The sequence below is a fragment of the Pseudoxanthomonas suwonensis 11-1 genome, from assembly GCF_000185965.1.
Classification (GTDB): Bacteria; Pseudomonadota; Gammaproteobacteria; order Xanthomonadales; family Xanthomonadaceae; genus Pseudoxanthomonas; species Pseudoxanthomonas suwonensis_A.
Map to the genome: position 1 here is coordinate 2,346,373 of NC_014924.1, position 114,964 is coordinate 2,461,336.

Genomic DNA, 114,964 nt, shown 5'->3' on the forward strand with positions numbered 1-114,964 from the left:
TCGGCCTGCGCCTGCTGGAACCGGCCGACCTCACCGAACACGACATCCAGTGGGAGCCGGCCAGCAGCTACCAGGCCGCCGCGCGCATGACCCTCAACGGCCAGGTCGATGCCGGCTTCTTCCTCGCCTCGGCCTACCACGCCCTCGCCCGCATCACCCGCGAGCGGCTGAAGGTGCTGGTGGAGAGCAGGCTGCGCGATATCAGCCACGTGCTGCTGGCGCATCCGCGCGTGGCCGACGCGGACCTCGCGCCGCTGGCGCAGGCCCTGCTCGCGGTCGATCCGGCCGATACCGGCGACGCCCAGGTACTGCAGGCGCTGGGCCTGCCCGCCGGGTTCGAACCGATGGAACGCGAGGACGCGGAATTCATGATCGACCTGATGGACACCCTGCTGGACTGACATGAGCGCCGCCCTGACCGCACGCCGCGAATTCCGCGAACGCACCCGCGCCGTGGCCCGCGCGCCGCAGGACGCGGCCGCGCACCTGGCGCGGCTGCAGGCGGCGCTGCAGCTGGGCGACACCGAGCCGGTGCAGGGCGCGCTGGCCGACCTGTTCGTGGCCCTGCCGCGCACCGACACCGCGCTGCGCCAGGCCGCGCTGCACCTGGCCAGCGGGCGCCTGGCGCCCTACGTGTCCGAAGCCTTCGCCCGCCACGCACACGGCCACGTGCTGCCGCCGACGACCGCCCTGGCCACGCGCTGGAGCGTGTTCGCCCAGCCCTCGGCCGACGTGCCGGCGCGGGTGCGCCGCGCCAGCCCGGACCATTCGCGGCGGCTGGCGACCCGGGTGGTGGAAGCACTGCTGGACGGCGACCCGCTGCAGGCGGCGCGGATCGAGCACGACTTCCTCGACCACTGCCTCTCCTGCCAGGACAAGTACGCCTTCATGCTCGCCAGCCGCGACCTGCGGCGCCACGAGATCGCCGTGGGCGACCGCTGGGAACGGGTCGCCGACTGGCTGGAACAGCACGCGGCCATCGGTGACCGCGCCGAAGTGCCCTCCCCACGCAACGGAAGCCCATGAGCCTGGACCTCGTCGACCCGACCACCACCGACATCCCCGCCGATGCGGCGGCGATGTGGCTGCTGCCGACCCCGCGCGGTGCGCTGCACGGCTTCTCCTCGCCCGAGCCGGGCCCCTCGCAGCGCGCGGTGCAGGCGTTGCTCTGCGGCCAGCAGGCGATGCCGCTGGCGAGCTGGCGCCAGGAACAGGACCGCAGCGGCCGCATGCTGCAGCAGCTGCAGGAAAAGCAGTGGGTGCAGGTGCTGCGCCGCCAGGTGCCGGCACCGGACGTGCGCCTGGGCGACTTCGCCCAGCACGTGATCGCGCCGCTGTCAGGCGAGCGCCGCGCGGTACTGGCTTCGGACAGCGGCTTCTGCCTGGGCCATTCCGGCCTGGACCAGGAACTGGCCGAAACCCTCAGCGCCGCCGCGGCCGACTACTCGGCCTTCGCCGCGCGCCAGGCCAGGCGCGGCTGGGCCGGCGCGCAGCGGGTGGCGTTCCACTCCGACCCGGACATGCTGCTGCCTGAGTGGTCGTTCATCCCCCTGTGGATCGATGGCAGCGGCTACTGGCTGCTGCTGGCCGGCGAGCCGCTGCTCAACAACCTCGCGATGGTCGAGCTGGTGTGGAGCATCCGCCTGGCCGGCGCCCGCTTCGCCGCACCGCTCTGACCCGCCGCTGCCCGCTCAGGGCAGCAGTTCGATCCCGATCGCCGCGGCGGCATCGCGCGCCGTCGCGCGCGCCTGCCCGATGTCCTCGCCGCGGGCGAGGGTGACACCCACCCGGCGCTGGCCTTCCACCTTCGGCTTGCCGAACAGGCGCAGCGCCGTGTCCGGCGCAGCCAGCGCCCCATCGATCCCGGAGAACACCGGCACGCCGTGGCCGCTGGCCAGCAGCGCGCAGGACGCGCTGGGCCCGTGTTGGCGGATCACCGGCACCGGCAGGCCGAGGATGGCGCGCGCGTGCAGCGCGAACTGCGACAGGTCCTGCGAGACCAGGGTGACCAGGCCGGTGTCGTGCGGCCGCGGCGACACTTCCGAGAACCACACCTCGTCGCCCTTCACGAACAGCTCCACGCCGAACACGCCCCAGCCACCGAGGTCGTCGGTGATCGTGCGCGCGATCTCCCGCGCACGCTCCAGCGCGCGCGGCGACATCGGCTGCGGCTGCCAGCTCTCGCGGTAGTCGCCATCACGCTGCAGGTGGCCGACCGGCTCGCAGAAGTCGGTGCCGCCGGCATGGCGCACGGTCAGCAGGGTGATCTCGTAGTCGAAGTCGATGAAGCCCTCGACGATGCAGCGGCCGGCACCGGCGCGGCCGCCGGTCTGCGCGTATTCCCAGGCCGCCTCGACCTGCGACTCCTCGCGCACCGTGCTCTGGCCCTTGCCCGAGGACGACATCACCGGCTTGACCACGCACGGCAGGCCGACCACGGCGATCGCCTCGCGGTACTCCTCCAGCGTGTCGACGAAACGGTAGGGCGAGGTCGGCAGGCCCAGGGTCTCGGCGGCCAGGCGGCGGATGCCCTCGCGGTCCATGGTCAGGCGCGCGGCGCGCGCGGTCGGCACCACCTTCTGGCCATGCTCGGTCTCCAGCTGCACCAGGGTCTCGGTATGGATGGCCTCGATCTCCGGCACCACCAGGTCCGGCTTCTCCTTCGCGATCAGCTCGCGCAGGGCGAAGGTGTCGAGCATGTCCAGCACGTGGCTGCGGTGGGCGACCTGCATGGCCGGGGCATCGGCGTAGCGGTCCGCGGCGATCACCTCCGCGCCCAGGCGCTGCAGCTCGATCGCCACTTCCTTGCCCAGTTCGCCCGAGCCGAGCAGCAGGACGCGGGTGGCGTGGGGGGACAGCGGGGTTCCGATACGGACCATGGGCAGGCTTCGCAGGGCAACGGGGCCTTCATTGTATTCGGCCTCCCTTTCCTGCCGGCGGGGATCCCCTCTTGCACCGGCGTATACGGGTGCAGCGCGGACGAGGTTCGGTGCCACTGCTGGCCACCACCCTCTCCGCCCCTCCCTGCTCTCTCCCACGCAAGACCGGCTGACGAATGCCCTATTGACGATTGATATCGTTTTGATATCAGATAGACCCGTCACCTGGAGAGAGACCATGAAAGAGCGTCCGATCAATTCCCTGCCTGGCATTCCCGTGGTGCTGGCCGGCTTCGTCATCGCCCTGGCCACGTTCTGGCTGTTCATCTCCGGGGTAGGCGGCCACGGCGCGCCGGCCGACCCGGTCCGCCTGGCCGGCTCGGTCATCGGCCTGGCCGCGACCCTTGCGGCGTTCACCGGCCTGTACACGATCCAGCCCAACCAGGCCGCGGTCCTGAGCCTGTTCGGCAAGTACGTGGGCACGGTCAAGGAAGCCGGCCTGCGCTGGAACAACCCCTTCTATTCCAAGCGCAAGGTCAGCCAGCGCGTGCGCAACTTCGAGAGCGGCAAGCTCAAGGTCAACGACCTGGACGGCAGCCCGATCGAGATCGCCGCGGTGATCGTGTGGCAGGTGGTCGATGCTTCCGAGGCGGTGTTCAACGTCGACGACTACGAGAGCTTCGTCCACATCCAGTCCGAGGCGGCGCTGCGAGCGATGGCCTCCAGCTATCCCTACGACCAGCACGACGAGGGCCAGATCGCGCTGCGCAGCCATCCGCAGGAAATCTCCGAGCACCTGCAGGCGCAGATCGCCGAGCGCCTGGGCACGGCCGGCGTCGAGGTGATCGAGGCACGCATCAGCCACCTGGCCTACGCCCCGGAGATCGCCCAGGCGATGCTTCAGCGGCAGCAGGCCAACGCGGTGATCGCCGCCCGCACCCGGATCGTCGCCGGCGCGGTGGGCATGGTCGAGATGGCCCTGGCCGAGCTGCAGAAGAACGACGTCGTCCAGCTGGACGAGGAGCGCAAGGCGCAGATGGTCAGCAACCTGCTGGTCGTGCTGTGCGGCGACCGCGGCACCCAGCCGATCGTCAACGCCGGTTCGCTGTACTGAGGTCGATGCGATGAACGTGGTTGCCGCCCTGGTCGTCGCCATCACCGGACTCCCCGCGCTGTGCGTGGCCGCCTGGTACGCCCGTTACGACGACGCCCACGCGCGGGGCCTGGCCCTGCGCTGGGCGCTGATGGGGCTGGTCATCCTGCTGGGCGCCGTCGGCCTGTACTTCGCCGGCGACAGCAAGGGCGCCGCCACCACGGTGGCGCTGGTGATGGTGCTGGCCGTCAACGTGCTGGTGGTATCGACCGTCCTGTACATGCGCCGGGGGCGCCCGGGACCATGACCGAACGCAAGGCGTTCCAGCTGCGCATCAGTGCCGAGATCCTGGCGGCGACCCAGCGCTGGGCGGACGACGAGCTGCGCAGCCTCAACGCCCAGATCGAGTACGTGCTGCGCGATGCGCTGCGCAAGGCAGGCCGGCTGCAGAAGCCGGACGGACAGAACCCGGAGGATGAGCCATGAGCACCACGCAATGGAGGTACCTGGCGGTCGAACTGAAGACCGGCATGCTGGGCGGCTACAAGGTGGAGCAGCTGCAGGAGGAGATGGACCGCCACGGCCGTCTTGGCTGGGAACTGGTCAACGTGATCCATTCCACGCCCACCGTCGCCTCGCCGGTACTGGTGTTCAAGCGGCCGGCCTGACCGAAGGACAACGCCATGTTGCATGTCGTCCGCCTGATCGAGCGCCGCGCGGGCCGCCCCGCTTCCCGCGTGGCGCCCGTGCTGGCTCTGGCTTCCGCCCTCGCCCTCGCCGCCGGCCTGCTGCTGGCGCGCTGACAAGGATCCGCGCATGACCCGCACCGTCGCGTCCGGAGCCGAGTTCGAGGTCAGCCCGCCCACGGCGCGCACGCTGTGGGTGCTGCCCGCCATCTGGGTCGCACTGGTGGCCGCGGTGTTCGCCCTGCGCGGCGAGGCGCTGCTGCAGCCGGATCCGTCCCGCACGGTGCCGGCGTGGCTGGTGATGATGTTCGCCATCGCCCTGGCGGTCGTCGGCCCGCTGGTCCTGCTGCGCTACCGGCGCATACGCATCCGCGGCCGCCAGCTGTGGGTCCGGGCCGGCGGCCTGTTCACCCAGAAGGTCCCGCTGGAAATGCTGGACCTGGAACACGCGCGCATCGTCGACCTGGACGAGCACACCGACCTGAAGCCGAGCGTGCGCCTCTGGGGCATGGGCCTGCCCGGCTTCCGCGCCGGCCACTACCTGCTGCGCAACCGCGCCCGCGCCTTCTGCCTGCTCACCCGCAACGAACGGGTGGTGGTACTGCCGCGTCGCGACGGCCGCTACGTCCTGCTGAGCCCGGAACGCCCGCAGGACCTGCTGGCGCGACTGCACGAGGCCGCCGGCGCCCAGCGCTGACACGCCAGGCGGGGATCGGGGTGGCGGCGACGCCGGCGCCGGCCTAGGCTTGCAGCCATGCACCTGCCTCCCCAGCCCCTGCGCACCCGCCTGGTCAACACCGGGCATATCGAACTATGGCCTGCCTGCCTGCTGCGCGCACGCGGCAACACCGACGCCCGCGCCATCGCCCAGTCCCACACCGTGCTGCGGCGCAAGCGCGACGGCCGTTACCTGGCCACGGTGCGCGACGAGGGCGTGCTGGCGCTGGTGCCGAGGCTGGCGCGCGAGCCGGGCATCGACGAGGCGCTGGACGCACTGGCCGCGGACGAGGCGCACCCCGGTCGCGGCCCGCTGCCGCCACCGGGCTTCCTGCCGCTTGAACGCCTGCAGCAGCGCCTGGCCGCTCTGGGCATCGACGCCGAAGCCTACGAGTCACGCACCGGCCTGGAGCCGCTGCCCGAACCCGAATGGCTGGCCTTCGCCGGTCGCGACCGCTGGCAGCGACCACTGTGGCTGCTGCCCGGCGCTGCCCGCGCCTGGCTGGCGATGCGCCGCGCCGCCGGGGCCGACGGCGTGGCGCTGGAAGCCATCTCCGGCTACCGCAGCCACGATTACCAGCTGGGCATCTTCGAGCGGAAGCTGGCGCGCGGGCAGACGCTGGACCGGATCCTCACGGTCAACGCGGCTCCCGGCTACAGCGAGCACCACGACGGCAGGGCGCTGGACATCGGCACGCCTGGCGAACCGCCGGCCGAGGAATCGTTCGAGTCCACCGCCGCCTTCGCCTGGCTGCAGGCCCATGCCGCGGCCTTCGGCTTCCGCATGAGCTATCCGCGCGACAACCCGCACGGCATCGTCTACGAACCCTGGCACTGGCGCTTCCACGGCGATGCCGGCGCGGCCGCCTGAGCCAGGACGTCGCCGCTTCATCGGAGCCGCGCTGGCGATGGGCGCCGGCGCTTCCCTGGCCGGCTGCCGGGCACCGGCGCCCCAGGCAGGCATCGATGCCGGCGACATCGCCGCCCTCGACCACACCCGCATAGCCGGCATCGTCCGCCCGCCTGGCACCGCCGGCGTCGCGGCCGCTCTGCAACGCTGGGAGGGAGCGGTGTGCATCGCGGGCGGCCGCTACAGCATGGGCGGGCAGACCCGTGCTCCGCGCGCGCTGCAGCTGGACCTGTCGCGCATGGACCGCCTGCTCTGGCTGGACGCATCCGCGCTGCGTGCCCGGGTGCAGGCGGGCATGCGTTGGCGCCGCCTGCAGGAGCTGCTCGATCCGCACGACCTGTCGGTCAAGGTCATGCAGAGCTACAGCAACTTCAGCATCGGTGGTTCGGTATCGGTCAACTGCCACGGCCGCTACGTGGGCCACGGCGCGATCGCCGGCACGGTGCGTGCGCTACAACTGGTGGATGCTTCGGGCCAGGTTCGCGAGCTGTCACGCGAGAGTGACGGCGAACTGTTCGGCGCGGTGCTTGGCGGTTACGGCGGCCTGGGCGTGGTCACCGAGGTCGAGCTGGACCTGGCGCCCAACACCGCGATCGCCCGCCATGCCCGGCGTGTCTCCCTTGACGAGTACCCGGACTGGTTCGGCAGCGAAGTACTGGCCGATCCCACGGTGGTGCTGCACAACGCCGACCTGGCGCCACCGGCATTCGACGCACCCGTGGCAGTGACCTGGCGCCGCACCGCGGCCCCGCTCACGGACGCACGCCGGCTGCTGCCCACCGGGGCGCGTTACACCCGCGAACAGAACCTGATCTGGGCGGCAACCGAGCTGCCCGCCGGACACCGCGTGCGCGACCGGGTGCTCACCGAAGGCGTGCTCGCCGAGCCCCGGGTGGTCATGCGCAACCTCGAGGCCAGCCTGGATGTGGCCTCGCTGGAGCCCCGCACGCGCCGGGTCTCCACCTACCTGTTGCAGGAGTACTTCGTGCCGGTGGCCGCGTTCGCCCCGTTCGCGCGCAGCATGGCCCGCATCCTGCGCGAGGCCGAAGTCGAGGCGTTGAACATCTCCATCCGCCATGCCCCGGCCGACACCACCTCGCTGCTGCGCTGGGCACCGGAACCGGTGTTCTGCTTCGTGCTGTACCACAAGCAGCGCAGCTGGCAGCGCGCCGAGCAGGCGGCCGCCGCCTGGACCCGCAGGCTGGTCGATGCCGCCCTGGACCATGGCGGCCGGTACTACCTGCCGTACCGGCTGCACGCGAGCCAGGCGCAGTTCCTGCGCGCCTATCCAGGGGCGAGCGATTACGCCGCCCTCAAGCACCGGATCGACCCGGACCAGCGCTTCCGCAACCTGCTGCTGGACCGCTACCTCCCCCGGGCCTGAGCGGCCCGGCAGAAACGCTTGAGCCTGATCAAGATGCCAAGCCTGGTGCCTTCACATACTCGGGATCCCAAGGTCCCGCAGGCATCGCCATGGCCGTCGTCCAGGTCTCCCGCTACCGCCCCCCGCTCATCGCCCTGCACTGGCTGACCCTGCTGTTGCTGGTGGCGGTGTACGCGACCATGGAACTGCGCGGGTTCTTCCCGCGCGGCAGTGCCCCGCGCGAGCTGATGAAGACCTCGCACTACTTCCTCGGGCTGTCGGTGTTCTTCCTGACCTGGGTACGGCTGGCGCTGCGTGCCACCGGCACCGCGCCGCCGATCATGCCGGCGCCACCACGGTGGCAGATGCTGCTGGCCAGGCTGGTCGCGCTGTCGCTGTACGCGCTGATGCTGTCCATGCCGGTGCTTGGCTACCTGGTCCTCAACGCCCACGGCCACGCGCCGGCGATCGGCGGCTGGTCGCTGCCGGTTCTGTTCGACCTGCGGCCAGAGCTGGGCGACCTGCTGGAGCGGTGGCACGAGGCGATCGCCTTCGCCGGCTACTGGCTGGCGGGCCTGCATGCGGCCGCGGCGGTCTACCACCACCACTTCCGCCACGACGACACCTTGTTGCGGATGTCGCTGCGCGGCTGAGGCCTCAGTCCTGCGAGCGGTTGGTGCGCGGCGCGGTGACGTCGCCACCGGCGCCGTCGGCGATCCGCCACAGGTAAAGGCTGGCGTAGGTGCGGTACGGACCCCAGGCATGGCCGCGCGCGGCCAGCACCGTCGGCGTGGGCGGCACCTCCAGCCCATCGACCAGCTGCGCGCCACGGCGCACGCCAAGATCGTCCACCGGCAGCACGTCGGGCCGGCCAAGGCGGAACATCAGCATCATCTCCACCGTCCACCGGCCGATGCCACGGATCGGCACCAGCGCTTCCACGATCTGGTCCGGATCCATGTACGACATGCGCCGCAGGCCGGGGATCTCGCCGCGGGCCTCGCGCGCGGCGAGGTCGCGCAGGGCCAGGGTCTTGTTGCCGGACACGCCGCAGGCACGCAGGGTGGCGTCGTCGACCCGGGACAGGGTGTCGTGGTGCAGGCGCTTGCTGCCGATCGCCGCCTCGACCCGGCCGACGATGGTGGACGCGGCCTTGCCCGAGAGCTGCTGGTAGAGGATCGCCCGCGCCAGTGCATCGACCGGGTCGAAGCTGCTTCGCCAGCCGGCTTCCGGCGGCAACGGGCCGATCCGGCGCATCCACGACCCGAGCCTGCGGTCGCGACGGACCAGGTGGTCCCAGGCCGCCTGCACGTCGAAGCCGCGGGCGTGGCGCGGCATGGCTAGCGCGCCCTCAGCACCGAGACCGCCCAGGCCAGCCAGCCGGCCATCATCAGCATGCCGCCGGCCGGTGCCAGCCGGGTCGGCAGGCCCGCGAGCGCACCACCGGCGAGGCTGCCGGCGAACAGCAAGGTGCCCAGCAGCACGGCCAGCAATGCGACCTTCGCCAGTCGTCCGGCAGCGCGCGGCCACAGTGCCGCCAGGGCCACGCCGTGGCCGAAGGCATAGAGGGCGGCGGTCTGCAGGTTGGAGCGGGCGTGCGGATCCTCGACGCCGTGCGAGGCATAGGCCGACAGGCCGATCGCCAGCGCCGCCAGCACCGCACCGGTCGCGGCCGGCCAGGCAACCGGGTTGGCCGGGACGTGCGTGGTTCCACTCATGCCGCATCCTCCATGGGCCGCAGCCTAAACGAAAAGCGCCGCTTCCGCGGCGCTTTCCGGGTTGCCAGGACCGGCCAGGGGCCGGCCGGCGGTCTTACTTGACCTGCCAGTACACGTCGTACTCGCCCTCGGCGGTAAAGGCCTTGTCGACCCCACCTTCCCAGACTTCGTACGGACGGTCGGTGACCTCGTAGCCGTTGGTGGTCGCCCAGGCACGGACCGAGTTGCGGACCGCGTCCAGCTCGGCCATGAAGCCGGTGAACGAACCGAACGCGGCACGACCGGCCTTGGTGCGGACGTATTCGACCGGGGCGCCGTCCGGGATCTTGACCTGCAGCGGCTCGCCGGAAGCGGCAACCGGGGCGGCGAAGGCGGCAGCCTTGGCCTTGGCGGCTTCGGCGGCGGCGTCCTCGGCATCACCCTCGCCCTCGCCTTCGGCGGCAGCAGCCGCGGCCGGAGCGGCCGAGCCCTTGCGGCGGACCGGCAGGGCGACGTCGAACGCGTACTTCTCGGCGCCGAAGTCGGTGGTGATGATGCGCACCGGGCCGGCGGCTTCCAGGTTGTTGGCATCGAGCGTGCGCTTGATCCACTCCTGGTTGTTCTTGATCGACTGCTTGATCGCCTCGTTGCTGCGATCGACGTTGCCGGCGTTGACCACCAGCAGGTCCTCGGCCGGGACCTCGACGAGCTTCAGGTCACGCAGCGGGATGCCGTCGGCGCGGTAGTCGAAGTTCGGCACCGAAGCCAGCATGTTGGTCATGCGGCCCAGGCCCATCTTCATGTCGTCGCCGACGTGGCGGCTGACGTACAGGCCGGCGTAACGGCCGATCAGGTCCCAGCCGTAGTCGACGTCGTAGGTCTGGGTGATCTTGACGTTGCGGTTGTTCTTGCCGGTCGGCTCGAGCAGGAACTGCACGGTCTTGTCGTTGCCGCGGGCCACGTCGTCGACCTTGATCACGACCTTCTGGTTCGGGACGCTCTCGGTGATCTCCCAGCTGCCGGTGCCGATGCGGTCATCCTCGGAGACATAATCCAGGCGCGCGCCCACGCCGGACTCGGCGCCGGAGGTGCGCAGCTGGATCTTGGGATCGCGCAGAACCAGCGTATTCCAGTCCCTGAAGCGGCGCAGATTGTTCACCGTGTCGTACACGATGGTCATCTTGCGGTTGGTTTCCACGCTCTCGGAGATGTGGCGATGGTCGGGAAGGACGACACCGACCAGCAAGGCCAGGCCGGCCACGATCCCCAAGGCGATCAGGAACTCGATAAGACGGGTCATTCAGGAGTCTCCGGGGCCGATTCCACGGCGTGTTTGCGATGCGAGCCGCGAATCGTAACAGGGTTCTGCGCGTGCGCGCAGCCGGATAAGCAACCGGGATCGTGATTGAACGGAATTCTTACATCGCGCCGGGGCCCCGGCCCTTGCGTGGCAAGGCCTGTGGCCATTCCATGCGTGGGTGCCTGGACGGCAATAAACCCCCGATTATCGGCGCCATACGCCAGCGTGGGGACATATATATGCCTGTGGCCGGGCCACGCATGGACCACCTTGGCACCCCGTTCCCGCTCCCCTGCCCCTCCCCGTCGCGACGCGCACACCCGCGCCGCCGCCGACCTCACACCAGCTGCAGCTCGAAGGCCTTGAGCACTGCCCGGGTGCGGTCGCGCACGCCCAGCTTGCTCAGTATGTTGGACACGTGGTTCTTGATCGTGCCCTCGGCCACGCCCAGCGAGTTGGCGATCTCCTTGTTGGAGAAGCCGGAGGCCATCAGCCGCAGGATCTCGGTCTCGCGGTCGGTCAGCGGGTCCGGGCGGTCCAGGCTGACGAAGTCGTTGCGCATGTGCTCCAGGCCAGATAGCAGGCGCTGGGTGACCGCCGGCTGCACCAGCGAGCCGCCGCTGGCCACGGTCTGGATCGCCCCGACCAGCTGCTCCAGCGAGACGTCCTTGAGCAGGTAACCGCGGGCGCCGGCCTTGAGCCCGGCCAGCACCAGCTGGTCGTCGTCGAAGGTGGTCAGGATGATCGTCGGCGGCAGCTGCCCTGCCTGGGACAGGGTCTGCAGCGCCTCCAGCCCGGACATCACCGGCATGCGCATGTCCATCAGGACCACGTCCGGCGCGACCTGCGGGATCATCTCCACCGCCTGGCGGCCGTCGCCGGCCTCGGCGACCACCTCGATGCTTCCGTCCAGGGCCAGCAGGGACTTGATGCCCTGGCGCACCAGGGTCTGGTCGTCGACCAGGCAGACTCGGATCATGGCAACGCTCCTTCGATAGCCGGCCGCGCCGGGGCTGATGCTGGGATGGACAGGCGCAGGACGAAGCCGGCGCCCTTCCGGGTCTGGATGTCGAGGGTCCCGCCGCACTGCTGGACCCGCTCGTGCATGCCGCGCAGGCCGTTGCCGGGGACGACGCCGTCGGCGCCCTCGCCATTGTCCCGGGCCTCCAGGCGGATCGCCCCGTCCTCGCGCCACACACGTATATGGAGGCGACTGGCGCCGGAGGCATGGCGCACCGCGTTGGTGATGATCTCCTGGGTGCAGCGCAGGACCACGTGCGCCCGCTCCGGGTCGTCGATCGCCAGCGGCGCCTGGATGTCCAGGTCCACGTCCAGCGAGGGCACGTGGTCGGCCAGCGGGCGCAGGGCCGTGGCCAGGTCGATGCCGCCACTGGCGTCGCGCAGCTGGCTGACCGCCTCGCGCACGTCGGTGAGCAGCAGCCGGGCCAGGGTATTGGCCTGGCGCACGTGTTCCTGGGCCCGTCCCTCGGTCATGTGGCTGGCCACTTCCAGGTTCAGGCTCAGCGCGGTCAGGTGGTGGCCCAGCAGGTCGTGCAGCTCGCGCGAGATACGGGTGCGTTCGTTGACCCGGGCGCTCTCGGCCAGCAGGGCGCGGGTGGCGCGCAGCTCGGCATTGAGCCGGCGCTGCTCGTCGCGGGCCTGGGCCTGCTGCCGCGCGACCAGGCTGGTCACGTAGATGAACAGCGAGAAGCCGCCGTACAGCAGCGACTGCATCAGCGCCTCGAACAGCGGCATGCGGAACACGCCGTAATAGATGGGCAGCACCGCCAGCTGGCTGACCAGCAGCAGGAGCACGCCCGAGGTCGCCGGCAGCATCCACGGGATCACCCCCGCCGCCACCATCAGCAGGATGCTGCCCAGGCCCGAGCCGTTGAAGTAGCTCACCGCCAGGCCGAACAGGGTCAGCACCAGCAGCAGGGCGCGGTCGTGCCAGGACGGGCGGGCATTGGCCAGGCCCCGGGTCAGCCACCAGTAGCAGGCGCCGAAGCCGAGGTAGCAGGCGAACAGCATGGCCCCGCCCACCCGGCCCAGCCCGGGCTCCTCTGGGCCGTAGGCGGGCACGTACTGCGAATAGACCAGCGGCACGCCCACCATGCCCCAGGTGAAGAGGCCGGCGTAGCGGAGCAGGCGGGTGTGGCTGATGGGTCCGAACATGACCGCATCTTACGGGGGCCGGGCCCCGCGCCGCTGCGCCGGAAGTCATGGCCTCGCCGGCCCCGGCGACCCCATGCGATAATCCCGCCGCACTGCCGGGATTCCCGGCCCGCCCACTGCAAGGTTCCATTCCTGATGTCCATCGTCATCCGCGACGTGCGCGAACACGAGCTGGACTCGATCCTGGCCCTGAACAACAACGCCGGATCGGCCATCCTGCCGCTGGACGCGGCCCGGGTGCGCAGCTTCTACGACAACGCCGAGTATTTCCGCGTGGCCGAACGTGACGGCAACCTGGCCGGCTTCCTGGTCGGTTTCGGCAGCGACAGCGACCACGACAGCTGCAACTTCGCCTGGTTCAAGGAGCGCTACCCGCACTTCTTCTACATCGACCGCATCGTGGTGGCCTCCCGCCGCCGCGGCGGCGGCGTCGGCCGCGCGTTCTATGCCGACGTGCAGAGCTACGCCGAGCTGCGCTATCCGCTGCTGTGCTGCGAGGTGTTCCTCGACCACGGCGCCGACCCGGCCCTGCTGTTCCATGGCAGCTTCGGCTTCCACGAGGCCGGCCAGAACGTCATGCCGGACGTGGACGTGCGCGCCAGCATGATGACCAAGGAACTGTGCAGCTACGGCTGGGTCCGCGAGACCTACGGCGACGAACTGCCGGACCTGCCCTGGGTCGGCAAGCCGCGGCGCCATGCCGCCGGCGCCAACCAAGCGACGGGGACCTGAGGTGGCGGTGGGTACTACGACCAGTTACGAGCAGGCCGGCGAACTGAAGATCGGCCAGGTCGGCATCGCCAACCTCCGCATCCGCACCCTCGACGTGGACCGCCTGGTCGGCGAGATGCGCGAGCGGGTGGAACGCGCGCCCAAGCTGTTCGGCCGCGCCGCGGTGATCGTGGACTTCGGCGGCCTGGCGCGCACCCCGGACGTGGATACCGCCCGGGCCCTGATCGAGGGCCTGCGCCAGGCCGGCGTGCTGCCGGTCGCCCTGGCCTACGGCACCCGCGACAACGACGCCCTGGCCGAGGCCCTGGGCCTGCCGGTGCTGGCCAAGTTCCGCGCCCAGTACGAGCCTTCGTCCGCCACCGCGGCACCGCCTCCGCCCCCGCCGCCGCGCGAACCGGCACCGGCACCGGCACCGGCAACCCGTGCCGCTGCGCCCGCCGCCCCGGCCAGGCCGCGCGCCCCGGGCCGGATGCAGAAGACCGCCGTGCGCTCGGGCCAGCAGGTCTATGCCGAAGGCTGCGACCTGACCGTCCTGCACACCGTGGGCGCCGGCGCCGAGGTCATCTCCGACGGCTCGATCCACGTCTACGGCAACCTGCGCGGCCGCGCCCTGGCCGGCGCCCAGGGCAATACCGACGCCCGCATCTTCTGCCGCGAATTCAACGCCGAGCTGGTGGCCATTGCCGGCCACTACAAGGTACTGGACGATATCCCCGAAAACCTGCGCGGCAAGGCCGTGCAGGTATGGCTTGAAGACGGACAGCTGAAGCTGGCCGCCCTCGACTGACCCGCGCAGGCCGGCGGCCGCCATGCCGCTGCCAGCGCCTCCCCTGCAAGCATCTCCAAGGAGATCTCCATTGGCTGAAATCATCGTAGTCACTTCCGGCAAGGGCGGCGTCGGCAAGACCACCTCCAGCGCCAGCATCGCCATCGGCCTGGCCCGGCGCGGCCACAAGACCGCCGTGGTCGACTTCGACGTCGGCCTGCGCAACCTCGACCTGATCATGGGCTGCGAGCGGCGGGTGGTTTACGACTTCGTCAACGTCGTCCACGGCGAGGCCACGCTCAAGCAGGCCCTGATCAAGGACAAGCGCTTCGACAACCTCTACGTGCTGGCTGCCTCGCAGACCCGCGACAAGGACGCGCTGACCAAGGAAGGCGTCGAGAAGGTGCTCAAGGACCTGGTCGCCGACGGCTTCGAGTACATCGTGTGCGACTCCCCGGCCGGCATCGAGAAAGGCGCGTTCCTGGCCATGTACTTCGCCGACAAGGCGGTGGTCGTGGTCAACCCGGAAGTGTCCTCGGTGCGTGACTCCGACCGCATCATCGGCCTGCTGGATTCCAAGACCCGCCGCGCCGAGGCCGGCGAGCCGCTGCCCTCGCACCTGCTGCTGACCCGCTACAGCCCGGCCCGCGTGGCCACCGGCGAGATGATCAGCATCGCCGACGTCGAGGAAGTGCTCGGCCTGAAGGCGATCGGCGTGATCCCCGAGTCGACCGACGTGCTCAACGCCTCCAACAAGGGCGAGCCGGTGATCCTGGAAGCCACGTCCGAGGCCGGCCAGGCCTACGAGGACGCCGTCGCCCGCCTGCTTGGGGAGGACCGTCCGCTGCGCTTCACCACCCTGGAGAAGAAGGGCTTCTTCAGCAAGCTGTTCGGAGGCTGACCATGGCGCTCTTCGACTTCCTGCGGGCCAAGAAGAACACTGCGGAAACGGCCAAGAACCGGCTGCAGATCATCATTGCCCAGGAGCGCAACAGCCGTGGCGCCCCGGACTACCTGCCGCTGCTGCGGCGCGAGCTGCTGGACGTCATCAAGAAGTACGTCAACGTCGACGTCGATGCGGTCAAGGTCGACCTGATCAAGGACGGCGACCACGACGTGCTCGACATCTCCGTCGCCCTGCCGGAAGGCCAGCAGGGCTGAAGCAAGCCGCGGCCGCCAAGGCGGCCGCACGCCCGACCCGCGCATGCACACCCCCTCCGACCGCGACGTCCTGTGCCTGCGCGACGTCGCCTTCGCCGATGCCGCCGCCCTGCTCGCCCGCCACGGGCTGGAACTGGTGGCCGTGCCCGACGGCGAACCGATCCCCGGCAGCTACTGGGGCGAACCGGAAGCCGGCATCATCGGCCCGACCGTGTACGTACGCGGCGACACCCCCGTGCACTCGATGCTGCACGAGGCCTGCCACCTGATCGTGCTGCCGCCGGAGCGGCGGGCGCAGGTCCACACCGACGCCACCGACTCGGTCGCCGAGGAAGACGCCACCTGCTACCTGCAGATCGTGCTGGCCGGCCGGCTGCCCGGCGTGGGCAGCGAGCGGTTGATGGCCGACATGGATGCGTGGGGTTATACGTACCGGCTTGGGTCGACGAGGGCGTGGTTCGAGCAAGATGCCGAGGATGCACGCGCCTGGCTGACCGCGCGCGGGCTGTTGCTTTAAGGCCGGGATTCGGGATTCGGGATTCGGGATTGGGGATTTGTAGGAGCGGCGTGAGCCTACGCTCTTGCCAATCCCGAATCCCCAATCACGAATCCCGGCTCTTGGCCAGCGAGCCGCTCATGTCCAGCGTGGCCACGGTGCCCTGCCCGGTCTCCGAGTCCAGTTGCAGCTTCCAGCCCAGGTGCTCGCACAGGCGGCCCAGCAGGTCCAGGCCGATGCCGCTGCCCTGCCGCGGGTCGCCGCGCGCGATCCGGCGGTAGATCGCGGCGATCTCTTCCGGGCTCATGCCGTGCCCGGGATCCTCGATCCGCACCGTCGCCGGCGCCAGCAGGGACACGCGGATCACGCCGCGGTCGCTGTTCTCGATGGCGTTGCGCAGCAGGTTGCCGATCGCGACCTGCATGATCGCCACCGGCGCGAACAGCTCGCAGCGCGCCAGCTCGACCAGTTGCAGGCCGAGGTCCTTGTCCGCGCACAGGTGGCGATGGTCGTCGAGGATGTCCGGCAGCAGCTCGTCCAGGTTCACGTAGTCGCTGCTCTTCTCCAGTCGCCTGGGGTCCTTCGCCAGCACCAGCAGCAGCGTGACCAGCTGCTCGACCGACTCGGCGGTCTGGCGGATGCGCAGCAACTGGTGGCGCACCGCCGGCGGCGTGTCCGGCTGGTCCAGGGCCAGCTCGCTGGCGCCGCGGATCACCGCGATCGGCGTGCGCAGCTCGTGGCTGGTGCTGTCGATGAAGGCGCGCTCGCGCTCGACGAAGGTGTCGTTGCGTTGCAGGTAGTCGTTGAGCGCCTCGGCGATCACCACCTGCTCGTGGCTGGCGCCCTTCACCACGTCGATGTGCTGGCCGGGCCGGTCCGGGCGCAGCGCGCGGATGCGCTTGGCCATGTCGGCCAGGGGCTGCACCACCCGCCCCAGGCCCCAGGCCACGAGGATGCCGAGCAGCACGATCGCGATGATGTTGGAGACCAGCATCCACAACCCCAGGTTGTTCTCGTGCGCCTGCAACTGGGTGATGTCCAGCGCCAGCACCAGCCGCCGGCCGTTGACGTCCTGCACCATCAGCACCTTGTCGCGCCCCTGGTACTCGATGCCGTCGTGGATGCCCGGGCCGAAGCGGGCGAACTCCGGCGGCGCCGGCGAGTCGTCGTCGTCGCCGTACAGCTGCACGGTCTCGGTGTCGGTCCAGTGGTAGTGCGGATCCTCGGCGCTGCGCTGGACGAAGTGGGCCAACTCCGACTTGAGCAGCGAGCGCCAGGTCAGCTGCTCGGCCTGCTCGTTGACGATGAAGCCATGGATGAACACCGCGAGCGAGATCAGCGCGGCGTAGATCACCAGCCACAGCGTGACGCGCGCGCGCAGCCCGCCCAGCCTGGAACGTATCCCGCCCGGCTTCATGGAAGGCGCGCGCCGTCCGGGATGCGGCGCCGCGACGCCAGGCCCCGCGCCGGCGGGGCCCCGCGCTTGCGGTCCAGGGCGCGACGCGGGCTATTCGGCATGCAGGCGTTCCTGGTGCCCGGCGGGGCCGAGCCGGTAGCCGACGCGCGGCAGGGTGTGGATCAGCTTCTCCTCGAACGGGCCATCCACGCTGCGCCGCAGTTCGTAGATGTGGGAGCGCAGCATGTCGCCGTCCGGCGGCTCGTCGCCCCAAAGGGCCTGTTCGAGCTTCTCGCGGGTGACCGCGGCCGGACTGGCCTGCATCAGCACCTGCAGCAGCTTGCGGCAGGCGGGATACAGGTGCAGCGGCTTGCCGGCGCGGCTGGCCTCCAGCGTCGCCAGGTCCAGCTTCAGGTCGCCGACCGTCAGCATCTTGCTGCGGCCACGCCCCTGCGCGCGCACCAGCAGCGCTTCCAGCCGGACTTCCAGCTCGGGCAGCGCGAACGGCTTGGTGAGATAGTCGTCGGCGCCGGCGCGGAAGCCGGCGATCTTGTCGGGCAGCTCGTCGCGCGCGGTCAGCATGATCACCGGCAGTTCGGACAGGTGTTCCTCGCGCAGCCGGCGCAGCACTTCCGGGCCGTCCATGCGCGGCATCATCCAGTCCAGCACGATGGCGTCGTAGGGCTGCGTGGTGGCCAGGTGCAGGCCGGTGATGCCGTCCGGCGCGGCATCCAGGGTATGGCCGCGCGCCTCGAAATAGTCGAACAGGTTGGCCACCAGATTGCGGTTGTCCTCGATGACGAGCAGCCGCATCGTCGGTCTCCGGGAAAGATGTGGTCGTGCATCGTAGCCGGGCGATGTCGGAAGCGCGTCGAAACGGCAGGTTCCGACAAACTTCCCACGCTCGCCGCGGCATAGTCTGCGCCCGTTTTGCCCGCATTCCAACGTGCAGACTTCCATCACACCCCTGGAGCGGCGGCGGCGTTGGGCCTACCGCGCCGCGCTGCTGGCGATCGTGCTCGCCCTGCTGGCCGGGCTGGGGCTGCGCCAGCCTAACCCGCCGGACGAACCCCGCTTCGTGCTCGCCGCGCGCGCGATGGTGCAGAGCGGGCAGTGGCTGTTGCCGCACCGGGGCAGCGAGTTGTACGCGGAAAAGCCGCCGGTGTTCATGTGGATGCAGGCCGGCGCGTTCGAACTGGTGCGCGACTGGCGCGTCGCCTTCCTGCTGCCTTCGCTGCTCGCGGCGCTGGCGACCCTGTGGCTGACCTGGGACCTGGCGCGCCGGCTTTGGAACCGGCGCGTGGCGCACTACGCGGTGCTGGCGCTGTTCGCCACCTTGCAGTTCGGGGTGCTGGCCAAGCGCGCGCAGATCGACATGGTGCTGGTGGCGATGACCACGCTGTCGCTGTGGGGACTGTTGCGGCACCTGCTGCGCGGCCCCGACTGGCCGGCCTGGGCGCTGGGCGCGTTCGCCGCCGGGCTGGGCACGGTGACCAAGGGCGTGGGTTTCCTGCCGCTGCTGGTGCTGCTGCCGTGGGCGGCCTGGCGCCACCGGCATCGCGCGGACGCGGTGCGTGGCGCATGGCCGGCATGGCTGGGCGCGGTCCCGGCCTTCGTCGCCGGCACGGCGGTGTGGCTGCTGCCATTGGCGATCGCCCTATGGCAGGCTCCCGACCCCAGCCTGCGCGCCTATACGCACGAATTGCTGTTCAAGCAGACCGGCACGCGCTACACCGCGGCCTGGCACCACGTGCAGCCGGCCTGGTACTACCTGCAGGTGATCGCCACGTTGTGGCTGCCGGGCTGCCTGCTGCTGCCGCAACTGCTGCCGGCCTGGCGGCGGCGCCTGCGGCGCGGCGATCCGCGCCATTGGCTGCTGCTCGGCTGGAGCGTGCTGGTGCTGGCGTTCTTCAGCGCGAGCCCCGGCAAGCGCGAGGTCTACATCTTCCCGATGCTGCCGGCGCTGGCCGTGGCTGCCGCGCCGCTGCTGCCCGGATTGCTGCGCAGGCGCGCGACCCGCTGGGTCCTGGCCGGTTATGTCTGGCTGCTGGCGCTGGCCGCGCTGGCGGTCGGCGCCGGCCTGTGCATGCAGGCCGGATGGGCGATGCGGGGCGCGCTCAAGCGCGCTATCGACCCGGCGGCGATGCAGGTGTTCGGCGCCTGGCTGCTCGCCTTCGCCATCCCTGTCCTGCTGCTCGCGGCCTGGGCGCGGCTGCGACGCGCCGGCGCGCTGGTGGTCGCCACCACGGCGCTGCTGTGGACGATCCATGGCCTGGGCCTGATGGTGGCGCTCGATCCCTACAGCTCGGCGGCCGGCCTGATGCAGCGCGTGGGCGAGCGCATCGGCCCCGGCGCGGAACTGGGGATGATCGCCTGGCGCGAGCAGAACCTGCTGCAGGCGGACCGGCCGGCGGTGGACTTCGGCTTCAAGCAGCCCTGGGACGTGCAATGGGCACGCGCCGCGGACTGGGTGGCGCAGGCGCCGCAGCGGCGCTGGCTGTTCGTGCTGCGCGACGCGATGAGCCCCTGCGTGGACCGCGCGCAGGCGATCGATATCGGCGAGTCCAACCGCAATGCCTGGCAACTGGTGCCGGGCAGTGCACTGAAGCCGGGCTGCGTGACGCCCGCGAAAGACCAGGCCGGCGCGGGCGACGACAACGGCAACTGAACCGCCGGGGACGTTGTCTGAGGTTAAGCGCTGGGCAACGGTTGTCCGACCGCTTTCCGACAAACCGGCCCGGATCATGCCCGCCATTGCCGGAAACGGCCTTTTGCCCGTTGGCGCCCGATGAACCTGATGCCTGCATCCGCCACGGATGCCGTCCCCGTTCTCCGTCCGTACAGCCGCTTCGTCGCCACCCACCTGTGGATTCCGCTGGCGGCGGTGCTGGCGCTGAGCGCGCTGCTGACGGCCGGCGGCGTCGACCAATGGCTGGCCACGCAGATCTATCACGCCGAAGGCGGGCACTGGCTGCTCAAGGACCATTGGTTCACCGCCAAGCTCGTGCATCGCGGCGGCAAGCAGGCCAGCACCGCCGCGGCGCTGGCGCTGTTGGTCTTCGGCCTGTATGCGCGGCGCTCGCCGCGCTGGAACGCCTGGTCGCGCCCGGCGTTGTACGTGGTGCTGGCGGTGGGGCTTTCGACCGCGGCGGTATCGTTGCTGAAGGGAGCCACGCACATGGACTGCCCGTGGGACCTGGCCAGCTACGGCGGCACCCACGCCTTCTACGGGCTGTTCGAATCGCGCCAGGGCGTTCCGGCGTCGGGCTGCTTCCCGGCCGGGCATGCCAGCGGCGGCTATGCCTGGGTCGCGCTGTACTTCGCCGCGCTGGCGGTCCGCCCGCGCTGGCGCAAGGCCGGGCTGGCGATCGGTCTCGGCGCCGGGTTGCTGTTCGGCGTTTCCCAGCAACTGCGCGGCGCGCACTTCCTCTCCCACGACCTGTGGGCCCTGGCGGTCTGCTGGGGCGTGTCGCTCGGCTTGTACCTGTGGCTGTTGCGCCCGCGGGCGCGCAGCGCCGCGGCCGGCGCGGCGGGAGAAACCGCATGAGCCTCTCGTTGCCCCGCAGCGGCGTGCTCTCGCGCCTGCGCGCGCTCGACTGGACGCACCGACCCGAAGTGTCGGTGGAAACGCTGGTGCTGGGCAGCAGCGTGTTCTTCGCGCTCGCCTGCAACCGCATGTTCTGGCATGCGTCGCTCGCGACGCATCCCGGCGACATCGGCTTCGCCGCGTCGCTGTTCTTCCTGCTGGTCTCCGTGCACGCGCTGCTGTTCGGCCTGCTGGTGTGGCGCTGGAACGCCAAGCCGCTGCTGACGCTGCTGTTCGTCACCACCGCGTTCGCCACGCACTACATGAACAGCTACAGCGTCTACCTGGACGCGGACATGCTGCGCAACGTGCTCAACACCGACCACAAGGAATCGCGCGAGCTGCTCACGCCCGCGCTGCTGTGGCCATTGCTGTTCTACGCGGCGCTCCCGATCGCCGTGCTGTGGCGGGTGCGGCTGCGCCGCCGCAGCTGGAGCCGCGCGCTCGGCGTGCGCCTGCTGTTCCTGGCGGCCATCGCGGCGGTCGGCGCCGCCGGTTCGATGCTGTCGTTCCAGGGCCTGTCGGCGTTGATGCGCAACCATCGCGAGGTGCGCTACCTGGCCACGCCGGTCAACTACCTGGTCGCGCTCATGCAGGTCCTCAAGACCGACTCGCCGATCAAGCACAAGCCGAAGCTGCCGATCGAGCACGATGCGATGGCGACCCCGCGCGCGCCGGGCAGCCGCCCGCGCCTGCTGCTGATCGTGCTGGGCGAGACCATGCGCGCGCAGAACTGGGGCCTCAACGGCTATGCGCGCCAGACCACGCCCAAGTTGGCGCAGACCGGGGTGATCAACTTCCCCGACATGCACTCGTGCGGCACCAGCACGGAGGTCTCGGTGCCGTGCATGTTCTCGCCGTTCGGCCGCCACGATTACGACGAAGCGAAGATCCGCGCCCACCAGTCGCTCCTGCACGTGCTCGAACACGCCGGCATCGCCACGCTGTGGCGCGACAACCAGTCCGGCTGCAAGGGCGTGTGCGAAGGCCTGCAGATCCAGCAGCTCGACGACGCGAAGAAGCCCGGGCTGTGCAAGGACGGGCGCTGCATGGACGAGATCCTGCTCGACGACCTCGCCGCGCAGGTGCGCGCCAGGCCGGGCGACCGCGTGGTGGTGCTGCACCAGCTCGGCAGCCACGGCCCGGCCTACTTCCAGCGCTACCCGGCGCAGTTCCGGCGCTTCGCGCCGACCTGCGACACCGCCGAGCTGGGCAACTGCAGCCGCGAGCAGATCGTCAACACCTACGACAACACGGTCCTGTACACCGACCATTTTCTGGACCGCGCGATCGGCACGCTGCGCGCCCTGCCCGACTACGACACCGCCATGATCTATCTCTCCGACCACGGCGAGTCGCTCGGCGAGAAAGGCCTCTACCTGCATGGCGTGCCCTACGCGATCGCGCCGGCCGAGCAGACCCGCGTGCCCATGGTGATGTGGTTTTCGCCGGAATTCGCGCAGGACCGCGGGCTCGACCTGAAGTGCCTGCGCCAGCGTGCGAACGGGCGCGCCGACCAGGACAACTTGTTCCACTCGGTGCTGGGCCTCATGCAGGTGAGGACCTCCGTCTACGATCGCTCGCGCGACCTGTTCGCCGGCTGCGCGCAGTGAATCTGCGGCGGGCGCGCTCGCCCTCGTAAACCCGATATCCGTAGGAACGGCTTTTTTGTGGTTCTTCGCGGATCAGCGGGGAGCGTCTGACAGGTGTCGCTACGCTTGAGGCCTGCCTTTCAGGACTCAGGTGGGGTCATGCTGGACAGGAAGACGATCGAGAAGCTTGGGGGCTGGGAAGGCTATCGGGTGGAGCGGATCGCATGGCCCGAGGGCGACAGTCGGACCGTTACCGTCTACCTCAAGCCGTCAGCGCGGACGATGTACTGCGCGCATTGCGGCAGCCGATGCCGGCAGGTGCATGACAGCACAACGCGCCGGGTGCGGGATCTGCCGCTGATGGCGTTTCGTGTCGTGCTGGTGGTGCCTCGCCGGCGCGTATGGTGCGCGCGATGCGGTGGTCCGCGGCTGGAGAAGCTCAGCTGGCTGGGACGCTACCAGCGGGTCACCGATCGCCTGGCCGAAGCGGTCAGCCAACTGCTTGAATCCAGCAATATCGTGGCAGTTGCACGCTTTTTCCAGCTGGGCTGGCACACCGTCAAGGCACTGGACAAAGCCCGGTTGCGGCAGGCCGTCCACGTGCCCGACTGGAGCCGGATCCACTATCTGGCGATGGACGAATTCGCCCTGCACAAGGGCCACCGCTACGCCACGATCGTGGTCGATCCGATCAGTCGCCAGGTGCTCTGGGTCGGCAATGGCCGCTCCCGTGAGACGGCACGGGCCTTCTTCGAGCAGCTTCCGGCCGGCGTTGCCGAGCAGATCCGCGCGGTGGCGATCGACATGACGACCGCCTACGAACTGGAGATCAAGGCCCACTGTCCGAACGCCGAGATCGTCTACGACCTGTTTCACGTCGTAGCCAAGTACGGACGCGAAGTGATCGACCGGGTCCGGGTCGACCAGGCCAACCGGCTGCGCCACGACAAGCCCGCTCGCCGGGTCATCAAGTCCAGCCGCTGGCTGCTGCTGCGCAATCGAGAGAATCTGGACCCGCGTCAGTCCGTCAGGCTGGATGAGTTGCTGGACGCCAACCAGCCACTGCTTACCGCCTACCTCATGCGGGACGAGCTCAAGCGGCTGTGGTTCCACCGCCACCCCATCCGGGCCAGGAAGGCCTGGGATCACTGGCTGGAGCAGGCCCAAGGCAGCGGCATCGCGGCGTTGGCCCATTTTGCGAACAAGCTAAGCGCCTACCTGCATGGAATCATTGCCCGCTGCCGACATCGGCTCAACACGAGCATCGTCGAGGGCATCAACAACACCATCAAGGTCATCAAGCGCCGCGCCTACGGCTATCGCGACCAGGAATACTTCTTCCTGAAAATCCGCGCAGCCTTCCCCGGTATTCAGCGATGAACTTTTTTTGTGGGAGCGGCTTCAGCCGCGACGGAGCTTTCTCATTTGAACCTCGGCACATGAATGTGCAGGCTGTTGCAGAAGGATCTGCATGAAAGCCCCATCGCGGCTGAAGCCGCTCCCACAGAAGGCCGCTCCTCGGGCGCCTATCCGCCCTTCGCTTGCGGCCCCTGCCTTGCCAGTGCCATCCCGGGCCTCTAGCCTTCGCCGGTCGCACTCACGCAAAGGGACCCCTCGTGAACCATCGCCCCCTGCTGCTGGCCATCGCCGTGGCCGCCGGCCTGCTGTCGCTGTCGGCCTGCCGCAAGACGCCCAGCCCGGAACAGGAAAAGCCCGCCGCCCGGGCCGAGAACGGCGAGACCGCCGACCAGTTCGTCGCGCGCATCAACGCCGAGTTCAAGGCCGCCTATCCGGAGCTCACTTCCGCGCAGTGGCTGTCCTCGACCTACATCAACGACGACAGCCAGCTGGTGGCGGCCAAGGCCAACGAGCGCGCCCTGGCCCAGCTCAATGCCTGGATCGAGGAAGCGAAGAAGTTCGAGGGCCAGCCGATGTCCGACGACAGCCGGCGCGCCCTCAACCTGCTCAAGCAGGCCACCGCCATGCCCGCCCCGCGCGACCCGGAGAAGCTGGCCGAGCTGACCCGGATCGCGGCGAAGATGGAAGGCGCCTACGGCGCCGGCACCTACTGCAGCGGCGAAGGCGCGGCCAGGAAGTGCCGCCAGCTGGGCGAGCTGGAGGACGTGCTGCGCTCCAGCCGCGACTACGACGCCCAGCTCGACGCCTGGGCCGGCTGGCACTCGATCGCCCAACCGATGCGCGAGGACTACGTCCGCTTCGTCGAGCTGGTCAACGAGGGCGCCCGCGAACTGGGCTACGCCGACACCGGCGCGATGTGGCGCAGCGGCTACGACATGGAGCCGGACGCCTTCTCCGCCGAGACCGACCGCCTGTGGGAGCAGGTGCGCCCGCTGTACGAGCAGCTGCACTGCTACACCCGCGACAAGCTGCAGCAGACCTACGGCGTGGAACGCGGCGTGGTCGGCGAGGGCCTGCTGCCGGCGCACCTGATGGGCAACATGTGGCAGCAGGACTGGGGCAACCTCTGGGACATGCTGCAGCCGTACAAGGGCGTGGGCGACCTGGACATCACCGCCGCCCTGGAGCGCCAGTACCAGCAGTTGCTCAGCGCCGCCCTGCACCGCCGCGACCCCAGCCCCGGCCCGCGCGAGCGCTTCGAGGCCGAGCGCGAGGCACAGCTGGCCATGGCCAAGGCGATGACCGAGCGCGCCCAGGACTTCTACGTCTCCCTGGGCATGCCCCGGCTGCCGGAGAGCTACTGGGAGAAGAGCCAGTTCATCAAGCCGCTGGACCGCGACGTGGTCTGCCACGCCAGCGCCTGGGACATGAACATGGGCGGCGCTGACGGCAAGTCGCCGGACGTGCGCACCAAGATGTGCATCAAGCCCAACGAGGAAGACTTCACCACCATCTACCACGAGCTGGGCCACATCTATTACGACCTGGCCTACAACCCGCAGCCGCCGCTGTTCCAGAACGGCGCCAACGACGGCTTCCACGAGGCCATCGGCGACACCATCGTGCTGGCGATGACGCCGAAGTACCTGGAGTCGATCGGCCTGGTCCAGGGCCAGGCGCAGAGCCACGAGGCGCTGATCAACACCCAGATGCGCATGGCCCTGGCCAAGGTCTCGTTCCTGCCGTTCGGGCTGATGATCGACCGCTGGCGCTGGGGCGTGTTCGACGGCTCGATCACCCCGGACCGCTACAACCAGGCCTGGTGGGAGCTGAAGGCGCGCTACCAGGGCGTGGCCCCGGTGCAGCCGCGCGGCGAGGAGTTCTTCGACCCGGGTGCCAAGTACCACGTGCCGGGCAATACCCCGTACACCCGCTATTTCCTGGCGCACCTGCTGCAGTTCCAGTTCTACAAGTCGCTGTGCGAGGCCGCCGGCCACACCGGCCCGCTGTACGAATGCAGCTTCCACGGCAGCGAGGCCGCCGGCGAGAAGTTCCGCGCCATGCTGGCGCGCGGCGCCAGCCAGCCGTGGCAGGCCACGCTCAAGGAGCTGACCGGCAGCGAGCGGATCGACGGCGGCGCGGTGCTGGAGTACTTCGCCCCGCTGCAGGAATGGCTGCAGCAGCAGAACCAGGGCAAGTCCTGCGGCTGGCAGGGCCAGTCGGCGCAGGCGCCGAAGCCGGAAGCCCCGGCCAAGGCAGGCTGAGCCCGGCTGAGGCCGGGCAACAGACGCTGCAGACAGGAAGGGCCGGCGCAAGCCGGCCCTTTCCTTTGCGGCGAAGCAGGACTCAGTGCAGGGCGGGACCGGAGGTATCCGGCTCCTGGCGCTCCCCGCCCTCGTCCGCGTCTTCGCCATCGGCCGGGCGCGCCGTGGCCATCTCCTCTTCCAGCTGCTGCTCGTATTCCTCCGGCGACTTGCCGTTGGCCGCCGCTTCCAGCGCCGCCTCGTCGCGCAGCGCGTCCGAATAGACCAGCTTCACCGGCGTGCCCTGCTCCTCGTGCAGGCGCTGCGCACGGCGCATGAGCATCAGCATCTGCGCGGCGCTGTCGCTGCTGCCGGCGATGCGCCCGTCCATGCCCAGCACCCACACCCCGCCCTGGCGCACCACGCCGGCGAGCAGATTGCCCTCGCGGTCGCGCAGCTCGGCATGCGGCTCGATCGGGGGGCGGCCGGCACGCACGCGGTTGCGATCGCGTTCGGCCTTGCGCTTGCGCGCGTCGCGGCGGGCCTTGGACTGGATGGACATCTTTGTTCTCCGGGGGATTTCAGGAAGGTCAGAGCTGCTCGCCGGGTTCGATCATCGGCGAGGAAGGCGGGGTGGATCCGGGCGGGGCGCGGCGGGCGACGCTGGATTCCCAGCACCAGAACGCCCAGCCCGAGGCGACGAAGCCCAGCATGCCCAGCGCCAGGTGCAGGCCGTGGTGGCTCAGCAGCGGCGACAGCAGGCCGGCGACCAGCGAGTTGAGCACCAGCTGGACGAAGGCCTGCAGCGAGGAGGCCGCGCCGCGGTGGCGCGGGTACATGTCGAGGATCGCCAGGGTCAGCACCGGGAAGACCAGGGCCACGCCGAAGGCGAACAGGCTCATCGGCAGCACCGCCCACGGCACCGAGATCGAAGGCGCGAGTGCGTTGTAGGCCAGGTTGAGCACGGCCGCGGCGGCCGAGCAGGCGAAGCCCGCGCTCACCTGGCGCGAAGGCGTCCAGTGCCCGGCCAGGCGGCCGGACAGGAAGGCGCCGATAGTCATGCCACCGATGGTGGGGATGAACAGCCAGGCGAACTCGCGCTCGCCCAGGTGCAGCAGGTCCATCAGGAAGGCCGGGGCCGAGGCGATGTACAGGAACATGCCGGCGAAGTTCAGCGCGCCGGCCGCGGCCAGGCGCTGGAAGCGCGGGTTGGTGCCGATCGCCGCGTAGTCGCGCAGCAGCCGGCGCGGCCGCAGCGGGATGCGCAGCTCCTGCGGATGGGTTTCCGGCAGCCAGCGGCCCACGCTCACCACCAGCATCAGGCCGAACGCGGCCAGGAACCAGAAGATCAGCGGCCAGCGTCCGGCACCGAGCATCCAGCCGCCGATGATCGGCGCGATCGCCGGGGCGATGCCGAAGATCATCGAGACCTGGCTCATCAGCCGCTGGGCGTCGTCGCCCTGCAGCACGTCGCGGATCACCGCGCGGCCGACGATCAGGCCCACGCCCGCCGACAGGCCCTGCAGCGCACGGAAGGCCAGCAGGGTCGGCAGGTCGCGCGACAGCGCGCAGCCGGCCGAAGCCAGGGTGAACACCACCAGCCCGGCCAGGATCACCCGGCGCCGGCCCAGCGCGTCGGACAGCGGGCCGTGGACGATGCTCATCACCGCGTACGAGATCAGGTAGACGCTGATGGTCTGCTGCATCGCGACCTTGTCGGCGCCGAACTGCGCGGCCATCTGCGGGAATGCCGGGAAGATGGTGTCGATCGAGAACGGGCCGAACATCGCCAGGCCGGCCAGCAGGAGGGTCAGGGTGCGGGTGCTGCGCAGGCTCATGGGGACGGTGCGGCCTCGGTGGACGTGACCTCGGTGGACGTTGCTTCGATCGACGTGGCGCCGGTGCTGGCGGGCGCGGCGTCCTTTGGTAACTGGCCGGCGTCGGCCGGCGCGGGGACGGCCCCCGCGCGGACGCGGGCCGGCACTTGCAGGTGTTCGATCCTTGCCAGGTTGGCCACCGGGAAGACCTCGACCCGGCGGTCATCCGGCCACCACACCAGCACATAGGCGCTGGTGGTGCCCAGCAGCTGCGCCTGCCGCGGCAGCGGCGCGTCGGCGCCGGCCAGGGTCAGGCGCACGCCCGGCAAGGGCGCGCGGCCCTCCAGCACCCTGCTCGCGCTGGTGAGGTTCCACACGAACAGGTACTGCAGCGACAGCAGCAGGCCCATCAGCGCGATCTGGGTCTCGACCGAGATCCAGCCGCCGCCGGTCCACTTGCCTTCGCGCGAGGGCAGGAACAGCAGCCAGCGCATCCAGCGGTGGCGCGTGGTCAGTTCCGCGGCGCGCTCCGGATTGCGCTGGGCCCAGCGCATCGGCAGCACGCTCACCCACATGAAGGCCAGCACCGCCAGCACGATCAGCAGGTAGTCGGGGCGGCGCAGGCCGATCACGAACAGGTCCGCGCCCTGCAGGTACTCCAGGATCGGCACGCCCAAGCGGTCGTAGAACCAGTAGTACGACCACATGCCCATGATCGACACCAGGGCGTAGACCAGCGACACCACCAGCACCGGTTCGCGGGTCAGCAGCCGCAGCAGGCGGCCGACGGCGGTCGGCCCAGGGGTGGCCGTGGGAGCCGCGAGGTCGGGCACGGTCGCCGGCGGCGCGGCGTCCGCGGCGGCGGCCGCTGCAGTGGCGTGTTCTGGATCGGAGGACATCGGCCCGCGGCCCTTGTGGGTGGGCCATGGTAAGCCAAGCGCCGTCCACGCCCCATCCAGCCAGGCCATGGCAGGCTCGGGCCCATGACCGGACCGCGCCACCGCCCCACCCTGCAGCTGGCCGACATCACCCGCGAGGCCTACATCTACTTCGGTGCCGGCGCCACCGTGGCCTGGCAGATGGCCGAGCCGGGCGTGGGCCGCGGCGTGGCCCGCCACAGCGCCACCCTGGACCGTCCGCTCGAGCGGCTGCGCGCGACCATGGGCTATGTCTACGCGGTGACCCTGGGCGACGACGCGGACCGCGCCGCCATCGCCCGCCACGTCAACCGCGCCCATGCCGCGGTGCGCGGCCCCGGCTACAACGCCTTCGACCGCGGATTGCAGCTGTGGGTGGCCGCCACCCTCTACCGCGGCGCGGTCGATGTCCACGAGCTGTTCAACGGCCCGCTGCCGGACGCCGCCCGGGAACCGCTGTACCGCCAGGCCTGGGCCTATGGCCGCACCCTGCAGGTGCCGGACGCGGCCTGGCCGGCCGACGTCGCCGCGTTCGATGCCTGGTGGGAGGCGCAGGCGCGGCGGCTGGCGGTCGACGAGGAGGTCCGCGGCTACATGCAGGCGGTGCTGGGCGGCGGCAAGGCCCCGTGGTGGGTGCGGCCGGCCCTGCCGCTGCAGCGCCTGGCCACCGCCGGACTGCTGCCGCCGCGGCTGCGGGAGCTGTACGGCCTGCCCTGGGATGCTGGCCGCGAGCGTCGCTGGCAGGCGTTCCGGCGCTGGGCGCCCCGGCTGTACCGGCTGGCCCCGCGCTGGCTGCGCCATCTGCCGGCGCGCTATTACCTGAACCAGCTCAGGCGCCAGTACCGCGATTGAGCGCACGCCGGCCGGGGCCGGGCCCACGGTATAATCCCGCCCGCTGTACCTGGTGGGAGAAGCCGGCCCCGGCCGGCTGCCGAAGGCGCAAACGCCCGTAATCGCTCAGGCCCGATACCACCGCTGCTGCAAACACTCTGGAGAGACCGGCCGCGCGAGAGCGCCGGCGCCGGCGCCGAAGGGGCACGAAGCACGCGACCTCGTCCGCGCGTCTTCCAAACTCTCAGGCAAAAGGACAGAGGGGCATCCCGCCGCGCCTGCGCGGCGCACTTCCTTGCCCCAGTCCGGACCGCCTCCATGTCCCAGCACGCCCCTTCCCTGCGCGAACTCGAGCAGCACGACGCCTTCGTCGGCCGCCACATCGGCCCCAACGACGCCGAAATCGCCACCATGCTCCAGGCCGTCGGCCACGACTCGCTCGAGGCCCTGACCGACGCCATCGTCCCGGGGACCATCAAGTCCGCCGACCCGCTCGCGCTGGAGGGCAGCCTCACCGAGGAGGAGGCCTTGGCGCGCATCCGCGCCATCGCGAAGAAGAACAAGGTCTTCCGCAGCTTCATCGGCCAGGGCTACTACGGGACCCACACGCCCAAGGTCATCCTGCGCAACATCCTCGAGAACCCGGCCTGGTACACCGCCTACACCCCGTACCAGGCGGAGATCTCGCAGGGCCGCATGGAAGCGCTGGTGAACTTCCAGCAGATGTGCGCCGACCTGACCGGCATGGAGATCGCCAACGCCTCCCTGCTGGACGAGGCCACCGCTGCGGCCGAGGCCATGACCCTGGCCAAGCGCGCCGGCAAGTCGAAGTCCGACACCTTCTTCGTGCACGACGCCGTGCACCCGCAGACCCTCGAGGTGCTGCGCACCCGCGCCGAGCCGCTGGGCATCACCCTGCGCGTGGGCACCCCGGCCGAGGCGATGGAGGCCGAGTGCTTCGGCATCCTGCTGCAGTACCCGGACACCTTTGGCCACATCGGCGACCACAAGGCCCTGGCCGAGGCGATCCACGCCCGCGGCGGCCTGGTCGCGGTGGCGACCGACCTGCTGGCCCTGACCCTGATCGCCGCCCCCGGCGAATGGGGCGCGGACATCGTGGTCGGCAATTCGCAGCGCTTCGGCGTGCCGTTCGGCTTTGGCGGCCCGCACGCGGCATTCATGGCCTGCCGCGACGCGTTCAAGCGCTCCATGCCCGGCCGCCTGATCGGCGTGTCGGTCGACACCGAGGGCAACCCGGCCTACCGCCTGACCCTGCAGACCCGCGAGCAGCACATCCGCCGCGAGAAGGCCACCTCCAACATCTGCACCGCACAGGTGCTGCTGGCGGTGATGGCCTCGATGTACGCCGTGTACCACGGTCCCGAGGGCCTGAAGCGCATCGCCCGCCGCACCCACCGCCTGGCCGCGATCCTGGCCGCCGCGCTGCGCAGCGCCGGTGTCGAGGTCGGCGAGCACTTCTTCGACACCCTGCACGTGAAGAGCGTGGACGCCGGCGCCATCCTCGACCGCGCCCGCGAGGCCGGCATCAACCTGCGCGCGATCGACAGCGAGGCCGTCGGCATCAGCCTGGACGAGACCACCTCCCGCGCCGACCTGGTCGCCCTGGCCGGCCTGTTCGGTGCCGCCATCGACATCGACGCGCTGGACGCGGCCACCCCGGACGCCCTGCCGTCCGACCTGCTGCGCACCAGCCCGTTCCTCCAGCACCCGGTGTTCAACACCCACCACAGCGAGCACGAGCTGCTGCGCTACATGCGCTCGCTGTCGGACAAGGACCTGGCCATGGATCGCACCATGATCCCGCTGGGCTCCTGCACCATGAAGCTCAACGCCACGGCCGAGATGATCCCGGTGACCTGGCCGGAGTTCAGCCAGATCCACCCGCTGGTGCCGGCCGACCAGGCCGAGGGCTACCGCGAGCTGATCACCGGCCTGGAGGCCATGCTGGCCGAGTGCACCGGCTACGACGCGGTCAGCCTGCAGCCGAATTCCGGCGCCCAGGGCGAGTACAGCGGCCTGCTGGCGATCCGCGCGTACCACGCCTCGCGCGGCGAGGGCCATCGCGACATCTGCCTGATCCCCGAGTCGGCGCATGGCACCAACCCGGCCTCGGCGCAGATGTGCGGCATGAAGGTCGTGGTCACCAAGTGCGATGCCAACGGCAACATCGACGTGGAGGACATCCGCGCCAAGGCCGGGAAGCACTCGGCCAACCTGGCCGCGATCATGATCACCTACCCGTCCACCCACGGCGTGTTCGAGGAGGACGTGGTCGAGATCTGCGAGATCATCCACGCCCACGGCGGCCAGGTGTACACCGACGGCGCCAACATGAACGCCCTGGTCGGCCTGGCCAAGCCGGGCAAGTGGGGTTCGGACGTCTCCCACCTCAACCTGCACAAGACCTTCTGCATCCCGCACGGCGGCGGCGGCCCCGGCGTGGGCCCGTGCGCGGTGAAGGCGCACCTGGCCGCGTTCCTGCCGCGCACCCTCGATGGCGAGGGCAAGGTCGGCATGGTCAGCGCCGCCAGCTTCGGCAGCGCCTCGATCCTGCCGATCAGCTGGATGTACATCGCGATGATGGGCGGCGCCGGCCTGCGCAAGGCCACCCAGGTGGCCCTGCTCAACGCCAACTACATCTCGAAGAAGCTCGCCCCGCACTACAGGACCCTGTACACCGGCCGCAATGGCCTGGTCGCGCACGAGTGCATCCTCGACATCCGTCCGCTGGAGAAGACCACCGGCATCGGCGCCGAGGACATCGCCAAGCGCCTGATCGACTTCGGCTTCCACGCCCCGACCCTGAGCTTCCCGGTCGCCGGCACGCTGATGGTGGAGCCCACCGAGAGCGAATCGCAGCACGAGCTGGACCGCTTCATCGACGCCATGATCCAGATCCGCGACGAGATCCGCGCGATCGAGGACGGCCGCCTGGACCGCGAGGACAACCCGCTCAGGCACGCGCCGCACACCGCCCTGCAGGTGTCGGCCAGCGAGTGGAAGCACGCCTACCCGCGCGAGCTGGCCGCGTTCCCGCTGCCGTCGCTGAAGCAGCAGAAGTACTGGCCGCCGGTTTCGCGCGTGGACAACGTGTACGGCGACAAGAACGTGTTCTGCGCCTGCATCCCGGTCGATGCCTACGCCGAGGACAGCGCCGGGGCCTGATGCGCCACGCCCGTCTGGCACCTGGACGGCCCGCTTCGGCGGGCCGTTCCCTTATGTGCCGGACCTTCGCCAGTCAGCAGGCATTTAACGTTTTCTTGACATGCTGCGCCGGCGCCTCCAGAGTCGCGCCGCCCGCATCGGGTCCCATCAACAACCACTGGAAGGTTTTCCCCATGAAGAACACCCTGGCCCTGGCCGCCGCGCTGGCCCTCGCCGCCCTGTCGACCGACGCCATCGCCGGCCAGCCCTTCGTGCGCGCCGAAGCCGGCAGCAGCGACATCGAAGTCAACTACGGCCGCGGCTTCCGCGACACCGAGTCCGACACCGCCGTGACCGTCGGCGGCGGCTACTGGTTCACCCCGAACATCGGCGTCGAAGGCCACGTCGGCACCCTGTACACCGAGTACCTGGGCCGCGGCTACGACCTGGACCTGGTCACCGCCGGCGCCGGCCTGGTGGCCAAGAAGAACTTCGGCCCGGACAACACCGGCTTCTTCATCGGCGCCCGCGCCGGCCTGGCGCGCATGACCGTGCAGCTGCGCGAGGACGACTTCGACATCGAGGAAGACGAGAGCTCGACCAAGCCCTACTACGGCGTCAACCTCGGCTACGACTTCAGCCGCCGCTGGGGCCTGAGCCTGAACTTCGACCGCCGCACCGCGGAGATGGACGGCTTCGACATCGACGTCGACACCGTCACCTTCGCCGGCGAGTTCCGCTTCAACTGAGCAACGCCGGTGCGGATGCCCGCATCCCGCCACACGCAACACCCGGAAAGCCCCGCATCGCGGGGCTTTTCTTTTTTCTCCTCCCCTTGCGGGGAAGGCCCGGGGAGAGGGTCAGCTGCGCAGCACCGCCCGCACTCGCGGAACGAACCTTCGCCTGTTCGATGCACCCAGGCCGGCCAAGAAGCAGGGCCACGATGCACGGTGGCAGGAACACGGATTCCGTGATCCACATCTCCCCGGAACCGCCCCTTTCCCCGCCCGGCCCCGCACCACGGCCCGTGCCTCCAGGACGGATGCGTTCGAGCACATCTGCACCGCTCGAGCGCGAACGTGTCCTCCCATCCCACGGCGGGAGGAGAACCGGCTCCGCCTGTGTGGGCCACACCACCGCAACAACGCCCCCATTTTTCACGAACGCCATACCTCCATCGCGCTTATCTGCCATCGCACGCATCGGTGCACAGAAGGAGCAACCCATGCCACGTGGTGACAAGTCCAGCTACACCGACAAGCAGAAGCGCCAGGCCGAGCACATCGAGGAGAGCGCGAAGGACCAGGGCCGCAGCGAGGAAACCGCCGAGCGCATCGCCTGGGCGACCGTCAACAAGCAGGACGGCGGCGGCAGGAAATCCGGCTCCGGCAGGAAGACTGGTGCCCGCAAGGCGACGAAGAAGACCGCAAGGAAAGCCACGAAGAAGACCGCTGCGAAGAAGTCTTCCTCCGGCGGCGCGAAGAAGGCGACGAAGAAGGCGACCAGGAAGACCGCACGGAAGAGCGCGGCGAAGAAGGCCAGCCCGGCCAGGAAGTCCGCGACGAAGAAGACCGCACGCAAGAGCACGGCGAAGAAGGCCACGAAGAAAGCCGCAACGAAGAAGACAGGCGCCCGCAAGAGCGCCGCGAAGAAGAGCACCCGCAGCCCTGCGAAGAAGGCGGCGAAGAAGAGCACGCGCAGCCCTGCGAAGAAAGCCACGAAGAAGTCCACAGCAAGGAAGAGCACCGCCCGGAAGGCCACGAAGAAGGCGGCCAAGAAGACCACCGCCAGGAAATCACCCGCCCGCAAGTCCGCGGCGAAGAAGTAGCACGTCGCCCGGACAAGCCCGAAGGCCGCATCCGGGGTTGGTTCTGGAGGATCGTGCGATAGTCCATCTCTCCTTGGTGGGACCGGCACGACTGTGCGCCACTGGCGCAGGCGAACAACCCTCCCCCAAACGGAAGGCGAACCCCGGGTGCGCTTCGCTTACCCGGGCTACGCGCCTCATGTAGCCCGGATAAGGCCGAAGGCCGCATCCGGGGTGACTTCAAGCCCAACCTGTTTGGAGCGATCCGGCCTATATGTGAGCCACTGGCAGAGGCGAATAATCCTTTCCGAAGGAAAAGGCGAACCCGGGTGCGCTTCGCTTACCCGGGCTACAGGGAGCTACCGCGATACCACCCCAGCACCGACGGCGCGAGCAGTGGCTCCACCTCGATGCCCAACGCCCCGAACGCATCCAGTACGTCCCGCACCCGCTGCTGCGATGGCGTGGCTCCAGCCATCCCCTCCAGCTCCTCCACCGACAGCTGCGACAGCGTCCATTCGTGCAGCCGATCCGCCCGCCGCTCCATCGCCGCACGCAACCACGGCCGCAGCGGATACACCCGATACCCGCGCGCGCCCAGCGCAGCCACCCGCTCCACCAGCAGCGCCTGCACCCCACGGAACCACTCGGTATGCCCGCCCGCCGGCACCCGGATCGCCAGCGGTGCCGGTGCGTTGTATTCGCCCAGGCCGGCACGCAGTTCCAGCTCCAGGTCGCGCGCGTCACGGATGGACTCGGCCTCCACCAGCATCCCCGCTTCCAGGTCGAAGAATCCGAACCAGCGCGGATGCAGCGCCGAGATCCGTCCCAGCGGATCGCCGGAGAACCCGATCTTGCAGTGGTCCTCCCAGGCGCACGGGAACACATAGGCGAAGCAGCGTCCGTCGATGGCCACCGGCTCCCCACCCGGGACCGGGTAGGCCGCTGCCATGTCGCGGACACGTGGCCTGCTCACGCCGCCCGATCCCGCGGCGAGCCGGGGCGTTGCCCCGCAACCGGTCCGGACGCGGGCGCCTCGGCCTCCACCGCGCCCACCCGCCACGGATCCCGTCCGCGCTCCGCCACTGGCCGCGCGCGGAACACCACGCTCATGCGCGGCGGCACCGGGCGCACAGTCTTGGGGATGCCGTGCTCGTGGGTGGTCTGGCTGGCGTGGCTCATCACCAGCAGGCTGCCCGGCTCCAGGTCGATGCCAAGCGCGCGGCCGCCAGACTTGGCGCGGATGTTCATGCGCCGGGCGCTGCCCAGCGAGACCAGTGCCAGCGGCTGGCCGGGGACGAGCTGGTGCAGCTTGTCGTTGTGCATGGCCACGCTGTCGTTGCCGTCGCGGTAGAGGTTCAGGCCTGCGCTGGTGTAGCCGCCTGGCGCCACCGCCTGCACGCGTTCCAGCATCGCCGCCAGCGGCAGGCCCCCGGGCACCTCGTGCAACCCGTACCAGGCCATCAGCCGCGGCACGTCGACCACCCGGTCGTACATCGGCCGGCGTGCGGACTGCCAGCGGCAGCCATCGCGCAACGCCTCGAACCATTCGCGCGCCAGCGATGGCGGCAGGAAGTCGGCCCAGTAGCGGATGCCGCCTTCGGCATCCTCCACCAGGGTCAGCGGTCCGTTGTCGAAAAGATCCATGGCGCCCTCGCTGCGTTATGCGCGTTCAATGGAAATCACGGGAATCGACCTGCATCCCGCCCAGCAGGTCGCTCAGGTCCTCGAGGTGGGCGGCGATCAGGTGCTCGACGCCATCCACCCGCTCCCAGCGCCCGCGCACGCCCATCAGCCGCGACTGCAGCAGCGGCTTGCGCTGGCGCACGGCCAGGTCCGGCCACACGATCACGTTGACCATGCCGTGCTCGTCCTCGAGGGTGACGAAGATCGTGCCCTTGGCCGTGGCCGGCCTCTGCCGCTGCGTCACCAGTCCGGCCACGTGCACGCCGCTGCCGTGGCGACGCTGCTGCAGCTCGCGCACGCCGAGGATCCGCCGCTGCACCAGCTGCGCGCGCAGCAGGGCCATCGGATGCGCGCGCAGGCTCAGGCCGGTGCTGCGGTAGTCGGCCAGCAGCTCCTCGCCCAGGCGTGGCGCCGGCAGTTCGATGCGGGTTTCATCCGGGCTGGTATCGAGCAGCGGCCGTTTCGGCTCGATCCCGGCCACCGCCCAGCGCGCGGCATTGCGGTGCCCGGCCAGGCCATCGAGCGCGCCGGCCTCGGCCAGCGCCTGGCGCGCCTTGGCATCCAGGCGCGCGCGCCGGCACAGGTCGGCCACGTCGCTGAAGACCCGCCAGCGCCGCGCATCGACGATGGCCTGCGCCGCGGCTTCCGACAGTCCCGCCACCAACCGCAGGCCCAGCCGGATCGCCGGCTGCTTTCCCTGCCCCACCGGCTCGAGCGTGCAATCCCAGGTGCTGCAGGTGATGTCCACCGGCCGCACGTCCACGCTCTCCCTGTCGCCGCGGCCCCGGCGCGCGTCCTGCACGATCTGGCTGGGCGAGTAGAAGCCCATCGGCTGCGAGTTGATCAGCGCGCAGGCGAAGGCCGCCGGTTCGTGCCGCTTGAGCCAGGCACTGACGTAGACCAGCTTGGCGAAGGACGCGGCATGGCTCTGCGGGAAGCCGTAGGAGCCGAAGCCCTTGATCTGCTCGAACAGCTGGTCGATGAACTCGCTGCTGTAGCGCTTCTCCTCCATCAGCTGGCGGATGCGCAGGCGGTGCGGCTCCATGTCGCCGCCACGCCCCCAGGCCGCCATCGAGCGGCGCAGGTGGTCGGCCTCCTCCGGCGAATAGCCGGCATGGATCACCAGCTCCATCACCTGCTCCTGGAACAGCGGGATGCCCAGGGTGTTGCCGAGGATCTCCCTCACGCCTTCGGAGGGATAGGTCACCGGCTCCTTGCCCATGCGCCGGCGCAGGTAGGGGTGGACCATGCCGCCCTGGATCGGACCGGGGCGCACGATCGCCACCTGCACCACAAGATCGTAGAACCGCTTCGGCCGCAGCCGCGGCAGCATCGCCATCTGCGCGCGCGACTCGACCTGGAACACGCCCACGCTGTCGGCCGCCTGCAGCATCTCGTAGGTGGCCGCGTCCTCGCGCGGCAGGGTCGCCATGTCCAGGCGCACGCCGCGGTAGCCCTCCACCAGGTCGAAGGCCTTGCGGATGCAGGTCAGCATGCCCAGCGCCAGGCAATCGACCTTGAGCATGCCCATGGTCTCCAGGTCGTCCTTGTCCCACTGGATGATGGTGCGGTCGGCCATGGCCGCGTTCTCCACCGGCACCACGGTCGACAGCGGCGCGTCGGAGATCACGAAGCCGCCCACGTGCTGGGACAGGTGGCGCGGCATGTCCTCCAGCATCGCCGCCAGCGCCAGCACCTTGTTGATCAGCGGGTTGTCCGGATCGAACCCGGCCTCGGACAGGCGCTGGCGCATCGGCGCGGCGCCATTGCCCCAGCCGAAGCACTCGGCAAGCAGGCCGATCTGGTCCGGCGGCAGCCCGAAAGCCTTGGCCACGTCGCGCACCGCGCTCTTGCCGCGGTAGCGGATCACCGTGGCCGCCAGCGCCGCGCGCCGCCGCCCGTACTTGGAATACACGTACTGCAGCACTTCCTCGCGGCGCTCGTGCTCGAAGTCCACGTCGATGTCCGGCGGCTCGTTGCGCGCGCGCGACAGGAAGCGCGAGACCAGCAGCCGGGTCTGCGCCGGATCCACCGCGGTGATGCCCAGGGCGAAGCACACCGCCGAATTGGCCGAGGAGCCGCGGCCCTGGCAGAGGATGTCCTTGCCGCGGGCGAAGCGGACGATGTCCTCCACCGTGAGGAAGAAAGCCTCGTACTTCAGCTCGGCGATCAGCGCCAGCTCCTCCTCGATCTGCGCCGCCACCCTGGGCGGCACGCCTTCCGGCCAGCGCTCACGCATGCCCTCTTCGGTGAGCTGGCGCAGCCAGCTGCTCGGGGTGTGACCTTCGGGCACCAGCTCCTTCGGATAGACGTAGCGCGCCTCTTTCCTGAGGTCGAAGTTGCAGCGCCGCGCCAGCTCCACCGCGGCCTGCAGCAGCGGCGCCGGATGGATCGCCGCCAGCGCACGGCGCGTGCGCAGGTGGCGCTCGCCATTGCGGAACAGCCTGTCCGCGCACTCGGCGATGGTGAGGTTGTGGCGGATGGCGGTCAGCGTGTCCTGCAGCACCCGTCGCCGGCGCACGTCCATGTGCACGTCGCCGGCCGCCACCGCGGTCATCTGCAGCCGTGCGGCAAGCTCCTGCAACTGCGCCAGGCGCGCGGCATCGTCCTGCTCGCGGTGCAGCTCCACCGCCAGGTACGCGTCGTCGCCGAACACCAGGCGCAGCCAGCGTCCCTCCACCGGGTCCGGCTCGGCACCCGGCAGCCACAGCGCGAACAGGCCACAGTCCTCGCCTGTGCCGGCCATCCCGCCTTCCTCGCCCGGTGGCGGCGCACGCACCACCCGCTCCACGTCCGCGCGCGACAGCCGGTAGCTGCCCTTGGCCGAATTGCGGCGGCCGGTGGTGACCAGCTCGCACAACCGCGTATAGCCGAGGCGCGACTGCACCAGCAGCACGCAGCGCAGTCCGCAGTCCAGCGCGAACTCGCTACCCACCACCAGCTTCACCCCGGTAGCGCGCGACGCCTCCCAGGCACGGACGATGCCGGCCAGGGAGCATTCGTCGGTGATCGCCAGCGCCTCGTAGCCGCACTGCGCCGCGCGCGCGAACAGGTCCTCGGCGCTGGAGGCCCCGCGCAGGAACGAGAACTCGGACAGGCAGTGCAGCTCGGCATAGGCTGGCAGGCCATCGTCGGCGACAGGGCCGTCGTCGTTGGCCGCGTCCAGCGCGCCGCCCTCGCGCTGGCCCAGCCGCCAGGCGACCTGGCGGAAGCGCGGCACGCGTGCGCCGGGCGTCTCCCGGTCCACGCCGTCGATGGCGTCATCCCAGCTCATGCGAACCAGCCATGCAGCATCCAGCCGCCCTCGCGCACGCCTGCGGCGCGGAACGCCCAGGCACGCTGGCCACGGCTGGTGCGCACCACGTAGTAGTCGCGGCGCACGTCGCCCTCGTCCCACCAGCCGCTTTCCAGCCGCTCCGGACCGGACAGCACCTGCAGGCGCGTGTCGTGCAGCGGCACCGGCTCCGGCAGCAGCCAGGTCGGGCGCGGCGGACGCGACGGAGCAACAGGCACCTTGGCCTCGTCGCCGGTAAGCCGGCACCAGGCACGCTCGGGACGCGGATCGCCCTGCGGCGCCACCCGGTACACCGCCTCGTCGCCCAGGCGCGCACGCAGGCGTTCGCGCAGCTGCGGCCAGTCCAGCGCCTGTTGCGCACGCTGCGCGAACAGGTCCTGCATCGCCGGCACGAACGGCGGCAGGTGCTTCGCCAGCAGGCGCATGCCTACCACCGGGCGTCCGATCTCAACCCGCTCCAGGCGCCCGCGCGCCAGCTCGAACAGCATCGAGGCACTGCGCTCGGGCGCCAGCAGGCCGACTTCGACATCGGTATGGCCCTGCTCGTGCTCCAGCCGCAGCACGAAGCGCTGCACGCCGCCGTCGCGGATCGACAGGTAGGTGCACAGGTCGCCGACCAGGCGCCGCAGCGGGAACAGCAGCGCGGTATGGGTCTCGACCTCGTAGCCCAGCTCCACGCGTTCGTCGAAATGCTCCGGCGGCTGGTAGCACTCCAGCGGATCGTCGGCCTGCCCGTAGAGCTTCTGCAGGTGTTCCAGCAGCGCCTGGCCGAAGCGGCGGCGCAGCGCATCCGATGGCAGCCCGCGCAGCTGGCCCAGGGTACGGATGCCCATGCGCTGCAAACGCGTGCCGGCCTCGTCGGGCAGCACCGCGCGTCGCACCGGGATGCGGTCGAGCAATGCAGGAAGTTCCGCCGCCTCCATCACCGCCATGCCGTCGCGCAGGCCCGCCAGCACCCGCGCCGCGCGCGGGGTCGGGGCCAGGGCGATGCGGTGGCGGAAGCCCAGCTGTTCCAGCTCGCCACGCAGGCGCCGCTCGAACCGCGGCCACGGCCCGAACAGGCGGAAGCTGGCGCGCACCTCCAGCACGATGGCCGAACTCCACTGCGCACTGACCAGCGAGCTGTGGCGATAGGCCCAGGCCGCGAGGAAACGCTGCACCCGGGCCTCGGCCGCAGGCTCGTAGTCGACCATCGCGAACTGCGGCAGCAGCGCATGCGCGGCGGTCAGGCGCATGCCCGGCGCCAGTCCCGCGGCCGCCGCGGCGGCATTGACCGCATGCAGGCTGCGCAGCTGCGCCGGACCGCCGACCAGGGCCAGCGGCGCCTCCGGCTCGGGATGCCGGCGCAGCACCGCGTCCAGCGCCAGCTGCGGCAGCAGGATGCAGGCCCAGAGCATCAGCCGCCCTCCTTGCGCCCGCATGCGGGGACGGGAAGGCCGGCCGGATTCCACGGCAGATGTCGTGCGCGGAGTGCCATGTCAGTGCGCCAGCTGCACCAGCCCCGAGGGCGGCTGCCCGCCCCGGCACTTGAGCACCCGCCAGCCGCCGTCCTCCAGCACCAGCCGCAGCGCCGCAGGCGAGGCGTTGGCGGCATGGCGGCGGTCGCGCAGGACGAAGCCGCAGCAGTCGCCGCTGTCGGCGGCCACCTGCAGCCGGCGCAGGGCGCGGTCGTCGCCACCCGGCGGCCAGCCCAGCACCGCGGTGCAGGTGCCGCTGCGCAGGCACTGTTCCTGTGCCCACAGCGCATCGCGTGGCGAGGCGTCGACCACGTGCAGTCCGGCCAGGTCCACGCCGGCGGCCTGCCAGGCCGGGGCATAGGGCACGAACGGCGGCGCGACCAGGACCACGGTGCCGCCGACGGCGGTCATGCGTGCCAGCGTGGGCAGCAGCAGGGCGAGTTCGCCGACACCGTTGGCCGGCAGCAGCAGCTCGGTCAGCGCCCGCCGCGGCCAGCCGCCCTGCGGCAGGCGCGCATCCAGCGCCGCGTGCCCGCTCGGCTCGCCGTCTGCCGGCAGGCGGGCACTGCGCCCGGCATGCCACAGCGTGCGCGCGGCCAGCAGGCTGTCGATGGCAACGACCTGGACCATCTCAACCCCGCCGCACCAGGCCGCAGTACACGCCTTCGATGGCGAAGTCCTGGCCCGGATGCACCTCGATCGGGGCATGGGCCGGATTGCGCGGCAGCAGGCGGATCCGGTCCGCCCCGCGCTGCAGGCGCTTGATGGTCAGCTCGCCATCCACCCGCGCGACCACGGTCTGGCCGTCGCGGGCCTCGGGGGTGCGGTGCACGCCGACCAGGTCGCCGTCGAGGATCCCGTCCTCGATCATCGAATCGCCCTGCACCCGCAGCAGGTAGTCCGGCCGCGGCGAGAACAGCCGCCGGTCCAGCCACAGCGCCTCCCCGCCCTCGTCCACCGGCCCCAGCCGGGCCACGCCCTCGGGACTGATCGGCAGGCCCGCCGCGACCCGGCCCAGCACCGGCAGCGGCAGCAGGTCGGCCCCGCCGCCCGGCAGGCGCAGGCCGCGCTTGCGCCCCGGCACCTGCTCCAGCAGGCCATCCGCCACCAGCGTCTGGACATGCTTCTGGGCGGCATTGCGCGACGAAAAGCCGAATTCGTCGGCGATCTCCGCCAGGCTGGGCGCACGCCCACCCGCCAGCTCGCGACGCAGGAAGTCCAGCACGGCAGCGCGCTGGGGCGGCAGGGAGGAAGGATCGTTCGGACTCATAGGTGTACATTTGTACACCTTCGCCGTCTCACGGGGCGAGAGAGTCCAACAGCCTTTGGGATCCGTAGCCCGGATAAGGCCAAAGGCCGCATCCGGGGCCTCGCATATCCGACATCCCAAGCCTCGGGTGCGCTTTCGCTTCCCCGCTACGCCGCCCGCCGCGTGAAAAGGGGACCTCTTTTTGTGCACCGCAGCACGCTTTACCAAACTGTCATGCAAAACGGCCGGTTTCTCGACGCGGTCTGAACATTCCACGCGGCAGATTCCAGGCGTGTCCACTCGCCGGACACCACCCGCCGGCAAGGAAGCCAGCGGGTGATCCCGGCGACGTGATCCCCCGACGCACCCAGCAGGAGCGGCGCGCCGCAAGGCCGCCGGAGACGAGATGACCGAGCCATTTGGCCCTTCCCACGGCCACGCACTGGACCTGGACCGACTCGAACGCCATCTGCCCGAACTGCTCCAGCAGTACGTTCCCGACCCGACCCCGCTGGCCGCCCTCCCCCGCGGCGGCCGAGACGGCGAACCGGCCCGCCTGCCGGCGGGCTGACCCGAACCTCCCTGTTCCCTCGAGCCGGCCCTGGCCGGCTTTCTTTTTGCCCGCGATCCGGCGTTACGGGCGCGCCAGCTGCCAATGGCCCCCCTCGTCGACCAGACCATCGCCGGCCGAGCGCTGCGCGCCGAGGTCGCCGGCATAGCGGTACAGCGGCTGCCCACGCCAGGTGACGTGCCCCCCATCGGCGCGGTCCAGCGAACCCACGCCATCCCCACCGACGCCCCCTGTCGCCTGCAGCTGGCCCTGGCCCAGCACCGGCGGCCACACGCCCTCGCAGGCCTGGTCGCACTTGCTGCCGTCGACGTTGCCTTCCAGGTAGTACAGCGAGGCGCCACTGGCATCCACCAGGTGCGGCGCCGGCTCCTGCTCGATCGCCAGCTGCACCACCCGGTTGCCGCCTTCGGATGAAACCGGAGCCCCGGCCGCATCACCGCGCACCGCGGCACCGGCCGCTCCGCGCTCGCCGGTGGTATTCGGGTCGTTCTCGTCCGGCGGCGCGGCCTGGTACCCGCAGGCCGCCAGCGACAGCGCAGCCAGCAGCGGAACGGCGACACGGATCCCATGGACATGCATTCGCATCGGGCGACTCCTTCTTCGGTGGGTATTCCGCCCATGGAAACGCCGCGCCACGAATGACCCGATGAAGGAACCGTGCACGCCCGATGAAACGCACAACACGCGCATTGAACTTCCATTTCACCGGGATTGGACCGCCAGCCAATGCACCAGGGTCCAGCATGGCCTCATGTTGCGCGTTGGCCGGGCACGCAACCCCACCCATTCCCGGCGGCAGACGGAAGGAGCATCCGCCATGGCGGTCAAGACCATCGAAGAACTCTTCATCCACGAGCTTTCGGATATCTACAGCGCCGAGAAGCAGCTGACCAAGGCGCTGCCGCGTCTGGCGCGCGCCGCCGACAACGAGGAGCTGGCCGAAGGCTTCCGACTGCACCTGGAGGAAACCCAGGGCCAGATCGAACGCATCGACCAGATCGTCGACCTGCTGGACATCCGCCTCAAGCGCATCAAGTGCGCGGCAATGGAAGGCCTGATCGAGGAAGGCAAGGAAGTGATCGACGCGATCGAAGCCGGCCCGCTGCGCGATGCCGCCCTGATCGGCGGCGCGCAGAAGGTCGAGCACTACGAGATCGCGGCCTACGGCACCCTCGCCGCCCTGGCCAAGCAGCTCGGCTACAAGGACGCGCTGCCGCTGATCCTCGAGACCCTCGAGGAGGAAAAGGCCACCGACGAGAAGCTGACCCTGCTCGCCGAGCAGGGCGGCAACCAGCGCGCAGCACAGCAGCGCGACGCCGCCTGACACACCCTCATCGCCTCCGCCACGGCGTTTTTCATGCTCCCCTCGCCGTGGTTGCCGGCGCCGGCCAACTCTCTCCCGGCCGGTGACCGGCACTTCTTATTTCCCTAACCGACGGAGTTCCAATGAACCACATCAAACGCATCGCCACCCCGGCCCTGCTTGCCATCGCCATCGCGAGCCTGACCGCCTGCGGCAACAATGACCGCAACGACGCCGACATGGATCCGGCAGTCACGGATACCACCGCCGATACCGCGGCGCAGACCGGCACCGGCATGGATCCGGCGCTGGGCGACAACAACAACACCGCCAACCCGGACGAGGCCGCCGCCCTGGGCGTTCTGAACGCGATCAACGAACACGAGATCGCCACCAGCGAGCAGGCCCTGGCCAAGGGCGTCACCGGCCCGGTCGCCGACTACGCGCGGATGATGATCGACCAGCACGGCCAGAACCGCACCCAGACCAGCGCCCTCGGCGCCGACGCCGATGCCCAGGACGCCCAGGCCCAGCGCCAGCAGGCCGAGCAGGAGCGCGCGGCCCTCGACCAGCTCGAGGGCGAGGCCTACAGCAAGGCCTATGTCGACGCGATGGTGAAGGGCCACGGTGACGCCCTGACCGCCCTCGACCAGAAGCTGATCCCCGCCGCCGAGCGCGAGGAAGTCCGCCGGCACCTGACCACCACCCGCGAACACGTGGCCCAGCACCTGGAGCAGGCCCGCGCCCTGCAGTCGGGTACATCGGGCGAGTAAGCAGTAGGTAGCAGAGCAATTGAAGGCCGCGGCACTCCGGTGTCGCGGCCTTTCTGCTTCTGCTGCTGCGAAATCCACCGTTGGCGTCAACGGGTTCGCGCCACGGTGCTTGCCCGATGCCCGCCTCCGCCCCTCCTGGCTTGAGTCGAGGCGCGACCCGGAGCGGAGCTGGAACGGGACCCGGTGCACGAGCCCATGGCCCGATGCGGCGAAAGACCATGTCCCCGCGCCACTGGCGCGCATGCCTCGAACGCCTGCATCCCATGGACACGGCCGGGGCGCGGTGCGGGGGTGGCGAGGGTCGGAACCCGACGCCTCCTGGACGACGGCGAAACCGCCCCTGCCAGGCTCCTTAGCAACACTCAGCCCAATCACTCCACCCGCTCAATAACGACTCGCTATCGCGCGATACAACTGCTTCTGTCTGGTTCATCAGCGGGAGCCGCGCAATCGCACATGCATAAGCCGATAACACGCCGGCATAACGCCCGGTCATGGCGCAACGAGCGAAACCCTTGTTTCCCGGCACTTTCCCGCAACTGAACCAGCATTCGTAAAACAGCATTCACTCCGCAAAGCGCACCCAGCTAACGCGCTGTTGGCGACACTGGCCTTGCACCGTGGCACTCCCGCCATGGCTTCCGAGAGGAAATTCACAATGGGCACCCAGCAGCAGAACCAGGACCAGCAGAAGCGCCAGCAGCAGGACCAGCCGGGTCAGCAGCAGCACCAGCAGGGCCAGCAGGACCAGAACGAGCGCCAGAACCAGAACCAGCAGCAGCAGGACAACCAGCAGGGACAGAACCAGCAGCAACAGCAGCAGGATCGCCAGGACCAGAAGGACCAGAAGGACCAGCAGGGTCGCGGCAACCAGCAGCGCTGATTCCGGCAGCCAACCGGACCATCAAGGGGCTCCCACGCGGGAGCCCTTCTTCATGGACGCGGGCGCCGTCTTCGTGAGCCACGCATCAAGCGCACGCTGGCCTGCCTGCAAGCACTGCAGGCACCAGCCCATGCGGGATCGCATCCGCTACCCAGGCACGCGCGCAGGCTCACGCCATGACCCATCCGCGGAGCAGCGATGAAGATCCACCACCTCAAACTGCATCTCCACCTGCCCACTGGGTGGCCACCTGATGGATGGACGCACCCCGGGCGTCCTCAGCCGTGCGGCACTGGCCTGCCATTGCCTGCTGGTGGAGACCGGCGATCGCCTGGTGCTGGTGGACACCGGCCTGGGCCTGCGCGACGTGGCCCACCCGCGCGACCGGCTGAGCGCGTTCTTCCTCGGCCTGCTTTCGCCGGACCTGCGTGCGGAGATGACCGCGGCGCGCCAGATCGTGGCGCTGGGCTACACCCCCGCCGACGTGACCGACATCGTCCTGACCCACCTGGACTTCGACCACGCCGGCGGCCTGGACGACTTCCCCAACGCCACCGTGCACCTGCGTGCCATCGAGCAGGAGGCGGCCGCGCGCCAGCGGACCTGGCTGGACCGCCAGCGCTTCCGGCCGCAGCAGTGGGGGTCGCGCGGGCGCTGGCTCACGTATGACGACGCGCGCACCGACAGCTGGATGGGTTTGGACGCGGTGTCTGGCCTGCGCGGCCTGCCGCCGGAGATCCTGATGGTGCATCTGCCTGGCCATACCCACGGCCATGCCGGCGTGGCGATCCGGCGCGACCACGACTGGCTACTGCTGGCCGGCGATGCCTACTTCGATGCCCGCGAGATGCATGCGCGACCGTGCTGCACCCCCGGCCTGCGCTTCTACCAGTGGATGATGGAGAAGGACCGCCGTGCCCGGCTGCACAACCGTGACCGCCTGCGCGAACTGGCCCTGCGCGAGCAGCAGCTGACTCTGTTCTGCTCGCACGACCCGGGCCAGTTCGAGGCGCTGGCCGGGCGGCGCATCGGGGATCCACTGGTGCGCCTGTAGCCCGGATAAGGACGAAGGCCGCATCCAGGCGAGCCGGGTGAGAGGACGCGTTGGCTGTAGCGCTACAGGGACTGGCGAGAAACTCTTGCAACCAACCCTCGCCTGCCCTGTTCCGGGGGAGAGAAGGAATCGCATCAGGCCTGCGGCCTCGCCTCGACCTTCGGCTCCGTCACCTCATGCCCTGCCTCCGCACGGCCGGCCATCTCGGCCCCGGCGTGGGGCGCCAGCTTGCGCATCTCGATGATCGAGATGGCGGAAATCACGCCCACGGTGAGGAAGGCGAACATGAAGGTCACCGGGTCGCCGTCCTCGCGGCCGGTGAGCGTGCCCGCCATGCTCAGCGCGTAGCCGCCGATGGTCACGCCCAGCGCCAGCGCGACCTGCTGCGCCACCGCGGCCAGGCTGCTGGCCTGGCTCATGCGCTCCTGGCTGATGTCGGCATAGGCGATGGCGTTGATGCTGGTGAACTGCAGGGAACGGAAGCAGCCGCTGGCCAGCAGCACGCCCACCATCAGCCAGTACGGCGTATCGGCGCGGAACAGGCCGAACCCTGCCAGCAGGGCCGAGGCCAACAGGCCGTTCCACACCAGTACCGGGCGGAAGCCGAACTGGTGCAGTACGCGCGGCGCGACCACCTTCATGAACATCGCGCCGGCGGTCGAAGTGAACGTGACCAGTCCCGACTGCAGCGGATCCAGGCCGAACCCGAGCTGCAGCATCAGCGGCAACAGGAAGGGCGTGGCACCGATGCCGATACGGAACAGTGAACCGCCCAGCACGCCGGCGCGATAGGTCGGGATGCGCAGCAGGTCCAGGCACAGCAGCGGCTGCGGATGGTTGCGCGCATGCCGCACGTAGGCGAACACCAGGGCGAAGCCGACCACGATCACCAGCGACGTCGCCGCGCCCGGCATCAACCCGCGGCCGATCGCCGACAGGCCGAACATCGCCAGGCCCAGGCCACTGGCCGAAAGCATGAAGCCGCGCCAGTCCATCTTCGCTACCGGCTGGCGCAGGTCCGGCACGAAGCGCCACGCCAGCCACATGCCCAGCAGGCCCATCGGCAGGTTGATGAGGAAGATGAAACGCCAGTGCGTGTACGTGGTGATCGCGCCACCCAGCACCGGCCCGAGGATCGGCCCCAGCATCGCCGGCACCGTCAACCAGCTCAACGCCCGCACCAGCTCGGCCTTCTCGATGCTGCGCAGCAGGACCAGGCGCCCCACCGGCACCATCATCGCCCCGCCCACGCCCTGCACGAAGCGCCCGGCTACCAGCGTGCCCAGGCCGCTGCTGGCCGCACAGAACAGCGAGCCAAGCAGGAATACCGCGATCGCGCCGACGAAGATCCGGCGCGCGCCATAACGGTCTGCAACCCAGCCACTGACCGGAATGAACACGGCCAGCGCCAGCATGTAGGTGGTCAGCGCCAGCTTCAGCGCCACCGGCTCGGTCCCCAGCTCGGCCGCGATCTGCGGCAGCGAAGTGGAAATCGCCGTCGAATCCATGTTCTCGATGAACAGGGCGGTGGCGATGATGAGCGGTAGACGACGCTGCGGACTCACGGGCCTGCTGGACTCAAGCGGCCCATGATTGTGGCGCCGCCACCGTGAATGTCATGCGCCTGGGCTTCACGGAGGGGCTTGATCACCCGCCCGCAAGACCGCCACCGGCGCGGCCCGGGAGCGCGCCGTCGTCCTCGGCATCCGGATCTTCCAGGTCGCCGACCTCGCGGTCGATGCCCGCCTGCGGATCGGTGGCTGGCGCCTCCGGCAGCGACTCGCCCTCCCCCGCATCCGGCGGCGTGGTGCGGTTGGACTGCGCGCCGTCGCTGGATTCGTTCGGATCCTTCGCCGGATCCTGGTGGTTGTTCGTGCTCATGGTCTGTCCTCGTGTGTGGCAACGAGGCTACGGCCAGGCGCGTGAGCGGCGCGCAGTGCAATCACCATTCGATGATGCCGCTGCCTGGCGCCCTCTCCCACCGGGTGAGAGGGCATGTTGGCCCGGCACCGGCGCGAAGAACGCCGCTGATGGCGTCGGCGAGCCGGTCTGGCAGTCCCCTCAAACACCCGCGTCCATGGGCGCGGATCAAACCCAGCCCCGTCCCTTCTCCCACTGGGGAAGGGGGACGGGGGAGAGGGCCGGTTACCAAGGCTGTATCCATCGCGAAGATGGCGTACCCGGTCGCACTCACGAGAACGACGCACGCTTGTAGCCCGGGTAAGCGAAGCGCACCCGGGGATCGCCATCCGCTACCGCAGCTATACCAATGCGACGGCCCCGGATGCGGCCTGCGGCCTTATCCGGGCTACAGGCTTCGCCGGGCGACGGTGGCAGCGCACTTGTAGCCCGGGTAAGCGAAGCGCACCCGGGGCCGCCATCGCCGAAGATCGCGCGCCGTGGCGGAAACCCGGATGCGGCCTGCGGCCTTATCCGGGCTACGCGCCCAATTCCGAATCGAGCCCCCGGTAATACGGAACCAACGCCAGCGCCCGCGCGACGACGAACACCACGAACGCCGCCCACAGCCCGTGGTTACCCCACCATGCCGCCGCCGGCCACGCCGCCAGCAGGAACACCGCCACCGACAGCAGCGCGGCATTGCGCATCTGCCGGGTACGCGTGGCGCCGATGAACACCCCATCCAGCTGGAACGCCGCCACCGATAGCAGTACGTACAGCGCCACCCACGGCAGATGTGCCAGCGCCACCGCCGCCACGTCCGGCAGCGCGGTCAGCAGGCGCACCATCGCCCCACCCCCGAGCCACAGGATCGCGGCCAGCATTGCCGCCGTCGCCACCGCCAGCTCGCTGCTCAACCGCACCGCCCGCCGGAAGCGGGCCCGATCGCGCGCGCCCACCGCATGCCCCACCTGCGCTTCGGCCACGTAGGCGAAGCCATCGAGGAAGAACGCGCTGAACGACACCAGCTGCAGCAGCAGGTGGTTGGCCGCGAGGGTCGCATCGCCCAGCGCCGCGCCTTGGCGCGCGAACCAGCCGAAGCCCGCCAGCAGGCACAGGGTGCGGACCATGATGTCGCCGTTGGCCGCCAGGGTCCGCCGCAGCCGCGCGCGGTCGCCGATGCGTGCCCAGGGCAGGAACGGCTCGCCGTCGCGATGGCGCGCACGCAGCATCCGCCACACCACCGCCGCGGCGACCACGCAGGTGGTCCACTCGGCGATGGCCGTGCCGTAACCGATGCCGCGTGCGCCGAGGTCGAGCACGCCGGCCAGGTACACGTCCAATGCGGCGTTTAGCCCATTGAGCAGCAGCTGCACCGCCAGCAGGGTGCGGCTGCGTCCGAGCCCGACCAGCGCGCCGCACAACGCATACAGCGCCAGCGCCGCCGGCGCGCCCCACACCCGCGCAGCGAAGTAGTCGGCGCCGGTGCCGGCGACCGCCGTGCTCGCATCCATCAACGCGAAGTAGCCGGCCACCAGCGGCCACTGCAGCAGCCAGATCGCCACGCCCAGCCCCGCGCCCATCAGCAGCGGCCGCGCCAGCGCCGCGCGCACCTCGGCCTCGTCCCCCGCCCCGGCGGCCTGCGCCACGAAACCGGTGGTGGCCATGCGCAGGAAGCCGAAGCTCCAGTAGACGAAGTTGAACAGCAGCGCCCCCAGCGCCAGCGCACCGAGATCGGCGGTGCTGCCGTAGTGCCCGATCACCGCTGTATCAACCAGCCCCAGCAGCGGCACCGAAGCATTGGCCAGGATGATCGGCCAAGCCTTGCGGGCGAGGTCGGTGCGAGTCAGGGGCAGCGCGGGCGAAAGAGGATCATCCATGCGCAAATGATGCCGGATGCCGGGCAAAAACCGGGGTCAGAGTGCAATTTCCTACCGCCTGGCCGAACGAAGCGCCGCTTTTCCCTACAGGCGCCGACTGGAGCAGACCAGGCGGGAAATTACACTCTGACCCCGGCTTTTTTCTCCTGCTGGCCCGGTACGCGAAGGCCTGAGCGCGTGGCGTCGCCCGACCGGCGGGGCTGGCACATCCCATTGGAAGAGGATTGGGCAGAGGGTCGGGAGCGCATCATCCCTGTACGTCGGTGATCCGGACGGTCGTGGCGTCGGGCGCCAGAAGCCAGCCGGCACACCGGCCAACGTTGGAGGACGTCGGAGCCGGCAGTTTCCCAGGGGCCTTCTCCCCTCTTGGAGGGAAAACCGGGGTCAGGGGAAAAACCGGGGTCAGAGTCCAATTTCACGCAGCGACCCGTGGCATCGCCGGTTGGCTTCCCACGCGACGGGACACCGGGCTACGTGGCGAGAAGAAAACCGGGGTCAGAGTGCAATTTGGCGCAGCGATCCTGGCATCGCCGGCTTCCCTCGGCGCGACGTGACATCTACCTGCGGGGAGAAATTGCACTCTGACCCCGGTTTCTTCCAAAGGCCCGAGCGCGAGGCCATCCTTGGACAGTGGCCACGCCAATCCCTCTTCCGGGGAGCGAGGAATCAAGGACTTCCGCACCATCCCCGCGAGTCGCGCCCTCTCCCGGTGGGCGGGTGGAGGGAGGACCCGAAGCCAAGCCTCCAGCCGCAACTCCCGCCCTACCGCCCCACCCCCAGCTGCTGCTGCACCGCCTCGCGCAGGTCGTCGAGGGCGTAGGGTTTGCGCAGCACGGGGATGTCGAGGGCCTGGGCTTGTGGGCCGACCGGGTCGGAGAAGCCGCTGGTCAGCAGGATCGGCAGCTCGGGGCGGCGGCGGCGGACCTCGCGCGCCAGTTCGATGCCGTTGGTGCCGCCGGGCATCATCACGTCGGAGAACACCAGGTCGATCTGGCGGCCGTTGGCCAGGGCACCGAGGGCGGCACGCGCGCTCATCGCGTGCACCACCTCGCAGCCGATGGCGCGCAGCATCTCCTGCACCAGGCGGGCCACTTCCACGTCGTCCTCCACCAGCAGCACGCAATGCCCGGGCGCGGCCACCGGCACGTCCGCGGACACCGGAGCCGCGCCCGCATCCGGCAGCGGATGCGGCGAGCGCGGGAGCAGCAGGGTGATGGCCGTGCCCTTGCCTGGCGCGGAGTCGATCTCCACCCGTCCGCCGGACTGCTTGGCAAAGCCGTATACCTGCGCCAGGCCCAGGCCCGAGCCCTTGCCCACGTCCTTGGTGGTGAAGAACGGCTCGAACACCCGAGCCTTGACCGCGTCGGTCATGCCGGAGCCGGTGTCGCGCACTTCCAGCCGCACCATCCCGCGCGGGCCTTCCTCGCCTTCCTCGACCACGTTCGCGGCGCGGATGGTGATGCGGCCGCTGCCGTTCATCGCATCGCGCGCATTGACCGCCAGGTTGAGGATCGCGATCTCGAACTCGCCGGCATCCACGTGCACCGGCCACAGGTCCGGCGGCAGGCGCACGTCCACCGCGACGTCTCCACGCAGGCTGCGGTCCAGCAACTCGCCCATATTGTCCAGCAACGCCGGCAGCGAGGCAGTCTCGGCGTGCAGCGCATGCCGCCGGGAGAAAGTCAGCAGTTGCCGGGTGAGCGAGGCGCCGCGGCCGCTGGCCTGGCGCATGGCGCCGATGAAGCGCTGGCGGCGGGCCGGATCGTCGCTGCGCTCCAGCATGTCCAGGCCCGCGGTGATCACCATCAGCAGGTTGTTGAAGTCGTGGGCGACGCCGCCGGTGAGCTGGCCCAGCGCCTCCATCTTCTGCGCGTGGCGCAGCGACTCCTCGATGCGCTCGCGCTGCTCCATCTCCGCGCGCAGGCGGGTGTTGGCCTCGTGCAGCTGCGCCGTGCGTTGCCCGACCTCGGCCTCCAGGCTGGCCGCGGCGGCCTCGCGCGCCGCCAGCAGGTCGCGCACTTCCAGCTGGCGGCCGCGCGCGCGCAGCGCAGCCTTGACCACGCTCACCAGGGTGATCGACTGCAGCGGCCGCTCCACCAGGGTCACGTTGCCCAGGCGTTCGATCTGCTGCTGCCGCCACGCGGCGATGCGTTCGTGCACCACGCGGCTGGTGAGCATCACGATCGGCAGGTCCGACCACGGCGCCTGTGCCTCGACCCAGCGGGTCAGTGCCTCCGGCGGCTGCCCGACTAGGCCTTCCTCGGCCACCACCACCGCGCCGGCGCCTTCCAGACGCGCCAGCAACGAGGCGTAATCCGCGCAGGCCTCGGCCATGATGCCGGCCCGTTGCAGGAGCCCCACCGCGACGGCCGCATCGCGCCCGGTAGGCGCGAATACCAGGACGGGCGCGCTACGCGCCGGCATGGTATTCGCCGGGCAACAACGGCTCGTCGCTGCCGGTGTAGATGGGCACGCCGGCCAGCACGCCACTGAACTCGGTCAGCGGCGGTCCCACCACCAGGCCGCGCGGCCCGAGCTGGAACTCGCGGATGGTCTGCTCGTGGTAGCCGCTGCGCTTCTTCACCACCGACATCGCGCGCCGCACCATGCCCGCGTGCTCGAAGTAGCGCAACATCACCACCGCGTCGCTGAGGTAGCTGATGTCCAGTGGCGCCTCGGTAGGACCAACCAGGCCGTGCTGCGCCAGTACCAGCAGGGTGACCACGCCCTGCTGGGCCAGGTAGGTCAGCAGTTCGTGCATCTGCAGGATCAGGAAGCGCCCGTCCGGCATGGCGTTGAGATAGCCGTTGAGGCTGTCGATCACCACCAGCCGCACGCCGTCCTCCTCCACGCGCCGGCGCACGATGGAGGCGAACTCGCCCGGCGACATCTCCGCCGGGTCGATCTGCTGGAACAACACCCGGCCGGAGGCCATCGCCGCTTCCAGGTCCATTCCCAGCGCCCGCGAGCGCGCGACGACCGTGCCGCGACCCTCGTCGAACGCGAACAGCGCGACCCGCTCGCCGCGTGCGGCTGCGGCCATGATGTAGGTGAGGCTCAGGGAGGACTTGCCGACACCGGCGGCGCCGATCAGCAGCGCGTTGGTGCCGCGCTCCAGGCCACCACCGAGCATCTGGTCCAGCGCGGCGTTGCCGCTGGGCGTGTAGTCACCGGTGAACTCGGTGTGATGCTCGGAGGCGACCAGGCGTGGATACACCTCGGTCCCGCCACGCACGATCTTCATGTCGTGGTAGCCGCCGCGGAAGGCGATGCCGCGCATCTTCATCACCCGCAGCCTGCGGCGCTCGGCGCCGTAATCGATCACCAGCTGCTCCAGCAGGACGACGCCGTGGGAGATCGAGTGCAGCTGCAGGTCGCCCTCGTTGGAGGTCATGTCGTCGAGCAGTACCACCGTGCAATTGCGGTTGGCGAAGAACTGCTTGAGCGCCAGCACCTGGCGGCGGTAGCGCAGCGAGTTCTGCGCCAGCAGGCGCAGCTCGGACAGGCTGTCGATCACCACCCGCACCGGATTGACCTGCTCGACGCGCTCCAGGACCAGGCGCGTGGTCTGCCCCAGCTCGGCCTCGGCCGGGTGCAGCAGGGTGATCTCCTGCTCCTGCTCGAGCATGGCTTCGGACGGCACCATCTCGACCACGTCCACGCCGGACAGGTCCCAGCCATGGCGTTCGGCCACCAGTTCCAGCTCGCGCTGGCTCTCGGACAGGGTGATATAGAGCACCCGCTCGCCGCGGCTGGCGCCCTCGAGCAGGAACTCCAGGGCGAGGGTCGTCTTGCCGGCGCCGGGGCGCCCTTCGTAGAGATAGAGCCGGTACGGATCCAGGCCTCCGCCAAGGATGTCGTCCAGGCCCGGATTGCCCGTGGAGATACGGGTGCCGGTACTGCGGCCGGAGCCGTCCTGCATATATGTCGCCTCGCCGCGTCCTGCGGGAACAGGGGGAATGCGCCACTATGGCCCTCGCGCGTGAAGGCGGCGCCTTGGCCGGTCCGGGCGGCTGTCCGGTTCAGGGGGCCAGAGCGCGGTACGGGCGCACGCCTGCGGGGCCCCGGAGTTGAACCCCGCGGCCGGATTGACCAGCATGGAGAGCCCGTTTTCCCGAGAGAGGAACCCGGATTGACCATAGCCAACGGCCACCGCGCCGGTCTCCGCCCGCATCGCCCGCCGGTTACGCCGGCCAGCTCCACCACCCTGCTCGCCGATGAACATACCGGCCTGCAGCACGCGGTCGTCACCCGCCACCCGCGCTTCGGGGGCCAGCTGTTCCTCGACGACGACCTGCAGATCTCCGAATCCGACGTCGCCTACGGCGTGGCCATGACCAGCCCCCTGCTGGCCCTGCGCCGGCTCGAGCGCGTGGCCATCCTCGGCGGCGGCGACGGCGGCGTGCTCGCCGAACTGCTCCGCACCCTCGAACCGCTGGACGCGCTGCCGTCCGAACTGACCATGGTCGAGATCGACGCCCGGGTCATGGAGCTGTGCCGCGAGCACCTGCCTGCCCTCTGCGCCGGCGCCTTCGACAACCCGCACGCGCGCATCGTCACCGGCGACGCCTTCGCCTGGATCGCCCAGGCCCGCGACCTCGACGCGGTGGTCTACGACCTGACCATGGACCCGGTCCGCGAGGGCCAGTCCCGCGCCGAGTTCATCACCGGCATCATCGGCCACATCGCCCGCGCCCTGCGCCCCGGCGGGATGCTGAGCATGCAGTGCTGCGGCCACGGCCGCGACGATCCCGCCGACCGCGCCCTGCGCCGCGAGGTCCTGCCGCTGATCCGCCAGGCGGTGGACGCGCACTTCGTCGAACGCTGCGAACAGGACGTGCTGGTCCCCTCCTACCAGGACCTGTGGACCTTCCTCAGCGCAAGGAAGCCCTGAGCCAGCGCTCCGGCATAAAACCGGGGTCAGAGTGCGATTTCGGGCAGCTTGGCCCGGCATGGACCGTTGGCTTCCCGGGCGAAGGGGAATCTGCCTGGGAAAACCGGGGTCAGAGTGCAATTTTGCGCCGCTATCCTTGGTATGGCCGGTTCGTTCTCCCAGCCCCATGACGCGGCATCCCGCTATGCGGCGAAATTGCACTCTGACCCCGGTTTTCCCCATAGCCGGCCTCGCACTGCGCGGCGTCGGTGGCCCGGGCCAGGCACAGCTCGCGCTGGAGGCGTTCGCGCACGACCGGTTCCAGTCCGGTCAGGCCCCAGCGCCGGCCTTCGGCGATCGCGGCCTCGGCATTGGCGCCATGCAGCCACGCCGCTCGCAGCGCGGCCAGTGCGCCGACGCGGTTGCCGCTGGCGCAGTGCACGAGGGTCGGACCGTCCACGCCGGCCAGCAGCGCGTCGAACTTCCGCACCGCCTCGCGATCCAGGTCGCCCGGCCCGCCGATCGGCAGGTTGTCGTAACGCAGGCCGGCGGCACGCACGACGGCGGCCTCGTCGAAATCGGGGGTTTCCGCATCAGGGGTGAGATCGATCACCCGGGTGATGCCGGCCGCCTGGAGCGCAGGCAGGTCGGCGGCGCCGATCCGGCCGCCGGAGCGGATGCCATCGACGGGCGAGGCGAAGCGCGAGAGGGGATCCTCCGCCGCGGCCATCACCAGCGCCGTCACGAGTCCGACCTCAGCGTCGCCCTTCCCTTCCGCCGCACCACGGCGCGTCCCCGCCATACCCGCACAGCCTGCCAGCACGAACGACATCGCCAGCATCACACCGAGGCACTTCATCCCCACGCCTCAGCCTCCGACCATCGCCGCACGCAGCGGCTCCAGGTCCTCGTGGGTGATCGGCCGCACCACCCGCGCCAGCTCCTCGCCATCGAGCAGCAGCACCAGGGTCGGCCACAGCTTGACCTTGAACGAGCGGCCCAGCGGCTTGCCGCGGCCGTCCTCGATCTTGGCGTGTTGCGCCAGCGGGTGCTCGGACACGAAGGCCTCGACCGCCGCCTGCGCACCCTGGCAGTGCGGGCACCACGGCGCGCCGAACTCGAGCAGCTGCACGCCCTCGCGCGCATCCACCTCGGCGCGGGTCGGTTCGGCTTCCAGATAGGTGTTGGTGTAGGGCATCAGATGCTCCGGCACAAAAAACCGGGGTCAGAGTGCAATTTCTCCATGAGGCAAGACAACCCGCCGTACTGACTGCGGGGCGGATCCGGACGGCGGAGCCGGAAATCGCACTCTGACCCCGGTTTTGCTTCTACAGCCGCTCAGCCCGCGTCGCCCGCACCAGTACCTCGTCCTGGCGGAACTCCTGCTCCAGGCGCTTGCGGTACGCGGCCCACCAGCCGTGGTCGACGTGATCGGCCATCACTTCCAGCAGGACCACGTCGTCGCGCTGCACGTCGCCGTCGTCGTCCTCCCACAGGCCCACGGCCGGAGAGCGCACGAAGGCGGTGACGCCGCCGAAATGCTCGGCCAGGTCGGCGCGGACCTGGTCGTACATCGCCTTCGGGAAGGCCACGCCCTCGTTGTCGCGCAGCGGCAGGAACAGCTGGATCAGGTACATGGCAGCGAACTCGGTTTGCCGCAGGCTCCCACCGCCGCCGTTGGCGGCCCGTGACGCGGGGAGCAAAACCGGGGTCAGAGTCCAATTTCGCACCGCGTTTCCCGGCATGGCCGCTCGCCTCCTGGCGTGGCGTAGCTCTGGCCTGGTGAGGAAATTGCACTCTGACCCCGGTTTTGGATACGCCGAGCTCTCCCCAACCCGCACCGCGTTGCGGCCAGCGCGAACCGGGCGTGCGCATTTCGCCGGGACGCGCACCAGGGCGCGTCACCGTGCCACCTCCACCCTAGGCGAAGGGCCCACCCAGCACTAGCCGCCCAGCCCCAGGCTGCAAGGCGCGAAATCGCACTCTGACCCCGGTTTTCGGGGTGCTGACAACGCGTTCACCCGCATGCGTCCATAAGGCCGCCATGCGTGGTCTTCCTGCTTCCGCTGCGTTGGCCCTGTTCGCACTAGCGGTGACGACCGGCTGCGGTCCCTATCCCCGCGATTCCGACGACCTCAGCGAGCTTGCCGCCAAGGACGCCATGCGCGTCGGCGCCAGCGACGATCCGCCCTGGGTACGCGTCGCGCCGGATGGCAGCGTCTCCGGCCCGGAGGCGGAACTCGTGCAGCGCTTCGCGAAGGCGCATGGCTATCGCCTGGAGTGGAAGCCCGGCGGCCACGACGCGCTGATGCTCGACCTCGAGCGCGCCCGCCTGCACGCGGTGATCGGCGGCCACGACCCCGACTCGCCGTGGAAACCCGAGGTCGGCTGGTCGCGTCCGCTGGGCCTGCGCGCCTCGCCCGATGGCCCCATGCCCGAGCGCCGCATCGCCCTGCCCCCGGGCCAGTCGGCCTGGCATTACGCCTTCGACCAGTACCTCGTCGACCACGAGGGCGCCCAATGAACCGCGACGCCCGCCGCCCGCCTCCACGCGAACTGCCCCAGGAGCAGAGCGAAGCCCTGCGCCGCGCCGAGCGCCTGTGCTGGTGGACTCTCGTCGTCATGGGCCTGGTCGCGACGATGATGTACTTCGTGATGGGCGGCTCGCAGGCGATGAAGACCGCCCTGGTCGAGGACATCCTAAGCCTGGTGCCGCCGGCCGCGTTCCTGGTCGCCAGCCGCTTCCGCCGCAAGGGCGTGGACGAGGAATACACCACCGGCCGCGAGCGCGCGTTCGACATCAACTTCCTGATCTCGTCGGTGGCGCTGACCGGCGTCGGCCTGGCCCTGGTCTACGACGGCCTGCACACCCTGCTGACCGCCACCCGCCCGGTGGTGGGAACGATGGTGTTCGGTGGCAAGGTGGTGTGGCAAGGCTGGATCATGATGGCGGCGATGGTCATCTCGGTGGTGCCGCCGGTGATCCTGGGCCGCAAGAAGATGAAGCTGGCCGAGCAGCTGAGCCTCAAACCGCTGCACACCGATGCCGACGTGGGCAAGGCCGACTGGATGACCGGCCTGGCAGGCATTGCCGGCGTGGCCGGGATCGGCATGGGCTGGTGGTGGGCCGACGCCGCCGCAGCGCTGTTCATCGCCGCCAGCGTGCTCCACGACGGCAGCAGCAACCTCCGCGCGGCAGTGCGCGACCTCCACGACGCCCGCCCGCAGAAGCTGGACCGCAGCGATCCCGACCCCTTGCCCGACGAGCTGTGCCGCCGGATCTCGGCCCTGCCCTGGGTCGAAGGCTGCGCCGTGCGCCTGCACGAGGAAGGCTTCCACCTCTCCGGCATCGTGCTGCTGGACAACGCCAGCCTCAGTGCCGCACAGGCCGAAGAGATCAGGCAGCTCGCACGGTCGATGAACTGGCGGGTCGACGCAGTCGACGTGACCCTGCGCTAGAACCGGCCCACCGCCGAAAACCGGGGTCAGAGTGCAATTTCGTAGCGATGCTTCATACGCCCCCGGACTGGCAACTCCACCGCCAGCCCGAAAAGGCCCAGCGTGACCGGCCCACCGCCGAAAACCGGGGTCAGAGTGCAATTTCGTAGCGAGGCTTGATATGCCGCCTGGCTGGCCGCCAGCCAACCCGAAAGGCCCCGCCTGAAATTGCACTCTGACCCCGGTTTTCTGCCCGACGAGCTGTGCCGCCGGATCTCGGCCCTGCCCTGGGTCAAACGCTGCGCCGTGCGCCTGCACGAGGAAGGCTTCCACCTCTCCGGCATCGTGCTGCTGGACAACGCCAGCCTCGGCGCCGAACAGGCCGAAGAGATCAGGCAGCTCGCACGGTCGATGAACTGGCGGGTCGACGCGGTCGACGTGACCCTGCGCTAGAACCGGGCTAGGGCTGAAAACCGGGGTCAGAGTGCAATTTCGTAGCGAAGCTTCATACGCCTCCGGGCTGGCAACCCGACCGCCAGCCCGAAAGGCCCCGCCTGAGATTGCACTCTGACCCCGGTTTTCTGCCCGACAAGCTGTGTCGCCGTATCTCCGCCCTGCCCTGGGTCGAAGGCTGCGCCGTCCGCTTGCACGAGGAAGGCTTCCACCTCTCCGGCATCGTGCTGCTGGACAACGCCAGCCTCAGCGCTGCCCAGGCCCAGGAGATCCGCCAGCTCGCCCGCGACCTGCACTGGCGGCTGGACCAGGTGGACGTCTCGCCAGAACCGGGGTCAGAGTCAAACGGGCCAGGGTCAAACGGGGTCAGAGTCACTTTTCCCCAGCGCGGGCGGGCAGTCCGGCGGGAGAGCCGGGAAAAGTGACTCTGACCCCGGTTTTTGCCCACCTCACCACATCAGATCGTCCGGCACCTTGAACTGGGCGTAGTACGCTGCGTCCTCGTCGTCCGGGTCGATGGCCTCGGTCGAGGCCTGGCCGTGGTCGACCACGATCATGGACTCGTCGCGCTGGCGCACCTGGTCGGCCGCCACCCGCGGCAGCAGCTCGTAGCCTTCGCCCGCCGCGACGATCACCAGCGCGCCGGAGGCCAGCTTGCGGCGCTGGTCCTCGTCCACCAGCAGGGTCCGGATCACCCCGCCGGCGGTGAAGCGGTACTCCAGCTCGCCACTGCGCGGCAGCTTGCGGTCGCGCACGATCTGCCTGGCCTGGGCCTGCAGCTCGCGACGCTGCGCCTGCGCCTTGCGCTCGGCTTCCAGCGCCCGGTCGCGCTCGGCCTTCTCGGCCCGCGCACGCTGCGCCTCCAGCTCGATCTCGCTGGGGCCGGCCCCGCCGCCCTTGGCATTGCGCGCCTTGGCCTGCTCGCGCGCCACCTGCGCCACCTTGGACTTCTTGACCAGCCCGGCCTTGAGCAGCTGTTCCTGGAGGGGGTTGATGGCCTTGGCCATGGGTGCACCATCGAAAGGGTCGGACAGGCGCCCATGATAGTTGGCCGGGCCGCAATGCACAGGCGCAGGCAAGCCAGGGCCGTCGCGCCTTCATGGCCAGTCCATCCGGGTGGCTGCACACGAATAGAGAAGGCCGCCCGGAGGCGGCCTTCTGCATGGCGGAGCGTGCGCCGGCCTACTGGGCCGCCTCCGGCTCGGCGTCCTCGGTGGCGACGGCGCCGCGCCGGCGGCGGGCGAAGCGGGCCGACAGGGCCTGGCGCAGGTGGTCTAGGCCTTCGCCCTTGCCGGAGACCTTCAGCACCGCGTAGCCCTCGAGGGAGGCGGTCATCAGGTCGCTGCCCAGGGCCATCTCGGTGTCGGACAGGCGCTCGAGCAGGCGGGCCAGTCGCTGGCGCAGGGGGCGGATCAGGTCGAAGTTGGCCAGATCGCGTTGGTAGCCGGCCAAGTCGAAGTTGCGCGGCAGGATCTCGTGGTTCTGGGCGAAGGCCGCCAACGCTTGGCGGCAGAACGCTTCGGACTTGTCGCCCATCTTGGGCAGGCTGCGGCGCAGCTCGGGCTCCAGGCCGCGCAGCAGGACCAGATGGGTCTCCAGGCGGTCCAGGGCCTCGCCGATCTCGGCCAGGGCTTCGTCGGACAGCTCGATGTCGATCAGGTTCTGGGTCATGGTCGGGTTCCTTGTCAGTGACACCGGCCACTCCGGCCGGCAGGCAGACGCTGGCGCCGGTCCGGCCCGGTCCGCCATCGGCGGAGTGCCGAATCTTGTGTCGGAAGTCCTCCGGGGCCCTGTCGGAAAGCCCCGACACGTGCACGCAAGCCTTTCTTACATGCCAGTCGGACTGCACGGTCGGAACAGACCCATCTCCCTGTCAGAAAACTCCCCACTGGCGTGTAGGGCTCACGCAAATGCCTGATCCGGAAGGCAGCCGCATCGAGCCCGGCCGCGCCGCGCTCCCAGCTGTCGCCCTATCAGAAAAGCCTGACCTCCTGACGGTCCCACCCGACACCCCAACCCGGCGAGCCTAGCCAGCCGGCAGGCGATCCATCCGCCCGGGCCCGGCCGCCCACAAGCTGGCCAAGCGCCGCTCCTCCCCGCCCCCCAAAGCTCCGAGGCTTGCGCGCAAATAGGAAAGCTTCGCGTGCAAAGCTCCGAGCTCCGTGCTTTGAGCTCCGAGCCTTGCGCGCAAAGCTCCGGGCTTTGCGTGCAAAGAAAAAAGCTTCGTGCGCAAAGCCCTGATCCTTGCGCGCAAAGCAAAAAGCCTTGCATCTGCAAAGCTCCGGGCTCCATCCGCAAAGCTCGGAGCTTTGCGCGCAAAGAAAAGAGCTCCAACCGCAAAGTCTCGAGCTCGGAACGCCGAGCCCAGCAACTCCGAGCGCAAAGCAAAAAGCTCCGAGCGCAAAGCTCAGAGCTTTGAAGCACCTTGCCGGGGCGGAATCCGCCCGACAAGCAGCCCCCCCCCTCCAATGGGCGTGAGACATGCCCGCCATGGGAGACAAAGGGCCCGACTCCTGAAAGGGACGTCCGCCCCCCAGGGGACTAGAATTGACTCACCGAAACGGCCTGCCATGGACTGGGTGATTCGGCCGGTACCCGTATGCCCCGCGCCCGAGAGCCCAGTGACAGACACGCTCAGTCCAGAAGCAAGAAGTGAACGGATGTCCCGCATCCGCGGCAAGGACACCAAGCCAGAGCTATTGGTCCGGACCTACCTACATGGTGCGGGGCTCCGGTACCGCCTCCACGCCAAGGACCTCCCTGGACGGCCGGACCTCGTTCTGCCAAAGTACGGAACGGTGGTCTTCGTCGAGGGGTGCTTCTGGCACGGCCATCGATGCCAGAAGGGACGTATCCCGGGAACCAATAGCGGCTTCTGGTCCACGAAGATCATGACCAACCAAGCACGGGACAGGCGCAACCACCGCGCGCTGCGACAGGCTGGCTGGCGGGTCTACAGGGTGTGGGAGTGCGAACTGGCCAAACCAGCCAGGCGGGAAAAGGTGCTTTCCCGCCTGGTCGACCGGATTCGTCTCGACAGATGAGACTGAAACCCCCTACAAGGGCGACCTGTTGGGGGACTTACGAAAAATTGGAGTATTGCTTGGACAAGAAGAGCCTTAAGGTCGTTGACCTGTTCGCTGGCTGTGGTGGTCTCTCGCTCGGCCTCGAGCAGGCCGGGTTCGTACCGGTGTTCGTGAACGAGCTGAACGACGACGCGCGGGCGACGTATATCCAGAACCGCGTCGAACGGCACGAGTGGCTCGCCGAGCCTGGATTCCATGCCTCCGACGTCAAGGGAATGGTCCTTGACAAGAAGTACCTCCCGGCCTTGGAAAAACGGCTCAAGGACACCTTCGCCATCGAACATGGCGAACTCGACCTCTTGGTCGGCGGCCCGCCCTGCCAGGGCTTCTCCGGCATTGGCCATCGCCGCTCTTACTCCGTGGACAAGGAGCAACTACCCTCGAACCACCTCTACCAAGACATGGCAGCCATCATCCACCGGCTCCGTCCGCGCGCATTCCTCTTCGAAAATGTACGCGGCCTGCTGAACAGCCGCTGGACATCTAGTGGCACCAAGGGCGAGATCTGGCGCGACGTGTTCGACACCTACCGTGCGATACCCGGTTACACCGTCTCCGCCCAGCTGGTGTTCGCCAAGGACTACGGGGTTCCACAGAATCGTCCCCGCGTACTGCTCGTTGGCGTCCGCAATGACGTCGGTAGCGGACTGAAGAGGGAGGGCAAGGACGAGGACGCGATCGCTCGCGGCTACCTACCCGCGCCGGCGCCTGGCTCTGCACCCGACTTGGTTGACCTTCTCGGCGACCTCATCGATCCGGACTATGTGAATGGCGGGAAAACCTTGGCGTACCCACATTCCGCAAAGACTGCCATCCAAAAACAGCTACGCACGCCCGCCTTGGGTGGGGCGCCGCTGAAGAAGGGGGCGCCAGTGACGGAGCACGAGTACAGCAAGCACAATCCGACCATCGTGGCCAAGTTCAAGGCGATGCACGAGACTGGCGGCATCGTCCCCGAGCAGTTCAAGACGAAGAAGTTCGCCCAACGCCTGCTCCCGGCCCGGTGGGGCTCTTCGGGCCCGACGATCACCGCTACTTCGCTAGCGGACGACTACGTCCATTTCGCTCAGCCACGGACCCTCACCGTCCGGGAGTGGGCCCGCCTGCAGATGTTCCCGGATTGGTACCAATTCGCCGGCAAGCGTACGACTGGCGGTATCCGCCGCGCCGGCAATCCACGCGAGGGCATCTTTGATCGCGAGGTACCTAAGTACACACAGATTGGTAATGCCGTGCCGGTTGGCTTAGCGAGAGCCGTGGGCAATCATCTCGCTCGGATGCTCGAAAAGATGTAGGGGGGAGGAACTTGCTCAAAGCAGCCGATGTACAGGTCGAAGACGTCCTACGATTCTTCACCCGCCATGGCATTGAAACCGCACTCTTGGTCCCCACTGAGAATGCCATCAGGAAGTCCATCATGGACGCGACGTCGCCAGTGCGTGAGTTTCTAAGAAGCGCCGGAATCCATGATTTCAAGACTCAACCGCAGGGGAAAGAGCACAAGAAGTTAATCCCAACGACTGTTGTAACAGCCCATGGCGTCTACACGACGCAGACGAGCATTTATCGCCCCACCACCAAGGACGGAGACCCGCGGATATGGGTCTACAGTCTCGGAAACTGGGCGAATGGGAATAATGTTTTAGCGCTTGTTTCAAGGGGTGATGGCGGCTTGCTCGTAATCAATGCCTCTAGCCCCGGCTTGATCCCGGGGTTGTGGCGTGACACACGACAACCAGACGTAAACATTCTCCGAATACTTGACCCACTTTCTCAGAGGCCCAATCCTGCAGCTACGGAGCTGCTCGGGATGATTAAAGACATCTCCGGCCAGTGGCATCAAGGCCTCCCCGGCCTCAGGAGAGACCTTGAGGTGGGACGCCTCCTCGAAGAACTCCTCGGCCTACCCGCAAACTCGTCTAAATCCCCGGACTACAAAGGAATTGAAATAAAAGCAGGACGAATTCGATCCACAAACCGGCAGACGCTTTTTGCAAAGGTCCCGGACTGGTCGATTAGCCCAGTCAAATCATCGGCAGAATTAGTAGATATATTCGGCTATAGCCGTGGGGAAAAGTACCGGAGGCGATTGTGCTGCTCGGTTTCGGGCGCGAAACCTAATTCCCAGGGGCTCTACTTGGAAGTAGTAGAGACGCCCCATAGACTCGCGGAAAGGAGTAACAAACTGGATTATCCAGACGTCGCCTATTGGCCGATGGATGCACTCAAAGAAACTCTCTTAGCGAAACATCCTGAAACATTCTGGGTGCGCGCGAATTGCATTAAGAATGGCGCGTCCGAACTTTTCAGGTATGAGAAGGTCTTGCACACGAAAAGACCGATAGCATCAGCACTACCTACGCTCCTGGAAACGGGCGCGGTTACCGTAGACCACTTGATTACTCGCGACCACGCAGGCCGAGTGAGAGAACGAGGCCCTTTGTTCAGAATTGACAAGCGGAACTTTGACCTACTTTTCCCCCCAGGTGAAGAACACGACCTTAGGTAGAAACTTTCAGACTCGCCCACACTGCCCACTAAAGAATATCGGCCCCGGACTTCATGGGACACGGCCTTTGTTCCACACCCCGGATGGCGACTGACTAAGCCCTAATCTATGGCCGCCTTATAACCTCAGGCACACAGTGATAGATTGGCGCGAAGCACGGCCATCGCTGAGTTTGAGGTGCGGGTCGCCGTGTCCCGGGGGACGGCGTTGCTTCCCGGCACCCCTGACTAAATAAGTCGATGGTGTTGACCCGATCTGCAGCGCAGGCGACCCGAGATCAGGATGCACATCTCTGGCGGCCGTTTGAATCGGGAGATTCCGCCATTGAACGTAGGTTTATTCCGACATCGGAGCTCAGCCAGTGAGCCCAGGGCAGCAAGCCTTAGGTGACTTCGCACCTGTCACGAGGCGGCATCAGGGGCCGCCTTTTTCCGCGTCCTAGCGGGAGTCCGCTTCCTTGCGATGACTTCCGCCTGGTCGACCAGACCGAGCGATTCCGCGCGCTGATGTAGCGCAATGATCACCCTGCCCAATGTCCGGATGAAATCCCTGTCTTGCAACGCGGCCTCGGCTGAAAGGACGACCTCGCCGGAAACGCCTCCCAAGGATGCGATTACGGGCGCAAGCTCGGGATCCAGCAGGCGTTCCAACAGCTCCCGAGGAAGGGTCCCTTTTCCCTGACGCCGCAGTCGCAAACCCAGTCGAACCACAGGCGAATCCCCGAACCACCGCGACGGGCCCACGGTTGCGATCGCCGTCCTAGTGGCGCCCCCGGCACTCATCCCCACGGTGATCGCACCAGTCTCCGCATTCACGTCAGCCACGCCTCCGGCCCCACGCACTGCCTCGAGCAACGCTGACACCGCGGGGTCCGGCCTCGTAATGGAATGCGCGAAGACCAGGCCGCGAACCTTCATGACGTGGAGCCCTTCACCTTGCTGGGACCACGCGCTCTCCATCGAGTAGCCAATGCTCGCGCCAAGCATCGACTCCGAAAGCAGGCCAATGGAGAGGAACGACGAGCCCTCGGGCCCCTTCACGTGACGAGGCACCCTTCCGAGCCCGGCGTATAGGCCCGAGAACACGGCTGCAAGGATAGATACGCCAGCCCCGACATCCGTACGCGCCGTCAACCATCGGAGCAATTCTTCTGGCTCGGGCGCCAGCAAGAACACCATCAACGCACGCAGCCCTATCTGCCCGGAGTCGTCGATCCGCGCGGTCGTGAGCTCCAGCTGGTTATCCGTGAGTTTCGCAATGGTTTCACGGAACTTCCCCGCGGTTGCCGCCGCCCCAGGGTCACGCCCGCATCGTTCATGCAAACGGGCAGCGAAATCGTTGAGCTCGATGCCCATCGCAGCATCCATGCCTGAGAGCAGTTCCGCAGCCTCAGCAACGACCAGAAGTTCATCCCTGGACGCGTGGACGCTCGTGGCGACGGCAGCAACGACGCCCTCTACTGCCCCCACCAAGAACGACGATGCCCAACCGCCAAGTCTTGCAATTCCATCCGAAAAGCGGATGACGCCTGGCAGGGAGTCAACGGGCACGCCAAGCTGCAGGCATCGATGCCTTGCCATGGCGATCGCGCCCGACAGGCTGACGATTCTTGTCACCCCATCTCCGGCGGACGACTGTTCCACGGCCTGCGGAGGCTCATTCAGTGGCAGTGACAACTCGCCATTCACCACGCCTGCGACCGCCCCCCTCTCTTCGAACATACCGGCGTCTACGCGCAGCGGAAGGGCAGACGGGACAGTATCCTCGAAGAGCTCGAGTTTGTCCTCGAGCTCGGAACGATCACTATCGCATTGAAGCCAGAAGGCTTTGCAGTCTCCCAGCAATACGTATCCTCGTGCCGATGGTTCGCAGTCCAACTCAAGCAGCCCGACGACGCCGTAATCGAAACCATGGGCTTCCCTTCGCAACATCCGGTGGTCCATGGCTCCAAGACTGGTCGGCTTGCTAGCTGCGCACGGAACCACCCCCGTGGCCAACGCCTCGAAGTATGCGTCCTGATGCAAAGGCAAGAACCATGATCCACGCCGGGCACCCGCCGGCTGGCGATTACTCGTGCGCCTGCTCATACAAGTCCTCAGGGGGCAAGAAGCCAGTGAGATCGTCTGGCGGATTTGTCAGCAGCAATTCTAGATGGTTCCTCGCGCGAGACGCCATGACGTACAGCTGCATCCTTGACTGCACGTCGACTGCCCCTGCGCCGGAAACGAAGGGGTCGATGATGAAGACGGCATCGAACTCTAGACCTTTTGAGCTTTGGAAGTTCAGTACAGTGACGGAGCCGCCCTTGTCGAAAACGAGGTTCTCGGCAGGATGGGCATCCCTCGAGGCATACGAGTACGTTTGTACAAGAACCCCCGAGCCCTGAAGGCGGTGGCTAAGGCTATTAAAGATCTTCCTGCGCTCAGGCTCCCTGGGGCAAAGAACGCCCACATCAAGCTGGCGACGTGCACTCACGAAGTCCGCGATTCTCCGTCTCACCACCTCAAAGCTGCTTGCGATCACAACCTTAGGCTTCGAAGGGCCAACCCGAGCAGGCAGGTCGGGAACGCCGCTGCGAAGCCCGACGTAGTAATGGCGCGCGAACTCCGCGATCTGCTTGCTGTTCCGGTAGTTCTTCTTGAGCCGGTAGACCCGGTCCTTCTTAAGGGATAGCGCTTCTTCGATCTGTTGCAGCGTCGAATTCGATCTCTCGTCCAGCCGCTGGTTGTCATCGGCGAAGACCGTCACTGCAGGCCGCCCCCCGGGCCCACTGATGATTCCGGAAAGCATGGAGAGTGTCTGATAAAGGCCCGGCGGGAAGTCCTGCCCCTCGTCGACGATGAGATGCCCCCAGTTGACTCTTTCAGGCTTGCTTATGGCTTGCTCGAGCAAAGGTCCCAGCATTGCATCCCAATCGGTATCGAAGTTTGACTTCGAGCCTGGACGAGATGGTGGCGCAGTTCCCTTGGCTTTCTTGTACCACCCCCAGACCCAGCGGTTCATCGTGGCGCATTCCACGCCGCTGGCCACGCCGTCTTCCCGCTTCGACGTGTAAACCTTGAGGGTTCGGTTGTACATGATGACGAATGGCTTCGTTGACTGGCTCTTGTCCTTCGCGTGCCTCTTCTGTAACTCCGCGGCCCGAAAGAACGCGAGGACGGTCTTGCCCGTGCCAGGCGGTCCCATGACGAGGATTGACTCGTTGGACGGTGCGCCGATATAGATCGCGCGCTGTTCCTTGTCCAATTCGGTGAACTTCGGAAACCTCATCGGCTACCTCTACCCTGGTCGCACCAAGTCGTTGACATCGAAGAATGGCTCGATCGCGCCGATGCGAACCAACGTTCTCCGGTCGAGCGCGCAGTTGTTGTAAGAACAGCTCGTCTCAGAGATCAGCACGCACGCGTGGCAGGACGCGGCATTGAGCCCGTCCAGACCGGTCGCTTCGGTTTCCCGGCAAACCGGGTCCGCGGAGCACCACGCCATGTCCTGCAAGGCCGATCGCAACAAGGCACCGAAGCGCTCGGGATGCCCCATCCTGACGAGGCCGCCTAGCGACCCCTCGGAATCCCCGTCTGCCGTGTAAAGCAAGATCCCGCACATCGCCTCGGGCCCGGTGGCTGAATAGATCCGCTCGCGGATCGAAGACGCTGAGTAGCCAGCGTCGAAACTCAGCCTGCGTACCACGGCATGGGCTAGCGAGTGCAACATCAGGAATCTCGGAGTAGCCAGCGACCCGTCCCACCCCATTGCTGCGACCTTTGGCACCATCCGCGCCAGTCGCCCCGCCATCGCCGCTTGCGCCCGACGCTCCCAGGCAGCCACCTCGGGCTCTGAGAGCTGGATGAATATTCCTTCCCCCCAAGCCTCGACGCCTGGGTACCACCGAGAAGCGGCACTTCCAAGATCGACCGGGACTAGGGGATTGTCGGTGCTTGGCGAAAGTCTCCTGAATCCGATCAGCGCGCGGACCTCCCTTAGCCGCCTGACCATCGAGACGGTCTGGACGGTCCTACGCAGCTCCGCGGGCCAGGAAGGCGGGATCGGACAACGCCTGATCTGCAGGGTGCTTCCGTTAACGTCACGCCCGTTGGCCAGGACGGCCCACTCCTCACAAAGGATCTGCGACCTGAAGTCCGGAGAATCCACGTCCACAGATTGGTCCGTGCTCGCCGCCCCATTCTTTCCTGAGAGGACCGAGGCCAATGCCGATCGGGCGGCTTCCAACGTGCATCCATGCCGCTCGGCGAACCGCTCGATTCGACTCCCGGCACTGGCGAAGGTCCTATCCAGATCCTTGAGGGCGGCGTGCGCTGCTTCGATTAGTTTGTAATCCGGCTCGCCTTGCCAAACCTGGGCCAAGTCGGTCGCTGGGGTTTCGGTAACCTGTGCCATCGCCAGGTCCAGCGCCGAGACCTGACTAGGGAAGTGAAGGTTGCTCGCCGCTCGCCGATAAACCCAAACGGGCGAGGCACACTTGGACCGATCCCTCTTCCAAGGCTGTCCGCCTCCGCAACGCATCCCGCCAGGGGCTTGTACTTGCACCAGGCCTGAGAAGTCGTTCTTGGCGCCGCATCCGCAACGGACCCGGATGGATGACCAGTCGCCCCCACCTCGCCCGGACGTCTCGAAGTACAGGTCAGCGCTCTGTCGCGAGCAGACGCCATCGGTAGAGTTCCGCCGATGGTGGGCCCAAAAGTGCCAGTCGATGTCCCCGAGATGCCCTTCCGCGCAAACGGCGACGAAGCCCATCGGCGTCATCTCGACCCTCGGCCCGCAGTACTCGCACCTCGGGACCTTGTACTGCCTCGCCTGGTCTTCGGCCGAGCTGACCCGGCGCATGCGACGGCACTTAGGGCAAAAATGCCAGCGCGGGAACCGGCTAATGGCTACGGAGGACTCACCCTCCTTGCCGGACGGCGTCCTTATGGGACTGCGCAGTTTGTCTTCGAGGCGACTGTCCGGGATCCGCGACAGGCCGTCACGATCCCAGCGACTGACATCGGCTACGGCAAAGGACTCCGGGCCGATATCGAGTATCGCGCCCACGCCGAACGGGCTCACCACCTGCCCGCGCCTGATCGTCTTTTTCGAGCTCACGTCAGGCCTCCTCGACAGGCAACAGGATCACGTCCGGATCCACGTTTCGCACCGACCGCATGGCCTGGCGGTACCCAAGCACCTCGTCCGCCCCGAAATCCCTTATCAGTGCGGTCGGGTGCTGCCTTCCCGCTGACACATAGGAAAGCTGTGACCCGCCGCCAGCCACCTCCGACCAGAGTCCCAAGAACTCGTCTATGCACTGGCTCGCCTCGTCGGCCTCGGATGGATCTGCCGCACCAATGGTGGCCTTGAACCTAGCAATCAGGCTCACGACTGGTTCCTGAGTGAAGTCCACCCGCCTTGCCGCGTCGTTGCCACCGAATTGGGTCGCGTGGCGGATCAAGGCGATGATGGCGGCATGGAGGGTCCGTTCCCTCGCAGGGGGAGCGTACGGCGTCACGCTGGTGGGCTCGACATAGCGGTAAACCGCTTGGTGGTAACCGAGGAAATCCTCGTAATGGGATCTGTCGCGCGGCTTTGCGGACGAATAAAGGGTGAGCACGAGGCCGGGCGCCGCATCGGAACGGCCGACGCGACTCGAGGCTTGGATGTATTCCGCCGTCAGCTTTGGCTGTCCATTCACTAGCATCACGCCGAGGCGAGGTACGTCGACGCCAACCGAGATGATGCTCGTGCAAGGCACGAAACCGACAGCCGGGCTTTGCTTGGTCCCCTTCCGCTCGAGGGACCGGATGGCTTCACCCATGTCCTTCGTCATCTGGGAGCTGAGCTCCATGACCTCGCCTATCTCCCTAACTTTGTCGTCCGCAGATGCGATCGCCTTCATGCGATCCGGGATTTCCTGGGAGGCCGCCGTTATCGTGCGGCCGAGTTCGCGGCGACTATTCAGGTATGCCAGTACGGTCCAGTAAGAGTCGGCCAGCGACTCCGGGAGCTGTACCTCCGCGCTGGCCTGCAAGAGCGCCGCCGCGCTCCAAACCATGGACACCACTGGAGTAGTCGTACCTTGGCCCATGGCGCCGAGGTAGAGCCGCCCAGGCTTCTCCGATGGATCTTGCAATCGGAAGAAGAAGGCATCGTCCCAACGGTTAACGGGTGAGGGGAAAACGGTCGATGACCTGCCATAGAGCCCACGGACTTGCTCCCGGCTATTTCTAATCGTGGCCGTCGAGGCAATGACCTTGGGCCCGATTCCCTTGTTTCTGGCCCGGACGATTCCATCGATCGCTATCTCGTAGGGAGCGCTGATGGAACCCAGTGGCCCAGAGATCAGGTGGAGCTCGTCCTGAATGATTAGCGATGGCGGGCTGGCAGTACCATCCAACCCACCAAAGAACGCCCTAGGACTGTGGTCCCATGAAAGCCCGGCGAACTTGTCCAGCGTACCGAGCAGGATCGACGGGGGGTCGCGGTACAAAGCCTCGTCGACCACTTGCATAGGTAGCCACGCATGGAATTGGCATGCAGAGCTCAAGCAGTGGAACTTGAAGCTGGAGGCGCTGCAAGAAACGCCAGCGACCCGATTGGCGTGGTCCACCAATGCCGTGGCGCACGCAGGGCACCGGTCAACTAGGAACGGGTTTCTCGCTTCTGAGTTGCCGAGATCCCATTGCTCGAGTAGTTCCTCGGCATTGCTGAATTTGTTTGGGGTTAGGCTCTGCCCCACCCAGAGCCCGACGCTGAACGGGCGCCGCCCGAGTAGCTCGGGGGAAGACCTCCTGAGGAGTTCCAAGCTACACGCCAACATCCCGGTGCGTTGGAACTGCTGGGTCGTCAGCATGCGCAGGGTGTACCGGCTCAGCACGCCCGTGCCCGCATCCACGCCCCCGCTGACCATGCGGCGGCGCAAGAGCTCGAATGCCGCCACGAGCAAGTACGCCTCGGTCTTGCCACCGCCCGTGGGGAACCAGATGACGTCCACCACCTCCCGCTCGGTGCACGCTTCGTCCACCAGCGAGCGAATAGTGCCAAGGAAGAAGGCAATCTGGAACGGTCGCCACTTGAACCCAAGCCCGCGGCCGAGCTCGGGCGCAGCCCGTGCTATTGAAGGTGGGTAGGGCCCGCCCAGTCCGGCCTCCGCCATCTGCCTCTGCCAGAGCATTGCGCGGTTTGCGAGCTGGAAGACCTTGAAGGTCGCATCGTCCGCAAGCGACTCGACGCCCTCGCGCATGCGCTTGCACCAGTCGCGGCACCGCTTCGCGAGCTTGATGCCAGCCTCAGCACCCGCGGTCCTCGCACCGTCTTCTTCTTCGTTCACCCAAGCCTCGAAGGCTTCAACCAAGCCCTGGAGGACACGTTGGACCTCAGCGCGTTCCGGATGGAAGGCGAGGAACTCCACGTCGCTGTAGCGCGGGTCCAGCGGGTTCGAGACGCGAATCTCGAACGTCGCCGAGCGCACTTCGCAGGAGGGAAGGAAGTCAGCCCAGACCCTCCTGCAGGGCAGCTGCCCGGCGCCCCACATAGCCGCCGCGCCATGCCCCCTCGCGAACGGGGGCGACTCCCTGTAGAGGTGCCGCAACTCCGCCTCCTCCTGGCCGAGGGCCGAGGGCGATTCCGGCTGCGGATAAGGGAGGATTTCCCCATCATGGGCCTCGACGCTTAGGAGGCATTGAAAGAGAAGGGAAGCCGGGTCCAGGGTCTTGGCGGGCTCATTGGCGTTCACCAGCGTGACGGTTACAAGCTTTCGTCCCTCGCCCCATGGCCGGCAGTTCAAGTAGAGCCAACCGCGCCCGTCTAGGATGCCCTTCTTGCTCACTCCGTCGGAAAGGGTGAGCGGGATGTCCTCCCGCGGAAGTTGCTTGCGGCGCCACTTCGACTTGTCTCGCCGGGAAGACGAGCCGCCATCCGTCCGCTCATAGATGCCCGCGGACACCGTGGCGACGAGCATTGCGTCGGCAGGCACCAGGAAGCTCAATCCGACCGAGGACGGCATCGCACGCCGACTGGAATCTTGCGACTCATCGCCCTCACCGCCTGCCGTCCTCGTCCCCTCTTCTGTTCCATCCTCGGCGAGCTCGATCTCGCCCTGGCGGGGGAATAGCATCCCCATCATGTAGCGAAGGAGCGGGGTTCCTTCGACGTCCTCGTCGTCCCCTTGCATGGGGCCAATGAGGACACCCCTCACGTACTCCGCGAACTGCGCGCGAGCCTTGACTAGTTCTTCCATGGTTTCATCCCAATGACGCCAGTAGCGACGCCTCGACCTTAGCTTTCAATCGCTCCATTACCCGGGGCGGCGCGACCACTGTCAGGGCAAAGTTCGCCCTGGTAATCGCCAGGTAGAACAACTTCGATAGCTCCAGGTCTCCCCCTTCGAAGGACGGGACGCAAAGCACTAGGAACGGGGATTCAAGGCCTCTGAACTCGTCTACGTCGCAGTAGCGGACGATGTTTGGCGGGGCGGGCACCTCCCACCAAAGCGCCACGCTGAATCCGCCGACCAAGCCGGCACGACGTGATATTTCCGCGGCATCGGAGCCTGGCGCGATGATGCAAATCTCGGAAGCTGGGATCCCCTGCGAGATCCAATCACGCACCTGAATTCCGACGACCCTAGCGAATGCCCCCGTATCGCCGCCTACCTCCTCGGTCTTTGGTGGCAGTCCCCGTCCCTTCGTGAGCGCGTGGCCAATCTGAACACCAGATGCAAGTTCGGCGAACTGGACTATTTCCGGGGTGTTTCGGCAGTTCTTCCTGAGCTTCGGCTGGACGGACGAAAGTACGCGGAGTTCATCTAGCGCGACCCGGGCCACTTCGGGATCAATGGTCAGCTGATAATTGGGATCCCCAAACCAAGCCCAACGCCCGTTGCGCAGGCCGCCCCTCACGCACTTATCGAGCATCGCCATCCGCTCGGGATCCAGTGCCTGTTGTCCCTCGTCTATTACCAATAGGTCGGCGGCAGGCCTATGGTCGGCATGCATGGCCTCAAGCTGTGGCAGCGAAACCACCCTCGTGGTGTCCTTAAGTGTCTCGCCTATCGTCCTCGCCAGATTGTCTGTCCCGCAGAGCATGAGGGCGTCAGAACCTTCGGCCCTGGCGCGCCTGAAGAGCTCCGTGGCCAGCAGTGTCTTACCGCATCCGGCCGGCGCCATGCAGAGGATTCGGCTGGCGCCCTCCCAAAGGTCCAGCGCCTCGTATTGCTCCTCCGTAAGCTCGACGAGTTCATTGATTGTCTGCTCGCGTGAGAGCGCGAGGGGCTTGACCTTGTCGAACTCCGGCCTGAGGGTCTTGACGAGCCGCTCGACGTCCCATGGAGCGATCTCCCGCTTCGCCCCACTCTTGTCCTGCCAGTGCTTCGCCACCCGCTTTAGGAAACGCTCGAACGCCCCCGGACTGGCGACGTCCTCCCGGGTCCCCGTTAGCTCATCCGGCAGTTCGGGTGTACCTAGCAAGCCATCTAGCTCCTTTCGCCCCGCTCCGGCTAGCACCACGCAGAACCCTGACGGCACCGAGGTGTCGAAGCCTCTCCCCATGGCGTCTTCGACATAGTTCCGGATCAGGGAAAAATACGCATCCTTGGCCTGTACAACTGGGGACTTGGACCGCTTGACCACCCTTCCAAGGCGATCCTCATAGATCCAGCACCCGTTAGCGCACGAGACATCGCCACCCTTGACCTCGATGGCTAGCAAGCCGCGAGGCCCTATTACCAAGAAGTCGATTTCGCCCCACCGCTGGTAAAGGTGAGCCGGGAGATTGAGGCTATTCAACGCGCGCGCGCCTTGGCCCCAGTCGACCCCACGAAGTAGCTTGAGGACGAGCCTTTCCGATCCAGTCGAATCCGGATGCGGCATGTTCGGTATTACCTGCACCACTCCCCCTACGGACCGGAAAAAGCGGCCCCCTCCCTCCAAGAGCCCCCCCCGAAGGACACATCCATTATGCGACTCTCGCTGGAACTTAAGTAGGGGGTCGGGCGAATGCCCTTGGACCACATCCCCTGACCGAAGCGCTCGCCCTGATACATCGCTGGGAATTCCCGCCCAAACGGATGGCATCCGCCTGGGTCTTTGACGGTGGCACCAACAAACCAGTCGCCCCCTAAATGACTTTAATGGCCGCGTACCGGGGCATGCGAATGGGACGGCAGCTCTATGTCACCGGTGCGTCAGTGAGCCGATGCCCTTCAGCTACCACCAACTCGATCTCCAGTGAGTAATCCCCAAACCCCTTCCGCGCCCACACATCCCGCCGGGCGCTGGCGGTGACCGCGAGGTTGGCCTTGCGGGCGATGGCGTATCCGCCCGCTCCAGCGGATCCAGCAGGACGCGGTCTCAAGCGCCGCCAGCGCGGAAAGCGCCTAAGGCTCGATACGCGGCCGCGCTGAGGCGCAGTTGGCACCGTGGACGTGGGGTGGTCGTCCTGGTAGTGCTCGCCGGTGTAAAAGGCGGCGCGGAGTGAGGCGGCGGCCAGACGCTGGGCGCTCCGGGAGGCAGCTCGGCGCGGCGGCGTTCCCTGTCAGCGCCCCTTCGCCGCCGCCACCACGTCCAGCCGTTCCCGCAGCGGGTCGGGCCCGACCACCGGGCCGTCCAGGGTGAAGTCGTTGATGGGTTCGCCTTCGGTGGCATGCGCTGGCCAGCCCGGGTTGCCGGTGCGGATGAAGCGCACCCAGGCGCCGTGCACCGCGTCCACCTCGCGGCGGTCCTCGGCCGACAGGTTCCAGTCCGCGGTATCGAACACGTAGGGCAGCTCGGCGCCGTGGTGGGCGCCGCGGGCGTGGGCGCGGTCCCTGGTGGGGACGTAGGAGAACCGGTACACCCAGGCGGCCGGGTGCTGGCGGGCATAGTGGCGCGCGGGCTCGACGTAGCCGGCGTCGGAGAGGATGCGCACCAGCGATTCGACCGGGCCAGCGCGTGCAATGTCGTAGGCACGTGCGGCGGCCTCGACCTGCGCCGGGTAAGCGGCCATCAGGCGTCCAGGCGCTGCTGGGCCTCCTGCGGCGGGAGGGCGTTCAGCGCGGCATCGGCGGCAGTTGGGGGTTGGCGGGGGCGAGTGCGATCAGCTCGCTGGCGCGCAGTGCCCACGACGATGGAGCTCAAGTGCGCCATTCGGGGCAACTCGCCGGGTCAAAGTCGCGTAATGCGTGGCCCCGCAAGTCACTGATAGAGACACCCGCGATCATCACCCGCTTTCCGCTTGAGGCGGACACGAAAGCTCACGACGCACTTGCGCACACGCCTCGTGCAGAAGCGCCTCCAGCGACGGGATCACCTCATCGGCAGCTACGTAGCTGTCGCCCTCCCGGGCCGATGCAAAGGGCGGCCACGCCGCGTGCGATGAAATCGTCCCGGCGGAAGGGGGTCCGGTTCATTTCGCACCTGCTGATCGCCCTGGGGGGCCGCTTCGCTGGTCTGGATGCGCGCTGCCGCCGCCAGCAGCATCAATGGATTGCTGGAAGCAATAGCGCGCACATGCGGGTCGGCGCGGGCTGCGAAAAGGGATGACAGCGTCAGCGGCCGGGTCGACCCAGGCACCAGCTACGCCGAGGGTAGATGTTGCCCGCAAGGCAACGATTGTCGCCTTTCCGGCAACGGATGAAGCGGGCAGGCTCGTTCAACCGACCTCAGCTTTCCCCATCCATGCGCACCCACGGCGTCCCGGTGTACTTCCCACCCGTCTCGAAGAAAGCCCCGCTTGCGCGGGGCTCTCGACCTGCTCCACCGGGGCCGCGGCACGCGCGTGGCGCGCGCCGGGCCACCCGGTTGTCGCCTCAGGCGAACGGATCCTGCAGGATCATGGTGTGTTCGCGGTCCGGGCCGGTGGAGACGATGCTGATCGGGCAGCCGGCCAGCTCCTCCAGGGCACGCAGGTAGGCGCGGGCCGCGGGGGGCAGCTCGTCCCAGTTGGTGATGCCGTGGGTGGTCTCGCTCCAGCCCGGGAACTCCAGGTACACCGGGGTGATCTCTTCCCAGCCCTGGGCGTCCAGCGGGGCGTACTCGGTGCGCTTGCCGCGGTACTCGTAGGCGATGCAGACCTTCAGCTTCTCCATGCCGTCGAGCACGTCGAGCTTGGTGATGCACAGGCCGGAGATGCCGTTGATGGCCACGGCGCGCTTGAGGGCGACGATGTCCATCCAGCCGCAGCGGCGCGGGCGGCCGGTCGAGGCGCCGTATTCGGCGCCGCGGTCGCGGATGCCCTGGCCGATCTCGTCGTCCAGCTCGGTCGGGAACGGGCCGCCGCCGACGCGGGTGGCGTAGGCCTTGGCGATGCCCAGCACGTAGTCGATGTCCTGGGCGCCGACGCCGGTACCGGCCAGGGCGCCGCCGACGGTGGTGTTGGAGCTGGTGACGTACGGATAGGTGCCGTGGTCGATGTCCAGCAGCGCGCCCTGGGCGCCTTCGAACATCACGCGCTTGCCCTGCTTGCGCAGCTCGTGGCAGATGCCGGCGACGTCGGACTTCATCGGCTCGACGTACTCGCCGAACTCCAGCGCTTCCTTGTAGGTGGTCTCGAAGTCCACCGGCTCCACGCCCAGGTACTTGGTCAGCACGAAGTTGTGGTAGTCCAGCGCGGCCTTGAGCTTCTCGGCCAGCTGCTCGGGATAGTGCAGGTCGGCGATGCGGATGCCGCGACGCGCCACCTTGTCCTCGTACGCCGGGCCGATGCCGCGGCCGGTGGTGCCGATGGCCTTGCCGCCGGCGGCCTTCTCGCGGGCCTGATCCAGGGCGATGTGGTACGGCATGATCAGCGGGGCGGCCGGGCTGATCTTCAGGCGGCTGCGCACTTCCACGCCGGCCGCTTCCAGCTCGGCGATCTCCTTGACCAGGGCCGCCGGCGAGATCACCACGCCGTTGCCGATCAGGCACAGCGCGTCGTCGCGCAGGATGCCGGACGGGATCAGGTGCAGGACGGTCTTCTTGCCGTTGATGACCAGGGTGTGGCCGGCATTGTGGCCGCCCTGGAAGCGCACGACGGCGCCGATCTCTTCGGTAAGCAGGTCGACGATCTTGCCCTTGCCCTCATCGCCCCACTGGGCACCGAGGACGACGACTGACTGGCCCATGGCCGCAACTCCTTTATCTGGCGGCCATCGGGGCCGCGGGATGGAACCGTGACCTGGCCCTCCTGCCGCTCCCTCGCGGGACGGGACGCCATCGGGGCGTCGCGGCGGTGCTGGACTCCAGACACGGAAAAAGCCGGGCGGGTGTGCTTCACATGGAGCGTCCCCGACCGGCTTTGGCGGATTATCCGGGTTTTGGGGCGGCGGGGCCACCTATGGAAGGTGAACGGGTGGCCGGGCCCGCCTGGAGCGAGAGCCCCCCTCCCCCTCGCGGGAGGGGCTTGATGTGGCGGACTCGGGGCCCCGGGGTCAGTCGCCCGTGTAGACCGGCTGCCCGTCGACCCAGGTGGCTCGGACCTGCAGCCGGGAGAGTTCGCCGCCGGGGATGGCCAGGGGGTCGCGGTCCAGCACCACGAAGTCGGCGCGCAGGCCGGGAGCCAGGCGGCCGACGGTGTCCTCGTCGTGGCCGGCACGGGCGGCTTCCATGGTGAAGCCGCGCAAGGCCTCGAACGCGCTCAGGCGCTGGCCGGGCAGCCAGCCGCCAGGAGGCTGGCCATCGCGGTCCTGGCGGGTGACCGCGGCCTGCAAGCCCAGGCGCGGATCGACCTGCTCGACCGGGAAGTCCGAGCCCAGCGCCAGCGGCACGCCCAGGTCCAGGAAGCGGCGCCAGGCGTAGGCACCCTCCAGGCGCTGCGGGCCGAGGCGGTCGCCGGCCCAGGGCATGTCCGAGGTGGCGTGGGTGGGCTGCATCGAGGCGACCAGGCGCAGGCTGGCGAAGCGCGGGATGTCCTCCGGCGCCACCACCTGGGCGTGCTCGACCCGCCAGCGGTGGTCGGCGGCGGCGCCCTGCCCGGCCAGCGCCTGCTGGTAGGTGTCCAGGACGATGCGGTTGCCACGGTCGCCGATGGCATGGCTGGCGACCTGGATGGCGCAGTCGCGGGCGCGGATCACCGCGGCGCCATAGGCGGCCGGGTCGGTGACCAGCAGGCCGCGGTTGCCGGGAGCGTCGCTGTAGTCCTCCAGCAGGGCCGCGCCGCGGCTGCCGAGGGCGCCGTCGACGAACAGCTTCACGCCCTTCATCTGCAGGCGGCCGGCGGGATGCTGGTAGCGGCCGTGCTCGCACAGGTCGGACAGGGCCTCGCGGTCGCCATCGGCATAGGCGCTGATGCGCAGCGGCAGGCGGCCCTCGTCGGCGAAGCGGCGCATCAGGGCCAGGTCGGCACGGGAGACGCCCATGTCGTGCACGCCGGTCAGGCCATTGGCCACCGCGGCCTGCAGCGCCTTCTCCAGCGCCTGCGCGCGCCAGGCCTCGTCCGGCGGCGGCACCGCGCGGTCGACCAGGCGCATGGCGGCATCGACGAACACGCCGGTGGCGCGCATGCCGTCGCGTTCGATGCGGCCACCATCGGGCTGCCAGTCGCCATCGAAACGGCGCGCGCCTTCGAGTGCCTCGGCTGCGCGGATCGCGGCGGTGTTGGCCCAGGCGGCGTGGCCATCGATGCGCGAGAGCCACACCGGGCGGTCGGGGAAGGCGGCATCGAGATCGGCGGCGGTCGGGAACTGCGCGCCCGGCCACAGGTTCTGGTCCCAGCCCCAGCCGATGATCCAGCTGCCTTCCGGCGCGCTGGCGGCGTAGGCCTGCAGGCGTTCGATCACCTCCTGCGTGCTCTTCGCGCCGGAGAGATCGGCACGCAGCAGGGCGTAGCCAAGTTCCATGACGTGGGCGTGGGCGTCGATCAGGCCGGGAATGACGGTGGCATCGCCGGCATCGACCAGGCGCGCCTGCGGGTAGCGGTGGCGCAGCTCGGCGGCATCACCGGTGGCGACGATGCGACCGTCCTTGTCCCAGGCGATCGCGGTGGCCTGCGGCCGGCTGGCATCCAGGGTGTGGATGCGCGCGGCGGTGAGCACCGCGTCGGCGGTGGTGCCGGCGTAGGCGGGAGGCACTGGGGATTGCGGGGCGGCCTGTGCGTTCGCGGCGGCGAAGGCGGTGGCAAGGAGAAGCGGGAGGGCGCGGGTGGCGCGGAGTTGCATGGCGTCGTCCGGCGGCAAGGATGTGCGGTCGACTATGCCGGGGGCCGGCGATGGGGGCAAACGTCCTGCACGTAGCCCGGATAAGCGAAGCGCATCCGGGAATGCCCAGCGGCACGTGGTGCCACGGCGGCCCCGGATGCGGCCTGCGGCCTTATCCGGGCTACGCAGAACCTGCGGGAGCGGCGCCTGAGTGCGTATACGTCGCCGCACCCCGGCAGTGCCAGGGCGCTTGCGAGGTCTGGCGCGTCGCCACGCTACTGGATCGGTTCAGTGCCGCATATACGTAGCCCGGATAAGCGAAGCGCATCCGGGAATGGAGGCTGAGCGCCGCTTGGTGCCACGGCGGCCCCGGATGCGGCCTGCGGCCTTATCCGGGCTACGCAGAACCTGCGGGAGTGCGCGCGCGGCGCGGCTCAGCCAACCAGCTCGGCTTCGAGGCTGATCGGTACGGCGGACAGGGCCTTGGAAACCGGGCAGTTCTGCTTGGCGTCGTCGGCGATGGCGCGGAACTGCTTCTCGTCGATGCCGGGGACCTGGGCCTTCAGCTTCAGGCGGATCTGGGAAAGGCTGGGGCCGCCTTCCATCGACAGGTCGACCTCGGCGCGGGTGTCCAGCGCGGTCGGGGTGAAGCCGGCTTCGCCGAGCTTGGCCGACAGGGCCATGGTGAAGCAGCCGGCGTGGGCGGCGGCGATCAGTTCTTCCGGGTTGGTGCCCTTCTTGTCGCCGAAGCGGGTGTTGAAGCCGTAGGCGGTGCCGGAAAGCAGGCCGCTCTGCGGAGTGTCGAGCGTGCCCTTGCCGCCCTTGAGGTCGCCTTCCCAGTGCGCGGTGGCGTGGCGCGAGATGCCCATGGCGTGGTCCTTGTGGTCGTGGAGGAACCGCGGAGGCTAGCGGCCGGAGCGTTAGCGACCCGTGCGTGCTGCCTTCACGCTCGTCCCGCAAGCGCCGGGTTGTGCGACGCAACGTGCCCGCCGCCGCGCAAGGCGCGATGGTGTGGCCTACCGCCATGACCGCCCGCAGGCACGCGCCCGGGCCGTCCCCCATGGATCGGCACGTGCCGCACAGCCATGACGGCTCCCCACCCCCGATGGGAGATCCGGCAGTGCCCTACACCACACGCGACATACGCAACGTGGCCCTCGCAGGCCACCCCGGCGCCGGCAAAACAACCCTGTTCGAAGCCCTGCTGCATGCCGGCGGCGTCCTGGCCACGGCAGGCAGCGTCGAACGCGGGACCACCGTGTCCGACTCCGATCCACTGGAGAAGGCGCGCGGCCATTCTCTGGACATCGCCATCGCCAGCGTCGACCACGCCAACGGCGACGGCCGTGCCTACCACCTGAACTTCATCGACACGCCCGGCTATCCCGACTTCCGCGGCCCTGCCCTCTCGGCGCTGGCGGCGGTGGAGACGGCGCTGGTGGTGGTCGATGCCGATACCGGCGTCGAGCACGGGACCATGCGCCTGATGGAGCGGGCCCGCGAGCGCGGACTGTGCCGGGCGATCGTGGTCAACAAGATCGACCATGAGCACGCCGACTGCAGCAAGGTGCTGCAACAGCTGCGCGACGCGTTTGGTCCGGAGGTGCTGCCGCTGAACCTGCCTGCGGACTGGGGCCGGCGCGTGGTCGACTGCTTCGACGCCAATGCCGGCGACTCCGACCTGGGCCCGGTGACCGAGTGGCACCAGCGCATCCTCGACCAGGTGGTGGAAATGGACGAGGCGGTGGTGGACCGCTACCTGGAGGCCGGCGAGGCCGGGGTGAGCGCCGAGGAACTGCACGACGCCTTCGAGAAGGCACTGCGCGAGGGCCACCTGGTGCCGGTGTGCTTCGTCTCCGCGCGCAGCGGCGTAGGCGTGCCCGATCTGCTGCAGCTGGTGTCGCGGCTGTTCCCCGATCCCACCGAGGCCAATCCGCCGCTGCTGCTGGCCGGCGACGGCAACGGCGCCCAGCGGCCCATCCCGGTCAGTGCCGATGCCGACCGCCATGTGATCGCCGACGTGTTCAAGGTGGTCAACGACCCTTTCGTCGGCAAGCTGGGCGTGTTCCGGGTGTACCAGGGCACGGTGAAGCGCGACACCCAGCTGTTCGTCGACGATGGCAGGAAGCCGTACCGCGTCGGCCACCTGTTCGCGCTGCGCGGGCGCGAGCACGTGGAGATCGAGCAGGCCATCCCCGGTGACATCGCCGCGGTGGGCAAGATCGAGGACGTGCACTTCGACGCGGTGCTGCACGACAGCCACGACGAGGACGGCGTGCACCTGGCGCCGGTGTCGTTTCCCAAGCCGATGTTCGGCCTGGCGGTGGAGGCGGCCAGCCGCGGCCAGGAGCAGAAGCTGTCGCAGGCGCTGCGCAAGCTGGCCGAGGAGGATCCGGCGTTCGTGGCCGAGCACAACGTCGAGGTCAACGAGACGGTGATCCGCGGCCTGTCCGAGCTGCACCTGCGGGTGATGCTGGAGCGGCTCAAGGATCGCTTCGGCCTGGAGGTGACGACGCGGCCGCCGCGCATCGCCTACCGCGAGACGATCTCGGTGCCGGCCGAGGGCCACTGCCGGCACAAGAAGCAGACCGGTGGCGCCGGCCAGTTCGCGGAGGTGTTCCTGCGGGTGGAGCCGCTGCCGCGCGGCGCGGGCTTCGAGTTCGTGGACCAGGTCAAGGGCGGCGTGATCCCCGGGCAGTTCATCCCCGCGGTGGAGAAAGGCGTGCGCCAGGCGCTGCAGGGCGGCGCGATCAGCGGCCACCCGATCCAGGACGTGCGCGTGGTCGTGCATGACGGCCGGCATCATCCGGTGGACAGCAAGGAGGTCGCGTTCGTCACCGCCGGGCGCAAGGCGTTCCTTGATGCGGTGGCCAAGGCCAGGCCGCTGGTGCTGGAACCGGTGGTCGCGCTGGAGGTGTGGGCGCCGGAGGCGCAGCTGGGTGACGTGACCGGTGCGCTGGCCACCCGCCGCGCGCGCATCGTCGGCACCGACAGCGGCGACGGCCTGCGCGCGGAGAGCATCGTCCGCGCCCAGGTGCCGCAGGCCGAGCTGGAGGGGTTTGCCGCCGAGCTGAAGTCGCTGACCGCCGGCAAGGGCCGCTATGCGCTGGACTTCAGCCACTACGAGCCGGTGCCGCCCAACGTGCAGCAGAAGCTGGTGGAGGGGTGGAAGCCGAAGCCGGAGGAGGATTGAGGGCCCGCATGCTTGCGTGGCCCGGACAAGGAAGGGGTGAACCGGGATGCGCTTCGCTTGCCCGGGCTACGCAAAGCCTTTGCAGGCCGGCGTGGGGAAGATCAGGCCGTGCGGCGTGCCACCGGAGCGCGGGAGACCAGCAGCACGCCTCCCAGCACCAGCACCGTGCCGGCCACCTGCCAGGCGCCCATCGGCTCGTCCAGCAGCAGCAGGCTCAGCACGATGGTCGAGACCGGGCCGAGCATGCCGATCTGCGAGGCATGGCCGGAGCCGACCCGGGAGATCCCCAGCATCACCAGCAGCACCGGCGCCACCGTGCACAGCGTGCCGTTGGCCAGCGACAGCCAGTACACCTCGGCCGGCAGGTCCAGCGCCGACAATGGCCGCAGCAGCAGGAACTGGCCGATGCACAGCAGGCAGGCCACCGAGCTGCACAGCGCGGTCAGCCGCACCGCGCCGACCTTGCCCACCAGTTCGCCGCTGCCGGCCAGGTACAGCGCATAGGTCAGCGCGCTACCGAACACCAGCACGCCACCCAGCACGATGCCCTCGCCGCCGGCCACCAGGTCGTGGCCGAAGGCCAGGGCCACGCCGGCGTAGCTCACCGCCAGCGCGATCCACTGCAGCCGCCCCGGGCGGCGGCCGAACGCCAGCCAGCCGATCAGCAGGACCAGGGTCGGGGTGAGGTACAGGATCAGCCGCTCCAGGGTGGCGGTGATGTAGGCCAGTCCGGCGAAGTCCAGGAAGCTGGCCAGGTAATAGCCCAGCGACCCCAGCACCAGGATCCTCAGGTAGTGGCCGCGGTGCAGCGTGGTCCGTGCGCTCCGGGTCGCCCATGCGCCCATCAGCAGGAAGAACGGGAACGCCACCAGCATGCGCAGCGCCAGCAGGGTGACCGCGTCGGCGCCATGGCGGTAGCCGAGCTTGACGATGATCGCCTTGCCCGAGAACAGGACGGCGCCCAGCGCGGCATACAGCAGGCCCCAGCGCTGCCGCGCGCGGGCCTTGCGTGCGTCGTCCCCGCCCGCGGTGGCGGCCGCGGGCCGGGCTGGCGCCGGTTCCTCCGCGCCCTCGCCGGCCGCAGCGGCCAGGGCCGGGCCGCGTCCACTCATGCCAGCACCGCCTGCAGCAGCGCGCGCAGCACCTGTTGCAGCGCCTCGGCGCGCACAGGGTCGTAGGCGAAGCTGTCCTCGTCCATGTAGGTGCGCTGGGCCAGTTCCAGCTGCACCGCCTGCACGCCGGTCTCCGGAGCGGCGTAGTGGCGGGTGATGTAGCCACCCTTGAAGCGGCCGTTGACCACGTGGGTGTATTGCGGGTGCGCGGCCAGCACTTCGGCCAGGCGCTGCTGCAGGGCGGGCGAACAGCTGCGGCCGGCGGCGGTGCCGAGGTTGAGGTCCGGCAGTGCGCCTTCGAACAGGTACGGCAGGGTGCCGCGGATCGAGTGGCCTTCCCACAGCACCACCCGGCCATGCTGGCCGCGGATGCGCTGCAGCTCGGCGTCGAGGTTGTCGTGGTACGGGCGCCAGTACGTCTCCACCCGGCGCGCGATCTCGGCCGCGTCGGGTTCGCCGCCGGGCAGGTACACGGGTTCGCCGCTGAACTGGGTCACCGGGCACAGGCCGGTGGTGTTCTGGCCCGGGTACAGCGAGGTGTCGTCCGGCGGGCGGTTGAGGTCGACCACGTAGCGCGAGCAGCGCGGGCGGATGATCGAGGCCCCGAGTCCGCGGGCGAAGTCGTACAGGCGCGAGACGTGCCAGTCGGTATCTGGAACGCGGCGGGCACTGTCGGTCATGCGCGCGGCGATGTCGTCGGGCACATGGGTGCCGTCGTGCGGCAGGCTGACCAGCAGCGGGGCATCGCCCTGGTGCAGGTGGAAGATGTCGTCCATGCGGGCGATTGTAGTCGGTGGCGTCAGGCCTCAGGCCTCAGGCCAGCACCAGTTCCTCGGCGGAAGTCGGATGGATGGCCACGGTGTCGTGCAGCTGGGCACGGGTGACGCCGAGCTTCAGGGCCACCGCGAAGCCCTGCAGGATCTCGTCCACCGCTTCGCCCAGCAGGTGGATGCCGACCACCCGCTCCTCCTCGCCCACGCAGACCAGCTTGAACAGGCTGCGCTGCGGCGAATCGGCCAGGGCGGTGAGCATGGGCCGGAAGTTGCTGGTGTGCACCTTCACCGCCGCGCCATGCTTTTCGCGCGCCTGCTCCTCGGTCAGGCCCACGGTGGCCAGCGGCGGATGCGAGAACACCACGGTGGGCACGTTGTCGTAATCCAGCTTCGCATCGGCCTGCCCGCCGAACAGCCGCGCCATCAACCGGCGTGCAGCGGCGATCGCCACCGGCGTGAGCGCCAGCTGACCGGTGACGTCGCCCACCGCGTGCACGCCTTCGAGCGAGGTGTCCTGCCACTCGTCGACGACCACCTCGCCGCGCTTGCCCAGCTTCACCCCGGCTTCTTCCAGGCCCATGCCGGCGGTGTTGGGGCTGCGCCCGGCGGCAAACATCACCTGGTCGAACGGCTCGGCGACCACGCCCTGTTCCTGGCCCTTGTGCACCACCCGGATGCCGCCTTCGCTGCCGGCGTGCAGCGCGCTGACCGGAGCCTCCAGGTGCAGGCGCACGCCGCGCGCCTGCATGTTGGCCTGGAGCACGGCCACCACTTCCGCATCCATGCCCGTGAGCAGGCGCGGGCCGCGCGCGAATATTTCCACGCGGCTGCCAAGCGCCTGCAGCACGCCGGCCAGTTCCACCGCGACATAGCCGCCGCCGACCAGGGCGACCCGTCCGGGTGGCTGGTTCAGCTCGAAGAAATCGTCGGATACCCCCGCCAGCTCCGCGCCGGGGATATCGGGGCGTACCGGTTGCGCGCCGGTAGCGAGCAGGACGCGCCCGGCGTGCAGGCGCAGGCCGGTGTCGGTATCGACGGTGTGCGCGTCGCGCAGGCTGCCGCGGCAAGGCATCAGGGCGATGCCGGCCTCGTCCAGGCGGCGACGGTAGCTGGCGTGGATGTTGGCGATGTAGCGCTGGCGATGGGCGATGAACACCGGCCAGTCCAGCGCCGGTGGCGCATGCGGCAGGTCGAAGCCGAGGTCGGCGGCCAGGGCCATGCGCTCGGACAGTTCGGCGGCCAGCCACATCGCCTTCTTCGGTACGCAGCCGACGTTGACGCAGGTGCCGCCCAGCGCGCCCGGCTCGACCAGGGCCACGCGCGCGCCATGCGCGGCAGCGGCGAACGCGCCGGCCAGCCCACCCGAGCCTCCGCCGATCACCACCAGGTCGAATTTGGCCTGCGGACGGGAAGCGGTCTGGCTCATGCGGAAGCTCCTTTGCGTTACTGGAAGCGCTCGACGCGGTAGGGATGGGGATCGATGGCCGGCGTGCGGCCGGTCACCAGGTCGGCCAGCAGCTGGCCGCTGGCGGCACTCATGCTGATGCCAAGCATGCCGTGCCCGGCCGCGATCCATACGTGAGGATGGCCCGGCGCGCGGCCCAGCGCGGGCAGGTCGTCCCAGGTCATCGGCCGCCAGCCATACCACTTCTCCAGCGCCTCGCCCGCCGGCGGCGGCTGCCGCAGGTACTCCTGCGCCGCACGCTCGAGCGCGCCCAGGCGCACCGGGTTGAGCGTGGTGTCCTGGCCGGAGAACTCCATGGTGCTGCCGAGGCGGAAGCCGTCCTCCCAGGCGGTGACGAACACCTGGCGGTCCTTGAGCACCAGCGGCCGGCGCGGCGCGCCGGGCTGCGGACCGTAGGTGATCGAGTAGCCCTTGCCCGGCTGGATCGGCAGGCGCACGCCCAGCGGGCGCAGCAGTTGCGGCGTCCACGCGGCCATCGCCACCACCACCTCGCGGCCGCGACGGCGACTGCCATCGGCCAGTTCGACCGTGGCGCCATCGGCATCGGGCAATAGCGCGCGCACTGGCGCCTGTTCCTCGACCAGGCCGCCGCGGTCGCGGATCGCGCGGGCCAGGCCGGCGGTGTAGCGGTCCGGGCGCAGGTGGGCGTCGTCGGGGAAGTGGATCGCGCCGACCACGCCTTCGCGCAGCGCCGGCTCCTGGCGCAGGTAGTCGGGGCCTTCGATCACCTCGGTGGCGATGCCCATCTCCGCCAGCGGGCCGCACTCGGCCACGTAGGCCTCGAAGTTGCGGCGGTCGCGGAACACGTAGTCCAGGCCGGCGGCGGTGAAGTGGCAGTCCAGGCCGTAGCGGCCGATCCACTGGTCCAGGCGCGCGCGCGAGTCGCGCAGGATCGCGGCGCGGCCGCGCGCGCTCTCCATCCAGGCCTGGTGGTTGCAGCGGCGGGCGAAGCGCAGCAGCCAGCGCCACAGCTCCGGGTCCAGGCGCGGCTTGAGGTACAGCGGGGCGTCGGGGGTCAGCATCCAGCGCAGCGCGCGCCAGGGCACGCCGGGTGCGGCCAGTGGTGGCGCATGGCTGGGAGTGACGGTGCCGCAGTTGCCGTGCGAGGTGGCGCCGCCGACGCGGCCGGCCTCCAGCACGCGCACCCCGCGACCGGCCTCCAGCAGCGACAGCGCGGTGGCCAGGCCGATGGCGCCGCCGCCGAGGATGAGGACGTCGTCCGGGTTGTTCACCCGTGCAAGTCTACCCGCCCGCCCCGCGGCCGCGGCACGTGGTTGCCGCCGCAACCGCGCCTACAGCGGCTTGCCGATCTCCAGGAACAGCACGCCCTCGCCGCCTTCGCGGCGGCCGTAGCCGAACAGCATCGGCCCCATCCACGAGTCGAAGCCCAGGTACACGCTGCCGTTCCAGATGCCGTCGGACAGGCGCATGTCGCCGCGCGCCTCCCAGGCGTTGCCGTACTCGATCGTGGTGCCGACCACCGCCGAGCGCCGGAACAGCGAGGCCAGCTGGTAGCTGTAGCCGGCCATCAGCACGCCGTAGTGCTGGCCGGCCAGCTCGTTGTAATGGAAGCCGGCCAGGCGACCGCGCCCGCCCATGCGATGGCGCAGGTGCAGCGGCAGTTCGCCAGAGAGCGTGACGTGATAGGCGATGCCGCCCTGCACGGCGTGGCGGCCGAACGGCATCGCCCCGAGCAGGTCCAGCCCGGCTTCCTTGAACCGGGCGTCGCCGCCCAGCCAGTCGGCGCTGCGGCGGTAGGCCAGGCGCGCCCAGTAGCCCTCGCGCGGCAGGTACAGGCTGTCCAGCCGGTCCACCGCCACCTGCGCGTACCAGGCGCCGGCGTCGATATCCACGTCCGGCAGGGTCGGATCGCCCACCTCCACGCCGGCCTTGCCGGCGCTGCGCTCCAGGCCGACCTCGGCCGAGGCGTAACGGCCGAAGGTCTGGCCGATACCGAACATGCCGCTGGCCACCTGCGCCTCGTAGCTGGCGATGCGGTTGCCGCGGTCGTCGAACACCGGCACGGTCGAGCGCCGCGCGCCGAGGCGGGCCTGCATGTACCAGCGCGCCTGCGGGTCGAACGGGTGGTAGTACTCGCCCTGCAGCTCCGGCTCGCTGCCGATGCCCAGCAGCACGCGGGCCTCGGCGCCGTAGGGCGTGGCCGGCGAGCGCAGCAGGGCCATGCGCAGGCTGCTGTCGTTGCTGCCGCTGAAGTCGGTGATGGTGCGGAACCCGGCCTGCAGGTAGTTGGGCCCCTGCGGTTTCTCGCGGGCGTTGACGACCACGCCGGTGAGGCCATCCGCGGTGCGCTCGACCTGGTAGGTGACGCTGGCGAAGGTGCCCTCGTTGTAGGCGCGCAGGGTCGCCTCCTCCAGCCGGTCGGCATCCAGCGGCTCGCCCGGCGGGATGTCGATGATCGCGGCCAGCACCTGGTCGTCGTAGCGGCTCTCGTTCTCCAGGCGCACGTAGTCGACCCGGGCCGGGGCCTCGGCCTGCGGCGCCCTGGGTGGCGTCGAACGCCAGCGCGGCAGCGCAGCCAGCTGCGGGGCCGCGGCCTCGGCGGCCTCGCGGCCGATGCGCAGGGCGTCGGCGGCCTTGGCGAAATCGCCGGTGGAGACGTCCTCGCCCAGCTCCGGCACCACCAGCACGTCGCGCTCGCCCAGGCGCGAGGTCGAGTCGCGGGTGTTGCCGACGGTGAGCATGCCGGTCAGCTGCGAGACCACCTCCAGCACGCTGGCGTCGCTGTCCAGCTCCATCAGCGGGGTGCCGACGTCCACCGCGATCACGATGTCCGCGCCCATGCGGCGCACGGTGTCCACCGGCACCTGCTCGGCGATGCCGCCGTCGATCAGCACCCGGCCGTCGATCCGCATCGGCTGGAAGATGCCCGGCAGCGACATCGAGGCGCGCATGGCCTGGGCCAGGTTGCCGCGGCCCAGCTCCACCGCCTGGCCGGTGTTGAGGTCGGTGGCGATGGCGCGGAACGGGATCGGCAGGCGGTCGAAGTCGTCGACCGCGGCCACGTGCAGGGTCCTGCGCTGGAACAGGGAGAGGATGCGCTCGCCCTGCAGCACGCCCGGCGCCACCCGCCAGCCGCGCGGGCCCAGGCCCAGGCCGACCGTGGCCAGGCCTTCGCGGTCGTCCTGCTTGCGCCGGTAGCTGCGCTCGCGGCGCGGGATGGAGTCGTCGAACAGCTGCTTCCACTCGGTCTCCAGCACCAGCTGTTCCAGCTCGTCCAGCGACAGGCCGGCCGCGTACAGGCCGCCGGCCAGCGAACCCATGCTGGTGCCGGCGATGCAGTCCACCGGCACGCCCAGTTCCTCCAGCTTGCGCAGCACGCTGACGTGGGCCACGCCGCGCGCGCCACCGCCTCCCAGGGCCAGGCCCACGCGCGGGCGGCTGGTATCGCCGTCGCGCTGCGGGCAGGAGGTGCCGGGGGCGTGGGGTTCAAGCGGCTTCGGGGGAGCTGCGGCCAATGACGGCGCAACCAGCGCCAGACACGCGGCCAGCAGCGAGCGCGATGCGGCCTTGCCGTAGTGGACGATCCTGCCCTTGCGTCGCCGTGGGGCTGCGACGTTGTCCATGGACCCGCTCCTTGATGAGTGGCGCGAGGTTAGCGGCAGGCGCGTGCGCGAGGAAGCAGCGGCGCCGGCCCCGACGCAGGGCCGTGGCCGTCCTGGATCAGCCGGCCACGGGCTGCGCGCGCAGGCGCATCGGCTGCGGGCGCAGGTAGGTGGCCGAGCGCCACAGCCATTCCATCGGGCCGAAGCGGAAGCGCGCCAGCCAGACGTGGGCCAGCAGTACCTGCAGCACGAACAGCACCAACGCGAAAGGCACGTGCCAGGCGCGCGGCAGCTGGCCGTACCAGCCCAGGCCATAGCCGTAGAACACCAGGGTGCAGACCACCGACTGCATCAGGTAGTTGGTCAGGGCCATGCGTCCGGCGGGCGCCAGCCAGGCGCCCAGCCGCGCGCCCGGGCCCTTGAAGAACGCCACCAGCCAGCCCAGGTAGCCCAGGCACATCAGGCCGCTGCCGAGCATGCCCAGGGCCTGGGCGCTGCCGGACCGGAAATCGAGCCGGTCGATCGGGGTATGGGACTCCATGGCGAAGCTGCCCCCCATCGCCAGCAGGCCCAGCGGCAGCGCGCCCCAGCGCAGGAAGCCGAACAGGCGCGGACGGCTTGCCGGCTGCAGGATCGCGCCGCTGCGGACCATGGCCGCGCCCAGCAGGAACATGCCCAGCACCATCGGTCCGAAGAGGAAGATGTTGTTGACCATGATCCCGAACTCGCGCACGCGCAGCTGCACCGCCTCGGCGTAGCTGCCGGCGGCATAGATCCGGCTGGCATCGTCGACGATCGCGCGCACGTCCCCGGTACCCTTGGCGATGGCCTGGTCCCAGCTGGCGGCGCTCTCCGGGCTCAGGCTCATCAGCCCGGCGATCAGGGCGATGCCGAACATCATCGCCGGCGCGGCCAGGTAGGCGGCCCCGCCCAGCCAGGCCAGCCAGCGCGCGGGCACCGGCTGGAACGCCAGCAGCAGGAAGGACAGCAGCGCGTAAGTGACCAGCACGTCGCCGCTCCACACCAGCAGGGCGTGGGCCAGGCCGATCACCAGCAGGGCAACGCTGCGGCGCAGGTACAGCAGGGCGAACGGCCGCCCGGCGGCCTCGGCGCGCTGGACGATCACCGCGAAGCCCATGCCGAACAGCAGCGAGAACAGGGTGAAGAACTTGCCCTGGACGAAGAAGTAGATGAGGCCGTCCACGAGCCGGTCGACCCCGGTGAGGGCCGGGTCCAGGCCGGACGCGGAGAGGAACAGGGGGCCGTTGAAGGCCTCCATGTTCATCAGCAGGATGCCCAGCAGGGCGAAGGCGCGGATGGCGTCGAGCAGGGTGATGCGCTCGTTCGGCGCGATCGGGGCGAGGTTCGCTGCGGTCACTTCCAGCTCCGTTCCATGGATCGGGGGCGCCATGATCGCCGATCCGGGCCCCCGCGTGCCTTGCTGGGCGGGCGGACCCCGGCCGCGGCCGGGCGTCAAGCCTTGTTGCCCCCCCTGCCCCCCGGTACCCTGACCGCCGCATGTCCGGCTTCGTCCACCTCCACGTCCACACCGAGTACTCGCTTGCGGACTCGATCATCCGCGTGCCCGAGAAACCGGACCAGGCGGACCCGGCCAAGGCCAAGCGGCCGAACCTGCTGAGCCGTGCGGTGGAACTGGGGCTGCCCGCCCTGGCGGTCACCGACCTCAACAACCTGTTCGCCCTTATCAAGTTCTACAAGGCCTGCGAGGCGGTCGGCATCAAGCCGGTGGCCGGCGCGGACCTGATGATCGCCAGCAGCCCGGGCGAGGCGCCGTGGCGGATGACCGCGCTGGTGCGCGACCATGGTGGCTATCTCAATCTTTCCCGCCTGCTGACCCGCGCCTGGATGGAAGGCCACCGCCAGGAAGGCGGCGTGGCCGTGCGCCCGGAATGGGTGCGCGAGTGCGGCAGCGGCCTGATCCTGCTGGCCGGCCGCGAGAGCCTGGCCGGGCGCCTGGCCTCGGAGAACCGCCACGACCTGGCCCAGCAACACCTGGCCGACTGGCAGCGCGACTTCGACGGCAACCTTTGCCTGGAGCTGACCCGCACTAGACGCGACGGCGAGGAGGCGTTCAACAGCTTCGCCCTGCACGCGGCGGCCGAGCGCGGCATCCCGGTGGTGGCGTCCAACGACGTGCGCTTCCTCGACCGTGCCGGCTTCGACGCGCACGAGGCGCGCGTGTGCATTGCCTCCGGCCGGGTGCTGGACGATCCCAAGCGCCCGCGCGACTACAGCCCCGAGCAGTACCTGAAGTCGCCGGAGGAGATGGCGGCGCTGTTCGCCGACATTCCCGACGCGATCAGCAACACGGTGGAGCTGGCGCGGCGCTGCAACCTCGAGCTGACCCTGGGCAAGTACGCGCTGCCGGACTATCCGGTGCCGTCGGACGAGACCCTGGACAGCTGGATCCGCAAGGAATCCTACGCCGGCATCGAGGAGCGCCTGGCGAAGAACCCGCTGGCCCCGGGCAAGACCCGCGAGGACTACTTCGCGCGGCTGGACTTCGAGCTGGACACCATCATCAAGATGGGGTTCCCGGGCTACTTCCTGATCGTTGCCGACTTCATCCAGTGGGGCAAGAACCAGGGCATCCCGATCGGCCCGGGCCGTGGTTCGGGCGCCGGCTCGCTGGTGGCCTGGGCGCTGAAGATCACCGACCTCGATCCGCTGCCCTACAACCTGCTGTTCGAGCGCTTCCTCAACCCGGAACGCGTGTCGATGCCCGACTTCGACATCGACTTCTGCATGGACCGGCGCGACGAGGTGATCGACTACGTCGCCCGCAAGTACGGGCGCGAGCGGGTCAGCCAGATCATCACCTACGGCACCATGGCGGCGAAGGCGGTGGTGCGCGACACCGGCCGCGTGCTGGGCTTCCCGTACGGCTTCGTCGACGGCGTCGCCAAGCTGGTCCCCAACATCCTGGGCATCACGCTCAAGGACGCGATGGGCGAAGGCAAGGACAGCGAGATGGCCTCGGCCGAGCTGATCCAGCGCTACGGCAGCGAGGACGACGTCCGCGACCTGATCGACCTGGCGCGCCAGCTCGAGGACCTGACCCGCAACGCCGGCAAGCACGCCGGCGGCGTGGTGATCGCGCCGACCCCGCTGCACACCTTCTGCCCGCTGTTCGCCGAACACGACCACGACGGCCTCGGCCGCAATCCGGTCACCCAGTTCGACAAGAACGACGTGGAGGAAGTCGGCCTGGTGAAGTTCGACTTCCTGGGCCTGCGCACGCTGACGATCATCGACTGGGCGGTGAAGGCCATCAACCGCCGCCACGAGCGCGCCGGCATCCCGCCGCTGGACATCGCCGCGCTGCCGCTGGACGACGCGGCCACCTACAAGGACATCTTCGCCAGCGGCAACACCGGCGCGGTGTTCCAGTTCGAATCCTCGGGCATGCGCCGCCTGCTGAAGGACGCGCGCCCGGACCGCTTCGAGGACCTGATCGCCCTGGTGTCGCTGTACCGCCCGGGCCCGATGGACCTGATCCCGGACTTCAACGCGCGAAAGCACGGCCAGCAGGAGATCGTCTACCCCGACCCGCGCACCGAGGCCATCCTGGCCGACACCTACGGAATCATGGTGTACCAGGAGCAGGTCATGCAGATGGCGCAGATCGTCGGCGGCTACTCGCTGGGCGGCGCCGACCTGCTGCGCCGCGCGATGGGCAAGAAGATCCCGGCGGAGATGGCCAAGCACCGCGAGATGTTCCGCGAGGGTGCGGCCAGGGGCGGCGTCGACGAGAAGAAGGCCGACGAGATCTTCGACCTGATGGAGAAGTTCGCCGGCTACGGCTTCAACAAGTCGCACGCCGCCGCCTACGCGCTCGTCTCCTACCAGACCGCCTGGCTCAAGCGCCATTACCCGGCCGAGTTCATGGCCGCCACCATGTCCTCGGACATGGACAACACCGACAAGGTGGTGGGCTTCCTGGTCGAGGCGCGCAACCTCGGCCTGGCCATCCTGCCGCCGACGGTCAACGACTCGCCGTACATGTTCGAGGCGGTGACCGCCGACACCATCCGCTACGGCCTGGGCGCGATCAAGGGCGTGGGCCGCGGCCTGTGCGAGGCCATCGTCGCCGAGCGCGAAGCGGGCGGCGACTACCGCGACCTGCTCGATTTCTGCCGCCGGGTGGACTCGACCAAGCTCAACCGCCGCGCACTGGAAGCGATGGTGAATGCGGGTGCGCTGGACGCGCTGGGCCGCAACCGCGCCACCCTGATGCTGCAGCTGCCGGAAGTGCTCAAGGCCACCGACCAGATGGCCAAGGAAGCGGCCGCCGGCCAGACCTCGCTGTTCGGCATGCCCTCGGCCGATGCCGGCCCGTCGATGCAGCTGGACCTGCCGGAGTGCGCCGAATGGCCGCTGCGCCAGGTGCTGGACGGCGAGCGCGAAACCCTTGGCCACTACCTCAGCGGCCATCCGTTCGACCCCTACCGCGAGGACGTGCGCGGGCTGGTCGGCAGCGACCTGGGCGACCTGGAGAAGCTGTGGGCCGCCGGCACCAGCGGTGCCAACGAGAAGCGCAGCTGGCGTCCCGAGGTCCAGGTGGTGGTCGCCGGCCTGGTCGTGGGCCTTCGCCGCAAGGGCGACAGCCAGGTGTTCGTGCAGCTGGAGGACGGCCGCGGCCGCCTCGAGTGCGGCGTGTTCGCAGAGGCCGCCGCGGAGATGTCCAGCCTGCTGGTGCGCGACCGCGTGCTGGTCGTGCAGGGCGGCCTGCGCGAGGACGAGTTCAACGGTGGCTGGAGCCTGCGCCTGAAGCAGGCCTGGGACTTCGAGCAGCTGTGTGCCAACCACGCGCAGCGCCTGGCCCTGCGCCTGGACCTGCGCGACCCGCAGGCCTGGAACCGGATCGAGGACGTGCTCGCCCGCCACCGTCCCGGCCCCACCCCGCTGCGCCTGCACGTGCAGGTCGGCCGCAAGGGCGAGAGCGCCACCGGCGTGCTCGACCTCAACGGCAGCAACTCGGTGCGGGTGGCGCCGCCGCTGCTGGACGCGCTGCGCGGCCTGCCGATCGTGCGCGGGGTCAAGCTGGCCATCGGCCGGCCCTGGGTCAACTGAGCCTCAGCCGGCGTCGTACGGCGCCATCAGTTCCACCATCCAGTCGATGAAGGCACGCAGGCGCGCCCCGACCTGCGGTCGCGGACGCCAGGCAAGCGACAGCGGCATCGGCGCCAGCCGCCAGTCCGCGAACAGCTCCACCAGCTCGCCGCGCGCCACGTGCGCGTCGGCCATGTAGCGCGGCATCCAGGCCACGCCCAGCCCGGCCAGGACCGCGGCCTGGTAGGCATTCCCGTCGTCCACGGCCAGCCGCGGCCGGGCGCGCACCTGCACCTGCTCGGTGCCGCGGCGCAGGACCGGCTGCAGCGGGCGGCCGCTGCTGGCCCACAGGAAGCCCACGCTACGGTGCGCGGCGCCTTCCAGCTCGCCCGGATGCGCCGGGGTGCCATGCCTTTCCAGATAGGCCGGAGCGGCGTACACGCCCAGCGCCAGCCGCGCCAGGCGGCGTGCCACCAGCGAGCCGTCGGCCAGTTCGCCACCACGGACCACGCAGTCGACATTGGCGCCCATCAGGTCCACCACGCGGTCGCTGGCACCCAGCACCAGCTCTATCTCCGGATGGCGCGCGTGGAACGCCGGCAGCGCCGGCACCACCACCAGCCGCGCCAGCGGGCTCGGCATGTCCACCCGCAGGCGCCCGCGGGCGGCGGCGGCCTGGCCCGGCAGTCCGGTCTCGGCGTCGTCCAGGTCGGCGAGCAGGCGCAGCGCGCGCTCGAGGAAGGCGCTGCCGTCGGCGGTCAGGGTCACCCGCCGGGTGGTGCGGTCCAGCAGCCGTACCCGCAGCCGTGCCTCCAGCTGCTGCACCAGCTGGGTCACGGTGGCCCGGGCCAGGCCCAGGTCGGTCGCCGCGCGGGTGAAGCTGCCGGTTTCGGCAACCCGGACGAAGGCCTGCATCGCGTCGAAACGGTCCATGGGTCCGTCAGATGGCGTGGATTGTTTGGATTTTACAAACAGTCTGGCCAGGGCTGGGCGGTATATCCGCCGGGGCCGGCTTCCTACAGTGACCGCGGGCCATCCATCCCGGACGGCCACCGATGGAGCAACGGCGATGGCAACCCGCGTGGCGGTATTCCCCGAAGGACGGCAGGACCTGTACACACGCAACCGCTACTCGGCGGCGGTACGCGCCGGCGACCTGCTGTTCGTGTCCGGGCAGGTGGGCAGCCGCGAGGACGGCTCGCCGGAGCCGGACCTGGAACGGCAGGTGCGACGCGCCTTCGCCAACCTGGAGGGGGTGCTGGCCGCGGCCGGCTGCAGCTTCGAGGACGTGGTCGACGTGACCGTGTTCATGGTCGACGCCGAGCGCGACTTCGAGCGTGCCTGGCAGGTCGCCGCCGAGTACTGGGGCGGGCCGCCCTATCCGGCCCTCACCGGCATCGGCGTGGAGTGGCTGTACGGCTTCCGTTTCGAGATCAAGGCGGTGGCGCGGATGCCACAGGCGGCCTGAGCCCCATACCGTACGGTCCGGTCCAATCACGTGTGTTCGGCTACACTCCCCGCCTTCCTGTACTACCCGGCATGCCGGACAACGGATGAATCCGAACTACCTCGATTTCGAGCAGCCCATCGCGGACCTGGAGGCCAAGATCCAGGAGTTGCGCAACGCCAGCACCGGCCCGGCGGTCAACGTCGACACCGAGGTCAAGACGCTGCAGGACAAGCTCCGGGTCCGCACCGCGCAGATCTTCCGCGACCTGACCCCGTGGCAGGTCTCGCAGATGTCGCGCCACCCGCAGCGCCCCTATACGCTGGATTATGTGCAGATCATCTGCGACGAGTTCCAGGAGCTGGCCGGCGACCGCGCCTTCGCCGACGACAAGGCGATCGTCGGCGGCCTGGCCCGCATCGACGGCCGTCCGGTCATGGTCATCGGCCACCAGAAGGGGCGCGACACCCGCGAGAAGGTGCGCCGCAACTTCGGCATGCCCAAGCCCGAGGGCTACCGCAAGGCCCTGCGCCTGATGAAGATGGCCGAGCGCTTCAGCCTGCCGATCCTGACCTTCATCGACACCCCGGGCGCCTGGCCGGGCATCGATGCCGAGGAGCGCGGCCAGTCCGAGGCCATCGCCCGCAACCTGCTGGAGATGGCCGAGCTGAAGGTGCCGATCATCTGCAGCGTGATCGGCGAAGGCGGCTCCGGCGGCGCCCTGGCCATCGGCGTGGGCGACGCCACGATCATGCTCGAGTACAGCACCTACTCGGTGATCTCGCCCGAAGGCTGCGCCTCGATCCTGTGGAAGGACGCGGGCAAGGCCAAGGACGCGGCCGAGCAGCTGGGCCTGACCGCGCGCCGGCTCAAGGAGCTGGGCCTGGTCGACAAGGTCGTGCGCGAGCCCACCGGCGGTGCCCACCGCAACCCGCGGCAGATGGCGCGCCGGCTCAAGGCGGTCCTGCTCAACGAGCTCGACGCCCTGGAGCAGCTGCCGGTCGAGCAGCTGGTGCAGCGCCGCTACAAGCGCCTGCACGGCTACGGCGCCTACGAGGCCGCGTAAGACGAGCGCCCTGCGCGGCGGCGGCCATGCCGTCGCGCAGGACTTGTCACCGGGGCGAGCCGGCATGCCTGCACTTCCGGCCTGGCCCTGCCAACCGGCCCGGTCCAGGTGCCGCTGCTGGTGACACTGTCGATCAACCGGCTCGCGCCGCACCGCCGCTCGTCCCTTCCCGGCTGGATGCTGGCCTGGTTCATCACTGTGCGCTGGATCTTCGCGATCGTGATGATCCTGCGCCAGGTGCGCTGAGGCGGCGACGGCTACCATTGCGGCATGGCATCCAGCCTGCCGCTTCCCTTCGATGCATTACCCGCGACCGGCGCCCTGGTCGTGGGTTTCAGCGGTGGGCTGGATTCGAGCGCGCTGCTGCACGCACTGGCCGCTGAGCCTGCCATCCGCGCCCGCGGCCTGCGCGCGGTGCACGTGCACCACGGCCTGCATGCCGATGCCGGCGACTGGGCCGCCCACTGCCTCCGCCAGGCCGCGGCCTGGGGCGTGCCGCTGCAGGTGATCGAGGTGCAGGTGCCGGCCGATGCCGGCCTGGGCCTGGAAGGTGCCGCGCGCGAGGCGCGCTATGCCGCCCTGCTCTCCACGCTGGGCCCGGGCGAGGTGCTGGTGACCGCCCACCACCTGGACGACCAGGCCGAGACCTTCCTGCTGCGTGCGCTGCGCGCCTCCGGCCCGGAAGGGCTGGGCGCGATGCGGCCGCTGCGCCGCTTCGGCGGGGGCTGGCACTGGAGGCCACTGCTTGGCCTGTCGCGCGCCGTGCTGGAGGACCATGCCCGCGCCCATGGCCTGGCCTGGGTCGACGACCCCAGCAATGCCCTGGCCGATGCCGACCGCAACTTCCTGCGACTGGAAGTGCTGCCCCTGCTGCAGCGGCGCTGGCCGCACGCGGCCGCGGCCCTGGCTCGCAGCGCAGGGCTGAGCGCCGAGGCCGATGCCCTGTTGCAGGAGGACGAGGAAGCCCTGCTCCACCAGCACGCGGGCGAACACGGACACACCCTGCCGGTGGAGCTGCTGCTGTCGCTGACGCCGGCGCGGCGTGCACGCCTGCTGCGGCTGTGGGTCCGCAAGCTTGGACTGCCGCCGCTGCCGGCCCGCGGGATCGACCGGATCGAGCACGAGCTGCTGCAGGCGCGTCCCGACGCAGAGGCCTGCTTCGCCTGGTCCGGCGCGCGCGTGCTCCGCTGGCGCGGGCTGCTGCATGCCGACCAGGAGCGCCCGCCGCTGCCGGCGGACTGGAGCGCGACCTGGGACGGGCACGCGCCGCTGGAACTTCCCGGCGGCGGCAGCCTTTGCTTTGTCGATGCCGATGCGAAGGACCAGCCAGCGGCGACCGCATTCGATGCGCCGCTGCAGGTGCGGGCGCGCCAGGGTGGCGAGCGCATCCGCCTACCCGGCCGCAGCCACTCGCACGCGCTCAAGCATGTCCTGCAGGAACGCGCGGTGCCGCCCTGGCGGCGCGCGCACCTTCCCTTGCTGGTCGATGCCGGCGGCGAGGTGCTGGCTGCCGCTGACGTGGCCTTGTCGGCCACACTGCAAGACTGGCTTGGCGCCCGTGGCCTGACCCTGCGCTGGCTGGCACCGGGCGATCCGCGTTGACCCTCCCCGCCCCACCGCGCACACTTGCCGCATGCCGAAGAACGATGCCCTCGAAGCCTCTCCCGTCGCCCAGTTCGAGCAGTCGCTGGACGAACTGGAGCAGCTGGTCGAGAAGATGGAACAGGGCGAAATGAGCCTTGAGGATTCGCTGGCCGCCTACGAGCGCGGCGTCGGCCTGTACCGCCGCTGCCAGGGCGCGCTGGAGCAGGCCGAGCTGCGGGTGCGCCTGCTCTCCGATCCCGAACGTCCCGGTGACGCCCAGCCCTTTGGCGCCGACGATGGCGCCTGAGGTGTTCACGCGCTGGGCCGCGCGCACCGAAGCCACCCTCGACCGCCTGCTCCCCGCCGACACCGCCGAACCGCGGCGCCTGCACGCGGCCATGCGCCACGCCACCCTCGGCGGCGGCAAGCGCATGCGTCCGCTGCTGGTCTACGCCGCCGGCACCGCGCTGGGCGCCGACGAAGCCAGCCTGGACCTGCCGGCCGCCGCGGTCGAGCTGGTCCACGCCTACTCGCTGGTGCACGACGACCTGCCGGCGATGGACGACGACGACATGCGCCGCGGCCGTCCCACCGTGCACGTGGCCTTCGACGAGGCCACCGCGATCCTCGCCGGAGACGCACTTCAGACCCTGGCCTTCGAGGCCCTGGCCGATGCTGCAGCCCCGGCGGAACTGCGTGCAGGCTGGATGCAGTCGCTGGCGCGCGCCTCCGGCGCCGGCGGCATGTGCGGCGGCCAGGCCTTGGACATCGACGCCACCGGCAGCCAGCTGCCGCTGGAAGCGCTGCAGCGCATGCACTCGCTCAAGACCGGCGCCCTGATCCGCGCCGCGGTGCGCATGGGCGCGCTGGGTGCCGGCGCCGACGAGGCGCGGCTGCGGCAGCTGGACCGCTATGCCGACGCGCTGGGCCTGGCCTTCCAGGTGCGCGACGACCTGCTCGACATCGAGGCCAGCTCCGAAGCGCTGGGCAAGACCGCGGGCAAGGACGTGGCCCAGGCCAAGTCCACCTACCCCGCGCTGCTTGGCGTGGACGGTGCCCGCGCCAAGCTCGGACAGCTGGCGGCGGAAATGCGCGCGGCGCTGGAGGAGATCGACGGCGACTGCAGCCTGCTGCAGGCGCTGGGCGAGCTGGCGGTACGCCGCGACCACTGACGCCAGCGCGATGCGCCGGAAAGCAAAGGACCCGGTCATTGCCGGGCCCTTTGCGTATCCACCTGTTGCGTCGTGCCTACTTCACCAGGCGCAGGGTGAAGGGATAACGGTAGGCGACGCCCTCGTTGGCCTTGATCGCGGCCATGATGGTCAGCACCAGCCAGGCCAGGAACAGCAGCAGCCCGACCGGGATGGTCAGGATCGCGCCGAGGCCGAAGGTGATGAAGGTCAGGATCGCCAGCGCCACGCCGACCAGGGCCAGGGTGATGTTGAAGTTCAGCGCTTCCTTGGCCTGGTCGGCGGCGAAGGGCATGGTGTCCTTCTTGACCAGCCAGATGACCAGCGGGCCGACGATGTTGCCGATGCCGCCGGTGACCAGACCGGTGAACGCGGACAGGTGGCCGAACATGCCCCACTGCTTCTCTTCCTGGGAAGCAACGCCCACCGGCGCGGCCGGCGGTGCGGTGTAGTTCTCGAAATCGCTCATCCTCGAATCCCCTCTTCGATGTGTCAGGTCCTGCGGCCCCGGTTTAAGCATTCACCCGGCCGTCACGCCGAAGCATACGTCATTCACCACCCGCCACGGTCATCCGCCCGACCAGGATCGGACCGGTGCGGATGTGCGAGCGCGGGTCGACCTCGCTGCCCACGGCCTCGATCGCGGCGAACATCGTGCGCAGGTTGCCGGCGATGGTCAGCTCGTCGACCGGGAAGGCGACCTGGCCATCCTCGATCCAGAAGCCGGCGGCGCCGCGCGAGTAGTCGCCCGTCACCCCGTTGACGCCCTGTCCCATGAGCTCGGTCACCAGCAGGCCGCGGCCCATGCCGCGCGCCATCTCCGCCAGGCTGCCGGCGTTGGCGCTGACCTGGAGGTTGTGCACGCCACCGGCATTGGCCGTGGTCTGCAGGCCCAGCTTGCGCGCCGAATAGCTGCCGAGGACGTAGCGGTGGAGCACGCCGTCGACCACCAGCGGGTTGTCGCGGGTGGCCACGCCGTCGGCGTCGAAGGCCGACGAACGCAGGCCGTGCAGCAGCAGCGGGCGCTCGTTGATCGACAGCCACTCCGGGAACAGGCGGGTGCCGACGCTGTCCAGCAGGAAGCTGGCCTTGCGGTACAGCGCACCGCCGGAGACCGCGCCCAGCAGGTGGCCCAGCAGCGAACGCGCGACCTCGGCCGAGAACAGCACCGGGTACTCACCGGTGGCCACGGTCCGCGGCTGCAGGCGCGAGACCGCGCGCTCGGCGGCGCGGCGGCCGATGGCCACCGGCGTTTCCAGGTCCTCGCGGGCCAGGCCGATGCTGTACCAGCCGTCGCGCTGCATCTGCTCGCCATGGCCGGCGATCAGGGCCAGGCCCAGCGAGTGCTGGGTCTCGCGCTCGCGGCCGATGAACCCGTGGCTGTTGGCGTACACCGACAGGCTCTCGCCGCTGCCGAAGGAGGCGCCATCGGAGTTGGCAACCCGCGGATCGGCCTCACGTCCGGCGGCTTCGCAGGCCAGGGCCAGCTCCACCGCCTCGTCGGCATCCAGGCGCCAGGGGTGCCAGGTGTCCAGGTCCGGGAACTCGCGCGCCATCAGCTCCGCGTCGGCCAGGCCGGCGGCCTCGTCGTCCTCGGTGTAGCGGGCGATGGCGCAGGCCTGCTCGACCGTGGCCTCGAGGCTGGATTCGTGCAGGTCGGCGGTGCTGGCGCTGCCCTTGCGCTGGCCGAAGTAGACGGTCACGGCGATGCCGCGGTCGTTGGACGACTCCACCGTCTCCACCTCGCCCATGCGCACGGACACGTTGAGTCCGCGCTCCTCGCTGCAGCTGACCTCGGCCTGGGTCGCGCCCAGCGCGCGGGCGCGGGCCAGCAGGCGCTGGGAAAGCTCGGCGAGGCGATCCAGCCGCTGCTGGCTGTCGTCGTTGCGCGCGATGTCGTTCACTTGTTGGTCCTGTGCAAATCGATACGTGGAAGCGCCCGGCGACGCCGGACGCGGGCCGCGCGCGCATGGGCGGCGCGGCAGTTCATGGCCATGCGGGTAGAATCGCGCCCATCAGAACGAGTTCCCACCCCATGCGCGGACGCGACGAAGAAACCGGCGAATTCCTTTCCCCCAGCCGCAGCGAGCAGCGCCGCCAGGCGCTGGGCGTGCTGGAACTGGCGGAGAAGCTGGCCAGCCTGACCCCGACCCAGCTGTCGAAGCTGCCGATCCCGGAGGACCTGCTGCCGCACCTGGAGCAGACCCGGAAGATCACCGCCCACGTCGCCCGCAAGCGCCAGCTGGCCTTCCTGGCCAAGCAGATGCGGCGCCAGGACGAATCCGCGCTGGACGCGATCCGCGACGCGCTGGACGAGGACGGCGTGGCCGCGCGCCGCGAGGTGGCGCTGATGCACCGGGTGGAGACCTGGCGCGAGCGCCTGCTCGAGGAAGGCGATGCCGCCCTGGGCCAGCTGCTGGACGAGCATCCGCATGCGGACCGCCAGCACCTGCGCCAGCTGGTGCGCAGCACCCTGGAGGAGCGCAAGCGCAACAAGCCGCCGCGCGCCTTCCGCGAGCTGTTCCGCGAACTGAGGGCGCTGCTGGCCGGTGGCGCCGCTGCCGCCGGCACGCCGGCCGATGCCGGCGCCGCCGACGCGGAGTTCGACTTCGACGCCGGCGAGGACTTCGGGTCCGACGAGGACTGAGTTCCGCGGGCCGCGCATGCTCCGCGGCCCTGCTGGCAGGGCGAGGCTCACGCCGCGCCCTCCGGCTTCACCGCCTCAGGCACGCGTGCCGCCCACGGTCAGCCCATCGATCAGCAGCGAGGGCTGGCCGACGCCAACCGGCACGCTCTGGCCGTCCTTGCCGCAGATGCCCACGCCCTCGTCCAGGGCCAGGTCGTGGCCGACCATGCGCACCTTCTGCATGGTTTCCGGGCCGTTGCCGATCAGGGTCGCGCCCTTCACCGGGGCGGTGATTTTCCCGTCCTCGATCAGGTAGGCCTCGGTCGCGGAGAACACGTACTTGCCGCTGGTGATGTCCACCTGGCCGCCGCCGAAGTTGACCGCGTACAGGCCCTTCTTCACCGAGGCGATCATCTCCTGCGGGTCGTGCTGGCCGGCGAGCATGTAGGTGTTGGTCATGCGCGGCATCACCAGGTGCGCGAACGACTCGCGGCGGCCGTTGCCGGTCGGGGCCATGCCCATCAGCCGCGCGTTGAGCGAGTCCTGCATGTAGCCGACCAGCACGCCGTCCTCGATCAGGGTGGTGCAGCGGGTCGGCTCGCCCTCGTCGTCGATGTTGAGCGAGCCGCGGCGGCCGGCCAGGGTGCCGTCGTCGACGATGGTCACGCCCGGGGCGGCCACGCGCTGGCCGATGCGGCCGGCGTAGGTCGAGGTGCCCTTGCGGTTGAAGTCGCCTTCCAGGCCGTGGCCGACCGCCTCGTGCAGCAGCACGCCCGGCCAGCCGGCGCCGAGCACCACCGGCATGGTGCCGGCGGGCGCGTCGATCGCGTCCAGGTTCACCAGCGCCTGGCGCAGGGCCTCGCGCGCCAGCCGCTCGGGGCGGCCGCCGGAGAACAGTTCCTCGTACGAATAGCGTCCGCCACCGCCGGCATAGCCGGACTCGCGGCGGCCGTTGTGCTCGACGATCACCTGCACGTTGAGCCGCACCAGCGGGCGCACGTCGGCGGCCAGCACGCCGTCGCTGCGCGCCACCAGCACCGTGTCCACGCCGGCCGAGAGGCTGGCGCTGACCTGCTGCACGCGCGGGTCGGCGGCGCGCAGCAGCCGGTCCAGCGAGCGCAGCAGCTCGACCTTGTCCTCGTTGCGCATGCCGTCGACCGGATCGACCGCCGGATACAGGTCGTGGCCGCCGCTGCGCACCAGCTGGCGCGGCGCATGGGCGCGGCCGTCGCGGGCGATCGCCCGGGCCGAACCGGCGGCCAGGCGCAGGGCCTCGGCGTTGATGTCGTCCGAATAGGCGAAGCCGGTCTTCTCCCCGGAGATCGCGCGCACGCCCACGCCCTGCTCGATCGAGTGGGCGCCGTCCTTGACGATGCCGTCCTCCACCGACCAGCTCTCGCGGCGGCTGTGCTGGAAGTACAGGTCGCCGAAATCGATGCCCGGTCCCAGCAGGGTGCCGAATGCATGGTCTAGGGCGGCAGGATCCAGCCCGCCGGGCTGGAGCAGGCGGGACTGGGCGAGGCTGAGGGAGGTGTCGGTCATTTTCACTGGATGGGGTCGGCCGCCGGGCAAGGCAAGCCGGGCCGCCTATGATGACAGCAAGCCCATGCAAGGCCGATGCACGGCCGCAGACCACATCCATCACCGATGAAACTGACCGCCCACGTGCTCGACGGCCACACCCTGGACATCCGCCCCGCGCCGCTGGAGCGCGACTGGATGGACGCCACCGCCCAACGCTACGCCTACCGCTGCCTGCCGCTGGACATGGCCAACGCCCTGGGCTGGGAACTGCTGTGCCAGAGCGGCTTCAGCGCCAGCTGGAATGGCGGCGACGGGCTGGATGACCTGGCCATCGTCGCCGACCCGGGCACCCGGGCGCCGGCGGTCAGCCATTTCGGCCATGGCGTGCTGACCTTCCATATCCCCTGCCTGTTCCGCACCGACCCACGGGTCGAGCTGCTGGTCGGCGGGCCGGTCAACCGGCCGAAGGACGGCATCGCCGGGCTCACCGGCCTGGTCGAGACCGACTGGAGCCCCTACGCCTTCACCATGAACTGGCGTTTCACCCGTCCGTGCACGGTGCGCTTCGAGGCCGGCGAGCCGTTCGCCCATCTGTTGCCGCTGCAGGCCACCCTGCTGGACCAGGTCGAGGCCTGCTGGAAGCCGCTGTCGGAGACGCCGGAGCTGGAGGCCGAATACCTGCGCTGGACCGAAAGCCGCGAGCACTTCCTGCGCACCTTGCACGACCCGGCCTCTCAGGCCGCACGCGAACAGTGGCAGCGCAGCTACTTCCGCGGGGTGGATACCGGCGGCTGCCCCGCCCCGCGCCACCGCACCAAGCTGCGGCTGCCAATGTTCAACCGCGGCGGGTAGTCGCCCGGCACCCGGGAGCGGGAGCGCGCGATCGCTGCCGCGCTCAGCGCGCGGCCTGCGGCTCCGTGGCGTCCGGCGCGCGGTGCTGGCGCGCCGGTGCGGGCTCGGTCGTCGCGGGCTGCACCGCCGGTACGGTCTCGCGCTCGACCACCTCCACCTTCGGCTCCTTCCACGGACCACTGACGTGGTAGGTGCGCGCGGCGATCCCGCCCAGCGGACGAGCCAGCACCGCGTTGGCGGCCGCGCCCACCGCCGCGCCCACCGGGCCGCCGGCGACCGCGCCGACCACGGCCAGCAGGTTGCCGGACTTGGGCTGGACGTCGATGGTCTGGTCGAACTGCTGGGCGACCAGGTCGGTGCGGCCGCGGATGCGGATCTCCGCCGCCGGGCCGTCGATCAGCATGTCCGGGGTGCCGGCGATGCCCTGCCCCACCTGCACCTGGCCTGCGAGCCGGTTGAAAGCCAGGCCGCGGGAGAAGAAATCGCGGAAGTCGAGCATCAGGCGCCGCGGCAGCTGGGCCACGCTCAGCAGGCCGAGCACGCGGCCGGCGCCGGGCTCGACTTCCAGCAGCTGCCCGTTGCGCGCGTCGATCCGCAGGCTGCCTTCCAGCGCACCGAGCTGGAAACCCGCCGGCGAGCCGGGCCAGGCGGCCTGCAGGTGGATGGTGCCCTCGCCACGGGCGAGGAAGTCGGCATAGCCCAGGGCGGAGACCAGGCGGCCCATGTCCTCGCTGCGCACGTCCATGTCCAGGCGGGTGCGGGCCTGGTCGCCGCGGCCGCTCCACTCGCCGGTGACGTCGGCCTGCTGCCAGTCCGAACGCAGCTGCAGGCTTTCCAGCAGCAGGCCATCGTCGCTGGGACGCGTGCGCAGGCGCGCGGTGCCCAGCTTCGCGCCGCGGAAGCGCAGGTCGTCGATATCCAGCGACAGCGGCGGGATCGCGGCGGGGTCGAAGCTCTCGACGGTCTGCGGCGCAGGTGGCGCGGGCAGGTCGGTGGTCGCGGCCATCCCCGTGGCCGGCTGCGATGCGACCTCGTTTCCGACCGTGGTGGCGGGCGCCACGGTGGCCGCAACTTCCGGGCGCGCGGTCGGCGCCGGGCTGGCCGCGCCCTCGGCGCGCGGTTCGGGCTGCCAGTGCAGGCGGGTGAAGTGGCCTTCCACCGCCGCGCCCTTGGCATCGGGCACCTGCAGGGTGCCGGCCAGGCCGGGACCGTCGACCTCGACCGCCAGCGCGCCGTGTACCGGGCGCAGCTGCAGCCGCGCCTGCGGGAACTGCCCGCCGAGCAGGTGCAGGCGCTCGGCCAGCACGTCGACCCGGCGCAGCGGCAGGTCGCCATCGCCGCCGCCACGGGCCAGGCCGATCCACTCCAGCGCGTCCAGCTCGCCGGTGCGGCCGCCGATCACCATGCCGCTGGCAGGCGGCTCGCCGGCCACGGTGCCGCTGCCCAGGGTGACCTGCACGCCAGTGGCGCCGTTCTGCTGCCGTGCGCGCAGGGCCAGGCGCTCGCCGAAGCCGACGTCGATCGGGCCGCTGCCGAACGGCAGGCCCAGCTGCACCTTCGTCGGCAGCACGCCGGCGGCCGGCTTGGCCAGCGGCGCGGGGAAATCCAGGGCGGTGCCGGCCAGGTCGGTATCCAGCTGCAGCCGCGCCGCGGGGCTGCCGGCGGGGACGCTGGCGGGCACGGCCAGGCCCAGGGTCCACTGCGAGCGGCCATTGACGTAGGGACGCATCCAGTCCAGCTCGGGCGCGCGCGCCATCAGGCGCGAGGCGTCCATCGGCGCGTCCAGCGCGGCCTCGAACACCTGCGCCGGGTCCTGCACGTGGCCGCGCCCGGCGCGCAGCGACAGGCGCCCCGGCTGGCCATCCCAGGACACGGCCAGGTCGGCTGCGCTGAAGCCGTTGCCGTCGTAGCGGACCCCGCCGCGCACCGCGTCGAAGGCCAGGTCCCAGCGCTTCTCGACCAGGCGCACGCCGCCGAGGTCGACGTTGCCCGACACGCGTCCTGGCTGGCCGTCGCTGAGCGGCAGGTTGAGCGCGAAGTCCGCGCGCGCCGGGCCGCTGGCCTGCAGGTTGTCCAGGGTCTCGGCCTGGTCCTCGTACAGCGGACTGTTGCGCAGCAGTTCGACGAAGCTGCCGGCGTCGCCGCGGGCGGTGGCGCGTACCAGCAGCGGGGCGTCGCCGTAGTCGGCGATCCCGGCCTCGAAACGCTCGACCGGGACCCCGGCCAGCTCGCCGCTGCCACGCACCTGGAAGCCGTTTCCGACGAAGGCCACGTCGGCGCGGGTGGATTCCAGCGCCGGCCATTCGGCCTGGAAGCGGAAGCGCCCGTCCTCGATCCGGCCGCGCGCATCGAACAGCCCGTTGTCGTGCACGAACGGCCAGTCGTCGAGGTCACCAGCGACCAGCGCGCGGCCATCGCGCACCACGCCGTCCTCCAGGGCCATGTCCAGCCACTGCACCGCCGCCGGCGGCATCGACTGGCGCAGCCAGAACTTCTTGGCGGCCGGCACCGCGGCATCGTCCAGCTCGGCGGCCACGTCCATCCACGGCCGGGTGCCATCGCCCTGGAAATGCATGCCGCCACGCACGCGTGCGCCGTAGTCGCTGGCGCGGATGGCCAGGTCCGGGGTGCCGACCTGCCAGCCGGCGCCCTCGCGCCAGGCCAGCACATGGCCATCCAGACGCACGTCGTGGGCCACGCCGAAGCCGCCGGGCCAGTCCACCCGCAGTGGGGTGCCCGGGTCCAGCGCCAGGTGCACGCCCTCGCCATCGCCCTCGAACGCGCCGGCCAGGCCTTCCAGGCCCGGGGCGCCATTGACCGGTGCGAAGCCCACGCCTTCCAGCCGGCCCTGCAGGCGCAGCGGGCCACCGCGCTGGCCGGCCAGCTCGATGCCGGTCAGGCGCGCATGCGGGGCGGCGTCCAGCAGCCAGGCGCGGTGCGCGGCCGGCAACCGGTCGGACAAGGCCGCAAGGGCCAGCAGCGGCGACAGTTCCATGTCGTCGATCCGGAATGCGTACTGCTCGCCGGCGGCCAGCAGCAGGCCGTCGAGGGTCTGGCTGGAACCGGGAGACTGCAGCTGCAGGCGCGGTGCGTCCAGGCGCCAGCCCCCGGCGACCAGGCGCCAGATGACGTGGCCGGACAGGCCGGGCAGCTGCTGGCGTGGCCGCCCGCGGCCTTCCAGCGGCGCGCCGGCCAGGTCCAGGCCACGCAGCTCGAAGCGGGTGGTGGCCAATACCACGCGGCGGCCACGCAGCTCGGCCCAGGCCTGGATCCGGCCACTGCCGCCCTGCGGGGTGATCCCGGTCGGCTCCAGCAGCGGTGCCCAGGCGGAAAGGCTGGCCGCGTCCAGGTCCACGTAGACGCGGCCGTCGCCGCGGCTGCGGTCGAAATCAAGCGCCAGCGACAGCGGCTGGCCATCGGCATCGATCCAGCCGCGGGCACCGGCACGCACCTGCGACTGGTCCACCCGCAGGCGCAGGTCGATGCGCGGGATGCGCGCCTGCAGGCCGATCTGGGGCGCGTCGATGTCGAGGCGGCCGCCGATCACCTGCAGCTCGCCCAGGCCTTCCAGGTGCTGCAATGGATCGGCCTGCGGCGCGTCGTCGGCCAGTGGCAGGCCGCGGATCGCCCAGCGGCCGTCATCCTCGCGACGCAGGGTCAGCGCCGGTCCGCGCAGGCGCAGCTCGGTGAAGGAACGGCCCGGCAGCAGGCCGGCGTAGAGCGAGACCAGCACTTCGGCCTGGCCGACCTGGACGCCGCCGCCATCAGCGCCGGGGCCACCCCCGATGCGCAGGCCGTCCAATTGCAGCAGCGGGCCGCGCCGGGTCCAGCGGGTGCGCACCTGGTCGAACGCCACCGGGCGCCCGGCCTTCTCGCTGAGCAGGGCAGCCACCCGGTCCGGATGGCGCTCGGCCAGCGGCAGCAGCTGGCTGGCCGCGCCCACCACCAGGGCCACCGCGATCAGCGCCACGGCAACGGAGTACCCGGCCCAGCGGCGGGCATGGCGCAGGCGGTGGCGCAGCGGCACGGTCATCAGCGGCGGCGCATCAATGGACTGCGCGCGCGCGAGGGCATCCAAGGCGCGGAAGCCGTTCCCATGCCGCGCGCCGTCCTGGCCCCGTTCGTCCCTGTGGCCCCGCCTCAGAGCAGGACCACATCGAACTGCTCCTGCAGGTACTGCTCGTCCGCCTGGAAGCGGATGCTCTTGCCGAGGAACTCCTCCAGCTCGGCCACCGCGGCCGACTCCTCCTCGGTGATCCGCGCCACCACCTTGGGCGAGGCGATCACCAGCAGGCGCGCGGCCTCGAACTGGCGCACGGCGCGAGTGATCTCGCGGAAGATCTCGTAGGTCACGGTCTCGGCGGTCTTCACCGAGCCGCGCCCGCCGCACTGCGGGCAGGTCTCCGACAGCTGCCGCTCCAGGCTCTCGACCGTGCGCTTGCGGGTCATCTCGACGAGGCCGAGCGGCGAGAAGTCGTACACCGTGGTCTTGGCGTGGTCGCGCGCCAGCGACTTCTCCAGCGTGCGCAGCACCTGGCGGCGGTGCTCCGGATCGGTCATGTCGATGAAGTCGATGATGATGATCCCGCCCAGGTTGCGCAGGCGCAGCTGGCGGGCCACCGCCTGCGCGGCCTCCAGGTTGGTGCGGTACACCGTCTCCTCGAGGTTGCGCTGGCCCAGGAACGAGCCGGTGTTGACGTCGATGGTGGTCATCGCCTCGGTCTGGTCGATGACCAGGTAGCCGCCGGACTTCAACGGCACCTGCTTGTCCAGGGCACGGCCGATCTCGTCCTCGACCCCGTACAGGTCGAAGATCGGGCGGTCGCCGGAATACAGCTCCAGCTTCTCGGCCAGCACCGGCATGTACTTGGCGACGAAGGCCTGCAGCCGGTCGTAGGTGTCGCGCGAGTCGACCCGCACCTTCTCCACGTCCTTGCGGATCAGGTCGCGCACCGAGCGCAGCGGCAGGCTCAGGTCCTCGTAGATGATCGTTCCGGCCGGGGCCTCGCGGCCGCGACGCTCGACCACGTTCCATACCCGCGACAGGTAGGCGATGTCCTCGGCCAGGGCCTCGGCCGGCTGGCCTTCGGCATTGGTGCGGATGATGTAGCCATGACCGCCGTGGCTGGCGGCCAGGTCGGAGACGATGGTCTTCAGGCGCTGGCGCTCGGCCTCGTCCTCGATCCGCGCCGACACGCCCACGGTGCGCGACTGCGGCAGCAGCACCAGGTAGCGGCTGGGGATGCTGATCTGGGTGGTCAGGCGTGCGCCCTTGGTGCCGATCGGGTCCTTGACCACCTGGACCACGATTTCCTGGCCGTCGCGCAGCAGCTCAACGATCGAGGCCGAGGACAGCGGCTGCGGCGGGGCGTCGTCGGACATGCCGGCATCCACCGGCGCCGGACGCACCACGTCGTTGGCGTGCAGGAACGCGGCGCGCTCCAGCCCGACCTCGACGAAGGCCGCCTGCATGCCCGGCATCACCCGCTGCACCCGGCCCTTGTAGATGTTGCCCACCACGCCGCGGCGCCAGCCACGCTCGATGTGCAGCTCCTGCAGCATGCCGTTCTCGACCACGGCCACGCGGGTCTCGCGCGGGGTGACGTTGACCAGGATCTCCTCTGACATGCGTTCCCTTATCCAGCGATCGCGGCGCGGTGGCCGGACATTGTTTGGTGCCCGCCGGCCAGCAGCCGCGAGGTCTCGTGCAGGGGCAGGCCCATCACCCCGGAATAACTGCCAGCCAGGTGCTCGACGAAGGCCTCGGCGCGTCCCTGGATGCCATAGGCCCCGGCCTTGCCCATGGGCTCGCCGGTGGCGACATAGGCGGCGATGGCGGCCTCGTCCAGCGGCGCGAAGCGCACCTGGGTGGTCGATACCACCTCGCGCACGCCGCCGGCGTCGTGGACCACCACCGCCGACAGCACCTGGTGGGTGCGCCCGGACAGGCGCCGCAGCATGGCCGCCGCGTCGGCGGCGTCGGCCGGCTTACCGAACACATCCCCATCCAGCACCACTTCGGTATCGGCACCCAGCACCCGCGCCCCAGTCTCGCCGGCGACCTGGGCCCAGCCGGCGGCGGCCTTGTCGCGGGCCACGCGCAGCACGTAATCGGCCGCGGCCTCGCCGGGGGCGCGGATCTCGGGAACGTCGACGTCGAGCAGGCGGTAAGCAATGCCCAGGCGGTCGAGCAGTTCGGCCCGCCGCGGGGACTTGGAAGCCAGATAGAGCATGGCGGCAAGGATAACCCGCGCCTGCTGGCTGAACCGTGTCCATTGGTCACCCCTGGGCCTCGAACCCCGGGACGGCTCACGGCGCGTTCATGCGTACAACCGGACCCTGCCGCCCATCTTCACGCGCCGGGCCACGGCCCCCGTTCCCCAGGAGATCCACCGCAATGCGCAGCCTGTTCGCCTCGATGCTTTCGCTCCCGCTGGCCTTCGCCATGGCCACCCCCGCCTCGGCCCAGGGCGTGGTCCCGCCGATCGCCGCCGACTCCACCCTGCTCTCGGTCCAGGCCCAGGCCGAGGCCAGCCAGGCCCCGGACATCGCCACCATTTCCGCCGGCGTGGTCACCCAGGCCGCCGACGGCAACGCCGCCATGCGCGAGAACGCCGGGCAGATGAACCGGGTGCTGGCCGCGCTGAAGTCGGCCGGGGTGGCCGAGCGCGACATCCAGACCAGCGGGGTGAACCTGCACCCGCAGTACCGCTACGTCGAGAACCAGGCGCCGCAGATCACCGGCTACCAGGCCAGCAATACGGTCAACGTCAAGCTGCGCGACGTGGCCAGGATGGGCAAGGTCCTGGACGCGCTGGTGGCCAGCGGCGCCAACCAGATCAACGGCCCCAGCTTCGGCATCGACAAGCCCGAGCCGCTGTTCGACCAGGCCCGGGTGGAGGCGCTGAAGCTGGCCCAGGCCCGTGCCGAGACCTATGCCAAGGCCCTGGACCTGCGCGTGCGCCGGATCGTCAGCATCGGCGAAGGCGGCGCGGGCATGCCGGCGCCGATGCCGCGGATGGCGATGATGAAGGCCGAGGCCTACGACAGCACCCCGGTAGCCGCGGGCGAGAGCAGCGTCTCGGTCTCGCTGGACGTGGTGTTCGAACTGGGTCGTTAAGCGCCCGGGCGACGGGCGCCCCCGCATGGGCGCCCGCGCCTGCCGGCGGCAAGCGATTGGCAAGAAAAAAGACCGGCGCCCGAGGGCGCCGGTCCTGTTCCAGCAAGCTGAAACTGCGGCTTAGAACGAGTAGCGCACGCCCAGGTAGGCACGGCGCGGCTCGACCCAGTCGTTGGGCTGGCCGAAGGCGTACACGCCGTTGCCGTCGACCAGGGCCATGTGGCTGATGGGCGACTGCTTGTTGAGTACGTTGAACACGTCGACGAAGAACTCCAGCTCACCGACCGGCAGCTCCTTGACGTACTTGGCGCGCATGTCGAGCGTGTAGTACGAGGGACCGGTCTCCGCTCCGATGCTGTTCGGCAGCACCCAGGTGTCGTAGATGCCGTCGAACTCGTACTCCTCGCCCATGATCGGCAGGTAGCGGCTGGAGATCAGCTGCGAGCGGCTGTAGATGATGCCGCTGTTCCAGTTGAACACCGCGCTCAGCTCCAGGCCGAAGTTGAACTCGTACGAGCCGAAGGCCTTGAACTGGTGCTCGATGTTGCCCGGCTGGCGGCCCCACATGTTGGGAGCGCGCGGGTCGATGGCCAGCCAGTCGCCCTGGAAGTCCGCGTTGGAGTCGGAGTTCGTGTTGCCGTGGGCGTCGTTGTAGGTGTACGACAGCATGCCCTGCCAGTTGTCGCTCTTGAACTTCTGCAGGGTGATCTCCAGGCCGTTGTACTCGCGCTTGCCGCCGGCCAGGGTGCCGATCACGTAGTTCGAGTTCGGGGCGCCGTTGTAGCCGAAGTACGAGTACGGCAGGTAGAACATCGAACCCGGGTGGGCCACGCCATGGTCACCTGGCTCGACCGACGGATCGGAGTACAGCGCCAGGTCGTAGTCCTCCAGGATGTCCTTGGTGGTGCGACGGGTGAAGGTCACCGAAAGGCTCATGTCCTGGCCGATGGTGTGCGAGGCACCCAGCATGAACTCGTCGGTGTACGGGGTCTTGGTCGAAGGCGCGAACAGGGCGTCCGGGGTCTGCTCGCCACCGCGCACGCGGAAGGTCAGCCAGCGGTCGCCGATGAAGACCTGCTCATACAGCAGCGGACCGGTCAGGTTGCCGGCGAAGTCGGCCATGTTGGTGCGGATCGGGTCGTAGTAACGCCCGTAGAACCCGAACACCTTGGAGCGGCCGTCGCCGAACACGTCATACACCACGCTCAGGCGCGGGGCGATTTCCCAGTCGAACTTGGCCGATTGCTGGCCCTTGGAGTTCTCGTGGGTCCATTCCTCGGCACGGATACCGGCATTGACCGTCCACTGGTTGAGGGTCCAGGTGTCCTGCAGGTAGAAGGTCTTGCCCTTGGTATAGACCGAGAACGGCGCGGCACTGGCCTCCATGATGCGGTAGTTGTTGACCTGGCCGGTCGGGTTGCCCGCGGTGCTGGTGAACTGGTAGGCGTTGAGCTCGTCCACCGAGACCGTGCCGTCCCCGTTGAGGTCCACGACGCTCAGGAAGTACGCGCGGTCGGCAGCGGTGGAGTCGCCCACGCCAGGGCGGCCGGTGTCGTTGATCAGGCGCGAGTAGTCGCTGCTGGAGATGGAACGGGTGCCGGACCAGCCGGGCCCGAAGAACTCGCCCAGGGTGACGCCGGCATTGGCCGCGGCGATCGACGCGTAGCGCGCACGGTCCGGGCCGGTGATCACCGAGTCCTCGAAGTACTCGTTCTCGCTGTAGGAGAAGCCACCCTTGATGGTGTGCGTACCCCACGAGGTATCCAGGTAGTACTCCAGGCTCGCACCGAACTCGTCGCGGTTGCGCTCGGTGATCAGCGCGGTACCGCCGCCGCCCTGGCTGCGCTCGGCCAGGCTGGCCGGCGAGTTGAAGAAGGCGACGTTGTTGAGCGACACGTCCTGGTACGCCGGGATCTGGCTCAACTCACCTTCGTGGCGGAAGCCATAGGCGTTCAGCAGTACCGGGCCCCAGTCGCGGGTGTATTCGAGCTTGTAGTTGTCGCCGCCCTGCTTCTGGGCGAAGTCGCGGTTGTTGAGGGTGGTCGCGGTACGCGAGCCGCTGATCTCGGTTGGATCGTTGAAGAACGTGGCGACCAGGCGGTCGTTCTCGGTGATCTGCCAGGTGGTCTTGAAGAAGGCGTAGCGCGCGTCGTTGTCAACGGTGCGCATGGCGCTGCCGGTGGACGGGTCGAGCACG

General features: G+C 69.4%; 99 protein-coding genes and 1 riboswitch (2 of these 100 running past the window's edge). Of the genes, 48 read left to right on the forward strand and 51 right to left on the reverse strand.

Going from position 1 to position 114,964, the window contains the following annotated elements; translation table 11 throughout:
• The 3 genes in view from PSESU_RS10720 to PSESU_RS10730 are tightly spaced (at most 1 nt apart) and all read left to right on the forward strand, a layout consistent with a single transcriptional unit that may run on beyond the window.
• Positions 1-401, forward strand: partial view of a PhnD/SsuA/transferrin family substrate-binding protein gene (locus tag PSESU_RS10720; protein ID WP_013535793.1) — the 3' portion only. Its footprint begins 355 nt before the window's first position; 401 of the gene's 756 nt are visible here — the last part of the coding sequence; its start codon lies off the left edge, out of view; its stop codon occupies positions 399-401.
• A 1-nt stretch (position 402) separates the two neighbouring features.
• Complete coding sequence (locus tag PSESU_RS10725) at positions 403-1,026, forward strand: hypothetical protein (RefSeq protein WP_013535794.1); 624 nt, start codon at positions 403-405, stop codon at positions 1,024-1,026.
• Positions 1,023-1,676 carry a hypothetical protein gene (locus PSESU_RS10730; protein ID WP_013535795.1) on the forward strand — a complete coding sequence of 218 codons (654 nt, stop codon included), beginning with the start codon at positions 1,023-1,025 and terminating at the stop codon, positions 1,674-1,676. The genes PSESU_RS10725 and PSESU_RS10730 overlap by 4 nt, the downstream gene beginning before the upstream one ends.
• 15 nt (positions 1,677-1,691) lie before the next feature.
• On the opposite strand, the gene purT is transcribed toward PSESU_RS10730, so the two are convergent.
• Positions 1,692-2,879 carry a formate-dependent phosphoribosylglycinamide formyltransferase gene (purT, locus tag PSESU_RS10735; protein ID WP_013535796.1) on the reverse strand — a complete coding sequence of 396 codons (1,188 nt, stop codon included), beginning with the start codon at positions 2,877-2,879 and terminating at the stop codon, positions 1,692-1,694.
• Between the two features lie 238 nt (positions 2,880-3,117).
• Between purT and PSESU_RS10740 the strand changes: the two genes are divergently transcribed.
• The 8 genes from PSESU_RS10740 (at position 3,118) to PSESU_RS10775 (ending at position 8,301) form a co-directional block, all read left to right on the forward strand.
• Entirely contained in the window at positions 3,118-3,993 is an 876-nt protein-coding gene (locus PSESU_RS10740) for an SPFH domain-containing protein (RefSeq protein ID WP_013535797.1), read from the forward strand.
• 10 nt (positions 3,994-4,003) lie between these two features.
• On the forward strand, positions 4,004-4,279 hold the full coding sequence (locus tag PSESU_RS10745; protein WP_013535798.1) for a hypothetical protein: 276 nt from the start codon (positions 4,004-4,006) through the stop codon (positions 4,277-4,279).
• Positions 4,276-4,458, forward strand: coding sequence for an Arc family DNA-binding protein (locus tag PSESU_RS10750; RefSeq protein WP_013535799.1), 183 nt, complete (start codon positions 4,276-4,278; stop codon positions 4,456-4,458). Before PSESU_RS10745 ends, PSESU_RS10750 begins: the two co-directional genes overlap by 4 nt.
• Positions 4,455-4,640: a DUF4177 domain-containing protein gene (locus tag PSESU_RS10755; RefSeq protein ID WP_013535800.1), complete on the forward strand. Its 186-nt coding sequence runs from the start codon at positions 4,455-4,457 to the stop codon at positions 4,638-4,640. The genes PSESU_RS10750 and PSESU_RS10755 overlap by 4 nt, the downstream gene beginning before the upstream one ends.
• Before the next feature lie 148 nt (positions 4,641-4,788).
• Positions 4,789-5,355 carry a PH domain-containing protein gene (locus PSESU_RS10760; RefSeq protein WP_013535802.1) on the forward strand — a complete coding sequence of 189 codons (567 nt, stop codon included), beginning with the start codon at positions 4,789-4,791 and terminating at the stop codon, positions 5,353-5,355.
• A 57-nt stretch (positions 5,356-5,412) separates the two neighbouring features.
• The gene (locus tag PSESU_RS10765) at positions 5,413-6,246 is read left to right on the forward strand and encodes a M15 family metallopeptidase (RefSeq protein ID WP_013535803.1); all 834 of its coding nucleotides are present in this window, start codon (positions 5,413-5,415) and stop codon (positions 6,244-6,246) included.
• Between the two features lie 37 nt (positions 6,247-6,283).
• Positions 6,284-7,669 carry an FAD-binding oxidoreductase gene (locus PSESU_RS10770; RefSeq protein ID WP_013535804.1) on the forward strand — a complete coding sequence of 462 codons (1,386 nt, stop codon included), beginning with the start codon at positions 6,284-6,286 and terminating at the stop codon, positions 7,667-7,669.
• A gap of 89 nt (positions 7,670-7,758) precedes the next feature.
• Complete coding sequence (locus tag PSESU_RS10775) at positions 7,759-8,301, forward strand: cytochrome b (RefSeq protein WP_013535805.1); 543 nt, start codon at positions 7,759-7,761, stop codon at positions 8,299-8,301.
• Between the two features lie 4 nt (positions 8,302-8,305).
• Here PSESU_RS10775 and PSESU_RS10780 read toward each other — a convergent pair whose 3' ends face one another.
• The 5 genes from PSESU_RS10780 to PSESU_RS10800 all read right to left on the reverse strand — a co-directional run bounded on the left by PSESU_RS10780 (position 8,306) and on the right by PSESU_RS10800 (position 12,820).
• A complete protein-coding gene (locus PSESU_RS10780) occupies positions 8,306-8,986 on the reverse strand; it encodes a DNA-3-methyladenine glycosylase family protein (RefSeq protein WP_013535806.1) in 681 nt (226 codons plus the stop codon).
• 2 nt (positions 8,987-8,988) lie between these two features.
• Positions 8,989-9,366, reverse strand: a complete 378-nt coding sequence (locus PSESU_RS10785; RefSeq protein ID WP_013535807.1) for a DUF423 domain-containing protein — start codon at positions 9,364-9,366, stop codon at positions 8,989-8,991.
• A gap of 94 nt (positions 9,367-9,460) precedes the next feature.
• Entirely contained in the window at positions 9,461-10,645 is a 1,185-nt protein-coding gene (locus PSESU_RS10790) for a polyketide cyclase (protein WP_013535808.1), read from the reverse strand.
• A 337-nt stretch (positions 10,646-10,982) separates the two neighbouring features.
• Positions 10,983-11,624: a response regulator gene (locus PSESU_RS10795; protein ID WP_013535809.1), complete on the reverse strand. Its 642-nt coding sequence runs from the start codon at positions 11,622-11,624 to the stop codon at positions 10,983-10,985.
• The gene (locus PSESU_RS10800) at positions 11,621-12,820 is read right to left on the reverse strand and encodes a sensor histidine kinase (RefSeq protein ID WP_013535810.1); all 1,200 of its coding nucleotides are present in this window, start codon (positions 12,818-12,820) and stop codon (positions 11,621-11,623) included. Before PSESU_RS10800 ends, PSESU_RS10795 begins: the two co-directional genes overlap by 4 nt.
• Before the next feature lie 135 nt (positions 12,821-12,955).
• Between PSESU_RS10800 and PSESU_RS10805 the strand changes: the two genes are divergently transcribed.
• The 5 genes from PSESU_RS10805 (at position 12,956) to PSESU_RS10825 (ending at position 15,996) form a co-directional block, all read left to right on the forward strand.
• On the forward strand, positions 12,956-13,552 hold the full coding sequence (locus PSESU_RS10805) for a GNAT family N-acetyltransferase (RefSeq protein WP_013535811.1): 597 nt from the start codon (positions 12,956-12,958) through the stop codon (positions 13,550-13,552).
• Positions 13,518-14,339, forward strand: coding sequence for a septum site-determining protein MinC (gene minC / locus PSESU_RS10810; protein WP_049782339.1), 822 nt, complete (start codon positions 13,518-13,520; stop codon positions 14,337-14,339). The genes PSESU_RS10805 and minC overlap by 35 nt, the downstream gene beginning before the upstream one ends.
• Before the next feature lie 70 nt (positions 14,340-14,409).
• Positions 14,410-15,219, forward strand: coding sequence for a septum site-determining protein MinD (gene minD, locus PSESU_RS10815; RefSeq protein ID WP_013535813.1), 810 nt, complete (start codon positions 14,410-14,412; stop codon positions 15,217-15,219).
• 2 nt (positions 15,220-15,221) lie between these two features.
• Positions 15,222-15,479, forward strand: a complete 258-nt coding sequence (gene minE, locus PSESU_RS10820) for a cell division topological specificity factor MinE (protein ID WP_013535814.1) — start codon at positions 15,222-15,224, stop codon at positions 15,477-15,479.
• A 43-nt stretch (positions 15,480-15,522) separates the two neighbouring features.
• Positions 15,523-15,996 carry a hypothetical protein gene (locus PSESU_RS10825; protein ID WP_013535815.1) on the forward strand — a complete coding sequence of 158 codons (474 nt, stop codon included), beginning with the start codon at positions 15,523-15,525 and terminating at the stop codon, positions 15,994-15,996.
• Between the two features lie 85 nt (positions 15,997-16,081).
• Here PSESU_RS10825 and PSESU_RS10830 read toward each other — a convergent pair whose 3' ends face one another.
• Positions 16,082-17,392, reverse strand: a complete 1,311-nt coding sequence (locus PSESU_RS10830; RefSeq protein ID WP_013535816.1) for a sensor histidine kinase — start codon at positions 17,390-17,392, stop codon at positions 16,082-16,084.
• A 90-nt stretch (positions 17,393-17,482) separates the two neighbouring features.
• A complete protein-coding gene (locus PSESU_RS10835; RefSeq protein ID WP_013535818.1) occupies positions 17,483-18,184 on the reverse strand; it encodes a response regulator transcription factor in 702 nt (233 codons plus the stop codon).
• Between the two features lie 133 nt (positions 18,185-18,317).
• On the opposite strand from PSESU_RS10835, the gene PSESU_RS10840 reads away from it, so the two are divergent.
• The 5 genes from PSESU_RS10840 (at position 18,318) to PSESU_RS10860 (ending at position 26,172) form a co-directional block, all read left to right on the forward strand.
• On the forward strand, positions 18,318-20,039 hold the full coding sequence (locus tag PSESU_RS10840) for an ArnT family glycosyltransferase (RefSeq protein WP_013535819.1): 1,722 nt from the start codon (positions 18,318-18,320) through the stop codon (positions 20,037-20,039).
• 120 nt (positions 20,040-20,159) lie between these two features.
• The gene (locus PSESU_RS10845; RefSeq protein WP_013535820.1) at positions 20,160-20,918 is read left to right on the forward strand and encodes a phosphatase PAP2 family protein; all 759 of its coding nucleotides are present in this window, start codon (positions 20,160-20,162) and stop codon (positions 20,916-20,918) included.
• Positions 20,915-22,570: a phosphoethanolamine transferase gene (locus PSESU_RS10850; protein WP_013535821.1), complete on the forward strand. Its 1,656-nt coding sequence runs from the start codon at positions 20,915-20,917 to the stop codon at positions 22,568-22,570. Before PSESU_RS10845 ends, PSESU_RS10850 begins: the two co-directional genes overlap by 4 nt.
• 138 nt (positions 22,571-22,708) lie before the next feature.
• Entirely contained in the window at positions 22,709-23,929 is a 1,221-nt protein-coding gene (locus PSESU_RS10855; RefSeq protein WP_013535822.1) for an ISL3 family transposase, read from the forward strand.
• Positions 23,930-24,165: 236 nt separating this feature from the next.
• Complete coding sequence (locus PSESU_RS10860; RefSeq protein WP_013535823.1) at positions 24,166-26,172, forward strand: M2 family metallopeptidase; 2,007 nt, start codon at positions 24,166-24,168, stop codon at positions 26,170-26,172.
• An 82-nt stretch (positions 26,173-26,254) separates the two neighbouring features.
• On the opposite strand, the gene PSESU_RS10865 is transcribed toward PSESU_RS10860, so the two are convergent.
• The 3 genes from PSESU_RS10865 to PSESU_RS10875 are packed head-to-tail and all read right to left on the reverse strand — an operon-like array spanning position 26,255 to position 28,867.
• Positions 26,255-26,713 (reverse strand): hypothetical protein, encoded by a 459-nt coding sequence (locus PSESU_RS10865; RefSeq protein WP_013535824.1) that lies wholly within the window; start codon positions 26,711-26,713, stop codon positions 26,255-26,257.
• Between the two features lie 28 nt (positions 26,714-26,741).
• On the reverse strand, positions 26,742-27,989 hold the full coding sequence (locus PSESU_RS10870) for a multidrug effflux MFS transporter (RefSeq protein WP_013535825.1): 1,248 nt from the start codon (positions 27,987-27,989) through the stop codon (positions 26,742-26,744).
• Positions 27,986-28,867 carry a hypothetical protein gene (locus PSESU_RS10875; protein ID WP_013535826.1) on the reverse strand — a complete coding sequence of 294 codons (882 nt, stop codon included), beginning with the start codon at positions 28,865-28,867 and terminating at the stop codon, positions 27,986-27,988. The genes PSESU_RS10870 and PSESU_RS10875 overlap by 4 nt, the downstream gene beginning before the upstream one ends.
• An 84-nt stretch (positions 28,868-28,951) precedes the next feature.
• Between PSESU_RS10875 and PSESU_RS10880 the strand changes: the two genes are divergently transcribed.
• From PSESU_RS10880 to PSESU_RS16645, 4 genes are all read left to right on the forward strand, one after another.
• Positions 28,952-29,737, forward strand: coding sequence for an oxygenase MpaB family protein (locus PSESU_RS10880; RefSeq protein ID WP_013535827.1), 786 nt, complete (start codon positions 28,952-28,954; stop codon positions 29,735-29,737).
• Between the two features lie 127 nt (positions 29,738-29,864).
• Positions 29,865-29,986, forward strand: a riboswitch (glycine riboswitch).
• 48 nt (positions 29,987-30,034) lie between these two features.
• Positions 30,035-32,902, forward strand: coding sequence for an aminomethyl-transferring glycine dehydrogenase (gene gcvP, locus PSESU_RS10885; protein WP_013535828.1), 2,868 nt, complete (start codon positions 30,035-30,037; stop codon positions 32,900-32,902).
• A gap of 173 nt (positions 32,903-33,075) precedes the next feature.
• The gene (locus tag PSESU_RS10890) at positions 33,076-33,630 is read left to right on the forward strand and encodes an outer membrane beta-barrel protein (RefSeq protein WP_013535829.1); all 555 of its coding nucleotides are present in this window, start codon (positions 33,076-33,078) and stop codon (positions 33,628-33,630) included.
• 584 nt (positions 33,631-34,214) lie between these two features.
• Positions 34,215-34,709, forward strand: coding sequence for a HupB (locus PSESU_RS16645; RefSeq protein WP_428992118.1), 495 nt, complete (start codon positions 34,215-34,217; stop codon positions 34,707-34,709).
• A gap of 328 nt (positions 34,710-35,037) precedes the next feature.
• Here the strand turns inward: PSESU_RS16645 and PSESU_RS10900 are convergent, their stop codons facing one another.
• From PSESU_RS10900 to lexA, 6 genes are all read right to left on the reverse strand, one after another.
• Positions 35,038-35,640, reverse strand: coding sequence for a GIY-YIG nuclease family protein (locus PSESU_RS10900; RefSeq protein ID WP_013535831.1), 603 nt, complete (start codon positions 35,638-35,640; stop codon positions 35,038-35,040).
• Between the two features lie 20 nt (positions 35,641-35,660).
• On the reverse strand, positions 35,661-36,335 hold the full coding sequence (locus tag PSESU_RS10905) for an alpha-ketoglutarate-dependent dioxygenase AlkB (protein WP_013535832.1): 675 nt from the start codon (positions 36,333-36,335) through the stop codon (positions 35,661-35,663).
• A 25-nt stretch (positions 36,336-36,360) separates the two neighbouring features.
• Entirely contained in the window at positions 36,361-39,648 is a 3,288-nt protein-coding gene (locus PSESU_RS10910) for an error-prone DNA polymerase (protein WP_013535833.1), read from the reverse strand.
• The gene (locus PSESU_RS10915; RefSeq protein WP_013535834.1) at positions 39,645-41,066 is read right to left on the reverse strand and encodes a Y-family DNA polymerase; all 1,422 of its coding nucleotides are present in this window, start codon (positions 41,064-41,066) and stop codon (positions 39,645-39,647) included. Before PSESU_RS10915 ends, PSESU_RS10910 begins: the two co-directional genes overlap by 4 nt.
• A gap of 81 nt (positions 41,067-41,147) precedes the next feature.
• The gene (gene imuA, locus PSESU_RS10920) at positions 41,148-41,756 is read right to left on the reverse strand and encodes a translesion DNA synthesis-associated protein ImuA (RefSeq protein ID WP_013535835.1); all 609 of its coding nucleotides are present in this window, start codon (positions 41,754-41,756) and stop codon (positions 41,148-41,150) included.
• A gap of 1 nt (position 41,757) precedes the next feature.
• Complete coding sequence (gene lexA, locus PSESU_RS10925; protein WP_013535836.1) at positions 41,758-42,396, reverse strand: transcriptional repressor LexA; 639 nt, start codon at positions 42,394-42,396, stop codon at positions 41,758-41,760.
• A 385-nt stretch (positions 42,397-42,781) separates the two neighbouring features.
• Here lexA and PSESU_RS16245 point away from each other — a divergent pair, with 385 nt between their 5' ends.
• On the forward strand, positions 42,782-42,946 hold the full coding sequence (locus tag PSESU_RS16245; RefSeq protein ID WP_013535837.1) for a hypothetical protein: 165 nt from the start codon (positions 42,782-42,784) through the stop codon (positions 42,944-42,946).
• Between the two features lie 63 nt (positions 42,947-43,009).
• Here the strand turns inward: PSESU_RS16245 and PSESU_RS10930 are convergent, their stop codons facing one another.
• On the reverse strand, positions 43,010-43,531 hold the full coding sequence (locus PSESU_RS10930; protein ID WP_013535838.1) for a hypothetical protein: 522 nt from the start codon (positions 43,529-43,531) through the stop codon (positions 43,010-43,012).
• Positions 43,532-43,763: 232 nt separating this feature from the next.
• Between PSESU_RS10930 and PSESU_RS10935 the strand changes: the two genes are divergently transcribed.
• From PSESU_RS10935 to PSESU_RS10950, 4 genes are all read left to right on the forward strand, one after another.
• Positions 43,764-44,270: a ferritin-like domain-containing protein gene (locus PSESU_RS10935; RefSeq protein WP_013535839.1), complete on the forward strand. Its 507-nt coding sequence runs from the start codon at positions 43,764-43,766 to the stop codon at positions 44,268-44,270.
• A gap of 122 nt (positions 44,271-44,392) precedes the next feature.
• Entirely contained in the window at positions 44,393-45,022 is a 630-nt protein-coding gene (locus PSESU_RS10940) for a DUF4142 domain-containing protein (RefSeq protein ID WP_013535840.1), read from the forward strand.
• A 658-nt stretch (positions 45,023-45,680) separates the two neighbouring features.
• On the forward strand, positions 45,681-45,905 hold the full coding sequence (locus PSESU_RS10945) for a hypothetical protein (RefSeq protein ID WP_013535841.1): 225 nt from the start codon (positions 45,681-45,683) through the stop codon (positions 45,903-45,905).
• A gap of 253 nt (positions 45,906-46,158) precedes the next feature.
• Positions 46,159-46,959, forward strand: a complete 801-nt coding sequence (locus tag PSESU_RS10950) for an MBL fold metallo-hydrolase (RefSeq protein ID WP_013535842.1) — start codon at positions 46,159-46,161, stop codon at positions 46,957-46,959.
• 134 nt (positions 46,960-47,093) lie between these two features.
• On the opposite strand, the gene PSESU_RS10955 is transcribed toward PSESU_RS10950, so the two are convergent.
• The 5 genes from PSESU_RS10955 to PSESU_RS10975 all read right to left on the reverse strand — a co-directional run bounded on the left by PSESU_RS10955 (position 47,094) and on the right by PSESU_RS10975 (position 54,663).
• A complete protein-coding gene (locus PSESU_RS10955; protein WP_013535843.1) occupies positions 47,094-48,524 on the reverse strand; it encodes an MFS transporter in 1,431 nt (476 codons plus the stop codon).
• An 82-nt stretch (positions 48,525-48,606) separates the two neighbouring features.
• On the reverse strand, positions 48,607-48,840 hold the full coding sequence (locus PSESU_RS10960; RefSeq protein ID WP_013535844.1) for a hypothetical protein: 234 nt from the start codon (positions 48,838-48,840) through the stop codon (positions 48,607-48,609).
• A gap of 557 nt (positions 48,841-49,397) precedes the next feature.
• Complete coding sequence (locus tag PSESU_RS10965; RefSeq protein WP_013535845.1) at positions 49,398-50,741, reverse strand: MATE family efflux transporter; 1,344 nt, start codon at positions 50,739-50,741, stop codon at positions 49,398-49,400.
• A gap of 762 nt (positions 50,742-51,503) precedes the next feature.
• On the reverse strand, positions 51,504-53,075 hold the full coding sequence (locus tag PSESU_RS10970) for an ATP-binding protein (protein ID WP_233275218.1): 1,572 nt from the start codon (positions 53,073-53,075) through the stop codon (positions 51,504-51,506).
• Positions 53,076-53,151: 76 nt separating this feature from the next.
• Positions 53,152-54,663, reverse strand: coding sequence for an ATPase domain-containing protein (locus PSESU_RS10975; RefSeq protein ID WP_013535847.1), 1,512 nt, complete (start codon positions 54,661-54,663; stop codon positions 53,152-53,154).
• 210 nt (positions 54,664-54,873) lie between these two features.
• Between PSESU_RS10975 and PSESU_RS10980 the strand changes: the two genes are divergently transcribed.
• Positions 54,874-55,635 (forward strand): spermine synthase, encoded by a 762-nt coding sequence (locus tag PSESU_RS10980; RefSeq protein WP_013535848.1) that lies wholly within the window; start codon positions 54,874-54,876, stop codon positions 55,633-55,635.
• 130 nt (positions 55,636-55,765) lie between these two features.
• Here the strand turns inward: PSESU_RS10980 and PSESU_RS10985 are convergent, their stop codons facing one another.
• The 3 genes from PSESU_RS10985 to PSESU_RS10995 form a co-directional block, all read right to left on the reverse strand.
• Entirely contained in the window at positions 55,766-56,455 is a 690-nt protein-coding gene (locus PSESU_RS10985) for a beta-lactamase hydrolase domain-containing protein (RefSeq protein WP_233275219.1), read from the reverse strand.
• Between the two features lie 27 nt (positions 56,456-56,482).
• The gene (locus tag PSESU_RS10990; protein WP_013535850.1) at positions 56,483-56,812 is read right to left on the reverse strand and encodes a thioredoxin family protein; all 330 of its coding nucleotides are present in this window, start codon (positions 56,810-56,812) and stop codon (positions 56,483-56,485) included.
• A gap of 130 nt (positions 56,813-56,942) precedes the next feature.
• On the reverse strand, positions 56,943-57,251 hold the full coding sequence (locus tag PSESU_RS10995; protein WP_041764116.1) for a hypothetical protein: 309 nt from the start codon (positions 57,249-57,251) through the stop codon (positions 56,943-56,945).
• 407 nt (positions 57,252-57,658) lie between these two features.
• On the opposite strand from PSESU_RS10995, the gene PSESU_RS11000 reads away from it, so the two are divergent.
• The 3 genes from PSESU_RS11000 to PSESU_RS16250 all read left to right on the forward strand — a co-directional run bounded on the left by PSESU_RS11000 (position 57,659) and on the right by PSESU_RS16250 (position 59,505).
• Positions 57,659-58,138, forward strand: a complete 480-nt coding sequence (locus PSESU_RS11000; protein WP_013535852.1) for an ABC transporter substrate-binding protein — start codon at positions 57,659-57,661, stop codon at positions 58,136-58,138.
• Positions 58,135-59,073 (forward strand): cation transporter, encoded by a 939-nt coding sequence (locus PSESU_RS11005; RefSeq protein ID WP_013535853.1) that lies wholly within the window; start codon positions 58,135-58,137, stop codon positions 59,071-59,073. Before PSESU_RS11000 ends, PSESU_RS11005 begins: the two co-directional genes overlap by 4 nt.
• 207 nt (positions 59,074-59,280) lie before the next feature.
• Positions 59,281-59,505, forward strand: coding sequence for a hypothetical protein (locus PSESU_RS16250; protein ID WP_013535854.1), 225 nt, complete (start codon positions 59,281-59,283; stop codon positions 59,503-59,505).
• Between the two features lie 449 nt (positions 59,506-59,954).
• Here PSESU_RS16250 and PSESU_RS11015 read toward each other — a convergent pair whose 3' ends face one another.
• Entirely contained in the window at positions 59,955-60,512 is a 558-nt protein-coding gene (locus PSESU_RS11015; protein ID WP_013535855.1) for a DUF2058 domain-containing protein, read from the reverse strand.
• A gap of 175 nt (positions 60,513-60,687) precedes the next feature.
• Complete coding sequence (locus PSESU_RS11020; RefSeq protein ID WP_013535856.1) at positions 60,688-61,176, reverse strand: hypothetical protein; 489 nt, start codon at positions 61,174-61,176, stop codon at positions 60,688-60,690.
• 899 nt (positions 61,177-62,075) lie between these two features.
• On the opposite strand from PSESU_RS11020, the gene PSESU_RS15960 reads away from it, so the two are divergent.
• The 3 genes from PSESU_RS15960 to PSESU_RS15965 all read left to right on the forward strand — a co-directional run bounded on the left by PSESU_RS15960 (position 62,076) and on the right by PSESU_RS15965 (position 65,100).
• A complete protein-coding gene (locus PSESU_RS15960) occupies positions 62,076-62,549 on the forward strand; it encodes a very short patch repair endonuclease (RefSeq protein ID WP_267878626.1) in 474 nt (157 codons plus the stop codon).
• A gap of 59 nt (positions 62,550-62,608) precedes the next feature.
• Positions 62,609-63,886, forward strand: a complete 1,278-nt coding sequence (locus tag PSESU_RS11025) for a DNA cytosine methyltransferase (protein ID WP_013535858.1) — start codon at positions 62,609-62,611, stop codon at positions 63,884-63,886.
• Between the two features lie 122 nt (positions 63,887-64,008).
• On the forward strand, positions 64,009-65,100 hold the full coding sequence (locus tag PSESU_RS15965; protein WP_013535859.1) for an MvaI/BcnI restriction endonuclease family protein: 1,092 nt from the start codon (positions 64,009-64,011) through the stop codon (positions 65,098-65,100).
• A gap of 401 nt (positions 65,101-65,501) precedes the next feature.
• Here the strand turns inward: PSESU_RS15965 and PSESU_RS11030 are convergent, their stop codons facing one another.
• From PSESU_RS11030 to PSESU_RS11070, 9 genes are all read right to left on the reverse strand, one after another.
• Entirely contained in the window at positions 65,502-67,043 is a 1,542-nt protein-coding gene (locus tag PSESU_RS11030) for a hypothetical protein (protein ID WP_041764119.1), read from the reverse strand.
• A gap of 124 nt (positions 67,044-67,167) precedes the next feature.
• Positions 67,168-68,370 carry an ATP-binding domain-containing protein gene (locus PSESU_RS11035; protein WP_013535861.1) on the reverse strand — a complete coding sequence of 401 codons (1,203 nt, stop codon included), beginning with the start codon at positions 68,368-68,370 and terminating at the stop codon, positions 67,168-67,170.
• Positions 68,371-68,379: 9 nt separating this feature from the next.
• Positions 68,380-70,200 (reverse strand): DUF1998 domain-containing protein, encoded by a 1,821-nt coding sequence (gene drmB / locus PSESU_RS16430; RefSeq protein WP_013535862.1) that lies wholly within the window; start codon positions 70,198-70,200, stop codon positions 68,380-68,382.
• A 1-nt stretch (position 70,201) separates the two neighbouring features.
• Positions 70,202-73,330 carry a helicase gene (locus PSESU_RS11045; protein ID WP_013535863.1) on the reverse strand — a complete coding sequence of 1,043 codons (3,129 nt, stop codon included), beginning with the start codon at positions 73,328-73,330 and terminating at the stop codon, positions 70,202-70,204.
• A 4-nt stretch (positions 73,331-73,334) separates the two neighbouring features.
• Positions 73,335-74,960 carry an NERD domain-containing protein gene (locus tag PSESU_RS11050; RefSeq protein ID WP_162145828.1) on the reverse strand — a complete coding sequence of 542 codons (1,626 nt, stop codon included), beginning with the start codon at positions 74,958-74,960 and terminating at the stop codon, positions 73,335-73,337.
• 664 nt (positions 74,961-75,624) lie between these two features.
• The gene (locus PSESU_RS11055; protein ID WP_041764123.1) at positions 75,625-76,074 is read right to left on the reverse strand and encodes a carboxylesterase family protein; all 450 of its coding nucleotides are present in this window, start codon (positions 76,072-76,074) and stop codon (positions 75,625-75,627) included.
• A gap of 802 nt (positions 76,075-76,876) precedes the next feature.
• Entirely contained in the window at positions 76,877-78,169 is a 1,293-nt protein-coding gene (locus PSESU_RS11060; protein ID WP_013535865.1) for an adenylosuccinate synthase, read from the reverse strand.
• A 306-nt stretch (positions 78,170-78,475) separates the two neighbouring features.
• Complete coding sequence (locus PSESU_RS11065; RefSeq protein ID WP_013535866.1) at positions 78,476-80,200, reverse strand: amidohydrolase; 1,725 nt, start codon at positions 80,198-80,200, stop codon at positions 78,476-78,478.
• Between the two features lie 413 nt (positions 80,201-80,613).
• Positions 80,614-81,048 (reverse strand): OsmC family protein, encoded by a 435-nt coding sequence (locus PSESU_RS11070; RefSeq protein WP_013535867.1) that lies wholly within the window; start codon positions 81,046-81,048, stop codon positions 80,614-80,616.
• A 251-nt stretch (positions 81,049-81,299) separates the two neighbouring features.
• On the opposite strand from PSESU_RS11070, the gene fusA reads away from it, so the two are divergent.
• Positions 81,300-83,372 carry an elongation factor G gene (gene fusA, locus PSESU_RS11075; protein ID WP_013535868.1) on the forward strand — a complete coding sequence of 691 codons (2,073 nt, stop codon included), beginning with the start codon at positions 81,300-81,302 and terminating at the stop codon, positions 83,370-83,372.
• 101 nt (positions 83,373-83,473) lie between these two features.
• Here fusA and PSESU_RS11080 read toward each other — a convergent pair whose 3' ends face one another.
• The 6 genes from PSESU_RS11080 to PSESU_RS11105 all read right to left on the reverse strand — a co-directional run bounded on the left by PSESU_RS11080 (position 83,474) and on the right by PSESU_RS11105 (position 91,696).
• Positions 83,474-84,484 (reverse strand): DMT family transporter, encoded by a 1,011-nt coding sequence (locus PSESU_RS11080; RefSeq protein ID WP_013535869.1) that lies wholly within the window; start codon positions 84,482-84,484, stop codon positions 83,474-83,476.
• Positions 84,481-85,260, reverse strand: a complete 780-nt coding sequence (hutG, locus tag PSESU_RS11085; RefSeq protein WP_013535870.1) for an N-formylglutamate deformylase — start codon at positions 85,258-85,260, stop codon at positions 84,481-84,483. The genes PSESU_RS11080 and hutG overlap by 4 nt, the downstream gene beginning before the upstream one ends.
• A 37-nt stretch (positions 85,261-85,297) precedes the next feature.
• Entirely contained in the window at positions 85,298-86,683 is a 1,386-nt protein-coding gene (gene gorA, locus PSESU_RS11090) for a glutathione-disulfide reductase (protein WP_013535871.1), read from the reverse strand.
• A gap of 17 nt (positions 86,684-86,700) precedes the next feature.
• Positions 86,701-87,954 (reverse strand): NAD(P)/FAD-dependent oxidoreductase, encoded by a 1,254-nt coding sequence (locus PSESU_RS11095; RefSeq protein ID WP_013535872.1) that lies wholly within the window; start codon positions 87,952-87,954, stop codon positions 86,701-86,703.
• Between the two features lie 60 nt (positions 87,955-88,014).
• Positions 88,015-90,306 carry a patatin-like phospholipase family protein gene (locus PSESU_RS11100; RefSeq protein ID WP_013535873.1) on the reverse strand — a complete coding sequence of 764 codons (2,292 nt, stop codon included), beginning with the start codon at positions 90,304-90,306 and terminating at the stop codon, positions 88,015-88,017.
• Between the two features lie 97 nt (positions 90,307-90,403).
• On the reverse strand, positions 90,404-91,696 hold the full coding sequence (locus tag PSESU_RS11105; protein ID WP_013535874.1) for a DUF418 domain-containing protein: 1,293 nt from the start codon (positions 91,694-91,696) through the stop codon (positions 90,404-90,406).
• A gap of 107 nt (positions 91,697-91,803) precedes the next feature.
• Between PSESU_RS11105 and dnaE the strand changes: the two genes are divergently transcribed.
• Positions 91,804-95,379: a DNA polymerase III subunit alpha gene (gene dnaE, locus PSESU_RS11110; protein ID WP_013535875.1), complete on the forward strand. Its 3,576-nt coding sequence runs from the start codon at positions 91,804-91,806 to the stop codon at positions 95,377-95,379.
• Between the two features lie 3 nt (positions 95,380-95,382).
• Here dnaE and PSESU_RS11115 read toward each other — a convergent pair whose 3' ends face one another.
• A complete protein-coding gene (locus tag PSESU_RS11115) occupies positions 95,383-96,291 on the reverse strand; it encodes a LysR family transcriptional regulator (protein WP_013535876.1) in 909 nt (302 codons plus the stop codon).
• 136 nt (positions 96,292-96,427) lie between these two features.
• On the opposite strand from PSESU_RS11115, the gene PSESU_RS11120 reads away from it, so the two are divergent.
• From PSESU_RS11120 to PSESU_RS11140, 6 genes are all read left to right on the forward strand, one after another.
• Positions 96,428-96,826, forward strand: a complete 399-nt coding sequence (locus PSESU_RS11120) for a RidA family protein (protein WP_013535877.1) — start codon at positions 96,428-96,430, stop codon at positions 96,824-96,826.
• Positions 96,827-96,911: 85 nt separating this feature from the next.
• A complete protein-coding gene (locus PSESU_RS11125) occupies positions 96,912-97,871 on the forward strand; it encodes an acetyl-CoA carboxylase carboxyltransferase subunit alpha (protein WP_013535878.1) in 960 nt (319 codons plus the stop codon).
• 120 nt (positions 97,872-97,991) lie between these two features.
• Positions 97,992-98,117, forward strand: coding sequence for a hypothetical protein (locus PSESU_RS16560; protein WP_267878627.1), 126 nt, complete (start codon positions 97,992-97,994; stop codon positions 98,115-98,117).
• Positions 98,118-98,141: 24 nt separating this feature from the next.
• Positions 98,142-99,473, forward strand: coding sequence for a tRNA lysidine(34) synthetase TilS (tilS, locus tag PSESU_RS11130; RefSeq protein ID WP_013535879.1), 1,332 nt, complete (start codon positions 98,142-98,144; stop codon positions 99,471-99,473).
• A gap of 31 nt (positions 99,474-99,504) precedes the next feature.
• Positions 99,505-99,762, forward strand: coding sequence for an exodeoxyribonuclease VII small subunit (locus PSESU_RS11135; RefSeq protein ID WP_013535880.1), 258 nt, complete (start codon positions 99,505-99,507; stop codon positions 99,760-99,762).
• A complete protein-coding gene (locus PSESU_RS11140; RefSeq protein WP_013535881.1) occupies positions 99,752-100,627 on the forward strand; it encodes a farnesyl diphosphate synthase in 876 nt (291 codons plus the stop codon). The genes PSESU_RS11135 and PSESU_RS11140 overlap by 11 nt, the downstream gene beginning before the upstream one ends.
• 76 nt (positions 100,628-100,703) lie before the next feature.
• On the opposite strand, the gene PSESU_RS11145 is transcribed toward PSESU_RS11140, so the two are convergent.
• Positions 100,704-101,114 (reverse strand): DUF4870 domain-containing protein, encoded by a 411-nt coding sequence (locus PSESU_RS11145; RefSeq protein ID WP_013535882.1) that lies wholly within the window; start codon positions 101,112-101,114, stop codon positions 100,704-100,706.
• A 79-nt stretch (positions 101,115-101,193) separates the two neighbouring features.
• Entirely contained in the window at positions 101,194-102,549 is a 1,356-nt protein-coding gene (gene pmbA / locus PSESU_RS11150) for a metalloprotease PmbA (protein WP_013535883.1), read from the reverse strand.
• Positions 102,550-102,680: 131 nt separating this feature from the next.
• On the opposite strand from pmbA, the gene yjgA reads away from it, so the two are divergent.
• Entirely contained in the window at positions 102,681-103,292 is a 612-nt protein-coding gene (gene yjgA, locus PSESU_RS11155; protein WP_013535884.1) for a ribosome biogenesis factor YjgA, read from the forward strand.
• 75 nt (positions 103,293-103,367) lie between these two features.
• Here yjgA and tldD read toward each other — a convergent pair whose 3' ends face one another.
• Entirely contained in the window at positions 103,368-104,813 is a 1,446-nt protein-coding gene (gene tldD, locus PSESU_RS11160; protein ID WP_013535885.1) for a metalloprotease TldD, read from the reverse strand.
• Between the two features lie 105 nt (positions 104,814-104,918).
• Here tldD and PSESU_RS11165 point away from each other — a divergent pair, with 105 nt between their 5' ends.
• Positions 104,919-105,647 (forward strand): DUF6065 family protein, encoded by a 729-nt coding sequence (locus PSESU_RS11165; protein ID WP_013535886.1) that lies wholly within the window; start codon positions 104,919-104,921, stop codon positions 105,645-105,647.
• Between the two features lie 43 nt (positions 105,648-105,690).
• On the opposite strand, the gene PSESU_RS11170 is transcribed toward PSESU_RS11165, so the two are convergent.
• From PSESU_RS11170 to PSESU_RS11180, 3 genes are all read right to left on the reverse strand, one after another.
• Positions 105,691-109,680, reverse strand: coding sequence for a YhdP family protein (locus PSESU_RS11170; protein WP_041764886.1), 3,990 nt, complete (start codon positions 109,678-109,680; stop codon positions 105,691-105,693).
• A 107-nt stretch (positions 109,681-109,787) separates the two neighbouring features.
• Positions 109,788-111,275, reverse strand: coding sequence for a ribonuclease G (gene rng / locus PSESU_RS11175; RefSeq protein WP_013535888.1), 1,488 nt, complete (start codon positions 111,273-111,275; stop codon positions 109,788-109,790).
• Positions 111,276-111,283: 8 nt separating this feature from the next.
• The gene (locus tag PSESU_RS11180; RefSeq protein WP_013535889.1) at positions 111,284-111,880 is read right to left on the reverse strand and encodes a Maf family protein; all 597 of its coding nucleotides are present in this window, start codon (positions 111,878-111,880) and stop codon (positions 111,284-111,286) included.
• 164 nt (positions 111,881-112,044) lie between these two features.
• On the opposite strand from PSESU_RS11180, the gene PSESU_RS11185 reads away from it, so the two are divergent.
• Complete coding sequence (locus tag PSESU_RS11185) at positions 112,045-112,767, forward strand: SIMPL domain-containing protein (RefSeq protein WP_013535890.1); 723 nt, start codon at positions 112,045-112,047, stop codon at positions 112,765-112,767.
• A 120-nt stretch (positions 112,768-112,887) separates the two neighbouring features.
• Here PSESU_RS11185 and PSESU_RS11190 read toward each other — a convergent pair whose 3' ends face one another.
• Positions 112,888-114,964 carry the 3' portion of a TonB-dependent receptor gene (locus tag PSESU_RS11190; RefSeq protein WP_041764124.1) on the reverse strand. It continues 941 nt past the right edge of the window, so only the last 2,077 of its 3,018 coding nucleotides appear in the window; its start codon lies off the right edge, out of view — the gene reads right to left on this strand; the stop codon is at positions 112,888-112,890.

Coding starts and splice junctions, on each gene's coding strand:
- PSESU_RS10725 (WP_013535794.1), top strand. CDS start 403: ATGAGCGCCGCCCTGACCGCACGCCGCGAATTCCGCGAACGCACCCGC.
- PSESU_RS10730 (WP_013535795.1), top strand. CDS start 1,023: ATGAGCCTGGACCTCGTCGACCCGACCACCACCGACATCCCCGCCGAT.
- purT (WP_013535796.1), bottom strand. CDS start 2,879: ATGGTCCGTATCGGAACCCCGCTGTCCCCCCACGCCACCCGCGTCCTG.
- PSESU_RS10740 (WP_013535797.1), top strand. CDS start 3,118: ATGAAAGAGCGTCCGATCAATTCCCTGCCTGGCATTCCCGTGGTGCTG.
- PSESU_RS10745 (WP_013535798.1), top strand. CDS start 4,004: ATGAACGTGGTTGCCGCCCTGGTCGTCGCCATCACCGGACTCCCCGCG.
- PSESU_RS10750 (WP_013535799.1), top strand. CDS start 4,276: ATGACCGAACGCAAGGCGTTCCAGCTGCGCATCAGTGCCGAGATCCTG.
- PSESU_RS10755 (WP_013535800.1), top strand. CDS start 4,455: ATGAGCACCACGCAATGGAGGTACCTGGCGGTCGAACTGAAGACCGGC.
- PSESU_RS10760 (WP_013535802.1), top strand. CDS start 4,789: ATGACCCGCACCGTCGCGTCCGGAGCCGAGTTCGAGGTCAGCCCGCCC.
- PSESU_RS10765 (WP_013535803.1), top strand. CDS start 5,413: ATGCACCTGCCTCCCCAGCCCCTGCGCACCCGCCTGGTCAACACCGGG.
- PSESU_RS10770 (WP_013535804.1), top strand. CDS start 6,284: ATGGGCGCCGGCGCTTCCCTGGCCGGCTGCCGGGCACCGGCGCCCCAG.
- PSESU_RS10775 (WP_013535805.1), top strand. CDS start 7,759: ATGGCCGTCGTCCAGGTCTCCCGCTACCGCCCCCCGCTCATCGCCCTG.
- PSESU_RS10780 (WP_013535806.1), bottom strand. CDS start 8,986: ATGCCGCGCCACGCCCGCGGCTTCGACGTGCAGGCGGCCTGGGACCAC.
- PSESU_RS10785 (WP_013535807.1), bottom strand. CDS start 9,366: ATGAGTGGAACCACGCACGTCCCGGCCAACCCGGTTGCCTGGCCGGCC.
- PSESU_RS10790 (WP_013535808.1), bottom strand. CDS start 10,645: ATGACCCGTCTTATCGAGTTCCTGATCGCCTTGGGGATCGTGGCCGGC.
- PSESU_RS10795 (WP_013535809.1), bottom strand. CDS start 11,624: ATGATCCGAGTCTGCCTGGTCGACGACCAGACCCTGGTGCGCCAGGGC.
- PSESU_RS10800 (WP_013535810.1), bottom strand. CDS start 12,820: ATGTTCGGACCCATCAGCCACACCCGCCTGCTCCGCTACGCCGGCCTC.
- PSESU_RS10805 (WP_013535811.1), top strand. CDS start 12,956: ATGTCCATCGTCATCCGCGACGTGCGCGAACACGAGCTGGACTCGATC.
- minC (WP_049782339.1), top strand. CDS start 13,518: ATGCCGCCGGCGCCAACCAAGCGACGGGGACCTGAGGTGGCGGTGGGT.
- minE (WP_013535814.1), top strand. CDS start 15,222: ATGGCGCTCTTCGACTTCCTGCGGGCCAAGAAGAACACTGCGGAAACG.
- PSESU_RS10825 (WP_013535815.1), top strand. CDS start 15,523: ATGCACACCCCCTCCGACCGCGACGTCCTGTGCCTGCGCGACGTCGCC.
- PSESU_RS10830 (WP_013535816.1), bottom strand. CDS start 17,392: ATGAAGCCGGGCGGGATACGTTCCAGGCTGGGCGGGCTGCGCGCGCGC.
- PSESU_RS10835 (WP_013535818.1), bottom strand. CDS start 18,184: ATGCGGCTGCTCGTCATCGAGGACAACCGCAATCTGGTGGCCAACCTG.
- PSESU_RS10845 (WP_013535820.1), top strand. CDS start 20,160: ATGAACCTGATGCCTGCATCCGCCACGGATGCCGTCCCCGTTCTCCGT.
- PSESU_RS10850 (WP_013535821.1), top strand. CDS start 20,915: ATGAGCCTCTCGTTGCCCCGCAGCGGCGTGCTCTCGCGCCTGCGCGCG.
- PSESU_RS10855 (WP_013535822.1), top strand. CDS start 22,709: ATGCTGGACAGGAAGACGATCGAGAAGCTTGGGGGCTGGGAAGGCTAT.
- PSESU_RS10865 (WP_013535824.1), bottom strand. CDS start 26,713: ATGTCCATCCAGTCCAAGGCCCGCCGCGACGCGCGCAAGCGCAAGGCC.
- PSESU_RS10870 (WP_013535825.1), bottom strand. CDS start 27,989: ATGAGCCTGCGCAGCACCCGCACCCTGACCCTCCTGCTGGCCGGCCTG.
- PSESU_RS10875 (WP_013535826.1), bottom strand. CDS start 28,867: ATGTCCTCCGATCCAGAACACGCCACTGCAGCGGCCGCCGCCGCGGAC.
- PSESU_RS10880 (WP_013535827.1), top strand. CDS start 28,952: ATGACCGGACCGCGCCACCGCCCCACCCTGCAGCTGGCCGACATCACC.
- gcvP (WP_013535828.1), top strand. CDS start 30,035: ATGTCCCAGCACGCCCCTTCCCTGCGCGAACTCGAGCAGCACGACGCC.
- PSESU_RS10890 (WP_013535829.1), top strand. CDS start 33,076: ATGAAGAACACCCTGGCCCTGGCCGCCGCGCTGGCCCTCGCCGCCCTG.
- PSESU_RS10900 (WP_013535831.1), bottom strand. CDS start 35,640: ATGGCAGCGGCCTACCCGGTCCCGGGTGGGGAGCCGGTGGCCATCGAC.
- PSESU_RS10905 (WP_013535832.1), bottom strand. CDS start 36,335: ATGGATCTTTTCGACAACGGACCGCTGACCCTGGTGGAGGATGCCGAA.
- PSESU_RS10910 (WP_013535833.1), bottom strand. CDS start 39,648: ATGAGCTGGGATGACGCCATCGACGGCGTGGACCGGGAGACGCCCGGC.
- PSESU_RS10915 (WP_013535834.1), bottom strand. CDS start 41,066: ATGCTCTGGGCCTGCATCCTGCTGCCGCAGCTGGCGCTGGACGCGGTG.
- imuA (WP_013535835.1), bottom strand. CDS start 41,756: ATGGTCCAGGTCGTTGCCATCGACAGCCTGCTGGCCGCGCGCACGCTG.
- lexA (WP_013535836.1), bottom strand. CDS start 42,396: ATGAGTCCGAACGATCCTTCCTCCCTGCCGCCCCAGCGCGCTGCCGTG.
- PSESU_RS16245 (WP_013535837.1), top strand. CDS start 42,782: ATGACCGAGCCATTTGGCCCTTCCCACGGCCACGCACTGGACCTGGAC.
- PSESU_RS10930 (WP_013535838.1), bottom strand. CDS start 43,531: ATGCGAATGCATGTCCATGGGATCCGTGTCGCCGTTCCGCTGCTGGCT.
- PSESU_RS10935 (WP_013535839.1), top strand. CDS start 43,764: ATGGCGGTCAAGACCATCGAAGAACTCTTCATCCACGAGCTTTCGGAT.
- PSESU_RS10940 (WP_013535840.1), top strand. CDS start 44,393: ATGAACCACATCAAACGCATCGCCACCCCGGCCCTGCTTGCCATCGCC.
- PSESU_RS10945 (WP_013535841.1), top strand. CDS start 45,681: ATGGGCACCCAGCAGCAGAACCAGGACCAGCAGAAGCGCCAGCAGCAG.
- PSESU_RS10950 (WP_013535842.1), top strand. CDS start 46,159: ATGGATGGACGCACCCCGGGCGTCCTCAGCCGTGCGGCACTGGCCTGC.
- PSESU_RS10960 (WP_013535844.1), bottom strand. CDS start 48,840: ATGAGCACGAACAACCACCAGGATCCGGCGAAGGATCCGAACGAATCC.
- PSESU_RS10965 (WP_013535845.1), bottom strand. CDS start 50,741: ATGGATGATCCTCTTTCGCCCGCGCTGCCCCTGACTCGCACCGACCTC.
- PSESU_RS10970 (WP_233275218.1), bottom strand. CDS start 53,075: ATGGCCGAGGCCTGCGCGGATTACGCCTCGTTGCTGGCGCGTCTGGAA.
- PSESU_RS10975 (WP_013535847.1), bottom strand. CDS start 54,663: ATGCAGGACGGCTCCGGCCGCAGTACCGGCACCCGTATCTCCACGGGC.
- PSESU_RS10985 (WP_233275219.1), bottom strand. CDS start 56,455: ATGCTGGCGATGTCGTTCGTGCTGGCAGGCTGTGCGGGTATGGCGGGG.
- PSESU_RS10990 (WP_013535850.1), bottom strand. CDS start 56,812: ATGCCCTACACCAACACCTATCTGGAAGCCGAACCGACCCGCGCCGAG.
- PSESU_RS10995 (WP_041764116.1), bottom strand. CDS start 57,251: ATGTACCTGATCCAGCTGTTCCTGCCGCTGCGCGACAACGAGGGCGTG.
- PSESU_RS11000 (WP_013535852.1), top strand. CDS start 57,659: ATGCGTGGTCTTCCTGCTTCCGCTGCGTTGGCCCTGTTCGCACTAGCG.
- PSESU_RS11005 (WP_013535853.1), top strand. CDS start 58,135: ATGAACCGCGACGCCCGCCGCCCGCCTCCACGCGAACTGCCCCAGGAG.
- PSESU_RS11015 (WP_013535855.1), bottom strand. CDS start 60,512: ATGGCCAAGGCCATCAACCCCCTCCAGGAACAGCTGCTCAAGGCCGGG.
- PSESU_RS11020 (WP_013535856.1), bottom strand. CDS start 61,176: ATGACCCAGAACCTGATCGACATCGAGCTGTCCGACGAAGCCCTGGCC.
- PSESU_RS15960 (WP_267878626.1), top strand. CDS start 62,076: ATGGACTGGGTGATTCGGCCGGTACCCGTATGCCCCGCGCCCGAGAGC.
- PSESU_RS15965 (WP_013535859.1), top strand. CDS start 64,009: ATGGACGCGACGTCGCCAGTGCGTGAGTTTCTAAGAAGCGCCGGAATC.
- PSESU_RS11030 (WP_041764119.1), bottom strand. CDS start 67,043: ATGGACCACCGGATGTTGCGAAGGGAAGCCCATGGTTTCGATTACGGC.
- PSESU_RS11035 (WP_013535861.1), bottom strand. CDS start 68,370: ATGAGGTTTCCGAAGTTCACCGAATTGGACAAGGAACAGCGCGCGATC.
- PSESU_RS11045 (WP_013535863.1), bottom strand. CDS start 73,330: ATGGAAGAACTAGTCAAGGCTCGCGCGCAGTTCGCGGAGTACGTGAGG.
- PSESU_RS11050 (WP_162145828.1), bottom strand. CDS start 74,960: ATGCCGCATCCGGATTCGACTGGATCGGAAAGGCTCGTCCTCAAGCTA.
- PSESU_RS11055 (WP_041764123.1), bottom strand. CDS start 76,074: ATGGCCGCTTACCCGGCGCAGGTCGAGGCCGCCGCACGTGCCTACGAC.
- PSESU_RS11060 (WP_013535865.1), bottom strand. CDS start 78,169: ATGGGCCAGTCAGTCGTCGTCCTCGGTGCCCAGTGGGGCGATGAGGGC.
- PSESU_RS11065 (WP_013535866.1), bottom strand. CDS start 80,200: ATGCAACTCCGCGCCACCCGCGCCCTCCCGCTTCTCCTTGCCACCGCC.
- PSESU_RS11070 (WP_013535867.1), bottom strand. CDS start 81,048: ATGGGCATCTCGCGCCACGCCACCGCGCACTGGGAAGGCGACCTCAAG.
- PSESU_RS11080 (WP_013535869.1), bottom strand. CDS start 84,484: ATGAGTGGACGCGGCCCGGCCCTGGCCGCTGCGGCCGGCGAGGGCGCG.
- hutG (WP_013535870.1), bottom strand. CDS start 85,260: ATGGACGACATCTTCCACCTGCACCAGGGCGATGCCCCGCTGCTGGTC.
- gorA (WP_013535871.1), bottom strand. CDS start 86,683: ATGAGCCAGACCGCTTCCCGTCCGCAGGCCAAATTCGACCTGGTGGTG.
- PSESU_RS11100 (WP_013535873.1), bottom strand. CDS start 90,306: ATGGACAACGTCGCAGCCCCACGGCGACGCAAGGGCAGGATCGTCCAC.
- PSESU_RS11105 (WP_013535874.1), bottom strand. CDS start 91,696: ATGGCGCCCCCGATCCATGGAACGGAGCTGGAAGTGACCGCAGCGAAC.
- dnaE (WP_013535875.1), top strand. CDS start 91,804: ATGTCCGGCTTCGTCCACCTCCACGTCCACACCGAGTACTCGCTTGCG.
- PSESU_RS11115 (WP_013535876.1), bottom strand. CDS start 96,291: ATGGACCGTTTCGACGCGATGCAGGCCTTCGTCCGGGTTGCCGAAACC.
- PSESU_RS11120 (WP_013535877.1), top strand. CDS start 96,428: ATGGCAACCCGCGTGGCGGTATTCCCCGAAGGACGGCAGGACCTGTAC.
- PSESU_RS11125 (WP_013535878.1), top strand. CDS start 96,912: ATGAATCCGAACTACCTCGATTTCGAGCAGCCCATCGCGGACCTGGAG.
- tilS (WP_013535879.1), top strand. CDS start 98,142: ATGGCATCCAGCCTGCCGCTTCCCTTCGATGCATTACCCGCGACCGGC.
- PSESU_RS11135 (WP_013535880.1), top strand. CDS start 99,505: ATGCCGAAGAACGATGCCCTCGAAGCCTCTCCCGTCGCCCAGTTCGAG.
- PSESU_RS11140 (WP_013535881.1), top strand. CDS start 99,752: ATGGCGCCTGAGGTGTTCACGCGCTGGGCCGCGCGCACCGAAGCCACC.
- PSESU_RS11145 (WP_013535882.1), bottom strand. CDS start 101,114: ATGAGCGATTTCGAGAACTACACCGCACCGCCGGCCGCGCCGGTGGGC.
- yjgA (WP_013535884.1), top strand. CDS start 102,681: ATGCGCGGACGCGACGAAGAAACCGGCGAATTCCTTTCCCCCAGCCGC.
- tldD (WP_013535885.1), bottom strand. CDS start 104,813: ATGACCGACACCTCCCTCAGCCTCGCCCAGTCCCGCCTGCTCCAGCCC.
- PSESU_RS11165 (WP_013535886.1), top strand. CDS start 104,919: ATGAAACTGACCGCCCACGTGCTCGACGGCCACACCCTGGACATCCGC.
- PSESU_RS11170 (WP_041764886.1), bottom strand. CDS start 109,680: ATGACCGTGCCGCTGCGCCACCGCCTGCGCCATGCCCGCCGCTGGGCC.
- rng (WP_013535888.1), bottom strand. CDS start 111,275: ATGTCAGAGGAGATCCTGGTCAACGTCACCCCGCGCGAGACCCGCGTG.
- PSESU_RS11180 (WP_013535889.1), bottom strand. CDS start 111,880: ATGCTCTATCTGGCTTCCAAGTCCCCGCGGCGGGCCGAACTGCTCGAC.
- PSESU_RS11185 (WP_013535890.1), top strand. CDS start 112,045: ATGCGCAGCCTGTTCGCCTCGATGCTTTCGCTCCCGCTGGCCTTCGCC.